Origin of the sequence: Sinorhizobium sp. 8-89 (assembly GCF_030124325.1) — a bacterium.
GTDB lineage: Bacteria > Pseudomonadota > Alphaproteobacteria > Rhizobiales > Rhizobiaceae > Sinorhizobium.
In genome coordinates this window covers 19740-133999 of the sequence record NZ_JASKLR010000010.1, presented here as the reverse complement: position 1 = coordinate 133999, position 114260 = coordinate 19740, and the positions used below count along the sequence as shown (strand labels likewise).

Here is a 114260-nt window from a genome sequence, read left to right as displayed (position 1 = left end):
ATCGCCCTGCCCGCCAGCCGCACGTCGCCCGCGCTCTGTGGGCGGATTTCGCGAATACGCGCCTGCGCGACGCCAATGACGTCTTCCACCATCGCCGTAATCTGGCGCCGCATGATCTCGTGGGTAAACCGGCTGCTTTCCAGCCTAGGATACCGATCATGGACCTCGCGCATCAAACACGCGAGAAACGGAACCTCCTCCAACATCTCGAAAGTCAGGTATCCCGCGCGCAGGCCGTCATCTATGTCATGGGTATTGTAGGCGATATCGTCGGCAATCGCAGCGACCTGGGCCTCAAGGCTCGCAAAACTCGCGAGCTCGAGATCGTGCAGGGCGCAATAGTCCAGGATCGGCTGCGGAACCGGACCGCGCGTCCCTTCGCCAGCCGGCGTCAGAGGGCCGTTGTGCTTGACGAGGCCCTCAAGGCTCTCCCAGGTAAGATTCAAGCCGTCGAATTCCGCATAGCGCCGTTCCAGCTTGGTGACGATGCGTAGCGACTGCGCATTGTGGTCGAAGCCGCCATAGGGCTTCAGCACCTCGTGCAGCGCGTCTTCCCCAGTATGCCCGAAGGGCGTATGGCCGAAGTCATGCACAAGAGCAACGCCCTCCGCAAGGTCCTCATCGAGCTTCAGGGCGCGTGCCAGTGCGCGTGCGATCTGCGCGACTTCGATCGTATGCGTGAGGCGGGTGCGGTAGTGGTCACCATCGGCAGCGATGAAGACCTGCGTCTTGTGCTTCAACCGGCGAAATGCCGTCGTATGGACGATGCGATCGCGGTCACGCTGAAAATCGGAACGGGTCGGGCTGCCGGCCTCCGAATAGAGCCTGCCGCGCGTGGCCCAGGGATCCGACGCAAAGACGGCGTGCTCGCCGTAACCGAATCCGAGGGCCTGTCTGTCGAAAGTCATTTCTCACCTGTGCCGGCCGTCCCATTGACGGGACATTCAAGCCTTCATACCTATAGTGTACGCTACAGGAAAGCCGGCGCGAAATGCCGTGAGGGTCCTGAAGACAGATCAATGGCTTGGCGCCAGGTATTCAAGCCGATTCTCCGGCTTGACCCGTCGGAATGCCGAGCGCGAGTACGAATCTCTCCGGTTCTTGACCCCGGCAGGAGGCAGATATGACACAGGAAACAGTCACCCTTTCCGACGCGGCTGCCAAGCGCATCGCCACAATTCTCCAGACGGAAAAGGACAAGAGCGCGATGCGTGTCTCCGTCGAAGGCGGCGGGTGTTCCGGTTTTTCCTATAAGTTCGATCTGGTCGACACAGAAAACGATGACGATCTGGTTCTCGAAAAAGGGAATGCCAAGGTCCTGATCGACAGCCTCTCCCTCGTCTATATGGGCGGTTCGGAAATCGATTTCGTCGACAACCTGCTCGGCCAATCCTTCCAGATCAAGAATCCGAATGCCGTCGCAAGCTGCGGCTGCGGGACGAGCTTTTCGATCTGACGAACGCCAGAGTTGAGTCCCACGCTTCGAGTCCCCGAGGCCGAGCTTTGGCTATAGATAGGGTGACCCCAGCCAGAGAAGGCGGTTCGCCAGACGATTTGGAAAAGGCTGCTCACGGAGTCCCGCAAGCGTGACCTCCTCCGCCGTCGTCAATATCGCGCAGATCTTGTTGCTGACTGCGCGCGCAAAGGCGTCGTCAAGAACCTCCAGATCGAATTCGAAGTTGAGGCGCAGCGAGCGTGGATCGAGGTTGCTCGAACCGACATAGGTCCAACGCTCGTCGACGACCATCAGTTTGGAATGGTTGAACGCTCCCTGCGCCCGCCAGACGCGGCAATGGCCCTTGAGAACCTGGTCGAATTGCGCGGTCATTGCCCGGTCGATGAGGGTCAGATTGTTGATCGCGGGCACGACAATGTCCACTTCCACACCCCTTCGGGCGGCGGTCACCAGGGCGCTGATCAACTCCTTGTCTGGAAGGAAATACGGCGACATCAGGCGGATATGCTGGCGCGCAACCGAGAACGCGCCCATCAGCATTTTGTGGTTGGTCTCATTCGTGCTGTCCGGACCGGACGGCACGGCGCGCATGAGCACCGGAGGCGCGTCCGGCATGTCCTTTAGCACCCCGATCTTCCACGCGTCGCCCTCCAGGCTCTCCCCGCTCGAAAATTGCCAATCTTCTGCGGCGACCTGGAAAATGTCGGTGACAACAGGTCCGGTGACACGGAAATGCGTGTCGAAGGAAGCAGCCTTTCCTGCCACTTCCGCACTGAAGCCAGCCCGAATGTTCATACCGCCTGCGAAGGCGACGACGCCATCCACCACCAAGATTTTCCGGTGGGTGCGAAGATTGGCATAGGGTAGTCTCAGCCCCATGATGATGTTGCCGTTGAAGACCGCGGTCGGCACTCCGCCCTCCTTCAGGTAGCTGACCACGCTCGGCACCGAATAGCGCGCGCCGACCGCATCGATCAAAACCCTGACACCGACGCCGCGCTTCACCGCAGCAATCAGCGCATCGGCAAAGCGCAGGCCGATCGGATCCCTGTCGAAGATATAGCTTTCTATGAGGATGCTGCGCCGTGCGCCGGCGATTTCCTCAAGCATCGCGGCATAGACCGTGTCGCCACCTTCCAACATGGTGATGTGGTTTCCTGTCGACATCGCGTGACGCGCAACCCTGTCACCAAGCATCTTCATCGCGGCAAAGCGATGGCCGAAGCGGACGGCGACCTCGTCATGCGTCACGTCGTAACGGCCATATTGATCTGCTCCTCGCGGCCGCAGCAGCGAGCGTTGCAGGCCGATGGACGTACGGCGGATGCGATTGATACCGGCAACGGCGTATATCGCCGCCCCGATCACCGGTGACAGGAGCACGACGCCGACCCAGCCCGCGGCGGCGCGCACATCGTCCTTGGTCATCGCCGCATGGATAATCGCCGGCACGCCCAAAGCGAAGGAAAGCAGCGCCAGAAAATGCGGCCAGTAGTTTTCGACGAACTGGATCATGCGCGGGACTATAGAGCGAGACAGGGCGGAATCAATTCCTGCAACCGTGAGCAGTATCGCCGCGCGCAGAGAGCGAGATTTAGACGCTTTCCGGCGCCGGTTTTCCGTACCCACAGATGTTGGAGGGAACGGATTTGTCAAAAGAATTCGCAGCCGCTACAACGAATCGCCGCCACAGCGCCGCGCCCTTCCAGACGCATTGTGGTCGCTTTGGCACTTTGAATTGCTGCTTGTTTTGCCCTTAGATCGGCTTCGATTTAACGAAGCATGCAGTAGGACTCACCGACATGAAAGGCGATGCTGGCCATGAAGATTGCCACCTGGAACATCAACGGCGTCAAGGCGCGCGTCGACAGCCTCGTCGCCTGGCTTAAGGAATCGAACCCCGACATCGCCTGCCTGCAGGAAATCAAGTCAGTCGATGAGAGCTTTCCGAGAGGCGAGATCGAAGCGCTCGGTTATCACGTGGAAACGCATGGACAAAAGGGATTCAATGGCGTCGCGCTCCTCTCGAAACTGCGGCCAGACGAGGTCAATCGCGGCCTGCCGGGAGACGATACGGATGAGCAGGCGCGCTTCATCGAGGGGGTTTTCTCCGTCAAACACGGCGCGATCCGCGTATGCTGCCTATATCTGCCGAACGGAAATCCCGTCGAAAGCGAAAAATACCCCTACAAGCTAAGCTGGATGCAGCGCCTCGCCCAATTCGCTGAGCAACGGCTGAGGCTCGAAGAGCCGCTCATTCTCGCGGGCGACTACAATGTCATTCCGGAAGCCCACGACTGTTGGGACGTCAAGGTCTGGCAGAACGATGCACTTTTCCTGCCGGAAACGCGGGCCGCATTTCGGCGGCTTCGCAATCTCGGATTCACGGACGCGGTCCGTGCCACCTCGGACGAGGTACCGCTTTATTCATTCTGGGATTACCAAGCCGGGTGCTGGCCGAAGAACTTCGGCATTCGCATCGATCACCTGATGATCTCGCCCGAAGCAGCCGACAAGCTCGTGTCGACCTCCATAGAAAAGCACGTGCGCTCTTGGGAAAAACCGTCCGACCATGTGCCGGTCGCCGGTGAATTCGCGTTCGAACCGGCCTAGTTCTTGGGACGACAACCAGCTTAGTCGTCGGCCTGGAGGTGCATGTTCTGCGACATGACGATCGCAACACGGCGGTCGTCTTCGGTCGCCAGCGAGAAAGCCTGCTCCTGCATAGCCTGCAACCAGGGTCTGTCCTTCGGCGAACACTGATCGAGCGCTGCCGTCATGTAGGCAAGGCCACGAACGGTCTGGCCTTCCTGGAAGATCACGTTTCCGAAAACGCCCATCGCGCCAGCATGGCCATTCTTGCGCGCACGGTTCAGCCACTTCTTGGCCTGCTGAACGTTGACACTGCCGCCCTCGCCCGAGAGCAGCATCCGCGCAAGTTGAAACTGCGCCTCCGCGACACCAAAAGTGGATGCCGCCTGGAAATACAACTGCCGAGCCTGCGTCAGGTCCATCTTCACCGGGCTATCGGGAATGCCGCGCCGATAGTAACCGGCAAGCGAAATCAGCGCGTTGACGAAATATCCGGTATCTTCGGATCCGGGTTCGACGCCCTGCTGGGCAATTTCGCTGTAGATCTTGAATGCCTCGAGGTCGTCCTCGGTGACCCCGTCGCCATAGGCGTACATATTGGCGAGCGCCCAGCGCGATCCGGTATGTCCCTTTTCGGCCGCATAGCGATAGGCTTCGACCGCCTCATCCTTCCTGCCGTTCTTGTAGGCAGAAAAACCAAACTTGAAGAGGGCGAATGGGCCGGATTCCTTGGAAACGCCCGCCCCCGGATCGAACGCTCGCGCAGGCCCGGCGGCAGTCGCGCCAACCGCCAGCGACACACCCAACACTGCAACCCTAAGCGATTTGAATTCACCCGCGAGCATCACGATCAATTTCTTCCGTTCCAGCCGGCCACGCCGAACTCATCACCGCTGCAAACATCAATCTGTGCAGGGTCGCTTGCCATTCGAGTGCTCATCGGTTCCCAACGAGGCTACGACCATGGTGCCCACGATATTTTTCCCGCGCATCTCCGTCCGCGCAGCCGATGGTGGATCGGCAGGGCGTTTGATGCCAGTTGCGAAGGGATGTCATGACAGCACACAAACTCAGTTCACCTTAAACGGCACAGGTACAGCACTCGATCGCACGTTTGTCGGTATCATCGCTGCTCTCATTTTGTGGCGGGAAATGGACATAATCGACCCGGCCGCGATACTAGCAAACCATAGCAGCAAATGTGTTGCTGAATCGTCACATTCATGAATGCTCATAAAAGTGGTGTCGTCAGCCGAAGACACCTCGCGCCAATAAAGGAAGGCCCGGCAGAACCCGGGCCTTAAACGCTCCAATGGATGGGGGTCAGAACCTGACCTTTAGTGATGTAGAAATCGCACCTACGAAATCGTTGTCATAGTCGTAGGTCACCTCGTCACCAAAGACCTCACCATTGTGAGTCGTGGGGCCGGATTCGCCGCTTGTCAGAATACCGACGGCACCTGCAAACCGGAGTTCGACATTCTCCGTTGGCGTGTACGACACGCCCGTGCCGAGTGTCCACGTGTCAGTCTGCGTGCCGATGCCTGTACTGGTGCCACGATCCCAAGTAAGGCTGACGGCGCCGCTCCATTGATCGTTGAACTTGTGACCGATGCCACCCGTGACGGTCCATCCGTCGCGGTACAGCAGGTCAAGACTCGTGCACGGCGTCAATTGCGATGCCGTAGCCGGGCAGAACTCAAGGACCTGCAATTGGCTCCAATCGGTCCACTTGACGGAGCCGAATGCCAACCAGCCGGGTGCTATGCCGGACTGCACCTTGAGTTCCAGAGAATCCGGCATCGAAGCGGAACCGGAAACGTCGTACTTGGTACCTCTGATCGGGCCGAACGGAGTGGGAAATGCAAACTGCGTCAGGTCGATGAAGCCGGACAAATTGTTCAGATCAACCTCGCTGTTGTAAACGAGGCTCGCGCGCATTGCGTATTCCGGAATCTCGTAGGCAACACCGGCCCGCCATCCCCAACCGTCGCCCTCGAGCTCGAGTCGACCAACACCAGTGAGCGGTGCGACAGCGATTGCCGGCGCAACAAGCCGGTCTTTGAAACCATTAACCTCCTGGTAGAACCCGCCGCCGATGACGCGGAAGAAGCCGGGGCCCATCTCCCATTTATACGAGCAGGTGGCAGCGTAGTTGTCGCTTTCGACCTTCGTCTCGATGTTGTCGTTCGCGCCCATCCAGTCCTTACCGGGATTAGTGTGGGCGCCCCAAGGCTGAGAGTAGTCCGCCATACAGTCAAAACTGTCACCCAAACCAGCCTTTACACCGATGCGGGGCGCCCAATAACTTTCGGTGTCCTCAACGGTCGTGCTGCCGCCGCCTATACCGTTGGATCCGATACCATTCGCAGGGTTGATGTCCGTAACGTTCTTCAGTTCGCGCTGCGGATTAACGTAGGTCGCCGTCGCTTCGGCGGCATAATCCGACGGGTCAAACAGCAAATCGATATTATAACCGCTGCGCTCAAGCCCCCCAGCGTGCGCAGCCGACACCGCGAGCATTCCGGCGACGACCGCCAAAATGCCCTGCTTCATTCCACTTCGAGCCATTAAGCTCCTCCCCTGCACTTTCAGTGTGCGACAATCCACCTCATGTCGCGCTTGACAGGGAGTATCCTCACGATTGCGTGAAATGCAAACCGCGGCCTCGCGGATTGGCCGGCGGATCGGCCATTGGATTTACGTAAGAATTTGAAGATCTAGACACAATTCCGGAATCCTGGAACGGTTTTCCAATGAAGGCTGAGCATTCCGGATAGTTGAAAATAATATTCCACTTCTACGACGAAGTGTGGCCGAGCAACAACAATTTCGCTTTTTGCGCCGTTTAGCCGCAAGCATCTTTGGGCAAGTTGCCAATAAAACCAAGGCGTGTATTGCAGTGCTCCATCGCGTCGAATCGAGACCTGATTCGAAGTCCCCGGTCGCATAATAGAAAATCCGCGGCATTTCTACCGCGGATTGCATTTGTTCTTTGACGGAAAGCGTACACCTTCCCTGTGCTTTAACTCGCTTCCGAGACGCGGCTAAGCGCGACCCCCAGCGAATCCTTTTGCAGGTCCAGTTCGACCAGCCTTTCGCGTTCTGCCTCGACCAGTTCGGCCTTGGCGTTGGCCACGAACTTTTCGTTGGCAAGCTTGCCGAGAATCCTCTCGCGCTCGACCTCGACCTTGGCGATCGCCTTTTCCAGGCGGAGTTTCTCCGCCGCTAGATCGATAAGGTTGCCGAGCGGAAGGCAGGCCGTCGCTTCGGCAATGATGATCTGGGCGCTGCCGCGTGGCGCCACGGCCGCATGCTCGATGCTTTCCACTCTTGCCAAGCGCTTTATCGCCGAGGCATGCCGGTCAAGCCGCTCGCTCGTCAGTCCATTTGCACCGACGATCACCAGCGGTGCCGTCGCCGCCGGCGGAACGTTCATTTCCGCACGCACCGAGCGAATGCCCGAGACGAGATCGATCAGCCAGTTGATTTCGTCGGCGGCAGCATCATCCGCATAGAAGGCAGACGGCCATTCCGCATGGCACAACAGTGTGTCGCGCTCGCGACCGGGGCCGCCTGTCTTCTCCCAGAGTTCCTCGGTCATGAAGGGCATGAACGGGTGCAAGAGCTTGTAGATCTCGTCCAGGACATAGGCGACGCAGGCCTGCGACTCCCGCTTCGCCTCCTCGTCACTGCCGTTAAAGACGGGCTTCAGCAGCTCCAGATACCAATCACAGAACTGGTTCCAGACAAAGCGATAGAGACCGCCGGCAGCTTCGTTGAAACGGTATCCCTCGATTGCTTCGGTCACGTCACGGATTGTTCGCGAAAGCTCGGTGAGAATCCAGCGGTTGATGGTCAACGACGTGGCTTCCGGAATGAAGCCCTCGCTGTTCGTCACACCGTTCATCTCGGCAAACCGCGTTGCATTCCAAAGCTTGGTGCCGAAGTTGCGGTAGCCGGCAATACGGGCCGGGTCGAGCTTCACGTCGCGCCCCTGCGCCGCCATGATCGCCAAGGTGAAGCGCAGCGCGTCGGCCCCGTATTCGTCCATCAGTTCCAACGGGTCGATGACGTTGCCCTTCGACTTCGACATCTTCTGGCCGTTCTTGTCGCGAACGAGCGCGTGGACGTAAACGGTGTGGAACGGCTCGACGGGCGTGCCGTCGGCATCCTTCATGAAATGAAGGCCCATCATCATCATTCGGGCGACCCAGAAGAAGATGATGTCAAAGCCGGTCACCAGAACATCGGTCTGGTAGTATTTTTCGAGTTCCGGCGTTTCGTTCGGCCAGCCGAGCGTCGAGAACGGCCAGAGCGCGGACGAGAACCAGGTGTCGAGCACGTCCTCGTCGCGCGTCAAGATTTCGCCCGGCTTGAAGTTTTCGAGAAGGTCTTCGACATAAGCCTTCATCGGACCTTCATGCGCAAGATAATGCTGGATCGCGGCATGCAGCGCTTCTTCCTCGGTCCTCTCGACGAAGACCTGGCCGTCGGGACCGTACCAGGCGGGGATCTGATGTCCCCACCAGAGCTGGCGAGAAATGCACCAGGGCTGGATATTCTCCATCCACTCGAAATAGGTCTTTTCCCAGTTCTTCGGAACGAAACTGGTCCGCCCCTCCCTGACCGCAGCGATCGCGGGCTTGGCCAGCGTCTTGGCGTCGACATACCACTGCTCGGTCAGGCGCGGCTCGATCGGCACGCCGCCGCGATCGCCGTGTGGCACCGTATGCCTGTGCGGCTCGATGTGATCGACGAGCCCGGCTTCCTCTAGAATCTCGACGATCAGCCTGCGCGCCTCGAAGCGATCCTTGCCCTCGAGCTGATCCCAGGCGCCGTGGAGAGCGGCCGGATGATCGAGCCCCTCGAGAAAGTCTTCATTGTTCTTGATCGTGATCCGTCCATCCGCAGTCAGCACATTGACCTGGCGAAGCCCTCTCCGCTTTCCGACGTCGAAATCGTTGAAGTCGTGGGCCGGCGTCATCTTGACGGCGCCGGTACCGGTCGCCGGATCGGGGTATTCGTCGGCAACGATCGGAATCCGTCTCCCGACGATCGGCAGGATCACGTGCTTGCCGACAATGCCCTTGTAGCGCGCGTCGTCGGGATGGACCGCAACACCGGTATCGCCGAGCATTGTTTCCGGACGTGTCGTCGCGACGACGAGGTAGTCGCGGTCTTCCCATTCCGTGGCGTTGCCGTCGTCATCGAAGGCCACCGGATGCTGATAGGTGATGCCCTCTTCCAACGGGTACCGCAGGTGCCAGAGATGGCCATTGACCTCGACCTGCTCGACTTCGATATCGGAAATCGCCGTCTGCAGTTTCGGATCCCAATTGACCAGGCGTTTATCGCGATAGATCAAGCCTTCCTTATAAAGGCTTACAAAAACTTCGAGAACGGCATCGGACAGTCCGTCATCCATAGTGAAGCGTTCGCGCGACCAGTCGCAGGACGCTCCAAGGCGTTTCAACTGGTTGAAGATCAAACCACCGGATTCGGCCTTCCACTCCCACACCTTCTCGACGAAGGCTTCACGCCCCATCTCGCGCCGGCCGGGCAGCTGTCTTTGTGCGAGTTGACGCTCGACAACCATCTGCGTGGCGATGCCGGCGTGATCCATGCCTGGCTGCCAGAGCACATCCTTGCCGCGCATACGTTCGAAGCGCACCATGATGTCCTGCAGCGTATTGTTCAGCGCGTGGCCCATATGCAGCGAGCCCGTCACGTTAGGCGGCGGGATCACGATGCAGAAGCTCTCGGCGCCGGGCTTTGCACCGGCGCCTGCACGAAACGCGTTTTCTTCGTCCCACTTCTTGGCGATGCGCGGGTCGACGGATGCGGAATCGTAGGTCTTATCAAGCATTTTTTGGCCAGTTTTGGAGATTGATAATCAGCGTTTTGTAAACCGGAAGGGGCAACGCAAGTCAACACGAACGGCGAAAAAGCCGCAAGCGGTGACGCCGGCGCTTTGACTCTCCGCCGAAGCGCCCGTCAGCGGCGAGGACCGCGTGCCACGCGCTCGATTTCCTCACGCACCAGACGCTCGACCAGGGTGGGCAGATTATCATCCAGCCACTCCTGAAGCATCGGCCGAAGCATCGCTTCGGCAATCTCGTCGAACGAGCGTCTTGGCCCTTGTTCGACTGCATGGGCAAGGTCTTCGAACGAGCGTGCCACCTGACGGCTGACGGCTGGCGAAACGATCGCGCCCGGTGCTTCCTCGGCGACGGCTGCTTTCTCCTGAGGAGCGGCCTGCGACGATCCGTGAGGCTCGAGCGCTGCAGATTTCCGTTCTGCGGCGATATCCCGCCGGGTGGGCTCATCCTCCGCTTCTGTCCCGGCGACCGCGCTTGCCGGATTGGCCGGCGAAGAGACCGCCGCCATTCGCGAGGTGATCACCGGACTATTCTGCACCGGGGGCGTCGACGCCGGGCCGACCTGATCCTTGGAAACATAGTTCACGGCGTGACGCTCTGACGCGGCCCTTACTCTTGCCGCAACGTCGGCAAGCGAAAGCGGCGGCTGCGGCGACGCCTGCGTTTCTGCTGGATTGTCGGTCGTCTCCACCGCTGACACATACGACACCGTCTTGGACGGAGAGAGGAGCTCGTCGGATGTGCCGAATGCGACCGTCTCGATTTCGGAGTCAATCGTCAGTTCGATCTCGTCCGCGGATTCGTCTTCGAATTCCTGCTGGACAGAGGATCCTGCCTGCCCAGGCTCGTTGTTCTCGATGATCTTGCGAATGGACGCCAGAATCTCGTCCATCGAAGGTTCACGCGCGACATTGAGCTGTGCCATTTCCATCCTCGTTTGGTGCGGCCAAACATGGGCTTGGAACACCCCGTGTGCCGATTTCAAACAGACCTTAAGTGAGTTCGCGGACGAAACAAACGCCGCGAATCAACCAGGGGAATTCTTGCACAGATTTGTTTTTCGGGGCAGATACTGCCTGCCTCACCTACTGCATGTTTCCTAAACCGTAGCCGATTTAAGGATCAAAACGTGCAGCAATTCAAAGTGCTACAGTGCCCGCCGCGCGTCTGATCAAGACGCGCGAAGCTGTAGTTTCATGTGGTCAGCGGCCGTCGACGGTCCGCAGGCCGAACCACTTGTCCTTGACGGCTTCGTAGTGTTCCTCGGACCGGTATTCGGCAACCTGGAGGCCTTGGGTCCTGACGGTCAGCCTGCCCATGGCGGCGAGCAGCGAATAGCTCGCCACGACGGCGTCGCGCTGGGCGCCGGCAAGCGACTCCTGCGCGTCGAGAACGTCCTGCTGCGAATCGAGCACGTCGAGGGTCGTACGCTGGCCAACCTTTCGTTCTTCGATGACGCCCTCAAGCGCCAGGTTGGCGGCAGAAATTTGCGACCGGCTTGCGGTGATGCGGGCGAGCGCGGAATCAAGCTGAGCATAGGCCGAGACGACGGTCTGCTGAACCGAAGCGCGCGCAGAATCGACGAGGATCCGCTGCTGGCCCAGGATTTCCTTCGCCTGACGTATCTGGCCATATTCGGCGCCGCCTTGGTAGATCGGCACCTCAAGACGCGCGGTGATGCTGGCCGTTGTGTCGTCCTCGCCGACGTTGCCAGTGTTACGCGTCACCGCGCCTTGCAGAACGACGCCCGGCAACATCGTGCCTTCTGCCGACTTTACCTGGAATCCCGCCGTATCAACCGCATACTGCGCCGCCAGAATCTGCGGATTTTCACGCAGTCCCGTCGCCACCGCCTGATCCAGCGATCTCGGCATGGCCTTGTTCGCCGGCGCCGGCTGCCTGATTCCGGTGGGCGCCGCGCCCACGATCTGAACGTATACTGCTTCGCTTTGCTTGAGTTGGGCGATCGCGCTCACAAGCAACGACTGGGCGTTGGCGAGTTCCGCCTCCGCCTGACTCACATCCGTCCGCGTTCCTTCACCGACCTCGAGGCGGGCCTGCGAGGCATTCAACTGCTCTCTCAAGAACGCCAGGTTCTGCCTGCGAATAGAGACGATCTGCTGGTCGCGCGCGATATTGGCATAAGCCTGCGCAGCGGCCAGAAGGATCTGGATCTCGTTGGCCTTCAGTGTTTCACGACTGGAAAAGACATTCGATTCAGCGGCCCTGACGTTATTCAACGTCTGAAAACCATCGAAGATCATTTGGGTGATCGAGATGCCGATCTGCCCGCTGTGTAAGTCGCGGGTGCCAGTTAATTCGCTATCGACACGGGTTAGCGTGCCGGTCGCTGATGCCGAAACCTGAGGCCGAAAGCCGGACTTGGCGATCGGAACCCCCTCATCGGTCGCGCGAAGGCCAGCGCGAGCGGCGTTGAGATCCGGGTTGTTGGCATAGGCCTTCGCCATTGCGCCGGAGATCGTCTCAGCGAGCGTTGCGTGCGGCGCGATCAGCACACTGGTCGAGACAGCCGCCCACAAGGCTGCTTTGCGGACAATCGACACCATCTTCCCTCCGATCAGCCGAGGCAGCGGCGCCGCCTCGCAATTTCCAGCAGGTCCGCTTCCGTTATGGGGGACCTGCACATTACCGTGGTAACGTGCTCGTGCCACCCACTGGCGAGCAAATCACCACCTCTGTGCTCTTTGAAACCCGGATTCGGTTTCGCGACAACTATCCACTGACGCTATGCGCAGCCATTTCCAAAAGAAACAAAGGGTACGTTGCCAATTGGCAACATTGCGATTTTCGCGCCGACACTCTATGTTGAGTAACCTCAACATGTGGTACTTCAAAAAACAAACGAACGCTCGCGCCGAAATCCGGGAAGAGGTTTAACGGCCGCGTTGAAGTCTGATCGCTCCGAGATCTTGCCGAATCCGCGCACATAAAGTTTCGCACGAGATGCGTTACCAAATCCTTCCACCGCCACGAGACGTCCACCGTCGCGGAGTTGTTCGAGAAGGCCGGCAGGTATCATTTCCACGGCACCGTTGATGAAAATCACGTCATAGGGCGATTCTGCAGCGTACCCTTCGGCAAGATTGCCGGTCACCACCGCAATATTGTCATAGCCGAGGCGAGCCAGCGTGGCCGTCGCCGTCGCGGCCAGCCCTTCGTCGCTTTCCAAGGCGACAACGGAACCGGCAATCAGAGACAGCAGTGCCGAGGCGTAACCGGTACCGCAACCGATCTCCAGCACGACGTCTGACTTGGAAATTTCGGCAAGCTGCAACAGCTTCGCAAGCGGCGACGGCTCCATCAGGTAACGCGGCTCGGGGCCGCCGACGAGCTCGATATCGGCATCGATATAGGCCAGCTCCTTCATTTTCGCAGGCACGAACTCTTCGCGCGGTACGGAAAGGAAGGCGGACAGCACCGAATGGGAGGTCACATCCGTGGTCCGGATTTGATTGTCCACCATCTTAATGCGCGCTGCTTCGAAGTTCATGATACTGCCCTCGTGTCCCGGATAGGCGCGGTGCCGGTGTCCTGGAAAATCCGCGCGATCTTGCATCTGGCTGCCGAAGCGCAGCCCGTTGCCTAAGCTCATAAATCGCCGCACCGCCGGTTTCAAGCGACAGCGACGTTTCGGTAAGCAAAAAGGAAAACGGCAACGGCAGGCCACAGCACAGCGGCGGCGAAAGAAGGGCAATGAAACGGCACGCGACGGATGCGCCAGCCAGGAGCGGATCGGTCCTCAGGCAGTCCGTCAAAGCAGCAAATTTTCGAAAGCCGCGACGCTGCCAGCCGATTGTTAGCGTCCGGGCGCGGCCTCGAGACCGACAAGAGCAATCTTGCCGTAGCCTGCGCGTTGAATGAGGTTCATCACTGTCATCAGCTCGCCGTAGTCAACCAAACGATCGGCGCGCAGGAGCACCCGTGTTTCCGTGTTCCCGTTCGTTATCCGATTGAGCTCGGAAACGAAGCTTTCGCGAGCTGTTTCGTCGTTGCCGATCGCCAGCGTCAGGTCTGCCTTGAGGGTCACGAAAACAGGCTTGTCGTCTCGCGGCGCGGGCTTCGCCACGGATTGCGGCAGATCGACCTTCATGTCGACCGTCGCCAAAGGTGCGGCAACCATGAAGATAATCAGCAAGACCAGCATGACGTCGATGAAGGGCGTAACGTTGATCTCGCTGTTCTCATCGAGATCAACGCCGCTTTCGGATATCCTTCCCGCCATGGCCTTATCCGATCCTGGCTATCGAACCGTCGACATAGCCATCGCGCCTGTGCGGCTGCGCCTTGCGCGCGTATCGATGGTCGAGGTCGCGGCTCACCAATCGCTCCACCGCTGCCGCGGCATCCGCCAGAATGAGCTTGTATCCACCCACGGACCGGGCGAAGTAGTTGTAAATCACCACGGCCGGGATGGCCGCCACCAGGCCGATCGCGGTCGCCAGCAAGGCCTCGGCAATACCTGGGGCGACGATGGCCAGATTGGTCGTCTGCGCTTTGCTGATGCCGATAAACGAATTCATGATTCCCCAAACCGTACCGAACAGGCCGACGAAGGGACCGACCGAGCCGATCGAAGCCAGAATGCCGGTGCCGCCGCTCATCCGCTTGCCGGCTCGAACCTCGATGCGGCCGAGCAGCGACGACACGCGCTCCTTGATGCCTGCGGCCGGCGCATGATCCAGAACCGCTTCCGAGCGGACCATTTCGTCGATCGCCGCAGCGACCATTTCCGCAGCAACGCCGGTCTTGCGATCAAATCCGGTCTTGACCTCGGCGAGGCCGTTCGCTGCGGTGAGTACTCGGACCGCGCGCTTCAGCCGCGATTTTGCGCCAACGAGTTCCATCGTCTTTACCAGGAAGATCGCCCAGGTGACGACAGATGCCAGCGCCAAGCCTATCATCACGGTCTTGACGACGATATCGGCCGCGAGAAACATGCCGATCGGCGACAGATCGTGAGGAAGAACCGGGTTAACCTCTGCGGCCGGTGTCGCAGCATCGGCAGTTGCCGACGGCGCTGGCGGAGGTGCGACATTCGCTTGGCCGCCCGAACCTACCGGCGCCGTGACAGCGGGCGCGGGCGCATCCTGTGATTGCCCCGCGCCCGCGGCGGAAGGATCCTGCTGCACCGCCTGGGCGAAGCCGATCGAGACCGCCCCGACAAACGAAATGGCCAGCGTTGCAGCAAACAACACGTTTAATTTCCGCCGGATCCGGTTTGACATCTCGTTCCTCACATATAGTGCGCCTGTCGGGCCGCCATGGCTGCGATGCAACCCCTGGGTACGAACAAGCCTGCGTGCGTTCGCAGGCTCTTTACGACGAACTATGACCGAATGGCAAGAATTTGTGGAGTAAAATAATCAGGAATAACGCGGCCAAGTCGCATTTTTCCTGTCGGACGAATTTAGAAGGTGCCTTCCTCGGTGGAGAAGTCATTGCTGCGCCAATTGTACCGGCGGTGACGTTGCCATGGTCTCTCCGTGGACGTGAACGACCTCACGATGCGCAGGCGCGGCGGCGCCGCGGACTGGGTGCGATCAGCATAAATTTCGATCGCGCCGCTCCCCCGCAGGGTCTCGGCCGTGACGATCAGCGCGCGGCTCGATTTGCAGGTGGGCAACTGCCGACGAGTGGCTGCAATGACGAGATCTGCTGCTTCGCACAAAGCTGGAAAGAGTTCAGGCTCCTCGACAATGACGATCGTCCAGCCCTCCTGGCTGCGGCCGACGCACCATTCGCCCTTGCGGCAAACAAAGCCGCCTGTTTTCGCCGATGACAGGATTTCAGCCACGCTCGCCGTACTTGGCTGTCGGTCGCGCGGTGACGGTTTGGCGGCTGAAGAGGGAGCACTTTCGACGGCAGGTGCAACATGATTTGCCGCCGCAAGCGCCCGTTGCCATTGCGAAAAGATAAAGTCCGGCGGCCGGGTCCGGTTCGTCGCGATCGCGTCTTCGGTGATCAGCCCGACAAGTTGACCATCCTCCGATATCGTGACCGAGGGGCGTTGCGCCCGCTGCTCAAAGGCGATCGCCGCTCCGCCGAACACAATCAACGCGGCGCCCGCGAGCGCGAGCCGCGTTCGCAGCACACACAGGATGATGCCGCCGAACGCTGCCAGCACAAAACCGCCTGTGCCCACCCGTCCCGTCACCCATTCGCCGTTGAACGAAGCCACATAGCGCGCCACCGCAAGCATCCAGTCCAGTCCCTGCCCCATCACCATCAATGGATAATGTTCGAGCCCGAATGGCATAAGCAGCATGGCGAACAAACCGAACGGCATGATAAGGACGCTGATCAATGGCGTTGCAAGGACGTTTGCGATCAATCCATAAGCCGGCAATCGATGAAAATGGGCGGCTGCGTAAACTGCCGTCGCCAATCCGCCGATAAGTGACGTGGCGACGCTGCCGATGGCAAAATTGGACGCCAGCTCCCAGCGGTGCCTGCCAGCCACTCTCTCCTGCTCCCGCATCCGATATTCGCGCCAGCGAGCGTAGCCTGCCACCAAGGCCAGCGTGGCCGCGAAGGACATTTGGAAGCCCGGCCCGGCAACCGCCGACGGTGTCCAGGCGATAATGATGATCCCTGCCAGAGCGACGTTCCGCAGGCTGATCGAGACGCGATCAAAGAAGACCGCGATGAGCATGATGGAAATCATGATCCAGGACCGAAGCGCCGAGACCGCGCCGCCGGAAATGAGGATGTAAAGCAGGACCATCACCAAGGCCCCGGCCGCCGCGATCTTCTTGACCGGCAGCCGTTCGGCGAAGCCCGGAACCAGACTTAAAAGCGTGCGCGCTCCAACAAGAAACGTCCCCGCTGCGAGAACCATGTTGAGCCCCGAAATTGCCAGAACATGCGAGAGCCCGGCCGCTCGCAGGGTTTCGACGGTCTCGCGGCTGATAGCCCGTTCTTCGGCGGTGATGAGTGCCGCCGCGATGGCGCCCGTATCGCCGCCCACCGTCTCCCTGATCCGCCCGCCGACAGTTTCACGCGCCGCAGCAAGAAGCGCCTTGCCCTGCGCAAACAGGGACGTGTCTGGGCGAGCCTCGGCCGCCCCCGGCGCTTGGCTGGGCGAGCCGTAGAAAAACCCGACCGCTCCAACGCCCTTGAAGAAGGCGTCGAAGGCAAAGTCGTTCAAGTCGGGCAACGCAGGTCCCGAAGGCGGAGAAAGGCGCGCTTTTCCTTCGATGGTCGTCCCGACCGGAAACCCTTCGTGGCGCCTTCGCGCCAGCAGCGTTGCCTTGGAAGGCGGTCTGCGCAGCCGCGGCCTGGACGTTTCATCGACCTCGACCAGATACCGCCAGCGCCCCCTGTCATCCTGCTCGCGCGACAAAATGGTTCCGCGAAGGTTCGTGGTCACCGGTCCATCGAGAATGACCGTGTCGAGACGTGCGGTCTCGACCGCTGCCAGCAACATGCCGCCGACGAAGATGACTGGCGCGACCGCGAGCGGTCGCCAAGCCGCAAACCGCCCTCGACACAGGAGCACCGATATGCCGAAAACGCAAAGCAGCGGTGCAAGTTTGGCGATTCCGACGTCATATGGCAGCGCGAACCAAACGAGCGAACCGAGCGCCAGAAGCACCGAGATCAGCACAAAACCGTGCCCGAAGTCGGCTTCCTCCTCGACGGCCGTGCGAAAACGCCGGAAAATCGGAGGGGTGGCCCTACGGAGTCCATAGCCCATTGACGAGCCGTTCAGTACCCACGGGAAACGGCGGCTGGGCCGGGCTACCGGCGCATTGACGGCAAGAACGGAGACCTGGCTGCTGATGAAAGACGGCGCACGGTCCACCGCATCGCGCGTTGTCCGCCCTCGCTCTTCCGTACCCATTCCCGTCCGCTCTGCCCCTCTGCAGCTGTCGGACCAGATCCTGCAACCAACGTCGTAATATTGCAACCAGAAGCTCAATTGCACAAAAAATCGGCAGAACTATATAGAATGGTACCGCATTATCAGCTTAACGATCATTGATCTGATTGGACATCTCATCATAACGTGCGATTATTGCGTTGCCATATGCACATTTTCGCATCGCACCATTTGCCTTTCGTACAGCTTGGCAGTCGAAAATAAATCATATAGCAAATTCGCAACGTTCACTTTCGTGGCATATCTCTATGCCACGTTGCCATAAGACGGAGGGTCCCATGTCAGAAAAAAGCGCGGTCGTAACATTCGATGGAAAATCGGCGGAACTGCCAGTGCGATCGGGATCCATTGGGCCGGCCGTTGTGGATATCGGATCGCTCTACAAGCAGACGCACATGTTCACCTATGATCCCGGCTTCACGTCAACGGCGTCGTGTGAATCCAAGATCACCTATATCGACGGCGATGAGGGCGTACTGCTCCATCGCGGCTATCCGATCGAGCAGCTAGCGGAACACGGCGACTTCCTGGAAGTGTGTTACCTGCTCCTCTACGGTGAACTGCCGACCAAGGCTCAGAAGGACGACTTCGACTACCGGGTGACCCATCACACGATGGTCCACGAACAGATGTCGCGCTTCTTCACCGGTTTCCGCCGTGACGCGCACCCGATGGCCGTCATGTGCGGCTGCGTCGGCGCCTTGTCGGCCTTCTATCACGACTCGACGGACATCACCGATCCGCACCAGCGCATGGTCGCGTCGCTGCGCATGATCGCGAAGATGCCGACGATTGCCGCGATGGCCTACAAGTATCATATTGGCCAGCCGTTCGTTTACCCGAAGAACGACCTCGACTACGCCTCTAACTTCCTGCGCATGTGCTTTGCGGTACCCTGTGAGGAGTATGTCGTGAACCCGGTTCTCGCACGCGCGATGGATCGGATCTTCATCCTGCACGCCGATCACGAGCAGAATGCGTCGACCTCTACCGTCCGCCTCGCCGGATCGTCGGGCGCAAACCCGTTTGCATGTATTGCGGCCGGCATCGCCTGCCTCTGGGGACCGGCTCACGGTGGTGCCAACGAGGCGGCGCTCAATATGCTCGCCGAGATCGGCACGGTCGACCGCATTCCGGAATATATCGCCAGGGCCAAGGACAAGAACGATCCGTTCCGCCTGATGGGCTTCGGCCATCGCGTTTACAAGAACTACGATCCGCGCGCGAAGATCATGCAGAAGACCACGCATGAGGTTCTCGCCGAGCTCGGCCACAAGGACGATCCGCTGCTCGAAGTCGCGATGGAACTCGAGCGCATTGCACTGACCGACGAATATTTCATCGAAAAGAAGCTTTATCCGAACATCGACTTCTATTCCGGCATCACGCTGAAGGCGCTGGGCTTCCCCACCACCATGTTCACCGTGCTCTTCGCGCTGGCCCGCACCGTCGGCTGGATCGCGCAGTGGAACGAGATGATCGAGGACCCGGAACAGCGCATCGGCCGCCCGCGTCAGCTCTATGTCGGCGCTCCGCAGCGCGACTACCTCCCTGTCTCGAAGCGCTGAACGGACATCCGGTGAAATCGAAAAGCCCGGTCAGAAATGGCCGGGCTTTTTTCTTTGGAGATAATCGAAGACGATTTCCGCCGCCTTGTCGCCAGGTGGACGGTCGGTTGCCATGCGCCGTTGCACAACGGCGAAACCGTCAAGCATGGCACGGCGTTGTGGCGTGTCGATCGAAAGCCGCTCGAACCAGCGCGTCAGCGCCGCCGGTCGGATCGCCTTGTTGAAATATTCCGGCACGATCGGAAAATCAGCAATCAGGTTCGGAAGTGCGGCAGTCCATATCCCGATCCGCGAGTGCAGGAAACTGACAAGCCAATCAGCCTTGTAGGTTGAAACGACGGGAATCCCGGCAAGCGCGAGTTCGAGGATGACGGTCCCGGAAGCGGCAAGCGCGGCGTCGGCCTCGGCAAAAGCCTCCCACTTCCTGTCCGCCGCGACGGTAATTTCAGGCCGGACCTTCCACGACGCTGTCAACTCCTTTACGCGCCGCTCCTGGCGAGGAACTGTCGGCAGCAGAAAGCGCATGCCTTCGTGACGCGCCGCGAGTTCCTCGACAGTCTCGCGAAAAATCGGCAGCAAGCGGCCGACCTCGCTCCCGCGTGACCCCGGAAGCAGGAGACAGGTCGAAGGCTCTTGCTGCGGTTCCAGCCGCTGCTTCTCGTGCTGGCGCGCACGAACCGCCAAGACATTCGCGTCGGACGCAAGGCGATGCCCGACATAGGTGGTCGGCGGGCCGCCAAGTCTACGCATCACCTCCGGCTCGAACGGCAGAACCGCAAGCACGTGATCGACATAGGCACGCATGCGCGGTGCGCGCTCAGGCTTCCACGCCCAAACGCTCGGACAGACATAATTGATCACCGGCAAGTGCGGTAGCGCGGCGCGCACGTGCCGAGCGACACGGTGGGTAAAATCCGGGCTGTCGATGATCAGCAATGCATCGGGCCGCGCCGAGATGATCGCACGGGCGGTCTGGCGGATGCGCAGGAGCAACTTCGGCAAACGCGCGAGCACCTGCGAAAAACCCATGATCGACAGCTCGGAATAGTCGAACAGCGATGTCAGCCCCTCGGCTTCAAGCGCCTCGCCGCCGACGCCGACCAGTTCAAGCGAACCTTCAAGACGAGATCGAAGCGCGCGCACCAGATCGGCGCCGAGCAGGTCTCCGGAGACTTCTCCGGCTATTACGGCCAGTTTGTAGCCTGTGCCCGTCATCGACGGCTCCCATAGCCGCCGCGTTCAACCCCCAGAATGAACAGCCCGCTCTTGTCGGCCATTTCGATGACCTGCAAGCGCTCAAGCACAAGTGCCCTGCCCGCTTCGACTGCGATGCCTGCGAGCCCCGCCGCCTCTGCGCCGGCGACCGTGGAAGGACCAATCGAGGGCAGGTCCGCGCGTTCGTCCTGCTGCGGCTTGCAGAGCTTGACGAGAACCCCGCGCCGGCGCGCAGAGATCCGGCCCTCCGCCTTGAGTGCGGCAACACGAGCCAGCATGGCATCGGTGCCTTCGGCGCCCTCTAGCGCGATCACCCTGCCGCCGACGGCGACCGCGCCCTGCCCGACATCGAGCGCTCCCAATGCATTGGCAGCGGCGATCCCAGCTTCCACATCCCGGCGGTCGTCATCCGCAGGCACATGGGTTCCAAGCGGGCCGGCATCTGCGAGAAGATTGGGGACGACGTCCTGCACGCCGATGATACGGGCGCCGCTTGCTTCGATGAGATCCATCGCCATCCGCAGGACCGCGTCGTCGCCGCCGGACATCAAAGTCCGAAGAACGCTCGGCACTTTGGCGAGCGTTCTGAGCGTGGGGCGGATATCACGCCATTCCGGTCTCCGCCGAACTCCTCCGGAGAGCACGACACGATCGATCCCCTCTGCCTTGAAGGTCCGGCTGATTGCGGCGAAATCACCGATGGCGAGGGTGGAGTGGTCGAATCCCGTCCAGTCGGCGTCCGCTTCGCGCGACAGCGCAATGATGAACGGGTCCTCACCCTGCCGCCGTGCCGCCTCCGCCACGTGATGTGGCAGCGCGCCAGCCCCGGCAATAATCGCCAACCTGCCCCCTGTACCCGGCAGGCCGTGGGCGGCCACTGCGGTCAACCTCTGGCGCCGCGGTTGGGCGACGACAGCGCGCGATCGCTTTCTGCGGCAATGAAATCGAAGATCTCGAGCGCCGGGGCGCAATCGAGATACTCCTGCCGGATCGCCGCAGCATTGGCGCGGATTGATTCCGGTCCCTCAAAAATCTGCTTGTACGCCCGCCGCACCGCATGGATCGTCGCGCGCTCTATGCCCGCGCGCGTCATGCCGACGACATTGAGGCCGCTCAGAACGCCCGGGTTGCCGTTGAGCATGCCATAGGGAATGACATCGTAGCTGACCGCCGAAAGGCCGCCGATAAAGGCCTGCCTGCCGATGCGCGTGAACTGGTGAACGGCCGACCCGCCGCCGAGAATGGCGCGGTCGCCAACGGTCACATGACCCGCCAGCATGACGTTGTTGGACAGGATGATATTGTTCCCAAGGCGGCAATCGTGTGCGACGTGGGCATTGGCAAGAAAAAGGTTGTTGTTGCCGACGACCGTAGTGCCGCCGTGCTCGACGGTGCCGGTGTTCATCGTCACACCTTCACGAATGGTGCAGTTCTCGCCGATCACCAGCGTCGTGTTGAGGGCGCTATGATGCACGCTTTGCGAGTCGCCGCCTATGACGGCCGACGGAAAGATCTTCGAACCCTTGCCGACCGTCGTGCGCCCAATCACTACGACATGGCTTATGAGCTCGACGTCGTCGCCCAGAACGACATTCGGCCCGATATGGCAAAACGGGCCGATCTTGGCGTTCTCTCCGATCACGGCCCCATCCTCGATGACAGATGACGGGTGGATCTTCGCAGTCGATGCAATCATGTTCAGGCGTCTTCCTTGCTGACGATCATGGCGCCGATATCAGCTTCCGCGACAAGTTGCCCGTCAACTTTTGCATCACAGTGAAATTTCCAGATATTGCCGCGTTGCTTCTGCTTGACGACATGGAACTCGACCTGGTCCCCCGGGACGACAGGCTTGCGGAAACGGGCATTGTCGATGGTCATGAAGTAGACGAGGTTCTCGCCGATCCCGGTCTTGCGGGCGCAGATGGCGCCGGCCGTCTGCGCCATGCCTTCGATCAGCAACACGCCCGGCATGATCGGCTTTTCCGGGAAATGCCCGGTGAAATGCGGTTCGTTCGCCGACACGTTCTTGATTCCGATCGCGGAGTTGTCGGAATCGATCTCGATGATGCGATCGACGAGCAGGAACGGATAGCGGTGGGGAAGAAGCTTCAGGATTTCCTGAATATCCGCCGTGCCGAGTACGGTTGCAGCCTCATTCATCCTTGCCACCCTTCTTCTTCTGCCTTTCGCTGGCGCGCATCGCCATCTCGGCGATGTCGCGCAGAAAATCCCGCATCGGGCGTGCGGGAATTCCGCCGTAACGCTCCCCGGGCGGCACGTCGCTCGCAACGCCACTCATGGCGGCGATCTGCACCCCGTCGCCGATCGTGATATGGCCGTTGACGCCCGTTCCGCCGCCAATCATCACGCCGTCGCCAATTTTCGTGCTGCCGGCGATGCCGACCTGACTGACAATGCCGCAATAGCGGCCGATGCGGACGTTGTGTCCGATCTGTACGAGGTTGTCGATCTTCGTGCCCTCGCCGATCACGGTATCATCCATGGTGCCGCGATCGATTGTCGTGTTCGCACCGATCTCGACATGGTCCTGGATGATCACGCGACCGACCTGAACGATTTTGATCATTCCGCCCTTTGGGCCTGGCGCGTAGCCAAAACCGTCCTGACCGATCCGCGCGCCGGGATGAATGATGACGTTGTTGCCGACCAGCGCACAAAGAATGCTGGCACCTGCTGAAATCGTGCAATCACGGCCAATCCGGACATTCGGTCCGATGACGGCGCCCGCGGCAACACGCGTTCCGCTCCCAATCTCGGCACCGGCACCGATCACTGCCGTCGGCTCAACCGCTACACCGGGCTCAAGTCGGGCCGTCGGATCGATAAACGCACCCGCAGCAAGGCCCCGCTCGCTCGTAATGTACGATGGGCGCATTGCCGCTTCGTGAAGCAGCGCACCTGCAAGCGCGAAGGCTGTATGCGGCTTCGGGGTCAAAAGAACGGGGATATTGTCCGGGACGATCGAAGAGATCGCCTTGTCGCAAATGATTGCCGAAGCATGGCAATCTTGCAGCTCGTCGCGGTTCTTGCGCGAGAGCATATAGCAAACGTCACCCGGTTTGGCGCGATAAACCGGTGCTACCCCGTGGATCAAGCGATCCGCCGCGGCGGCATCCGACAACTCCGCCCCAATCCGATTCGCCAGGTCGCCCAAGCGAATCCCTTCATGGGGCGGAAAAAAGCAGTTCTGTTCCATGGACACTCCAGAACGATTTTGGACGGCAGTTCTGGACTGCTTTTATCAGAACGACGAGTTAATGCCGAACTTGAAGTTCTGCACCTCGTCGAAGTCCTCCTTCGCAACCGGAACCGCGTAGTCGACACGCAGCGGACCGAACGGCGAAGCCCAGATAAGGCTGACGCCGACAGACGCACGCAACGATGCGTCCGTGCCACGAGCGAACTCACCCGCTCCGGTCAGCTCCACGTCGTTACCGTAAAGCGTGCCGGCATCGACGAAGAGCGCACCGCGGAAGCCGCTATCACGCGGGATGCCCGGCAACGGGAACGATGCTTCCGCAGAGGCCGTGAAGTAGGTCGTGCCGCCCAGCGCGTCGCCGTTGTTGACGCGCGGACCGATACCATTGCGCTCAAAGCCACGAATATCGTTGCTACCCAGCTGGAACTGGTCGAAGACTTCCATCGATCCGGAGGTCTTGAACAGGTGACCGGCACTTCCGCCGATCGAAGCGATGATGTCCGCCTCATCGTTCAGCGTGTAGTACCACTTGGCCTTACCGGTAAGCTTGTAGAAATCAGAGGTACCGCCGAGTCCGGCGAACTCCTGCGTAACCGTCGCAAGAATGCCCTCGTGCGGCAATTGGGCGTCGTCAAGCGTGTTGTAGGTCACCGACTGCGAGATAGACGAACGCGTCCACGGGCTCTCTTCGACGACGCGGTCATAAGGCGAGGACAGTTCGTCCAAGTCGCCGCCGTAATCGATCCTGGTGAAGTTGTAGCGCAGCGTTGTCGACAGGCTCTCGGTGATCGGCGCAGTCACGCGCAGGCTGAAGCCCTGATCGTCATAGGTGTAGTTATCGTCGTCGTAGTCGTTCTCGTTCTTGAAGAGATCGAAGCCGGCGGCCAGGCGGTAACCGAGGAAATAAGGCTCGGTAAACGACACATTGTAGGTCTGGTTGTCTTCACCGCGACCGGCTGCGACGCGAATGTACTGGCCGCGACCAAGGAAGTTCTTCTCTTCGATCGAGGCCTCGACAAGGAAGCCGCCGCCGCTGCCGGCCGAATAGCCGGCACCGATGCCGAACGAACCGGTCGACTGATCCTGCACATCGACGATGATTACGACGCGGTCCGCGGCACTGCCCGGCTGCGTCGAAATGTTTACCGTCGAGAAATAGCCAAGGGCCTCGAGCCGGCGCTTTGCGCGCGCGATCATCTCCTGGTTGAAGGCGTCACCTTCACCGACATCGAACTCTCGGCGAATAACGTAATCACGCGTACGCGTGTTGCCGCGGATCTCGATGCGCTCGACATAGGCGCGCTCACCCTGGTCGACGAGATAATCGACAGCGATGGTGTGGTTGGCAAGATCACGGTTGCCACGCGGGGTCACGCGAGCGAACGGGTAGCCTTCCGAAGCAACGCGCTTCGAAATTTCGCTCATGGTGTCCTGAACGTCCTTGGCCTTGTAGACGGAGCCTTCCCGGCTCTGAACCAACCCTCTCAACTCCTCGGCGTCGACGCCTTCGACGGTCGATTCGATGTTGACCGGACCGAAATCGTAACGCGGGCCTTCCTCGACGGTGATCGTCACCGCGTATTCATTGGTCGCCTCATTCAGCGTCGCGTCGGACGAGACGACCTGGAAGTCGGCATAGCCGCGATTGTAATAGAATTGACGCAGCAATTCTTCGTCGGCGCGCAGCTTGTCCGGATTGTAGACGTCCTTGCGGGTCAGGAACGAAAAGATGCCCGATTCCTTGGTCGCAATCACCGACTGCAACCGGCCATCGCTATAAGCCTCGTTGCCAACGAAATTGATCTGGGAAATCTTCGTGCGCTCGCCCTCATTGATGACGAAGGCGAGGTTCACACGCCCCTCGGCGATCGGCACGACCTGCGTCGTCACGGTGACGTCGCTACGGCCGATCGCGGCGTAGGCGTTCTTGATGGACTGGATATCGCTCTCGACGGTTGCCTCGCTGTAAGGACCGAGCGGCTGGGTCTGCACTGCAGCCTGCAGCTTGTCGTCCGTGATCTTGCGGTTACCGTTGAAAACAACCTGGTTGACGAGCTGATTCTCGCTGACAGAGACGACGAGCGTGCCGCCAGCGACATTGATGCTGACATCGGAGAAATAACCGGTGGCATAAAGACGCTTCACCGAAGCATCGATATCGGCGTTGCTGAAGCTCCTGCCCGGGACGATCGTTATGTTCGCACGTACGGTGTCTGCGCTTACGCGCGTTGCGCCCCGCACCTCAACCCGATTGATGACCGCGGCTTGCGCAACCGACGTGCCTGCGAACACCCCAACACCGGCACCCGTGGTCACGATGCTTGCTGACAGCGCAAAGGCCGACACCGCGTTCAAAAATCTTGAACCAGCTTTCATGTTTAAATCTTACCTTTTCCCAACGTCCCGCGGCAATTTCGTACCGACTCCGGTCACGGTTGCCGTTTTACCCGCTTTTGCCATACAAGCAAGTCAGCTAGTTAAATTCTGTTTACTTCAATTCGAACCGTGGCTTAACAGCCACTACGGATTCGACTTATCGTAAACAAATCCTTGCGGCGCAAGCCACGGCGCGTCACCCGTTCACAATATCCGAAAGGTTGCTGCGTCCCTCCCAGGACGCGGATCGCAAGAAGAGCAAAGACCTACAGACGGCGCCTCGATCTTCGAAATCCTGTTTCAGCCGAAAAGCCAGTTGATGTCATTCCACGCCGCGAACACCGTGAGCATCAGCACCATCGCAAATCCAATGCGGAAAGCGATATCCTGTGCTGCGGGGCCGACGGGTTTTCCACGCAACGCTTCCACCGCATAGAACATGAGATGGCCGCCATCAAGCACGGGCACGGGCATGAGGTTAAGCAATCCTATAGAAACTGAAAGGACGGCTGCGAAGTTCAAGACTTCGGCGACGCCAAGCTTGGCCATCTGCCCGGAAATCTGCGCAATACGGATCGGTCCACCCAGTTGATCGGCTTTCATCCGGCCAACGAACAGATTCGACAAATAGTCGAACGTGCCGGTCACGATTCGCCAGCTTTGCAGGGCTCCCTGACCGACCGCCTCAAGCGGCCCGTAGGTCTCAATTCGAAAGTTCCCGACCTCCTGATTTGTCCCGATGCCGATCTTGCCCTCTTCCACCTTGTTGCCCAGCGGGTCGACGGACTCGGTACGCTGCGGCACCATCTGCAGGTCGATCGCGGAACCGTCGCGCTCGACGCGGACCGTGATCGGCAGTTCCGGGCGAACGCTGACGTAACGTCGTACGTCGTCAAAGGTGGCTATCGGCGTTCCGTCGATCGACACCAGCCGGTCACCCAACTTGACGCCCGCCTTTTCCGCCGCACTGCCGGGCGCCACCAGGGCCACAACGGGATCGGCAACGGCACGGCCGTAGATGGAGAAGAGAACGGCGAAAATCGCAATTGCCAGCACGAAATTGGCAATCGGTCCGGCCGCGACGGTCGCAGCCCTCTTCCAAAGCTTCGCACCCAGGAATGAACGGGCGCGGTCTTCCGGCGCGATTGTCTCCAAGCGGCGATAGTCGGGCGTGCTCGCTGCATCGTCGTCGCCGAAGAATTTCACGTAGCCGCCGAGTGGAACCACGCAGAACTTCCATCTGGTGCCGTGGCGGTCCGTCCAACCGAAGAGCTCCGGTCCGAAACCGACGGAGAAGGCGAGAATGCGGATGCCGGACCAGCGGCCCACCAGATAGTGCCCCATCTCATGGACGAAAACCAAGAGGGTCAGCAGGAACAGGAAGGTGGGTATGGCGTATTGCAGATTCTCAAGCAGAAGGCTCATAGTATTTCCTAACGCATCCGCTGATGCGATGCCGCACTGCCTTAAGGTGCGCGGCTGTCGCTGTCACATTTTGCATGCTTGCATAATCTACCCCTAATTCGACTTCGACTTAAGGAATTATGCGGCAGCCTCAAAGGCCTAACAGAACCGGACCGAAAGCGACTGCGCGCCCGCCGGCAAACAGGAGTTGGGCCAGCACCAGGATCAAGGCGGCGACACAGGCGAATATCAATCCGTCGACCCGATCCATGACCCCGCCGTGTCCAGGAATAAGCTTGCTCGAATCCTTTACGCCGAAACGGCGCTTGATGAAGGACTCGAACAGATCCCCGATCTGGCTGGAAACAGACAGCACGAGCGCAATCATCGGGATGCGCAGATCCTGCAGGGAGAAATGAGCCATAAACACGGCAACACCGGCAAGAACGCCACAGATCGTCCCGCCCAGCGCTCCCGACCAGGTTTTTCCAGGGGAAATGGCCGGCGCCAGCTTCGGACCGCCGATCGCCCTGCCGGTAAAATAGGCGAAGATGTCCGTCCCCCAAACGACGGCGAACACGAAAAGCATTGCGATCAGACCGAGATAATCGGCCCCGCGGATTGCCGCGAGCGATACCGCAGTCAAGCCGGCGTAAACGATGCCACCCGGCAACCACCAGCTCGTCTTGCGGATCAGCACCCAAAGCCCGCCGAAAAGCGAAAAGGCCGCCAGCACCGGCAGGCTGAAGTGAATATAGTCAAACAGGACGAGGATTGCGATCACGGCCTGCGAAAGCCACCCGACGGCGTTGCCCTGAAAGTCGCTCTCGGCAAGTTTGGTAATGGTCGACCACTCGTAATAGACCAGCAAACCGATCGCGACGGACAGGAGCTGGAAGGCAAGCCCGCCTGCCCAGGTCGCGCCAAGGGCAACCGCCGCAAGCACTACCCCGGAGGCGATGCGAAGCTTGAGTTCACTCTGCATCAGGAGCCAACCGCCAGCGTCGGTTGCGGCAGGCCGCCGAAGCGGCGTTCGCGGCTGGCATATTTTTCAATGGCGGCAAGGAACGTCTCGCGGGTGAAGTCCGGCCAAAGTTCGGGAATGAACAGCAATTCCGAATAGGCTCCTTGCCAAAGCAGAAAGTTGGAGAGGCGCTCTTCGCCGCTCGTCCGCAGGATCAGGTCCGGATCGGGAATACCCGCGGTATCGATCGTTGCAGTGATTCTTTCCGCCGTGATCTCGTCCGGGCGGAGGCGACCGGCGGCCACCTCTGCGGCCAGGCGACGCATCGCCCTCGCCAGCTCGTCCCTCGCGCCATAGTTGAATGCGATAACCAAGGTAATCCCGGTGTTCGCGTGCGTCGTCTCCTCCGCTTCGATCAGCAGCGGCAGAATGTCACCGCTGAGATTTGCGCGATCGCCTATGACCCGAATGCGAACGTTCTCGCGATGCAGATCGGCGAGATCCCGTCTTATGAAAGCTTTGAGCAAGCCCATGAGGTCGGTGACCTCAGCCTCGGGCCTGCTCCAGTTTTCCGACGAGAAAGCGAAAAGCGTGAGATAGCGAATGCCGAGTTCGGCGGCCGTCTTTACGGCCGCCCGCACGGCCTCGACACCTTTTCGGTGCCCCATCGTACGCGGAAGTCCACGCGCGTTCGCCCATCGACCGTTGCCGTCCATGATGATGGCAACGTGATTTGGTACGTTTGCGGGGGTGAACTCTTGCATTGGCGGTCCGAAAAAAGAGACTCAGATCATCGACGCGTCAGACCTGCATGATTTCCTTTTCCTTATCGGCGAGCAAGCGGTCGATCTCGGAAATCGTTTCGTCGGTCATCTTTTGGACACGCTCGGACTGAGCACGGTGGATATCCTGCCCGATCTCGCCATCCTTTTCGGCTTTTTTCAGGTCGTCCATGCCGTCACGGCGAACGTGGCGGACGGCCACCTTGCTTTTCTCGGCATAGTCGTGCGCGACCTTGACGAGCGATTTGCGGCGCTCCTCGTTCAGCTCCGGGAGCGGAATGCGCAGGTTCTGACCGTCGACGATCGGGTTGAGGCCGAGATTCGATTCCCGGATCGCGCGTTCAACGGCGCCGACCATGGACTTGTCCCATACCGAAACGGACAGCATCCGCGGCTCCGGAACCGTGATGTTGGCCACCTGGTTCAACGGCATGCGTGAGCCGTAGGCCTCAACGGTCACTGGATCGAGAACATTGGCCGATGCGCGGCCGGTACGAAGCGATGCGATGTCGTGCTTGAACGCTGAGATCGCTCCGTCCATGCGGCGTTTCAGTTCCTTCAGATCCACACCTTCACTCATGGTTCAAGACTCCTGTCTTCCACAGCCCCAGGGGCTTTCAAACTGTCAATTGTCCGTCACGATGGTGGCATGGCCGCCACCGGTCAAGATCTCCGCAAAACCGCCCCTCTCGTGGATCGAGAAAACGACGATGGGAATGGCATTTTCGCGTGCAAGCGCCACTGCGGCAACGTCCATCACGGCCAATCCTTTCTCCAGAACCTCACTGTGGGTCAGGCGATCGAAACGGGTAGCCGTCGGGTCCTTCTTCGGATCGGCAGAATAAATGCCGTCGACCTGCGTTCCCTTGAAGATCGCTTCTGCACCCATCTCGGCTGCGCGGAGCGCCGCGGCGGAATCCGTCGTGAAGAACGGATTGCCCGTGCCTCCGGCGAAGATGACCACGCGACCAAGCGATAGATGATATAGGGTAGCGCGCTGCGAAAAACTCTCACAGATTTCCGGCATCGCAATGGCCGAAAGCACCACGGTGTCGATGTCCAGCTTGCGCAGCGACGTCGCCAGCGCGAGCGCATTGATCACCGTCGCCAGCATCCCCATGTGGTCGCCGGTTACCCGGTCACCGCCCTTCGAGGCAACTGCGACGCCACGGAAGATATTGCCGCCGCCGACAACAACGCCGACTTCGACGCCCATGGCGCGCGCTTCGGCGATGTCCGAGGCAATCCGGTCGGCGACCGCCACATCGATGCCGAAGCCCTGGCTTCCCATCAAGGCTTCACCGGAGGCTTTGAGAAGAACACGCTTGTAGATTGGCTTGGCCGACATCATCGCTCCTGAACAGATCGGCACGCCTGTGCGGAAGGCAGTGCACAGCGGCATAGGGTATATCGTATTGCGCGGTATCGACCGCTCCGGCACAAACCGGCGGGTCCGACGCATTGACGAATGCCGGATACACGAAGGGCATCGCGTTGTCACGCGATGCCCCCACGTTTTCCCAATAAGGGTGAAGAAATCAGCCTTTGGCAGCCGCTGCGACTTCCGCAGCGAAATCGGACTCTTCCTTCTGAACGCCTTCGCCGAGCAGGAGGCGCGCGATACCGGCAACCTCGATCGGCGCACCGACGGTCTTTTCCGCTTCCTTGATCGCTGCCTCGACGGTCTGGTCGGGGTTCATGACGAAAGCCTGCGAAAGAAGTGCGACTTCCTCGAAGAACTTGCGCATGCGGCCTTCGACCATCTTCTCGATGATGTTATCCGGCTTGCCCGAAGCGCGTGACTGCTCGATGAAGACGTTGCGCTCGCGCTCGGCAACCGCCGGGTCGATTTCGCTCGGCCGAACTGCCAGCGGGTTGGTCGCGGCAACATGCATCGCGACCTGACGGCCGATCGCGTTCAAGGCTTCCTTGTCGCCGGTCGACTTGAGGGCGACGAGTACGCCGAGCTTGCCGAGGCCATCAGCAACCGAATTGTGGATGTAGGTCGCGACGACGCCGTTATCGACCGACAGCAGCGCAGCGCGGCGAAGCGTCATGTTTTCGCCGATCGTCGCAATCGCATCGGTGATCGTGTCGGCGACGGACTTGCCGGTAGCCGGATACTTGGCGGCGCTGATCGCGTCGACCGATCCGTCGGTTCCGACAGCAACAGCCGCCACGCCGCGGACGAGGTCCTGGAACGCGTCGTTGCGGGCAACGAAATCCGTCTCCGAGTTGATCTCGACGACTACGGCCTTGTTGCCGGCGCTGGCAATGCCGATGAGGCCTTCGGCAGCCGTGCGGCCGGACTTCTTGTCAGCCTTGGCGATGCCCTTGGCGCGCAGCCAATCGATCGCGGCTTCCATATCGCCATTGGTTTCAGCAAGCGCCTTCTTGCAATCCATCATGCCTGCGCCGGTCTTTTCGCGCAGTTCCTTCACCATTGCGGCAGTAACACTCATCTTCTTGCCTCTTTGTCTGTTTGGCTGGCGCGCTCACCATCAGCGGCGCAGTGCCAGGAGGTTTTGGCAGGGAATGGCTTTCAATGTGACATCGTGATGAACGCTTCATCGCGATGATACGTGGGCAAGATATTGTAGGCCCGATCGCGCCATTTCCGGCTGAAAAGAACGAGGCCGTTCAGATTTCCATCACAAACGGCCTCGTCCGACGTTTCATTTGGTACGGCAGCCTTGATCTGCCGCCCGGCCCGATCAGGCCTCGGACGATTCGTCGAGAGCAGGCTCGACCGGAACCTCGACCGATGCACCGAGATCGCGGCCAGCAGCACCCTGCTGACGGGCAATGCCGTCGATGGCGGCGCGAGCGATGAGATCGCAGTAGAGAGCGACTGCGCGCGATGCATCGTCGTTGCCCGGGATCGGATAGTCGATCTGGTCCGGATCGCAGTTGGAGTCGATGACGGCGACGACCGGAATGCCAAGACGCTTGGCTTCTTCGATCGCGATCGATTCCTTGTTGGTGTCGATGATGAACATCAGGTCCGGCGTGCCGCCCATGTCGCGAATACCGCCGAGCGCGCGGTTCAGCTTCTCGCGCTCACGCTCGAGGTTCAGGCGCTCCTTCTTCGTGAAGCCGGAAGCTTCCGAAGCGAGAATTTCGTCGAGCTTGCGCAGGCGCTGGATCGAGTTGGAAATCGTCTTCCAGTTGGTCATCATGCCGCCGAGCCAGCGAGCATTGACGTAGTACTGGGCAGAGCGCTTGGCGGCGTCGGCGATGATTTCCGAAGCCTGGCGCTTCGTGCCGACGAAGAGCACGCGGCCGCCGTTGGCGACGGTGTCGCTGACGACCTGCAGGGCGCGCGACAGCATCGGGACGGTCTGGGCGAGGTCGATGATGTGGACGTTGTTACGATCGCCGAAGATGTACGGCTTCATCTTCGGGTTCCAGCGATGCGTCTGGTGGCCGAAGTGAACGCCTGCTTCGAGAAGCTGGCGCATAGTAAAGTCAGGCAATGCCATGCCTTTTTCTCCTTTTCCGGTTGAACCTCCGCAAGGCGTCGAGCGCATTGCTGATGCGCCCACCGGCGGAACAATCCGGATTTCTCCCGGAACATCCCATGCCTCACGTGTGGAATGGCCAGCCCCTTAGCGGTAACTGCCCGATAAATCAAGACTGGAAGTCAGTTTTGTGCGGTTCCTGCTTATTTGCAGTCTCCCGCATTGAAGACTTCGAGGTTGGCGAGTTTTCCACTCAGCACGAAATCTCCATAATCCATCGTCAGGTCGCGGGTAACCCCGTTCTCGTAGAGCTTGAACGACATGCGGTAGATAGGCAGTGCATCTCCGCTCTTGTCGTCATTGAAATAGGAGATCGTCACCGGCCAATAATTCTCGGCCGCCAGCTTTCCGGCCTTGCCGACATCAGCGTCATCCGGTGCCGGCTTGCGGGCCTTGCCGACGAAGGTCGAGGTGATCAGCGTCTTGTCGCCCGTGTCGGAGCCGTCAAAGATGCGCGCTTCGAAAAACGCGTCGCCCTTCTTCGCCCGTTCGATCACTTCCAGCATGTGCTCGGTCGGGAAGCGGCTTTCGGCGAGCGCCACCTCGCGCTTGTCCGGCGCCGTCAGTTCGACCTTGACGCCGGTCTTGTCCTCATGCGCACTGCCACGAACTTCCTTGTCGAGTTTCTCGTCAGTGAACGAACGCGTCAGAAAGCGGAAGTTGCCGTTCCGCATGTCTTCATAGGTGGTCGTCTGCTGGTCCGTAAGGCGAACTTCCTCGCCGGTATCGACCTGGGTCATGAACCTGAAACTGACCGTGTAACCCTCGCAGGCCGAGCCGTTGAATTCGTAGACCATGCGGCCATACATGCTCGAAATGCCCGACCGATCGGACGCATCCTTCAGCTCCAGATCGTAAACGGCGCGGTGAGGCGCAAGCGCGCTCGCATTCGCAGCAGCGGCGTCCAAGCCCATCATCGCCGCGAGACAGACGCTTCCAAAACTGGCGCGACCGAAGCCTGTACGAAACATCCGTTTCCTCCTGTTGCACTCGCCGGCAATGCTATAAACAAACTGTCGGCAGAAGCGAGGCAGATCCGCGACGAAAGATTGACGCCCGTCCCGATTCAGCTTGCATGCCGGATTTTACCACAAAAGACAACAACGGAGCCTTCCATGTCCGCAGAGATCGAAACGCGCCTCGCCGAACTTGGCATTACCCTGCCCTTGGCTGCAGCGCCCGCAGCGAACTATGTTCCCTACGTGATCAGCGGCTCGATGCTCTATATTTCCGGGCAGTTGCCCATGGAAGGCGGCAAGGTCGCCGTAACCGGGCATGTCGGCAAGGATGTCGATGTCGCGACTGCCCAGCGTGCCGCGGAACTCTGCGCCATCAACATCCTGGCCCAGGCAAAGGCGGCGCTTTCCGACGATCTCGGGCGGATCCGCCGCCTCGTCAAAATCAACGGCTTCGTCGCGTCCGTCCCGGATTTCGTCGAGCAGCACCTCGTCATCAACGGCGCGTCCAACCTGCTCGCCAACGTGCTTGGCGAAGCCGGCAAGCACGCGCGCGCCGCGGTGGGCATGGCCGCCCTACCCTTCAACGCAGCCGTCGAAATCGACGCCGTCATCGAAATCGCCTGATCCGAGGAATCGCATGAAGGATATTTCCTGGCTCAAGGCCCAACCGATCGCCCATCGGGGCTATCACGACATGAATCGGGAGGTTTGGGAAAACACGCTTTCGGCGTTTTCCCGCGCCGCCGATGCGGGTTTCGCGATCGAATGCGACCTGCAATATACCGCCGACAGTATTCCGGTTGTCTTTCATGACGACACCACGGAGCGCCTTTGCGGTATAAGGGGAGATGTTCGGGCACGGACCGCAGGAGAGCTCGGGCTGATGTCGGTCGGCGGCACCAAGGACAAGGTGCCGACGCTGTCGCAGATGCTCCGCCTCGTTAACGGCCGCGTGCCGCTCGTCATCGAACTAAAGGGCCGGAGAGGCGACGATGAAGGCTTTGCCGCCGCGGTGCTCGATACGCTCGAAGGCTACAATGGCCACGTGGCGCTGATGAGCTTCGATCATTGGCTGCTGAAGGACCTAAAGGCGCTCGATGCGCCCTATCCGCTTGGCCTGACGGCCGAGGGCGCCGAACCGGAGCGCTTCTTCGTGCACGAGGAAGCGATGCAGCTTGGTCTCGACTTCATCTCCTATTTCTACGGCCACCTGCCGAACGCCTTCATCAGCAAAGAACGCGGGCTTGGACACACCATCATCACCTGGACGGTGCGCGATCCGCAGGCGCAGGAACACACCTTCGCCCATGCCGATCAGATGACATTCGAGGGTTTCGATCCACGGGAGACCATGATTTCCTAAGCTCATGACAGACGCCATCAACATCCGCATCGAGCACTCGTTTTCATCGATCTCGCCGGCGAACTGGAATCGGCTCGCCGGCGCCTCGAGGCTGAGTACCAGCATTCCCTACAATCCCTTTGTCTCGCACGCCTACCTGTCCGCACTGGAGGAGTCAGGCTCAGCGACCGCGGGAACGGGATGGCTAGGGCAACATCTGCTGATGGAGGATGCGGACGGTTTTCTGCGCGGCGGCCTTGCCTGTTACATGAAAAGCCACAGCCAGGGCGAATACGTCTTTGATCATGGATGGGCCGACGCCTTCGAGCGCGCGGGTGGCCGCTATTATCCGAAGCTGCAATGCTCCGTCCCCTTCACGCCGGTTACTGGGCCACGTCTGCTCACCACCGAAGGGCGCGATCCGCGGCCGGTTCGCGATGCGCTTGCCGCAGGACTGAAGGAACTCACACGCCGCCACGGCGTCTCCTCGGCTCACGTAACCTTCGTATCGGCAGACGAAATGCCGACTTTCGAACGGGCGGGATTTCTTCATCGGACCGACCAACAGTTTCATTTCACCAATGAAGGCTACGGTTCCTATGGCGACTTTCTCGAAACGCTGGCATCCCGGAAGCGCAAGGCACTGAAAAAAGAACGCCGGACGGCAGTCGAAAACGGCATAACGATCGATTGGCTGACCGGCAGCGATCTGACCGAGGCGATCTGGGATCAGTTCTTCGCCTTCTATATGGACACCGGCGGGCGCAAGTGGGGTCGCCCATACCTCACCCGTGCCTTCTATTCGCTTATCGGTGAAAGGATGCCCGACGACATCTTGCTCGTCATGGCCAAGCGCGGCGGCCGATATATCGCTGGTGCAATCAACTTCATCGGCAGCGACGCGCTCTACGGCCGGCATTGGGGTTGCGTCGAGGACCACCCGTTCCTGCATTTCGAGGTCTGCTACCATCAGGCGATCGATTTCGCGATCGCCAAGGGATTGAAGCGCGTCGAGGCGGGAGCACAAGGAGAGCATAAGCTCGCCCGCGGCTACATGCCCGTCACCACGCATTCGGCGCACTTCATCACCCATTCGGGGCTCGCGCGGGCGGTTGCCGACTATCTCGAACGCGAACGCCGTGATGTGGAAGAAACGGGCGAATTTCTTGCGGAGCACGGACCTTTCCGCAAAGGTGAGCGCTAGAGCGGGATGAGGAAGAGTGTGCGCAGTTTTCCGCCCGCATCCCGCTCTAAACTTATCAGTATCGATCGCGTTCATGATTTTGGGTCGATTCCAAAATGATCGTGATCTAGGACGACTGACAGACGCCGACCACGCCGGCGCGACATTACGAGGATAGAAAATGAGCACGTATGACACGAACAACATCTTCGCCAAGATCCTGCGGGGCGAAATTCCATCTCACAAGGTCTACGAGGATGATGCGACGGTCGCCTTCATGGATGTGATGCCGCAGGCGGAAGGCCACGTCCTGGTGCTGCCCAAGACCCCTTCCCGCAACATCCTCGATGCCGACGCGACAACGCTGCCGTCGCTGATCGGCACGGTTCAAAAGATCGCGATCGCGGCCAAGGAAGCTTTTGACGCGGATGGCGTGACGATCATGCAGTTCAACGAAGCGCCCGCCGGACAGTCCGTCTACCACCTGCACTTCCATGTCATACCCCGTCGCGAAGGCATTCCACTGAAGCCGCATTCCGGCAAGATGGAAGATGGCGCAGTGCTTTCCGCGAACGCGGAAAAGATCCGCAGGGCGCTCTGAGCGGCCTCCCCACCGGATATCTCACGACGCCAAGAAGCAGTTACCTCTGGACTAGAAACCCCGCCACCAGAGTCCGGCGGCGAGTGTCGCGATCGCCGTTGCGATGCCGACCGCCGGTATTTGGCGGGCGAGGAAAAACGCGATCGCGCCAAGCGCCACGGCCCCCAGCCGCAACCACAGAGGTGATTGTTCGAGAACGCCGTTCGGATAGAGGATAAGCTTCGCAATGACGGCCGCGACCAGCGCCGTCGCTACCGCCCTTACCCAGTTCAATGCCTCGGAATCCTCGCGAAGGCGCTTGCCAGCGAGCACGCCGAGCCATCTCCAGATATCGGTCGCGAGCCAGCCGGCAATCGCGATGAAGACATAGGCCCACCAACCTTCAAGCCACATCACGCGCCCGCCTCCCGTCGCGGGCGCCAGAACCGCTCGGCGAGCCAAGCGAGCGTTCCACCGCCGACGCCCGCAAGCAGGATGTCGAACTCCGGCAACAGCCAATAGAAAAGCGGTCCCGCAACAAGGCCGGCGGCAAGCGCCAGATAGACCACGCGATGACGCGCGGAATTCCAGATCGAGGCGAGAAAATAGACAGGCGTCAGAAAGAAGAGGCAGCCGGCGACGATCGGCGGAAAGTCGGTGACGAGACGATAGACGATTGCCACGAGCATCATGTTTGCGGCGACGAGCGTAATGCCGAAGCCGGCGAAGAATGTCACGCGGTGCGGGCGAGGCACTTTTTGCACGCGCTCCATCGCGAAGACCCAGGCGGTGATTGCGATAAAGTGCGACAATACGAGAAGCAGCCATGTTGGCGTCTTCGCCGTGCGCAATTCAGGGACAAGGGCTGCCACCATCGGCATGAGCCGCACGGACGAGAGCGTCACCGCGAGAAAGGTCGTCGCAAGGCTCGCGCCGCTCAGAACCGAGCTCACGAGGATAACCTTCGCCGGCAGCGCCCAGACAATGCCCGTCATGAACACGACCTGCTCCGGCGGGACGCCGGCCTGCACGGTCAGCGAACAAAAGCCGACGAAGGAAAGCATCAGGATCATCGCCGGCAGGCTGAATATTCCGCGCGCGCCGGTCAGAAACCAGGCGAGAACTGATCGTTCGTCTTCAACGCGTTCCATGGACACCTGCAAGTTACGCTTACTCACCCGCAGCACCGAGCTTCAAAGAAAGGCCGCTGTAGCACGTTGAGTTGCTGCATGTCTTATCCTGGGTCGGCTCCGATTTAAGGAAACATGCGGTAACACGACGGTGCCGGATGAAGCTCATCCGGCACCGTCGTGTTTAATAGCGATCGCGTTACTTCTTGCGCGGCACCTTGGGAACCGTCCGGCCCTTAAGCGGGGCCGCCTCTGACGTGCGGTCCTTGGCGGATGCTTTCGCCGCAGTCTTCTTCGCCTTTGGCTTCGGCCCGGAGTCGGCGGCGACGGTTTCCTTCTCGTCCCCTTTCTTGGGCTTGGCGCCCTTGCCTGCGGGACGCGACACTTCAGCCTTCGGCTTGATCGGCGCCGTTTCAGGCACGGCATCGAGCATCAGGCCCTTGGTACCGTCCTCCTTCGTGCCGATCGTCACCTTGACGACACCACCCTTCTTGAGCTTGCCGAAGAGGATTTCGTCGGCGAGCGGCTTCTTGATGTTTTCCTGGATGACACGTGCCAGCGGCCGAGCGCCCATCTTTTCGTCGTATCCCTTCTCGGCGAGCCAGGCGATAGCGTCGGGCGCGAGGTCGAAGGTCACGTTGCGTTCGGCAAGCTGCGTCTCGAGCTGCATGACGAACTTCTGCACGACCTGATGGATAACCGGGGTCGGCAGCGAGTTGAACGGAATGACCGCGTCCAGACGGTTGCGGAATTCCGGCGTGAACAGCTTGTTCAGCGCCTCAATATCCTCGCCCTCACGCTTCGATGAGCCGAAGCCGATCGCCGGCCGAGCCATGTCGGACGCCCCCGCATTGGTCGTCATGATCAGGATAACGTTGCGGAAGTCGATCCTCTTGCCGTTGTGGTCGGTCAGCGAACCATGGTCCATCACCTGCAGGAGGATGTTGAACAGGTCCGGATGCGCCTTCTCGATCTCATCGAGCAGCAAGACGCAATGCGGATGCTGATCGACGCCGTCCGTCAGGAGACCGCCCTGGTCGAAGCCGACATAGCCGGGGGGTGCGCCGAGCAGGCGGGACACCGTGTGCCGCTCCATGTATTCCGACATGTCGAAACGCAGAAGCTCGACACCCAGCGAGGACGCCAGTTGCTTTGCCACCTCGGTCTTGCCGACGCCGGTCGGACCGGAGAACACATAGCAGCCGATCGGCTTGTTCGGTTCCCGTAGGCCGGCGCGCGCCAATTTGATCGATGAGGCGAGCGCCTCGATCGCCAGGTCCTGGCCATAGACCACGGATCTCAGCTCCTTCTCGAGATTGGCGAGAACGGTTTCATCGTCCTTGGAAACGGTCTTCGGCGGAATGCGCGCCATCGTCGCAATCGTCGCCTCGATCTCCTTCTCGGTGATCAGCTTGCGACGCTTGCCAGCGGGGAGCAGCATCTGCGCGGCCCCAGACTCGTCGATGACATCGATCGCCTTGTCCGGCAGCTTCCGATCGTTGATGTAGCGGGCGGAAAGCTCGACGGCAGCCTTGATGGCGTCGTTCGTGTACTTGAGGTGGTGATAATCCTCGAAATACGGCTTCAGCCCTCTCATGATCTCGATGGCGTCGGCAATCGTCGGTTCGTTGACGTCGATCTTCTGGAAACGGCGCACCAGCGCGCGATCCTTCTCGAAGAACTGGCGGTATTCCTTGTAGGTCGTCGAACCGATGCAGCGGATCGAACCCGACGAGAGCGCCGGCTTCAGAAGATTGGACGCATCCATCGCGCCGCCCGAGGTGGCACCGGCGCCGATCACCGTGTGGATCTCGTCGATGAAGAGCACGGCGCCCGGATAATCCTCGAGCTCCTTGACGACCTGCTTCAAACGCTCCTCGAAGTCACCGCGGTAGCGCGTTCCGGCGAGCAGCGTTCCCATGTCGAGCGAGAAGATCGTGGCGTCTTCGAGCGCCTCCGGCACCTTCTTTTCGACGATGCGCTTGGCAAGGCCCTCGGCAATCGCAGTCTTGCCGACGCCGGGGTCACCGACGTAGAGCGGGTTGTTCTTGGACCTGCGGCAGAGCACCTGGATCGTACGATTGACTTCGGCATGGCGGCCGATCAGCGGATCGATCTTTCCGGATTTCGCCTTCTCGTTGAGGTTCACGCAGTAGGCGGTCAGCGCGTCCTGCTGCTTCTTCGGACCGGCTTCTTCGCTTTCGCGGGGCGCTTTCTGCTCGGAATCCTGATCCTCAGCTCCGCGCACCGGCCGCGACTCTGAGCTTCCCGGCCGCTTGCCGATTCCATGCGAAATGAAGTTGACCGCGTCGTAGCGGGTCATCTCCTGCTCCTGGAGGAAATAGGCGGCGTGGCTTTCGCGCTCGGCAAAGATCGCCACCAACACGTTGGCGCCCGTCACCTCCTCCCGGCCGGAGGATTGCACGTGGATAACCGCACGCTGAATCACACGCTGGAACCCGGCGGTCGGCTTGGAATCTTCGTCATAGCCGGTAACGAGGTTCGACAGTTCGTTGTCGACGTAGTCCGTCACGGTCTTGCGAAGTGTTTCGAGATTTACGTTGCACGCGCCCATCACAGCAGCCGCATCGGCATCGTCGATCAATGCCAGCAGCAGGTGCTCGAGCGTCGCATATTCATGGTGGCGCTCGTTGGCAAAAGTCAGTGCCTGATGCAGCGCCTTTTCGAGGCTGGGCGAAAATGTTGGCACGTTAGTTCCTCATTTCTTTTCCATGACGCATTGCAACGGATGTTGATGCTGCCTGGCGAAATCCATCACCTGCGTCACCTTGGTTTCGGCGACTTCGTAGGTGAAGACGCCGCACTCTCCCACACCGTGGTTGTGGACGTGGAGCATGATGCGGGTCGCTTCTTCCCGATCCTTCTGGAAGAAGCGCTCCAGAATATGGATGACGAATTCCATCGGCGTGTAATCGTCATTCAAAAGCAGAACACGATACAGACTCGGCTTTTTGGTCTTCGGCTTGGTGCGCGTGATAACGGAGGTGCCACGACTGGCGCCGCCTCCGTCTCCTTCGCTTCCCTGCTGCATCCGGACCGGCATGGCGATCATTCTTGTTCGTTCCTTGTACAGCCGCACATCCAACGAACGTGGCTGCGGCGTGCTCGTCCTTATCTAATAGTTCGTTTCCGAATTTTAAGGCCGAACCAACGCACTGCAATCATATTCGCACGACGAAACACAAGATTGATCAACTTTCTTGGGGCATAAGCGGCCGGCATTTCAAAAAGCAAGAAGGCCGGCCGCGGCAACCGCGACCGGCCTTCTTACGATGGCGATGGTCTTTGTCGTCAGGCCGCGGCGGCAGACTTGACTGCTGAAGTCGCCTTGGCGACCGGCGCCTCGTAAGGCTTATAGGCATCCTTGGCGAGGTCAGCATACATCTCGCCGATCTTCGTCGCCTCGGCGACAAAACCTTCGTAGCTCGCCTTCAGATAATTGGTTTGAAGCTCGAAAGCAGCTTCAAGGCTCTTAGCATTGGTCAGCTTTTCGAAATGGGAAATTCCGTCCTCGAAGGACTTCTTCGAATAGTCCGCTGCTTCCGTCGCAATGGCCTGAAAACCCTTCGTCAGGGTCGAATAGCTTTTGACAGCAACGTCAATGGCTTCTTTGCTTTTCTTGTTCGCATCGTCGAAGTTAAACATCAGGGTGTCTCCTTTGGACGGCTTAACTGTCAGTCAGTCTATGTGCAGTGCACAAAAAGTCAAGTTCTGTGTGCGACGCAATAAAACCCTGTTCTTGCAACGACTTGATGAAAATCCGTGACAAAACTGCCAATTTTTTTCGCGCGAGCGCGTTAAATATGACTTTTAATGAAAAAACCCGGCCTGATTGCTCAGAACCGGGTGGAAGATCCGACGATGGATGTCGATCTCACAGATCGATGTCGAGGATCGCCATCGAGAAATTGTACGAAAGCTCTCCATCCTCTTCGTCGCGGAAAACGACACCGAGGAATTCGTCGCCGAGATAGACCTCCGCGGACTCGTCCTTCTTCGGCCGGGCCTTGACGACCATCGATTGGTTGAAGGTGCGCTTGAAATAGGCTTCAAGCTTTCGGATCTCTTCGGGCTTCAAATCTCTTCTCCGTGGATGTTTGATCTGCGGCGCTTCTCGCACGCGGAATTGCCAAGTGTAAACCCACTTGGACACCGGGTGTCCCTCCAGACTTGCGAAGTCGCCGTATCGTCTTGAATTTCTGTCCAATTTTCTGCACGGCACGAACCGGGCGCGAGCGGGAAACCGCTCGCGACTGCCTCGTCCCATCGAAACGCCTGCGACCCGAGCAATCGGCAAGCGCTGCTGCGGCGCCGGTGCTCCTATCTTCTCAGATGTCGAAGCTCGCCAGGATCTGGTCCATCTGGCGCGACGGCTCGGAACACCCGGCCTCGCCCACGACCTTTGCTGGAACGCCTGCCACCGTCGTTTTGGGAGGAACCGGCTTCAGCACGACCGAACCGGCGGCCACGCGCGAGCAATGGCCGATATGGATATTGCCGAGAATCTTCGCACCCGCCCCGATCAACACGCCGTCGCCGATCTTCGGGTGACGATCGCTACCCTCCTTGCCGGTGCCGCCAAGCGTCACGCCATGCAGGATCGACACATTGTCGCCAATGGCTGCCGTTTCGCCGACCACGAGGCCGGTCGCGTGATCGAGGAAGATGCCGCGCCCGATCCGGGCTGCAGGATTGATGTCGGTCTGAAAGACGCTGGAGGAGCGGCTCTGCAGATACAGTGCGAAATCCCTCCGCCCCTGGTTCCATAGCCAATGGGCAAGGCGATGCGTCTGGATGGCGTGGAATCCCTTGAAATAGAGCACAGCTTCGATGAACCGCGTGCACGCCGGGTCGCGATCATAGACCGCCTGGATGTCGACGCGCAGGATCGAGCCCCATTCCGGCCAGTCCTCCAGCATTTCGGCGAAGGTCTGACGCAGCAGGTTCGCCTGCAGGTCCGGATGGTCCAGCCGTTCGCAAATCCGGTAGATGACAGCCTCTTCCAGGGAATGCTGATTGACGACGGTCGAATACAAGAACGCTGCCAGCATCGGATCGCGCTCGGCGGCGAGCCGGGCTTCCTCGCGCAGGCTGTCCCAGATCGGGTCTATCGCCTTGAACGATTCCGTATGGCGCAGTTCGGTCTTGGCGACCATAGTCGCTCTCCTTCATGATCGATCGATGGTTTCGAATATAGGGTAATTCCCGGTCGACATAAATGGGTGCCCGACATTTCAGTCATCGGTCGCAGAGCGCCTTTACGCTCGCCCGACCTCGCCAAGAAATTCGAGCACGGCCTTCTTGAACACGCGGTCGCCGACTGCCAGCATATGGTCGCGCCCCGGAATGTCGAGCGCCCTCGCCCGCGGCATAAGCGCGGCAAGCTCCTGCGCCGACCCGGCAATCTCGTCCTTCGTTCCGACGCCGATCAGTACCGGTACGTCGATGCGCGCCACATCTTCGGCCGAAAGCAGATCACGCGAGGTGGAAATGCAGGCCGCAAGTGCCTGGCGGTCGCTCTTGGTCTGATCGGCAAAGGCACGAAACATTCGGCCGCGCGCATGCGTCACGCTCTCCAGCGACGGTGCAAGCAACGCGTCGGCGATCGGATCCCAGTCTCCGACCCCACTCACCATGCCTATTCCAAGGCCGCCGAACACGAGCGAGCGCACGCGCTCCGGATGCATCAAAGCCAGGAATGCTGAAATGCGCGCGCCCATCGAATAGCCCATGACATGCGCTTCGCCGATTCCGAGATGGACCAAAAGCGCCGCCGCATCCCCTGCCATCTGTTGCGGATGGTAGAGCGAAGGATCGTAGGGCTTGCTGCTTTTTCCGTGGCCCCGATTGTCAAACGCAATAACCCTGTAACCGGCATCGCCGAGCGTCTTCAACCAGCCTGGATACACCCAGTTGACATTGGCGCTCGACGCAAAACCGTGAATGAGGAGGATGGGATCTCCAGACGGATCGCCTTCGTCGAAGAAGGCGATCTCCAGTCCCTCATGCGCGAAGCGCGAAAATGGCGGCGGGGTCAGATCCATGTCTCATTTCCTGAAGGGTCGTTCCGTTTTCGGCGCAAACTAGGTTGTAACGCCCTCGCGTGAAAGCCCCGGCCGTCCAAAAACCCACAGGCGCGGCATGTTTGCCGCTACACATTTACGGCAAAGCTCACTATGGTGCCGGCAAATTCATATCCAGAGACTTGCATTCATCGGAGCATGATATGGCCGGCCACAGCATCCCGCATTTTCAGAATGACGGCGGACACCAGGCGATTGAGATCGGCGTCAAGGAATTCATGTGCACGGGCGCATCCGTTCCCTTCGACCACCCCCACATCTTCATCGACATGGGCGACGACAACGAGAAGGTCTGCTCCTATTGTTCAACGCTCTATCGCTACAATCCTTCGCTGAAGGCAACGGAGACGAACCCTCCGGGGTGCCTCTTCACCAGCAAGGCCGCTTAAGTCGCCCCAACTCACGGGCAAGAGATCGATGCAAAACGCTGGTCCGGTCGCAATTGTCGGCGCCGGTATCGCCGGATTGACGGCAGCTCTCTGCCTCGCCCGGGAGGGTTTCGAGGCGGAAATATTCGAACAGGCCGACGCTCTGAAAGAAGTAGGCGCCGGGCTGCAATTGTCGCCGAATGCGTCACGCATCCTCATCGAACTCGGTCTGCTTCCTGCCCTCGAAGGTGTCTGGAGCGAGCCGGGTTCGATTGCGCTTGTCGACGGCCGCTCGTTACGTTCGCTTGCAAGCGTGCCGGCTGGTGCACGTGCTCGCAACCGGTGGGCGGCTCCCTATGGCGTCCTGCACCGCGCCAGCCTGCAGAAGATCCTGTTCGACGCGGTCAAAGCCGAGCCGCGCTGCCGCGTTCACCTTGGCTGCCGGATCGAGAGCGAGCCGGGGGCGGCCATCGATCGCTCGATAATGCGGCGTCCGCAGGTAATCGTCGGCGCCGACGGTATCTGGTCGCGGACAAGGGCGTCCATTCCGGGCGCCGGCGCCGTGCGGTTCTCGGGCAACATCGCCTGGCGCATGATGCTGCCGGGCGCTGAGGCGACGGCCTGCCTGTCGGCCGATCGCGTCACCGCTTTCCTCGGCCCCAATGCGCACCTCGTCGCCTACCCCATCAAGGAGATCGGCGGCTTCAACCTTGTTGCGATCGTCGGGGGCGAGGCCGCCGACAGCGTGTGGATCGGCAAGGCTTCCGAAGACAGACGGCGCGAACTCGCAGCAGCTTTCGATGGATGGCATCCCAAGCTGCGCGAGCTCCTGACGCACGCAACCGCGGCGACCTACTGGCCCTTGTGCACCGTCGATGACGGCGCATGGCACGACGGGGCGAGAACCATTCTCATCGGCGATGCAGCTCATGCCATGACGCCATTTGCGGCCCAGGGCGCCGCAATGGCGATCGAGGATGCGCGAGAACTCGCACAGTGCCTCGCTGAAACCCAGGATATCCCGTCCGCATTTGCCGGATACGATCGCGCGCGGCGGTTGCGAATCGATCGTGTGCGGAAGCGCGCTGCCTTCAACCGATTCGCCTATCACGCCCGCGGCCCGGTGAGGCTGGGGCGCGACCTGGTTCTGGCCCTCAAGGGTCCCGAAGCGCTGGCTGCCGACCTTGACTGGCTCTACGGCTACGGCGCTACTGCATCTTTCCCTAAATCGTAGCCGATTTAAGGATGAAAACATGCAGCAATTCAAAGTGCTACCGCGACCTTTGCGCGTCTGATTAGACGCGCGGCGCTGTAGGGGACGCTGAAGCTTTAAACAGCGTTGGCGGCAGCGAAGCCCGCCTCGATGTCACGGCGAAGATCCGGCACGTCTTCCAGCCCGATCTGCAATCGGATCACCGGCCCTTCCGACGGCGCCTTCGCCACCTTGCGGTCGGAGAGATTGACGTGAACGGCGAGGCTTTCGAAGCCGCCCCAGGAATAGCCGAGGCCGAACAGCGAGAGCGCATCGAGGAAGGCATGGGCCTTGGTCCTGAACTTTTCCGGGCTGTCGGCCTTCAGGACAAAGGAGAAGATTCCGCTCGCACCGCCGAAGTCGCGCGTCCAGAGGTCATGTCCGGGAAAGCTCGGCAGCGCCGGATGCAGCACGCGCGCAACCTCGTCACGGCTCTCCAGCCATTCGGCAATCGCCAGCGCGCTCGCCTGATGCCGCTCCAGGCGAATCCCCATCGTTCGCAAGCCCCTGAGGATCTGGTAGCTGTCGTCCGGCGATGCGCAGACGCCGAGCGTGACCATCGCCTCGGTGAGCGCCGGCCAATGGGCGACATTGGCCGACACGGTCCCGAACAGCACGTCGGAGTGCCCTGACGGGTATTTCGTCGCCGCATGAATCGAGACGTCCACACCGTGATCGAGCGGGCGGAAATAAACCGGCGTCGCCCAGGTATTGTCCATCGTCACAACGCAGCCGTGGCGGTGCGCCGCGGCCGCGATCGCGCGAATGTCCTGCATTTCGAACGTATTCGAGCCCGGCGCCTCGGTATGCACCAGGCGCGTGTTCGGCCGGATCAGGCTCTCGATGCCGGCACCGATCATCGGATCGTAATATTCGACGGTGACGCCGAGGCGCTTCAGCATCGTGTCGCAGAAATGCCGTGTCGGGAAGTAAACCGAATCGACCACGAGAGCGTGGTCCCCGGCGGACAGATAGGTCAGGAACGGCACCGTGACGGCCGCCAACCCGGAGGGCACGAGAATCGTTCCGGCAGCGCCCTCGAGTTCGTTGATCGCCTCGCAAAGCGCATCGGTCGTCGGTGTGCCACGCGTCCCGTACGTGTATTTCTGCGCCCGGCTTTCCATGGTCCTGGCGTTGGGAAACAGCACGGTGGAAGCGTGCACCACCGGCGGATTGACGAAACCGTGGAAATCCGAGGGATTGTTGCCGGAGTGCGCCAGACGGGTGTTGATGCCCGTTTCCTTGAGCGCGCTGATCTTGTCTGCCATTGAGAAATCCGCTGTTTGAATTCGACGCCAACTCATCGAACGCAGCACCCGCCGGGTCAAGGGAAAATTCCGGCGAGAGGCCGACGGCGCGTGCAAAATGCCGGCCTGGCCGTTTTTTTGTTCAAAGAAGCCCATTCCCTGGGAGAACTTGCCTAAACTTCTGGCGAAGTTCGGGTTTTTCACATGCAAAATCAGAAAATCGGCAACATCTCTTGACCCTTGTGAATTTTGAGCATGAGATAGATTGCACTCACGCCAGGAGGGTGGCGGAGGCTGCACGCGCCGACAGAGCGCGACTGTGCAGACGGGAACTAACGACAACCGAAAAGGTTCAAAAAATGGCAAGACGAATTCTGACAGCTCTGGTTGGCGCTGCTGTCATGGGTATTGGCGCACCTGCGGCATCGGCTGCAACCCTTGACGACGTGAAGGCCAAAGGCTTCGTGCAGTGCGGCGTCAACACCGGTCTGGCCGGTTTCTCCGCTCCCGACGCTTCCGGCAACTGGGCTGGTTTCGACGTGGACTATTGCAAGGCGATCGCCGCGGCAGTCTTCGGCGACGGCAGCAAGGTCAAGTATACCCCGACTTCCGCCAAGGAGCGCTTTCCGGCGCTGCAGTCGGGCGAAGTCGACGTTCTGGCTCGCAACACGACCTGGTCCATCAACCGCGACACCGCGCTCGGCTTCAACTTCCGCACGGTCAACTATTACGACGGCCAGGGCTTCATGGTCCGCAAGGGCCTGAACGTGAAGTCGGCGCTTGAACTTTCCGGCGCTGCCGTCTGCGTGCAGACCGGCACGACCACCGAACTGAACCTTGCCGACTACTTCAAGTCGAACAACCTGCAGTACAATCCGGTCGTCTTCGAGAAGCTCGACGAAGTGAACGCCGCCTACGACGCGGGCCGTTGCGACGTCTACACCACCGACCAGTCCGGCCTCTACTCTCTCCGGCTGACGCTTTCGAAGCCGGATGATCACATGATCCTGCCGGAAATCATCTCGAAGGAGCCGCTTGGCCCGGCCGTCCGCCAGGGCGACGACCAGTGGTTCGACATCGTCAGCTGGGTTCACTATGCGCTGGTCCAGGCTGAAGAATTCGGCATCACCCAGGCGAACGTCGAAGAGATGAAGAAGTCGACCAACCCTGACGTCCAGCGCTTCCTTGGCGTTGAGGCCGACAGCAAGATCGGTACCGACCTCGGCCTGACCAATGAATGGGCGGTCAACATCATCAAGGCCGTCGGCAACTACGGCGAAGTCTTCGATCGCAACATCGGTGCCGGCAGCCCGCTGAAAATCGAGCGCGGACTGAATGCGCTCTGGAACAAGGGCGGCATCCAGTACGCACCGCCGGTCCGCTGATCGCCTGCGACTTTGGAGGAGCGGGAAACCGCTCCTCCATCCCAACGATAAGAACACTCAAAAAGAGTGGATAGGGGAAAGAGGCATTGCATGGCCATTGGCGCAACAACCACGCCTGAAAAAGAGAAACCTGCCGGTTCATTCATCAACGATCCGCAGGTGCGCGGGATATTCTACCAGGCAATCACGGTCATTATCCTCGCACTACTGATTTACTGGATCGCCGACAATACGATCGAGAACCTGAGGCGCGCGAACATCGCTTCCGGATACGGCTTCGTCAGGGGCCGCGCAGGCTTTGACGTCGGGCAATCCCTGATCGCCTTTACGAGTGATTCCACCTATGGCCGCGCGCTGGTGGTCGGCTTCTTGAACACCCTGCTTGTGGCGATTGCGGGGATCATCACGGCAACGATCATCGGCTTTATCGTCGGCATCGGCCGCCTTACGCACAACTGGATCATTGCGAAACTGTCGCTCGCATACGTCGAGGTTTTCCGCAACATTCCTCCGTTGCTCGTCATCTTCTTCTGGTACAGCGGCGTTCTTGCGGTGCTGCCGCAGGCGCGTGAAGCGCTCGCCCTCCCCTTGAATATCTTCGTGAGCAACCGCGGTGTCGCCTTTCCGAAACCTGTCTTCGGAGATGGTTTTCAGTACACGTTCTACGCCTTCATCCTTGCCGCGCTCGCCAGCTTCTTGGTCAGCCGCTATGCGCGCCGGAAGCAGGCCGAGACCGGGCAGCGCATGCCGGTGCTTTGGACCGTGCTCGGGCTCGTCATCGGCTTGCCGCTGGTGACGTTCCTTGCGACCGGAGCACCACTTGCCTTCGATGTGCCTGTTGCAGGCAAGTTCAACCTCACCGGCGGTTCGGTCGTCGGACCGGAATTCCTGTCGCTGTTCCTTGCGCTTTCCTTCTACACCGCAGCGTTCATCGCGGAGATCGTCCGCGCGGGCATTCGCGGCGTGTCCAAAGGGCAGTCGGAGGCGGCGCACGCGCTCGGCATCCGCCCCAGGTTGACGACGCGCCTGGTGGTCGTGCCGCAGGCGATGAGGATCATCATCCCGCCGCTGACGAGCCAGTATCTCAATCTCACCAAGAACTCGTCGCTCGCGATCGCTATCGGCTATGCCGACCTCGTCGCCGTCGGCGGTACGATCCTGAACCAGACCGGGCAAGCGATCGAAGTGGTCAGCATATGGCTCATCGTCTATCTGAGCCTCAGTCTCGCGACGTCGCTGTTCATGAACTGGTACAACGCCCGCATGGCTCTGGTGGAGAGGTGAGATCATGAACACGCACCAGGCAAGTTTTGTTCGTGCCTCGATGATCGAGGCCTCACCGGCACCGTTGCTGGAAAGCGGCGTTGCTTACTGGCTGAGAAAGAACCTCTTCGCCACGCCGAAGGACACGGCCCTGACGATCATCAGCCTGCTTGTTTTGGCATGGCTGATTCCGCCAGCAATCCAGTGGCTCTTCATCGACGCGGCCTGGAGTGGCGGCGGTCGTGGCGTTTGCGCCACGGTGGCCCAGGGTGGCTCGCAACCGGATGGCTGGAGTGGTGCCTGCTGGGCTTTCGTCAACGCGAAGTTCAGCCAGTTCATCTTCGGGCGCTATCCGCCTGATGAACGTTGGCGGCCCGCTCTCGTCGGTGTCATCTTCGTGCTCATTCTCGTGCCGATGCTGATCCCGAAGGTTCCATACAAGGGACTGAACGCCTTTCTCCTCCTCGTCGTGCTGCCGATCCTCGCCATCATTCTGCTGCCGGGCGGCTGGCTTGGCCTGACCTATGTGGAGACGCCGCTCTGGGGCGGCCTCATGGTCACGCTCGTCCTTTCGTTCGTCGGCATTGCAGTCTCGCTTCCTCTGGGCGTGCTGCTGGCGCTCGGCAGGCGTTCGACGATGCCCGTGATCAAGATGCTCTGCACGATCTTCATCGAGATCGTTCGCGGCATTCCGCTGATTACAGTGCTTTTCATGGCGAGCGTGATGCTGCCGCTGTTCCTGCCGCAGGGCGTCACTTTCGACAAATTCCTGCGCGCCCTGATCGGCGTATCGCTCTTCGCGTCGGCCTATATGGCGGAGGTCGTGCGCGGTGGCCTGCAGGCGATCCCGAAGGGCCAGTACGAAGGCGCCGATTCGCTCGGCCTGGGTTACTGGCAGAAAATGAATCTGATCATCCTGCCGCAGGCGCTGAAGCTGGTGATCCCCGGCATCGTGAACACCTTCATCGGCCTGTTCAAGGATACATCGCTGGTCTCGATCATCGGCATGTTCGACCTTCTTGGCATCGTCCGGCTGAATTTCTCGGATACGAATTGGGCTTCTGCGGTTACGCCGGTCTCGGGTCTGATTTTTGCAGGCTTCATATTCTGGCTTTTCTGCTTCGGCATGTCGCGCTATTCAGGCTTCATGGAGCGAGTGCTCGACACGAGCCAACAACGATAAAAAGGGGAATAACATGGCCAATCTAGCCACAACTTCCAAAATGACCGGGACCGATGTTGCGATCGAAATCACGGGCATGAACAAGTGGTACGGAGACTTCCACGTTCTGCGCGACATCAATCTCAAGGTTATGGGAGGCGAGCGCATCGTCATCGCCGGCCCTTCCGGTTCCGGCAAATCGACGATGATCCGCTGCATCAACCGGCTCGAGGAACATCAGAAGGGCAAGATCGTTGTCGATGGCATCGAGCTTACCAACGATCTGAAAAAGATCGATGAGGTGCGCCGCGAAGTCGGAATGGTTTTCCAGCACTTCAACCTGTTTCCGCATCTGACTATTCTTGAAAACTGCACGCTGGCGCCCATCTGGGTTCGCAAGATGCCGAAAAAGCAGGCCGAGGAAGTGGCGATGCACTTCCTGAGGCGCGTCAAGATTCCGGAGCAGGCGCACAAATATCCAGGCCAGCTCTCTGGCGGGCAGCAACAGCGTGTGGCGATCGCGCGTTCGCTGTGCATGAAGCCGAAGATCCTGCTGTTCGATGAGCCGACTTCGGCGCTTGATCCGGAAATGGTCAAGGAAGTGCTGGACACGATGGTCAGCCTCGCCGAAGAGGGAATGACCATGCTGTGCGTGACCCACGAAATGGGTTTCGCGCGTCAGGTCGCCAATCGAGTGATCTTCATGGATCAGGGCCAGATCGTCGAACAGAATTCGCCTGCCGAGTTCTTCGACAATCCGCAGCACGAGCGTACCAAATTGTTCCTCAGCCAGATCCTGCACTGACATCGAGAGCATAAACTCGAACGAGAACGGCCCGCCAGCAACTGGCGGGCCGTTCTCGTTCAATCGTCAGTTTTTCCACCGCCCTCGCGGGAACCGCCAAGAACGAGGCGCAAAGACGCACCGGACCGGCAACCGGCCAGCCGGAACTGTCAAAATTCGGACAGTGTCGGCCGCCTGCCGCCGGCAAGCGCCTTGCCAACGTTGGGGACTTCGATCTTCACCTTCGCGTCGAGCGTCATGTTCTCGCCAAGCGAGCCGCAAACGATCATGCCGTCCGCGCCGGCCTCGAACTCCAACGCAAAGCAGCGTTCCATCTCCGCCTTGTCGAGCTCACCCTCAGTCGTGATTTTGTGGTTACTACCGGAAATACGCCGCGCCGCATGATAGGCCCTGTCTGATATATCAGCTTACTTGCCGCCATTTCGAATATGTGGCATTTTCTGATATATCAGAACAACGGGATGCCCATGCCACCCCATTCCCAGGCCCACCTCGCCTATCTGGCGCTCGAACGCCTCATCGTCACGTTAAAGCTCAAGCCCGGATCGCTCGTAACCGAGCGTCAGCTCATCGAACTCGCCGAGCATGGCCGTACCCCTGTTCGGGAAGCGATCCAGAAACTTGCCTGGCAGGGGCTCATCGAGGTTCGCGCACGCGTGGGATTACAGATCACCATGATCCAACCGGAGGATCGCGCCCATGTGATGCAGACGCGCCAACGGTTGGAACCATTGGCGGCAGCCCTCGTCGCGCAACATGCGAGCCCCGAGGCTCGGCTGGCGATAAGCGGCTGCGAGCATGAGATGGCGGCATGTTCGGATCGAGCCGACATGGAGGGCTTCCTCGTCGCCGACAAGATGTTCGACGAAATCATGGAAGACGCCTGCCCGAACAGGTTTCTGACGGCAGCACTTGCGCCCTTGCAGACCCATGCGCGCCGCATATGGTTTGCGTCCGCGGCGCCGGAAAAGATGAAGACGTCAGTGCAACGTCACATCAAGGTGATGCGCGCGATCGAGGCAGCGGATGCCGAGAAAGCCGCCGCGGCCATGTCGCAGCTAATGGATTACCTTGTGGAAGCTTGATGTCGAGCCTCCGGCGACATGCTTCCGGTCTTCAACCGCCGCCCATTCCGGTGAAAGGCTTCTTCAAGAATATGCGGCGTCTGCGCGGCGCGCAGGGTTGATGTTTGCCTGGAGGCAAATGCTCACAAACGAAAAGAGGCGCATTCGGGACGCGCCTCTTCGTAATCATTGATATCTCGCCTGCGATGTCAGCCGACGAATGCACGCTCGATAACGAATTCCGCCGGTTTGTTGTTGGCGCCTTCCGTCAGCCCGGCGGCCTCCAGAATTTCCTTTGTGTCCTTGAGCATCGCCGTAGATCCGCAGATCATGCCGCGATCGATCGCCGGATCGAGCGGCGGAAGGCCGAGATCCGCGAAGAACTTGCCGTTGGTCATCAGGTCGGTGATCCGGCCCTTGAACGGATAGTCTTCGCGCGTCACCGTCGCATAGTGGCGAAGCTTGCCGCCTACAATCTCGTTCAGGAACTCGTGATTGCGGATTTCGTCTACGAGATCGAAACCGTATTTCAGTTCCGCCACGTCGCGGCAGGTGTGCGTAAGGATGACTTCCTCGAACTTTTCATAGGTTTCCGGATCGCGAATGAGGCTCGCGAAGGGAGCAATGCCGGTGCCGGTCGAGAACATGTAAAGCCTGCGGCCGGGCACAAGCGCGTCGAGCACCAGCGTGCCCGTCGGCTTCTTGCGCATAAGAACCTGGTCGCCCGGCTTGATCTTCTGCAGATGCGACGTCAGCGGGCCGTCCGGAACCTTGATCGAGAAGAACTCGAGTTCCTCGTCCCATGCCGGGCTCGCGACCGAATAGGCGCGATAGATGGGCTTGTCGCCGACCATGAGACCGATCATGGCGAATTCGCCGGAGCGGAAACGGAACTCCTGGGGACGGGTCATACGGAAACGGAAGAGGCGGTCCGTATAGTGCGTGACACTCGTGACCGTCTCGACAAGAACACCTGCCGGTGCCTGGATCGCGAAATCTTCCGTTTTTGCCGGAGCATTCATCGTGGCTACAGTCCTGTAATGGTGACCCTGTCTATCAAGTATGAGCGGATATTCCAACTCGCACTCGATTGAAAGGAAATCCCTTCCAAATATAGGCGCTTTCGAGGATTTCGGCTTGCTTCACACTGTCGCAACTGCGCTTTTTTTTAAGAAACGCGGCGCCAACTGTAAGATTTCACGTCCGATGAGGGCCTGGCAGTCGGCTGATAGTGATTGGCGATGCCGGGCAGGCGCCCCTCCGAAAGACGCTTGATCGCCGTCGCATTCGTCACCGCGAAACTGTCAATGCCACAACGCAACATCAACGGGATCTGGTCGATCAGCACGTCTCCGACAGCGCGGACTTCACCTTCGAAGCCGAGCCGCGCGCGAAGCAGCGATGCGTGGCTGAACGCACGTCCGTCATTGAAGGCCGGAAATGCGACTGCGACCAGAGCGACCCGATCCAGGTAAGGGGCCAACCGCGCCACGTCGTCGGCGGGCGCGATCAGGACACCAAATTCGCGCCCGTCCCCAGTGGAGACCGCGTCGAGGAACGCATCGAGGCCGTGTATCGCCTTTTCGTTCGAGCCGGCCTTGGCTTCTTCCGTCTCGATGATCCAGGGATCATCGCTCACAAAGCCGGTTTCTCTCCAGATTTTCGTCATGTTCTCGTCCCTGCCTCAAGCGGCTTCCTGAGCATTGCCGCCGTAGAGCGCATCCTTGAACGGCTGCGGCCCGACCCGGCGATAAGCCTCGAGGAAGGTCTCCGACCTGTCCCGGCGCAGGCCGAGATAAGTGTCGACGATCGTCTCGACAGCATCGGTCACCTTTTCCGGCTCGAAGCCGCGGCCGATGATTTCGCCGATCGACGTGTTCTCGTCGCCAGACCCGCCGAGCGTGATCTGATAAAGTTCGGCACCCTTCTTCTCGACGCCCAACAGGCCGATATGGCCGACGTGATGATGGCCGCAGGCATTGATGCAGCCGGAGACTTTGATCTTGAGCTCGCCGATTTCCGCTTGCCTTTCGGGGGAGCCGAAGCGGTTCGAAATTTCCTGGGCGACCGGGATCGAACGCGCATTGGCAAGCGCGCAATAATCAAGGCCGGGACAGGCGATGATATCGGTGATCAAGCCCGCATTGGCCGTCGCGAGACCGGCGGCGACCAGAGCGCGGTAGACCGGCTCCAGATCAGCGAGCGCCACATGCGGCAGAATCAGGTTCTGCTCGTGGCTGACGCGGATTTCATCGAAGGCGTATTCCTCGGCGATATCCGCAACTGCATCCATCTGTGCGTCACTGGCGTCGCCCGGGATGCCACCGATTGGCTTCAGCGAAATGGTCACCATGCCGTAGTCGGGATGCTTGTGCGGCTCGACGTTCTGGTGAACCCAGCGCGCGAATTCCGGGTCGGCCTTCTTCCAGCGCGCGAGGTTACCCCAGCCTTCCGGTCGGTTCGGCAGGGCTGCCGGCGCAAAATAAGCCGAAATTGCCTGGATGTCGGCATTCGGCAGCTTCAACTCGGTGTCCTTGAGCTTGGCGAACTCGACTTCGACCTGGCGCGCCAGCTCCTCGGCACCGGTTTCATGCACGAGGATCTTGATACGCGCCTTGTACTTGTTGTCGCGGCGGCCATAGAGATTGTAAACGCGCATGATCGCCGTGGTGTAGGACAGCAGGTCCTCTTCCGGCAGGAAGTCACGGATTTTCTTGGCGATCATCGGGGTCCGGCCCTGCCCGCCGCCGACATAGACGGCAAAGCCGAGCCTGCCATTCTCGTCCTTCTTCAGGTGCAAGCCGATGTCGTGCACCTGGATGGCGGCGCGGTCACGCTCGGCACCGGTCACCGCGATCTTGAACTTGCGCGGCAGGAACGAGAATTCCGGATGGACGCTCGACCATTGGCGGAGAATCTCGGCATAGGGGCGCGGGTCGGCAACTTCGTCGGCAGCCGCGCCGGAGAAGTGATCCGCCGTGACGTTGCGAATGCAGTTGCCCGAGGTCTGCAGCGCATGCATTTCGACGCTTGCCAGTTCCTGCAGGATGTCCGGCGTCTCGGAAAGACGCGGCCAGTTGTACTGGATGTTCTGGCGCGTCGTGAAATGACCATAGCCGCGGTCGTATTGGCGGGCGATGTGAGCGAGCATCCGCATCTGCCGGCTCGACAGCGTGCCATAGGGGATAGCAACGCGGAGCATATAGGCATGCAGTTGCAGATAGACGCCGTTCATCAACCGCAGCGGTTTGAAGGCATCTTCAGCCAGTTCACCGGACAGCCGCCGCTGGACCTGATCGCGGAACTGCTCGACACGTGCAGAAACGAAGGCGTGATCGAATTCGTCGTAACGGTACATAGGGTCTCAGGTCCTTAGGCAGCAAATTTCGGGCCGGAAAGCCCATGATATCCAGGAGCGTAGGCTATTGACGGGCCCTCGGCCCGAATCCGTTCGCGCATGCGCAGCGGGCGAAGCGTGCCGTCGACTTCCTCGACGTCGATAACGTTGACGTCCACGACTTTATTCTCGTCGAACGAGCGCTTTCCGGTCGCTTCAAGCGCCGCGATGGCCTCGGCGTGGCGGGCGACGAAGGCGTCCTGCAGCGACTCCACCCAATTGCCGGAGGCGTCGAGCCAGACGGATATGCCATCCGCCAGTCGGTTTGCCGTCAAGACCTTGTCCACCATTCGCGTCGCCCTCAATTCAAAATCTGTTCAGCGCGTTCCGCGCTAGAAGCGTCCCTGGCCTCGGCGCCCTGCCGCCGCCCGGCAGCAAGCGGCTCTGACCGGTCGAAATTCGCACCCGCAACAGCATCACCAATGATCACCATGACCGGGCCGTCGAGCTCCGTGCGGGCCTCAAGATCCGGCAGATCGCGAAGAATCCCGTGCAGCAGGCGCCGATCGGCGCGGCTGGCGTTCTCGACCACGGCGACCGTCGTCTCCTGCGGAAGGCCCGCCTGCATGAGCCGTGTGGCAACCGAAGCCGCTACAGTGCGCCCCATATAGACCGCAATCGTCGCGCCGGTAACAGCAAGCCGCGCCCAGTCGGGCAGCACGTCACCGGCAAGGTCATGGCCGGTCGTGAAGACCAGCGACGACGCGACACCGCGAAGGGTCAACGGCAACTCGAAGTCTGCCGCTGCAGCAAAAGCGGACGTGATGCCGGGAACAATCTCGTAGCTCATGCCGGCTTCTCGCAATGCAGCCATCTCCTCGCCGGCTCGACCGAAGATCAGAGGATCGCCGGACTTCAGCCGAACGACACGCTTGCCCTCGCCTGCGAGTTTCACCAGCAACTGATTGATTTCGTCCTGCGATTTGGTGTGGCAGCCTTTACGTTTGCCGACCGAAAGGCGCTCGGCATCGCGACGCCCCATGTCGACGATCGCCTGCGGCACGAGCGCGTCATAGACGATCGCATCGGCCTCCATCATCACGCGCTGCGCGCGGAGCGTCAGCAAGTCTTCCGCTCCCGGGCCGGCACCCACGAGCCAGACATGACCAGAAACGCGATCTGCGCCATCCAGCAGCCGCGACGCCTCGCGGCGAGCCGAGACGACATCGCCAAGCGCAACATGATCTGCCACCGGACCGGAGAAGAACCGCCGCCAGAAAACGCGGCGCGCGACACCGCGCGGCACGTGCCGCTCAACCGCATCGCGATAGCTTGCAGCCAAAGATGCGACGACGCTGAGCGACGGAGAAAGCAATTGATCGATCTGGGCGCGGATCATCTGCGCCAGAACGGGTCCCGCCCCTTCCGTACCGATCGCGACGGCGACCGGTGCCCGATTGACAAGTGCGGGCGTCAGGAAATCGCAATAATCCGGCTGATCGACGGCATTTGCAGGGATTTTTCTCTCCCGCGCGGCGGCAACGATCGCCCTGTCCGCCGCGGCATCACCGGTCGCAGCGAACACGAGGACGGCGCTCTCGACCTGATGCGCGTCAAAGGCTTCCCGAACGGTCTCAAGGCCGTTGGTCTGAAGGAATGTCTCGAAAGAGGCCTCGGGCGCATCCGCATAAACGACGATACGCGCCTGGGTATTCAAAAGCAGCCGCACCTTGGCAAAAGCCTCGTCCCCATTACCGAACACCGCCACGCGCTTCTGCGCGACGCTAAAGAATGTCGGGAAAAAGGACAGTTGCTGCGACATCACTGAAAGAGCGGCTCCTTCTACAGGCTGCGGCGAATATCCTCCATAGCCGGCAACAATTGAAGAAACAGAAATTTCAATGCTTTTCCGGCCACGTATTGTTTTGCTCGACAGTCAGCCATTTTGAGTAAATATCTCCGGGCAGACAGCTCCGCGAGCCTGGCTCGGCCATTGCGCCGGCGAGCCGACCTCCGTTAAATGCCGCCTTGATATTTGCGGAGGGTACAGAAATGAAACAATCGGAACTGGCCGAACGCCTGTTGACGGTGATCGAAAAAGACATCCTTCCGCTGACGGAAAAAGGCGTGGCAGCCGGCAACAAGGTCTTCGGCGCGGCGATCCTGCGCAAGTCCGATCTTTCGCTCGTGCTTGCGGAGACCAACAACGAGACGGAAAATCCGCTATGGCACGGCGAAGTCCATACGCTCAAGCGCTTTTACGAGATAGCCGACAAGCCCGATACGCGAGAGCTGATCTTCCTCTCGACCCATGAGCCCTGCTCGATGTGCCTTTCTGCCATCACCTGGGCGGGATTTGACAATTTCTACTACTTCTTCAGCCACGAGGATTCGCGCGATAGCTTCTCGATCCCTCACGACCTGAAGATCCTGAAGGAAGTCTTCCGGCTGGAGCCGGGCGGCTATGCACAGGAAAACGCCTTTTGGAAATCGGCCTCGATAGCGGCACTGACGCGCGACGCCGACCTACAGACAAAGGAAAGGCTCGCCGCGCAGGACGCGCGTATCCGCGAGCGCTATCACCGCCTGTCTGAAGACTATCAGGCCGGCAAGGACCAGAACGCCATACCGCTGAACTGAACCATGGAACCTTCTCGCGACATTCAACGCCTGCTCGACATCATGGCGGCGCTCCGCCAGCCGGACACCGGCTGCCCCTGGGATATCGTCCAGACCTTCGAGACGATAAAGCCCTACACGATCGAAGAAGCCTATGAGGTCGCCGACGCAATCGAGCGCCACGACATGGACGATCTCTGCGACGAGCTCGGTGACCTTCTGCTGCAGGTGGTCTTTCACGCCCGAATGGCGGAAGAAGCCGGCGAGTTCTCCTTCGGCGATGTCGTCGAAGCCGTGACCCGCAAGATGATCCGTCGCCATCCGCACGTCTTCGCCCGCTCCGACGCCGATACGCCCGAGGCGGTCAAGCTGCAATGGGACGAGATCAAGCGAGCCGAGAAGGCCGACCGGCGGCAGCGGCGCATACGGCGTGGCCTGCCGCAGGACGCGGACGCCAGCCATCTCGGTTCCGTGCAGCGCAGCTTCCCTGCCCTGGTCGAAGCGCTTAAGCTTCAGGAACGCGCGGCAAAAGTCGGCTTCGACTGGTCGAAGCCCGAACCGATCCTCGACAAGATCGAGGAGGAGATCACCGAACTGCGGCAGGCCCTCAAGAATGGAGACCAGCGAAAGGTGGCCGACGAACTCGGCGACCTGATTTTCGCTGTCGTCAATATCGGGCGCCATGTCGGCACCGATCCGGAAATGGCGCTCCGCGGCACCAATACCAAGTTCCGCCGACGCTTCGGTCACATAGAGCAGGAGCTGGAAGCAGGCGGAGAGAGCCTCGACGCCGCCTCGCTGGAGCGCATGGAAGAGCTCTGGCAGGCCGCCAAGGCGATCGAGCGCCAGCTGACGTAACGGGATGCCGTTGCGTCAGCTCGTCACCAGTCCTCTTCGACCGGTTTCGGTCCGTTACCGAGCCGCCGTTCAAGCTCGGCAGCCTCGCCTTCGGTCAGGCGCAGATCAAGGCTGACCCTTCCGTCTTCCAGATCGTCGCGTCCATCAACGATCGAGTGCTCGTACACCCAAGGCAAGAGCTGCAGCTGATCGAGACCGAGCACGACCGTGCACTCAGTCAGCACACCCGAAAGACGACCTCCAATCTCAGCAAGCAGTTGATCGACACCCTCGCCGGTAATCGCGGAAACGGCGACCGTATTGGCCGTAGCTGCCGCCTTGTTCACCAGCGCCTCGTGCATTTCCGGTTCGAGCCTGTCGATCTTGTTCCAGACCTCGATGATACGCTCGGCGCCTTTCTTCTCGTCGATGCCGAGATCGGCAAGGATGCGCAACACATCGCTTGCCTGCGCCTGGTTGTCCGGATCGGAGAGGTCGCGCACATGCAGGATCAGGTCCGCTTCGAGGACTTCCTCGAGCGTCGCCCGGAAGGCTGCAACAAGGTGTGTTGGCAGATCGGAGATGAAGCCGACCGTATCGGACAGAATGACCATGCGCCCATGCGGAAGCTTCAGACGTCGAAGCGTCGGATCGAGCGTCGCGAAAAGCATGTCCTCGGCCAGCACGCCCGCGCCGGTCATCCGATTGAAGAGCGTCGATTTGCCCGCGTTCGTATAGCCGACCAGCGCCACGATCGGGTGCGGCACCTTCTTTCGCTTCGAACGGTGAAGCTGCCGAGTGCGCCGCACCTGTTCGAGCTCACGCTCCAGGCGGACGATCCTTTCCTGGAGCAGCCTGCGGTCGGCCTCGATCTGGGTTTCACCGGGACCGCCCATGAAGCCCGCGCCGCCGCGCTGGCGTTCAAGGTGGGTCCAGCTTCTGACCAGGCGGCCCTTCTGATAGTTGAGGTGCGCGAGATCGACCTGAAGCGTGCCTTCCTTGGTGGAAGCACGACGCCCGAAGATTTCCAGAATGAGGCCCGTGCGGTCGATGACCTTGGCGTTCCATTCCTTCTCGAGATTGCGCTGCTGCACCGGCGTCAGCGGGTGATCGACGATCACCAGCCCGGCATCCTTTTCGTTCAGGATGTGGCCGATCTCCTCGATCTTGCCGCTGCCGAGCAAAGTTCCCGGCTTCGGCTGGGCCACGGGAACGATCATGCCGTGCACGACGTCGAGATCTATCGCAAGCGCGAGACCGGTTGCCTCTTCCAGACGGCTTTCGTCGGAGCGCGTCACCGGTGCAGACAGGATCTCGGCTGATGCCTTTCCTGTCTTCTTCAGAACAGGAACGACGACAACCGCGCGCATGTCATCGCGGAGCTTTTCCAGCTCCGGAATGACTGACGACGATTTTGAATCACGCTTGGTAATGTTCCTCACGTCCCGTCAGGATGCGGCTTCCTCATTCTCGAACATTTGCAGCGGCTGACCCGGCATGATCGTCGAGATGGCGTGCTTGTAGACGAGCTGAGAATGGCCGTCGCGGCGCAACAATACACAGAAATTGTCAAAAGATGTGACCACACCCGTCAATTTGACGCCGTTGATGAGGAAAATGGTCAATGAAATCTTTTGCTTGCGGACGGTATTGAGAAAGAGATCCTGCAAGTTTTGAGAACGTTCCGCCATCGCGCCGCTTCTTTCTTATTTGCCGGCCTTTGGGCGCCGGTGCATTTTGTCTAATTCTGCGTTTCGAGGCGTCACAGTATCCTTCCCCGACACCTCTCCAAGTTTGGTATCAAATCAATGTCTTTTCCGCAATGTCGAAAAAGGCTTCGCGAATATTCTGTGCTATGCTTCCGGGATAGCCATTGCCGATCGGCTTTCCGTCGACCGAGACGACGGGAAAGCAGATGCTCGTCGCGGCGGTGATGAACACTTCGCGCGCGGCAAACATTTCCTCTACCGAAAACGCCTTTTCCTCGACCTTCAGACCAAGGGGCTTCGCCACGTCCATCAGTGTCGTCCGGGTTATGCCCCGCAGAATGCCGTGCTCTGCCGGACGTGTGCGCAACGTGCCGTTACCATCGACGATCCAGACGTTCGTCGCCGCCCCCTCTTTGACGGTGCCGTCTACGTCGACGAAAATCGCCTCCTGCGCTCCGAGTTCCTTTGCCTTCTGGCGCGCGAGAACATTCGGCAGGAGGCCGACCGTTTTGATATCTACCCGATCCCATCGGTTCTCCGGCACCGTGATCGCAGCAATTCCCTCGGCATTCTTTTTTGCGATTGCCGCGGCATCCGTGCGCCTCGCCGTGACGACGAGCGAAGCCGGCGTATCCTTTGTCGGGAAGACGTGGTCGCGCCGCGCGACGCCACGGGTTACCTGCAGGTAAAAGAGCCCGTGGCGCACCAGGTTCCTGCGCAACACCTCGCGAATGACGTGAACCAGCGCCGCCCTGCTCATCGGCCAGCCGATCCGCAGTTCCGTCAAGGATCGGTCGAGGCGATCCAGATGCCGGCTGAGGTCCACGATGAAGCCGTGCCGAACCTCGCAGACCTCATAGACGCCGTCCGCGAACTGGTAGCCGCGGTCTTCTATATGAACTGCAGCTTCGGAATGCGGCACGTAAGCGCCGTTGACATAGGCAATTCTCGGCATCGGGATCGCGACCTCAGAAATATTGGATGCTGACTCGGAAAAGCTGTTCGACATGGCGCACGGCGTCGGCGGATGCGAAGAGAACGACGCGATCCTTCGCCTTTATCCTCGTGTTGCCGTCAGGACGAATGAAAGTCTTGTCGCGATAGAGCGCGCCGATGCGGATCCCCTCCGGCAGTTCAAGCTCGCGGAGCGCCTTGCCGACCAGCGGCGACGTTTCGAGTGCCTCGGCCTCAATGACTTCCGCCGCCCCGTTCTGCACCGCATAGACCGACCGAATGCGGCCTTTCCTGACATGCTGCAGGACGCGCGAGATCGTCACGGCTCTCGGGTTGATATGCGCGTCGACTCCGGCAGTACCGGCAAAATCCTGGTAGGCCGGCTCATTGATCAGGACCAGGGTCGACTTTGCGCCCAGGCGCTTGGCCATCATGCTGCCGAGAATATTGATCTGATCGTTGTTCGTAAGGGCGACCACGAGATCGGCCTCCTGAACATCCGCCTGCATCAGGATCCGCTGATCCATGGCCGAGCCGTTCAAGACGACCGTGTTGCTCAGCTTGTCGGCCATGAGCACCGCGCGGTCCCGGTCGCTCTCGATGAGCTTGACGCGCATGCGGGGCTGCTGCTCCTCGATCGTGCGCGCGACGAAATAGCCAATGTTGCCGCCGCCCATGATGATGATCCGCCGCGCCTCCTGCTCCTCATGTCCGAAGAGCCCCAGCGTGCGGCGCGTATGATCTCGATCGCAGACGACATAAGCGAGATCCCCCGTCTGCAATTGATCGGCGGAATGCGGCACGATCAGCTTTCCGTCCCGGAAAATCCCGGTGACGGTCGCCAGAAGATCCGGGAAGAGCTCGCTCAGTTGCTGCAGCGGCGTGTCCACCACGGGACAATCTTCCATGCACTCGATCGCGACCATGGCGATGCGATCCTCGGCGAAGCGAACCACGTCGGTCGCGCCCGGAAAGGAAATGCGCCGAAGAACGAGCCGCCCGACTTCGATTTCCGGCGAAATCGTCACGTCGATCGGGACGTTCTCCCGTGAAAAGAGGTCCGAATATTCCGGTACGAGATAATTCTGAGCGCGAATCCGGGCGACCTTGGTCGGCACGTTGAAGATCGCATGCGCCACTTCGCAGGCGACGATGTTGACCTCGTCGAAAAGGGTCACCGCGATGATCATGTCAGCCTGATCGGCACCGGCTCTCGCCAGCACATCCGGATGGGCGCCGTGGCCGACATAGCCGCGCACATCCAGCGTCTCGGTGATGTGCGCGATGAGCGCGGCGGACGTATCGATCACCGAAACGTCGTTGTTTTCCTGTGACAGGCGCTCGGCGATCCCGTATCCGACCTGTCCGGCGCCGCAAATGACAACTTTCATCGCCGTTCCTTCATCTCACAAACTGCAGCGCTGAGAGGCGAAAAACCGCCGCCAATCCGCTCCGGATCAGACGCCCAGCGACTTCAGCTTGCGATGAAGCGCGGAACGCTCCATGCCGACGAACTCCGCCGTGCGCGAGATGTTTCCGCCGAATCGGTTGATCTGGGCGATCAGATAATCGCGCTCGAACATTTCACGAGCCTCGCGCAGCGGCAAGGTCATGATGTGCTGATCACCTTGTGCGGAAATCTTCGGCAGCGTGTCGCCGACCTCTGTCGGCAGCATGTCGGCGGTGATCGGCGTATCGGGCCCGTCGCTGCGTGCGAGAATCATCAAGCGTTCGATGTTGTTGCGCAACTGGCGGATGTTGCCCGGCCAGTCATGCGCCTGCAGGACTGCGAGCGCATCCTCGCCGATCTTGCGGGGGCGTATGCCCGCCTGTTCGCTCACCTGACGCATGAACATGTCCACAAGGAAGGGTATGTCTTCACGCCTTTCGGCAAGAGCCGGGACGCGCACCGGGATCACCGCCAGCCGGTGGAACAGGTCCTCGCGGAAAAGGCCTTCCGAGATCATGTTTTCCAGGTTGTAGGCGGTCGAAGAGATGATGCGGACATCCACCTTGACGCGCTTCGAGCCGCCTACACGCTCGAACTGCTGATCGACAAGGACGCGCAAGATCTTGTTTTGCGTTTCCCGCGGCATTTCGCCGATTTCGTCGAGATAGAGAATGCCGCCATGGGCTTCTTCCAAGGCACCCGTTCGGCGTGGTTGGCCCGGCGTGCCTTCCGTGCCGAAAAGCGCGATTTCCATGCGATCCGGGGTGATTGCCGCCGCGTTCAGCGCGACGAACGGCCCGGACGAACGCGTGGATTTCCGATGGATCATGCGTGCGACAAGTTCCTTGCCCGAACCTGAAGGCCCCTGGATCATGATCCGGCTGTTGGTCGGCGCCACCTTTTCGATCGTCTGCCGCAGCTGCGATACGGCGACGGAGGTTCCGATAAGCTCCACCGGATCGCCGGACTTTCTTTTCAGTTCCGAGACCTCGCGCTTAAGCTTGGAATTCTCCAACGCCCGCTCGGCGATGAGAATCAGCCGGTCCGCCTTGAACGGTTTCTCGATGAAATCGTAAGCGCCACGCTTGATGGCGGAAACAGCCGTTTCGATGTTGCCGTGACCGGAAATCATCACCACCGGCAGATCGGGATGGCGGCCCTTGATTTCGTCAAGCAGCGCCAGTCCGTCGAGGCGACTACCCTGCATCCAGATGTCCAGGAAAACCAGTCTCGGCACACGATCGTTGATCGCCGCAAGCGCGCTGTCGCTGTCAAAAGCCGTCCGGGTCTCGTGACCCTCGTCCGACAGGATTCCCGAGACGATCTCCCGGATGTCCTCCTCATCGTCCACAACCAGAATATCAGCCGCCATTGGTATTACCCTTATCCTTTACAGTATCTTCGCCCCCGGTCTCCCCGGCAGGCGGCAGGATCACCCGGATCATCGCCCCGACGCCGCCGTCGAAATCGACCGGTGCGTCGTGCAGTTCCAGTTGTCCGCCATGGTCCTCGATGATTTTCTTGACGATTGCGAGGCCGAGACCGGTGCCCTTTTCGCGCATCGTCATGTAGGGCTCCAGAATTCTGTGCCGGTTTTCGGTCGGCAGCCCCTTGCCGTTGTCGATGACGTCAACGACGAAGCGGCCGGAAGCACCCTCGCGACGGGAGCGAATGATGATGGTCGGCGCACCACGCGACGTTCCAGCGGGAACGGCCTCGATCGCCTCGACCGCGTTCTTGACGATGTTGCCGAAAGCCTGGCCGAGCATGCGGCCGTCGAACTGGCCCTCGAGCGGCTCGTCACCGAAATCACGAACGAAGGTGATGTGCGTGTTGCCCATCTCGCGAAGAAAAACGGCATCCTTGAGGATCGAGCGCAGGTCGGATTTTTCCTTCGTCGGCTTCGGCATCCGTGCAAAGGCGGAGAATTCGTCGACCATCCGGCCGATATCCTCCACCTGCCGCACGATGGTATCGGTGCATTGATCGAAGACGGCCCGGTCCTGCTGGTCGATCTGCTTGCCGTACCGGCGCCTCAGGCGCTCGGCCGAAAGCTGGATCGGTGTCAGCGGGTTCTTGATCTCGTGGGCAATGCGGCGCGCCACATCGGCCCATGCGGTCGACCGCTGCGCGATCACCAGATCGGTGATGTCGTCGATGGTGATCACGTAGGAACCGTGCGAGTCGTCGCCTTCCTCCCGCGTCACCTGAACGTTGAGCGTGCGCTCGGTTCCGCCGCGCATGATGTTGATCTGCTTGCGGTAGTCGTTGCGATAGCGGCTTTCGGCCTCGATCAGCACCGCATCGATCTCCGGCGCAACCTCGCTGAGGCTTGCGCCCAGCAGTCCCGGCGCGGCCGTCCTCAGGAACTCTTCCGATGAGGGATTGGCGATGGTGATGCGACGGTCCTTGCCAACACCGATAACCGCGGTCGTGACGCCAGAAAGCACGGCCTCGATAAAGCGGCGGCGCTGATCCACTTCGTCCTTCGCCACCAGGATCTGCTCCTGCTGCGTACGGATCTCGCTGACCATTTTGTTGAAGGTGCGCGACAGATTGCCCACGTCGCCATCGACGGCGCGCACCGGAACGACGACGTCGAGATTGCCGGAGGCCACGCTGTCCGCAGCACCGATCAACTGCCGGATCGGTCGAACGATACGATCGGCAACGGCAATCGCCGTCCAGATTGCCGCCAGCAGAACGATGAGAGCAAAGCCGATATAGAGAACGCCGAAGGCGATCTGCAGCGACGTGCGCCCGGCCTCCAGAGCCTTGTATTCGGCAGTGTTCTCCTCCATCAGCCGCATCGAACGCATCACTTCGGGATCGACGTTGCGAACCGTGTAGAGATAGGTACCGGGTATATTGTCGAGTGGAATGACGGCGCCGACGAGGTTGGTGACGCCCGGAGGAATAAGCGTCGGCTGGCCGGAAATAGTGCTTTTAAGCGCATCCTGCGGAATAGCCGGCAGCGGCCGCTCGGTCGAGATATTCGCCTGAAGGATGGCGCTGCCGTCGGCGCGGACCAGGAAGGCGCCAAGCATGCCGCGCCCCCTCGCCTGCCGCGTCATCAATTCGGTGAAGCCGGTGCGATCGAGGCTGTAGAGCTGCCGGTTGCGCTCGAGGTCATTGGCCATCGACACAGTCTGGCCTTGCAGGTAGCTGGCATTCTCCAGCACATAAGCTTGCGCGACGTTCAGCGACGAGCGGACGATCGCCTGTGTCCGCAGGGAGAACCAGCGGTCGAGCCCGACGTCGAGGGTGATGCTAGCGAAAATCGCGACCAGAATCGCAGGCGTTATCGCGACGATCGAAAACAGCGCAACGATGCGCACATGCAGCCGCGCTGCCGCTCTTCCCTTGCTGCGCGCCCTCAGCAGTCTAAGAATTTCGCGCGCGATCAGGTAGATCAGACCGACGACGAAGACGCCGTTGATACCCGCACAGGCGATGACGATGTTTCGCTCTGGCCGAACGGGGGTAAGGCCGAGGAGAACGAGCAGCGACAAGGTGGCACAGATCAGCGCGCCGGTGGCGAGCATCAATCCGGGCAGGGCGAAGGATGCCCGCCGATCCTGGACAGTTGCGACCCTGTCCTCTGTGCCCAATGGCAGGGCCATTCCGTCCACCATGTAAAATGCTTCCCCCAAACCGGCGCCCGACGGCGCCGGCAAACGCGAACTTTAACAGGTCAAAGAAACTGACCGCAACGCCCCGCCCCAAAACGTATCGGCGAGCGCCGATCGGATGAGTCGCGTTCAACGACGACGCAGCGAATCGACGCTATGGACGTTCAAGCAACGCATTGTGGCGAAAATGCAACGGTGTTGCATCGCAGTCAAGCACTGCGTGAACTGCGGTAAACAGAGACTCCGAGTTCGCGGATCTTCTTGCGCAGCGTGTTTCGGTTAAGGCCGAGGAGGTCGGCAGCCTTGATCTGGTTGCCCCTGGTCGCCGTCAGGGCTGCAAGGATCAGTGGGTACTCCATCTCCGCGAGCACCCGATCATAGAGGCCGGAGGGCGGCAAGGCATCGCCGAAACTTGCGAAGTACTGCCGCATATTCTCTTCAACTGCCTGGGAAATCGACATCGAACCGGAGCGGGTCGCCGACTTTTCGATCGGGCTGTCGGGGATCTCCGAGCGTAGCTCGTTCTCGATGATCTCCCTGGTGATCACATCCTGTGGATAAAGCGCCGTCAGCCGCCTCACCAGATTTTCGAGTTCTCGCACATTGCCGGGCCACGGATGCGCCTTCATCAGTTCCAGCGCTTCCTGGTCGAAACGCTTGACGTCGAGCCCTTCCTTTTCGGCCTGCTGGACGAAATGGCGGACGAGATCCGGAATATCCTCCGCCCGGTCCCTGAGCGGCGGCAAGCGCAGTGGCACGACGTTCAAGCGATAGTAGAGATCCTCGCGGAAAAGCCCTTGATTGATCGACTGTTTCAGGTCCTTGTTCGTCGCGGCGACGATCCGTACGTCCGAGCGGATCGGCGTGCGCCCGCCGACGGTCGTGTATTCGCCCTGCTGCAACACACGCAGGAGCCTGGTCTGGGCATCCATCGGCATGTCGCCGATCTCGTCGAGGAAGAGCGTTCCGCCTTCCGCCTGCTCGAAACGGCCGGTCGAGCGCGTCTGTGCGCCGGTAAAGGCGCCCTTCTCGTGGCCGAACAGCTCCGATTCGATAAGGTCGCGCGGGATCGCCGCCATGTTGATCGCAACGAAGGGGCCATTCCGGCGCTTGCCGTAGTCGTGCAGCGCGCGCGCGACCAGTTCCTTGCCGGTCCCCGATTCCCCGGTGATCATCAATGTGAGATCGGTCTGCATCAGGCGCGCGAGCACCCGGTAGATTTCCTGCATGGCGGCCGAGCGGCCGACAAGCGGCATACCGTCCTGCGAATCGTCGTCGATCCTGGAGGGACGACGCTTCGGTTCGGCGAGCGCCCGACCGATGATCCCGATCAGTTCCGTCAGGTCGAAAGGCTTCGGGAGGTAGTCATAGGCTCCCTTTTCGGACGCCTTGATGGCTGTCATGAACGTGTTCTGCGCGCTCATCACGAGAACAGGCAGATCCGGACGCGCCTTCTTGATCCGAGGCAGAAGGTCGAAGGCGTTCTCATCCGGCATTATGACGTCGGTCACGACCAGATCACCGTCGCCAGCAGCGATCCAGCGCCACAGCGTCGCCGCATTGGAGGTGATGCGCACATCATAGCCGGCGCGGCTCAGAGCCTGGTTGAGCACGGTGCGAATGGCGGCATCGTCATCCGCGACGAGGATCGTAGCACCCGTCATGCAATGTTTCCTTTTGTCATCGGAATTTCGTCGTCATCCGCCGCGGGCCCCTTGGACGCCGGCATCAGAACACGGAAGGTGGTGCGGTTGTGCTGGCTATCGCATTCAACGATGCCCCCATGGCCGCCGATGATCTTGGCGACCAGCGCCAGCCCCAGGCCCGAGCCGTTCGTCTTCGTGGTGATGAACGGGTCGAAAAGATGCGGCAGCAGATCCGACGGAACGCCGGGCCCGTTGTCGTGCACGCAGAACTCAAGCGGCAGCGAGATCTTTTCGCGCGTTCCGGCAACCGAGAGCCGAATGCCGGGCCGATAGGCCGTCGTCAGCATGATCTCGCCGTCCGTCCGGTCGCCGATCGCCTCGGCGGCATTCTTGATCAGGTTGAGGAATACCTGAACGAGCTGGTCTCGATTGGCATAAACCGGGGGCAGTGACGGGTCGTAGTTCTCGGAAATCTTGATTCTGCGGGCAAAGCCAGCCTTGGCAATCGCCTTCACGTGGTCGAGCACGGAATGGATATTGAGCGGTACGCGATCGACCGGCCGTTCGTCGGAGAAGACCTCCATGCGGTCGACGAGCGATACGATACGGTCCGTCTCGTCACAGATCAGCCGAGTCAAGGCCCGGTCCTCGTCGTTGACCGATGTTTCGAGAAGCTGTGCAGCGCCGCGAATGCCGGAAAGCGGGTTCTTGATCTCGTGGGCCAGCATCGAGGCGAGACCGGTCACCGATCGCGCGGCGCCTCGATGGGTCAGCTGCCGATCGATTTTGTCGGCCATCGAGCGCTCTTGGAAGACGATAACCACGGACCCCGGTGCGGAGAGAACCGGCGCAACGTAGAGATCGACGAGCTTGTCGGCGCCAAGACGCGGCGAGCTCAGATCGACCCTGTATTCGTTGACAGGCGCCCGTCGTTCGCGAACCTGATCGATCAACGTCAGCAGCGGGCTGCCGAATGGAATGAACGCGCTGATGTTATGGCGGGCGAGATGATTGGCGCTGGCGCCAAAAAAGGACTCGGCTTCCCAGTTGGCGAAGGCCACCAGGCCATTTTCGTCAACAAGGATTACAGGGTTCTGGATCGCGTTCAGAACCGCCATGGAAAGATCGTTCGCATCTCCCACCGGCTCCATTGCCATTGCCTTGTCCGTCATGCCGCCATCTCCTCGTTGATCGGTGCGACGCCGGAATTCGCGATCGCGGCAGCGACCCGGTCGCTGACCAGATCCGGATCGGTAGATGTCAGGATCGCCGCCTTGTCCGCGGACGAGAGATCCGGTGCGAAACGCTCGATGTACCAGCCGACATGCTTGCGAGCGTGCCGAAGGCCGATCTGAGGCCCATAGAATTCGAGCATCGTTGCGTAGTGCTCGGCGAAGATCTTCGCGATCTCCAATGCATCGGGATGAAGACGAGCGCCGGCAAGAACACCCGCATGCCAAGGCCGCCCCTGTGACGAACGACCGACCATGACCGCGTCGGCACCCGACCGGCGCAGGATTTCCGTCGTGTCTGCCACCGTATCGACGTCGCCATTGGCGATGAGAGGGACCGAGATGACGTCGCGAACCGCACGAAGCGCGTCCCAGTTCGCCTTTCCGCTATAGAACTGCATCCGGGTGCGGCCGTGAATCGTGATGGCCCGCACACCCGCCTCTTCGGCCCTGCGGGCAATCAACGGAGCATTGATCGAGTTCTCGTCCCAACCGAGCCGCATCTTCAGCGTTACAGGCACGGAAACGGCCCTGACGATTGCTTCGACAAGCGACAGCGCGTGATCGGGGTCGCGCATCAGGGCGGAACCGGAATAGCCGCCGGTCACTTTCTTCGCCGGGCAGCCCATGTTGATGTCGATGATGTCGGCGCCGTTCGCCTCGACGATCCTTGCGGCCTCCGCCATCCAGTGCGCCTCACGACCTGCGAGCTGGACGATGTGCGGCTCGATGCCCGAATTCTTCAGCCGCACCCAGGATTCGGCGGCGTTACAGACCAGTTCACGGCTGGCGACCATTTCCGTCACCACAAATCCCGCGCCGAAACGCCAGGCGAGCGTGCGGAAAGGCAGATCCGTCACCCCGGACATCGGCGCGAGCGCCACCCGGTTGCGGATTTCAACATTCCCGATCCGGAGCGACGATGACAGGGCCAGTAGTGGCAAATGCATATCTTTCAGGCACATGTTCTTCTTGCACTATTTTTAGACATTGTTATTCGGCTTGCCAAGCGATTTCCACGCGCCCGGCGAAATTCCTCACATGGCTCCAATGACGGCTTCCAACGGCGGGGGCTGGCAATGGCGGGGCCTTCGCGGTAGATCACGGCAAAGATCGGCGAAATGCGGGACCACATACATAAGATGCAGCCTGAAGAACAGTTCTCCTGTGGTGTCGTCATCGTCGCGGCCGGCCGCGGCGAGCGTGCCGGCCAATCGGCCGAGGGGCCGAAACAGTACCGGACGATCGGCGGCCGCCCCGTTATCGCGCACACGCTTAACATTTTCGCGACATGGGCAGGAACGGGACCGGTGGTTGTGGTCATCCACCCGGACGACGAGGAATTGCTTGCCTCCGCTTTGAAGCGCGTGCTCACGCCAAGCGATTTGACCATCGTGCACGGAGGAGCGACGCGGCAGCTTTCGGTCCTCGCCGGCTTGGAGGCGATTGCAACTGCTGGCGCCAAATACGTCATGATCCACGACGCAGTGCGCCCCTTTGTCGACCACGCCCTGCTCGATCGCTGCCGGGCAGCGCTGCTGGCCGGTGCGGAGGCGGTCCTGCCGGCGATCGCCGTCGCCGATACGCTGAAGCGGGCCGGCGCAAATGGCGTCGTAAGAGAGACCGTCCCACGGACCAACCTCTTTGCGGCACAGACGCCGCAGTGTTTCAAGTTGGACGCGATCCTCTCCGCGCACCGTGCCGCCAACGCCGACGCAAAAGCGGATTTCACCGATGACGCGTCCATTGCCGAATGGGCGGGCATCCCCGTTGTCCTGGTCGAAGGTATGGTGGACAACGTCAAGCTCACGTTGCAGAGGGATATTTCGATGGCTGATGAAAGGCTCACGGGCAGCACGATCCCGGACGTGCGCACCGGCAATGGCTACGACGTCCATCAACTCATCGAAGGCGACGGCGTCACGCTTTGCGGCGTGTTCATTCCGCACGATCGCAAACTCTCCGGCCATTCCGATGCCGATGTCGCTCTGCATGCGCTGACCGACGCACTTCTCGCAACCTGCGGCGCAGGTGATATCGGCGATCATTTCCCTCCATCGGATCCGCAATGGAAGGGTGCGCCTTCCCGTATCTTTCTGGAGCATGCGGCGCGTATCGTGCGCGAGCGCGGCGGCGTCATCACCAATGCGGACGTATCGATCATCGCTGAAGCACCGAAGGTCGGGCCGCACCGGCAGCAGATGCGAGAGAACCTGGCAGCAATGCTCTGCATCGCAATCGACCGCTGCTCGATCAAGGCGACCACCAATGAAAAGCTCGGCTTCATTGGCCGAAACGAAGGCATCGCGGCAATCGCAACTGCGACGGTCGTCTACGCGCCGGGGAGCAGCGCATGATGTGGCCGGCCGATATCGAGCGAAAGGCCCACGCGATCGTCGCGGACTTCACCCAACGCAAACTGAAGCTCGCTACGGCGGAGTCATGTACGGGCGGCTTAATTGCCGGCGCGCTAACCGAGATTGCCGGTTCGTCGCTCGTTGTCGACCGGGGTTTCGTCACCTACTCCAACGACGCCAAGATCCAGATGCTCGGTGTTGAACTCGCGACGCTCGCCGCCCACGGCGCGGTCTCGCGCGAAACCGCCATCGAAATGGCACGCGGCGCCGTCTCCCATTCCGGGGCGGATGTCGCGGTCGCGGTGACAGGAATAGCTGGCCCGGGCGGAGGTTCGGTGGAAAAGCCGGTGGGGCTCGTCCACCTGGCGGCGACAGGGCGCAATGGCAGGGTGCTTCACCGTGAGATGCGCTATGGCGACATCGGCCGCGACGCGGTTCGAATGGCGGCCGTCAGAACCGCACTCGATCTCCTCGAAGAGATCGCTCAGGAGGCGTAGACTTCATCGGCTCGCTTTTCGAAGGCTTCCGAAAACATGCGGAACGCCCGGTCGAACATGGTGCCCATCAAGGCCCCCAGAATGCGGCTCTTGAACTCGTAGTCGATATAGAAGTGCACGATCGACAGCTTTTCGCCGGTCGGCTCGAAGCGCCACTCATTGTCGAGATATTTGAACGGCCCGTCGATATAGTTGACGTCGATCGTGCGCTCGGCCTTGTTGAGTAGAACCTGGGTCGTGAAGGTCTCGCGGATCGCCTTGTAACCGACGGTCATGTCGGCCAGCAGCAACACCTTGCCATCTCGCTCCTTGCGTGAGCGCACGCTCAAGGCCTCACAGAGCGGCAGAAACTCCGGATAGCGATCGACGTCGGCGACGAGATCGAACATCTGATCGGCCGAATGCTTGACGACATGGTTGGTTTCAAAGTGTGGCATGACTCGCAGTTAAGCTCGTGCCGCGAGAAGTTCAAGCAGGGTGCGCATTTGTGCCCGGCTTCTTATCTGCAGGACCGGAACGTCCGGCCCGTGCTTCCGCAGGCCGGCCTCGATCCGCGGCGCGAACTTGCGCTCGAACGTCCAGATGTAGCGGACGAACTCCCAACTTACCCGTTCCGGACATCCGTCGGCCATTTCCGGCCGTGCCGCCCCTCGCCATTTCAGCCAACGCCGCGTCACGCCTATCAGGCACAGCAAGCGTGGCAGCCTCACCCAGAGCACGACGTCGGCCCGGGGCAGTCGCAGATCGAAGGTCGACGGGTTCGTCCCATCCATCACCCATCGCGCGTCAGCGATCTTGGCGGCGATAAGATTTCTTTGTTCCTCCCGCGCTCTGGAAACCCATCCGGGCAGCCAGAAGAACTCTCTGTCCATCGAAACAAATGGGATTTCGTAGTGTTCCGACAAGCGTCGGGCGAGTGTCGTCTTGCCTCCCCCCGAGCAGCCAATGACCAAAACACGTTTTGCCTCCGAGAGAATAGATGCAACCCGCTTCGTGTCCGTCAGATCATCTGCCACTCTCACCCCCCAAAAAAGAGCCGCGACGATCCAACGCCGCGGCTGTTTTTCACCGGCTGTGGAATGAACTATTCCGCTTCGGCCAACAGCTTCTTCTCGCGTGCTGCCCTCAGCCGTGCGAAATCATCACCGGCATGATGCGACGAGCGTGTCAGCGGGCTCGAAGCGACCATCAGGAAGCCCTTCGTGTAGGCGACCGTCTCATAGGACTTGAACTCCTCCGGGGTCACGAATTTCTCGACCTTGTGGTGCTTGCGGGTCGGCTGCAGATACTGGCCGATCGTCAGGAAATCGACGTCGGCGGTGCGCAGATCGTCCATCAACTGCAGCACCTCGTTCCGTTCTTCGCCAAGACCGACCATGATGCCGGATTTGGTGAACATCGACGGATCGAGTTCCTTCACCCGCTGCAGGAGTCGGATCGAATGGAAATAGCGGGCGCCAGGGCGGACGGTCAGGTAGTTCGAGGGCACCGTCTCGAGATTGTGGTTGAAGACGTCGGGCTTGGCGGCAACCACACGCTCCAGCGCACCGGGCTTGCGTAGAAAGTCGGGTGTCAGGATCTCGATGGTCGTTTCGGGAGAGGCCTCGCGGATCGCGAAGATGACCTTCTCGAAATGCTCGGCACCACCATCGTCCAGGTCGTCGCGGTCGACCGAGGTGATGACGACGTGGCTGAGCCCCATCTGCTTGACCGCCTTGGCAACATTGGCAGGCTCTTCCATGTCGAGCGCATTCGGCTTGCCGGTCGAGACGTTGCAGAAAGCGCAAGCGCGCGTGCAGATCTCGCCCATGATCATGAAGGTCGCGTGCTTCTTGTCCCAACATTCGCCGATGTTCGGGCAGCCGGCCTCCTCGCAGACGGTGACCAGATTGTTGCCCTTCACGATCGAGCGGGTTTCCATGTATCCCTTCGACGTCGGCGCCTTTACCCGAATCCAATCGGGCTTGCGCAGGACTTCCGTGTCAGGCTTGTGCGCCTTTTCCGGATGGCGGACGCGTTGCGCCCGGTCCGAGACAGCATCGAAAACCGTTACCATGTGTCTTCCTTTGTCGCGTCGAGCGCGCGGCGTGACGCCGACCTGCCCGTTTTCGATCTATATAAACGGCCCGACAGGAAAAGTCAGGCCGCCAGTTGCAATGCGGCCCGACAGCAGACGCATGGCTTGCGCGGCGCTACCTTCTCACAGCGCGCCCCGCGGCAATCAGCAGGCAGGCGCCGATAAAGCCGACGACCAGATAGGAGAGCCAGCCGGTGTAGGCCATACCGAAGGCGGCCAGAATGAAGTTCAGTACGATGGCGCCCAGAATGCCGAGGACGATATTCATGAACAGCCCCATCTCGCTGTTCATGAATCTCTCCGCAAGCCAACCGGCCAATCCGCCTATGATGATTGCAGCAAGAATACCGACGCCATTCAAGCTCATCGCGACCTCCCCGCAGTGAAAAAGCACCAGCGGCTTCAATGCATGATCGGATCAAAAGTTCCGAACGGCGGCACGTCATCAGGCGTTCAGCATCCGGCCGTAGGCGTCAAGCACGCTTTCCTTCATCATTTCCGACAGCGTCGGATGCGGGAAGACCGTGTGCATCAGTTCTTCCTCGGTCGTTTCGAGATTCATGGCAACAACGAAACCCTGGATGAGTTCGGTCACCTCGGCACCGACCATATGCGCGCCCAAGAGTTCGCCGGTTTTCTTATCGAAGATCGTCTTGATCAGACCCTGGTCCTCGCCGAGCGCGATGGCCTTGCCGTTGGCGGCGAAGTTAAAGCGGCCGACACGGATCTCGCGGCCGAGCTCCTTGGCCTTCGCTTCAGTCAGTCCGACAGAGGCAACCTGCGGGTCGCAATAGGTGCAGCCCGGGATTTTACCCTTGTCGAGCGCGTGCACGCCTGGGACGCCGGCGATCTTCTCGACGCAGATCACGCCCTCGTGTTCGGCCTTGTGCGCCAGCATCGGCGGCCCGGCAACGTCGCCGATCGCGTAGATACCGGCTACATTCGTCTTACCATAGCCATCGGTGATGATGCAGCCGCGATCGGTTTTGACGCCAAGCGCCTCGAGCCCAAGATTCTCAATATTGCCTTGCACGCCGACGGCAGAGATCAGGCGGTCGGCCTTGATCTGCGTTGCCTTGCCGTCCTTCGTCTCGACATGCGCGGTGACATCATTCGCGCCCTTCTCAACCTTCGTCACTTTGGCGTCGGTGAAGATCTTCATGCCGCGCTTTTCGAGTTGCTTGCGGGCGAAAGCGGAAATCTCCGCATCCTCGACCGGCATGACCTGCGGCAACAGCTCGACGACGGTGACGTCCACGCCCATCGACAGGTAGAAGCTTGCGAATTCGATGCCGATGGCGCCGGAGCCCATCACGAGCATGGATTTTGGCATTTCCTCAGGCTTCATCGCCTCGAAATAGGTCCAGATCATCTTGCCATCGGGCTCGATGCCCGGAAGCGCGCGTGGCCGGGCGCCAGTCGCGATGATGATGTGCTTGGCGGTGTATGTGCCCTCACCCTTCACACCCTTCGGCACAGGGTTCTGCGGCTGGACCGCGGGCTTCGACGGCGCGCCAACGACGATCTCGCCGGGCTTCGTCAGCTTGGCCTCGCCCCAGATGATGTCGACCTTGTTCTTCTTCATGAGGAAACCAACGCCACCGTTCAGCCGAGCGGAGACAGCACGCGAGCGGGCGACGACGTCCTTGACGTTGGCGGTCATCTTGCCTTCCAACGTCAGACCGTATTTCTTGGCGTGATTGGCGTGGTCAAGGATCTCGGCGGAACGCAGCAACGCCTTGGTCGGAATGCAGCCCCAGTTGAGGCAGATGCCGCCGAGGTGCTCGCGTTCGACGATCGCCGTCTTCAAGCCAAGCTGAGCTGAACGGATGGCGGTGACATAGCCCCCCGGACCCGAACCGATAACGATAACGTCGTAATTCTCAGCCATATGTTCCTGCCTTTTGTCTCAAGCGACCTGTCGGGTGAAAAGCACCCAGTCGTGTTTCCTGCTGTCCTCGAAAAGCGGCACGGCTTCAACGCGCGCCACCTCCTCGAAGCCGTTGACCTGGTAGAGTGCCTGAGCCGTTTCATTGTGGCTTTCGGTGATCAGGCTCACCGGCGCCGACCCGGCGCGGGCAATTTCGTGTTCCAGCAAGGCGCGGCCGATCCCCTTGCCGCGATGATGCTTGTAGACGCCGAGGCTGTCGATGAACCAATGATCCACCACCTGCCTCTGGAGGGCGAGCAACGGGGCGAGCACCGGATGCTTCGCTTCGATATCGCGGACGGAGGCATCGATCGCGTAGGAGACCGCTATACCAGCAATCTCGTCCTCGACTTCGGCAACAATGGCATCACGCCACGTACCCCGCCCCGCGTCTTCGCGTAGCTTGTTGCGGCCGTGTTCGAACGCCGTTTCGGCGACGCCACGCAACACACCGCCATACCAGAGCCAGGCCGCAAATCCGTGCGAGGCAATATCGATCAGGACAGCTAGTTCCGCTGCCTCTCTTCGTTCCGCAGGCCTGATGGTCACGCCAGCCGTCATGGTCAGAGCCCGAGCATCATCCGCACGACCGGTTCCAATCCCCGGCCAATCGCGCGGGTGTTGTCGGCGTCGAGATGCACGCCATCAAGCGGCGTGGTTTTCGCAACGGAGCCGGCATCGAAAAAGCCGCAATCGAGCTCGTCGGCGAGATCGCGGTAGAGCGGCGCCAGCATCGCCGACTGCTCGATAGCGCCCGCATACATTGCTGCGAAGGCGCTGTTCGCGGTTTCGCAAAGCGGCGGCGGCGAGACGATGAGGATGTCCGGGCCCTCCTCGGCGTCGACCGGCCAGTCGTGCCGCCGAACGAGATTGACAAGGCGCGCGATCCCTTTGACAGCACCGAAGGCTGTGCCGTGGATCATCGGCTTCATGTCGTTGGTGCCGAGCAGGAGGATCATCAGATCGATCGGCGCATGGCTGTGGAGCACGGTCGGCAACACGCGGGCTCCGTTGCGGTCGCAATCGGCGAGATGGTCGTCATAGGCTGTCGTGCGGCCGTTCAGCCCTTCGGCTATGACGTGCACACCCGGACCGAGGGCCTTTTGCAGCACGCTCGGCCAGCGGTCCTCCAACGCATGCCGGCCAAGGCCGCTCGCGTCATAGCCCCACGTCAGACTGTCACCGTAGCAAAGGACTGTCTTCATCGCTTGTGCCCGCGTTTACAGCGCCGCGCGTCTTCTCAGACGCGCAAAGGACGCTGTAGCACTTTGAATCGCTGCATGTTTTGTCCTTGAATCGGCTACGATTTAAGGAAACATACAGCAGGGAATGGACCGGCCAGAAAAGCCGGTCCGGATCGCATCAGACCAGCATGCCCATCGGGTTTTCGATGTAGCGCTTGAAGGCGGCGAGCAGCTCGGCGCCGAGCGCGCCATCGACGCAGCGATGGTCGGTCGAGAGCGTCACAGTCATCATGTTGGCGATGACCATTTCCTTGTTCTTGACGACGACGCGTTCCTCGCCGGCACCGACCGCAAGGATGGTCGCATGCGGCGGGTTGACGACGGCGGCGAAGTTCTTGACGCCCATCATGCCCATGTTGGAGACGGCCGTGGTGCCGCCCTGATACTCTTCCGGCTTCAGCTTGCGCTCCTTGGCGCGCTTGCCGAAGTCCTTCATCTCGTTGGAGATGGCCGAAAGGCTTTTCAGCTCCGCCTGGCGGATAATCGGCGTGATCAAACCACCCGGGATAGAGACAGCAACGCCGACATCGGCGTGCTTGTGCTTGACCATGTTGGTATCGGTCCAGGAGACGTTCGCATCCGGAACGTCGCGCAGTGCAAGCGCCAGCGCCTTGATCACCATGTCGTTGACCGAGAGCTTGTAGACGGGCTTGCCGTCTTTCTCCGGGGCTGCGGCATTGAGCTGCGCGCGAAGCGCAAGCAGCGCATCGAGCTCGCAATCGATCGAGACATAGAAATGCGGGATCGTCTGCTTCGATTCCTGCAGGCGCTTGGCAATGGTCTTACGCATGCCATCATGCGGGACGAGCTCGTAGGAGCCCGGCTCGAAGAGCTTGAGCACGGCATCCTCTGACATGCCCTTGGCGAGCGCCGGAGCGGGTGCAGCCGCGGCGGCGGCCTGAGGTGCGGCTGCCGGCTTCGCACCGCCACCGGCAACAGCCGTCTCGACGTCTTTCTTGACGACACGGCCATACGGGCCGGACCCGGCGATTGCCGAGAGATCGATGCCAGCTTCCTTGGCGAGACGGCGCGCAAGCGGCGAAGAGAATACACGCTTGTCATCCCCCGCAGCGGGTGCTGGCGATGGCGCTGCGGCGGGCTGGGCAGCAGGTGCCGCAGCGGGCGGCGCCGCCGGAGCCGGTTGTTCGGTTTTGACGGCGGGCGCCGGTGCTGCCGCGCCGTTGCCACCCTTCGCAGCCGTCGTCACGTCCTCGCCATCAGCGGCCAGAACGGCGATCAGCGCATTGACCTTGACGCCTTCGGTCCCGGCCGGAACGACGATCTTGGCGACCGTGCCTTCATCGACGGCTTCCACTTCCATGGTCGCCTTGTCGGTCTCGATCTCGGCGATGACGTCGCCGGACCTCACCTTGTCGCCTTCCTTGACCAGCCACTTGGCCAGATTGCCTTCTTCCATGGTCGGAGAGAGGGCAGGCATCGTGATGTTGATTGGCATCGAAGCGCCCTCCCCTTATTTGTAGCAAACGGCTTTCACGGCATCGACGACCTCGGCGACGCTCGGCAGCGCCAGCTTTTCGAGGTTTGCGGCATAGGGCATCGGCACATCCTTGCCGGCGATCGTCAGGATCGGCGCATCGAGGTAATCGAAGGCCTGCTGCATGACGCGTGTGGCGATTTCGGTACCGACGGAGGACTGCGGGTAGCCTTCTTCGACGGTGACCAGACGGCCGGTCTTCTTCACCGACTCGATCACGGTCGGAAGATCCATCGGGCGGATCGTGCGAAGATCGATGATCTCGACGTCAATGCCCTGCGCTTCGAGTTCGGCCGCAGCTTTGACCGCATAGGTCATGCCGATGCCGAAGGAAACGATGGTTGCATCCTTGCCGACGCGATGGATGCGCGCCTTGCCGATCGGCAGCACGAAATCATCGAGCTTCGGCACCTCGAAGGAATGACCGTAAAGGATTTCATTCTCGAGGAAGATCACCGGGTTCGGGTCGCGGATCGCAGCCTTCAAGAGGCCCTTCGCATCAGCGGCCGTGTACGGCATGACGACCTTGAGGCCCGGAATATGGCTGTACCAGGCGGCATAGCACTGCGAGTGCTGCGCGGCGACGCGAGCGGCCGCTCCGCTCGGGCCACGGAAAACGATCGGCGCGCCCATCTGGCCGCCCGACATATAAAGCGTCTTGGCGGCCGAGTTGATGATCTGATCGATCGCCTGCATGGCGAAGTTGAAGGTCATGAACTCGACGATCGGCCGCAGACCGGTCATTGCCGCGCCGACGCCGACGCCGGCGAAACCATGCTCGGTGATCGGGGTATCGACCACGCGACGTGGGCCGAATTCCTGCAGCAGGCCCTGGGTGATCTTGTAGGCGCCCTGGTATTCGGCGACTTCCTCACCCATGACGAAGACGTCGTCATTGGCGCGCATCTCCTCGGCCATCGCATCACGAAGCGCCTCGCGCACCGTCATCGAAACCATTTCCGTTCCGGCGGGGATCGCCGGGTCGGCAGGAATTTCCGCCTTCGGCTGAGCCGCAACCGGCGCCGCGGTCGGAGCCGGAGCGGCCGCGGGCGCTTCACTCGCAGCAGGCTTCGGAGCCTCGGCCTTCGGCGTTACGATATCGCCGGCAGCCTCGCCGTCCTGCAGCAGCACGGCGATCGGCGTATTGACCTTCACGCCCTCGGTACCTGCGGCGATCAGGAGCTTGCCGATCGTACCTTCGTCGACGGCCTCCACTTCCATCGTCGCCTTGTCAGTTTCAATCTCGGCAATGACATCGCCCGAGGACACCTTGTCCCCCTCGTTCTTCAGCCATTTGGAGAGCGTGCCTTCCTCCATCGTCGGGGAAAGGGCGGGCATGAGAATTTCTACTGGCATGGTTGTCCCTCCCCGGATCAAAGCAGGATGTCGGTATAGAGCTCGGATGCATCCGGCTCCGGATCAGACTGGGCGAAATCGGCACTGTCCGCAACGATGTCGCGAACGTCCTTGTCGATCTGCTTCAGCTCTTCCTCGCTCGCCCAGCCCTTTTCGGTAAGCCGGGCCTTTACCTGCTCGATTGGGTCGTGCTCGGAGCGCATCTTCTGCACTTCGTCCTTCGACCGGTACTTCGCCGGGTCGGACATGGAGTGGCCGCGATAGCGATAGGTCAGCATCTCGAGGATGATCGGCCCCTTGCCGGAACGGCAATATTGAACGGCTTCATCGGCTGCCGCCTTGACCGCGCGAACATCCATGCCGTCGACCTGATAACCGGGAATGCCGAAGGAGGCGCCGCGTTGCGAGAAGTCGGTCTGCGCTGAAGCGCGGGACACGGACGTGCCCATGGCGTAGCGGTTGTTCTCGACGATGTAGATCACCGGCAGCTTCCAGAGAGCAGCCATGTTGAAGCTCTCATAGACTTGGCCCTGGTTGGCGGCACCATCGCCGAAATAGGCGAGGCTGACATTATCGTTGCCGCGGTACTTGTTGGCGAAGGCAAGGCCGGTGCCAAGCGAGACCTGCGCGCCAACGATGCCGTGGCCGCCATAAAAATGCTTTTCCTTGGAGAACATGTGCATCGAGCCGCCTTTCCCCTTGGAAAGGCCGCCGCGACGGCCGGTCAGTTCCGCCATCACGCCGCGCGCACTCATTCCGCAAGCAAGCATGTGGCCGTGATCACGGTAACCGGTGATGACCTGATCACCTTCCTTGAGCGCCATCTGCATCCCGACCACGACGGCTTCCTGACCGATATAGAGGTGACAGAAGCCGCCGATGAAGCCCATGCCGTAAAGCTGGCCGGCCTTCTCCTCGAAACGCCGGATCAGCAACATTTCGCGGTAGGCCTTGAGATCATCTTCCTTGGAGAATTCGGCGATGGTGCCGCCGGCGAAGTCCTTCTTTGCGGACTTGGCAGCGGTCTTGCGGCTGGAGACGGACGCGGTTTTTCGCGGAGCCATTCATTCCTCCCAAATGGTTAGCCTTTGCGGGCTACCATAGGGAAAGAAGAGCGACACAGCAATGCCATATTTGCATGGCTATTATTCTGCGTAAGAGATTGAATTTTACCAGGAATTTTCAGTTAACTCAATTTAAGTTAATTCGGGCCGCGATGAAAAATAACAATCTCGTCGCTCCGCGACATGTTGAGCGCGAGGCGAGCCTTCTCATCCAGCATATCTCGTTCCAGCGAACCGTCGCTCATCAGCTCGACCTCCTTTTCCAGGATTTTTCGCTGATGAGTCAGCTCATCCAATCGGGCTTGCCGCACGGCGATCTGTCGGTCGAACTCCTCCGTCGCCCTCAGGCCGTATCCTCCGTGGATCGAATGATAGCCGAAATAGGAAAGAAACGCGACCGCCATGAGCGGCACCACCAGCCGCCCCAGTCTCCGTTTCTTGTGATGTCGTGTCCACATGGTCCATGCCCTGATACGCAATACAAGACGAGACTAACGTCGATTGATTAACCGACCGTTGACCATGAATGGCAAGGAAAAGGAAACCCGCCTGCCGTGAGGCAGACGGGTTGAGATTACGTCGATTTTAGGTGGCGATGCATACCGCTGGATTCGCCCCTCACCCTAGCCCTCTCCCCGCACGCGGGGAGAGGGGATTTTGACCGCCGAGCTTGCCGCTTGTCCCTTCTCCCCGCTCGCGGGGAGAAGGTCCCGGCAGGCGGATGAGGGGCGGACATTGCGCCCCTTATCGGCTTGCACTCAGCCCCGCAGGATCGAGCGGCCGGCGTATTTGGCCTGCAGACCGAGCTGCTCTTCGATACGAATCAGCTGGTTGTACTTGGCAAGCCGGTCGGAGCGCGCGAGCGAGCCGGTCTTGATCTGTCCGCAATTGGTGGCGACCGCGAGATCGGCGATCGTCGCGTCTTCGGTTTCGCCGGAACGGTGCGACATGACGGCGGTATAGCGGGCCTTGTGGGCCGTCTCGACCGCATCGAGCGTTTCCGAGAGCGAGCCGATCTGGTTGACCTTGACGAGGATCGAGTTGGCGACACCCATCTTGATGCCGTCGCGCAGTCGAGCCGAGTTGGTGACGAAGAGATCGTCGCCGACGAGCTGGACTTTGGAGCCGATCTTATCGGTCAGCGCCTTCCAGCCATCCCAGTCGTCCTCGGCCATCCCGTCCTCGATCGAGATGATCGGGTACTTGGCGGCGAGTTCGGCGAGGTATTCCGCCATGGCGCCGGGCTCCAGCGTGCGGCCCTCACCTTCGAGCACATACTTGCCGTCCTTGAAGAATTCCGTCGAAGCGCAGTCGAGCGCGACATACATGTCCTCGCCCGGCTTGTAGCCAGCCTTCTCGATCGACTTCATGATGAAGTCCAGCGCCGCGGGGGCGGAGGCCAGACCCGGAGCAAAGCCACCTTCGTCGCCGACATTGGTGTTGTGGCCGTCGGCGGCCAGCTGCTTCTTCAGCGTGTGGAAGACTTCCGAGCCCATGCGCACGGCGTCTTTCAGCGTTTCCGCGCCGACCGGCATGATCATGAATTCCTGGAAATCGATCGGGTTGTCGGCATGCGCGCCACCATTGATGATGTTCATCATCGGAACCGGCAGGAGATGCGCGTTCGGACCGCCGACATAGCGGTAGAGCGGCAGGCCGGAAGCCTCGGCCGCAGCCTTTGCAACCGCCAGGGAGACGCCGAGAATGGCATTGGCGCCGAGGCGCGACTTGTTCGCCGTGCCGTCGAGCTCGATCATGGTCTTGTCGATCTGGATCTGGTTTTCGGCGTCGAGGCCCCCGATCGCTTCGAAGATCTCTCCGTTGACCGCGTCGACGGCGCGCTCGACGCCCTTGCCGAGATAGCGCGTACCGCCGTCGCGCAGTTCGACCGCTTCGTGGGCACCGGTCGAGGCGCCCGACGGAACAGCGGCCCGGCCGAAACTACCCTCTTCGAGATGAACGTCGACCTCGACGGTCGGGTTGCCGCGGCTGTCCAGAATTTCGCGGCCGATGATATCGATGATTGCAGTCATGATCTCTTCCCTGGTTAGGACGACGGTGTGGTCGGGCCTGTCTTAATTCAAGGCCTCGAAATTACAATGGCGCGAAGGATGCAAATGCCGAAGCGCCATTGCGGTTCATGAAAATTTCACGAAGGCCGGCGCAGCTCAGGCCTTGGCGATCGCGTCGAAAGCAAGCAGCTTTTCAAGAAGCTGCGGCATGTCCTTCAGGTGCACCATATTGGGGCCATCCGAAGGCGCGTTGTCGGGATCTTCGTGCGTCTCGATGAAGAGGCCGGCGACGCCGACAGCGACGGCAGCGCGCGCCAAGGTTTCGACGAACTCGCGCTGGCCGCCCGTGGAGCCGCCCTGTCCGCCCGGCTGCTGCACGGAATGGGTGGCGTCAAAGATCACCGGCGCCCCGAGCGCCGCCATGATCGGCAAAGAGCGCATGTCGGAAACCAGCGTGTTATAGCCGAAGGAGGCGCCGCGCTCGCACAGAAGAACGTTCGGATTGCCGCTCATCGTGAACTTGGCAAGCACGTTCTTCATGTCCCAGGGCGCGAGGAACTGACCCTTCTTGACGTTGATCGCGCGGCCGGTCTTGGCGGCCGCCACGAGCAGGTCGGTCTGGCGCGACAGAAAGGCCGGGATCTGCAGGATGTCGACCGTTTCCGCGACGATCGCGCATTGCTCTTCGGTGTGAATGTCGGTCAGCACCGGAAAGCCGAACTCCTTCTTGAGGTCCGCGAAAATTTCCAGCGCGTTGTCGAGGCCGATGCCGCGCTTGCCGGAGAGGGAGGTGCGGTTCGCCTTGTCGAAGGAAGACTTGTAAACGAGGCCGAGCCCCAGCGACTTGCAAAGCTCGACCAGCTTTCCGGCCATCATGAAGGCATGATCGCGGCTCTCCATCTGGCAGGGGCCGGCGATCAGCGCCAGCCGCTTCTTCTGCGAAAAGACAACCTGGCCGGCACCCTCGCCGACGACAACCCTGGCATTTGTTTCCATCATCACACTCCAAATGCGAAAATCACTCCTTGCCCCGGCGCTTCCGGGACAATGAGACGTCCGCCCATTTCTGCAAATTCGATATCGTTCTTGGCAAAGAGCGCGCGCGTCGCTTCGAGGTCAACGACACGAAACACGACGGCGCGCCCGCGCAGGCCGCGCTCGGCGCTGCGGACCGAACGGCCGAAAAAGGCCTCCATTCCGGCAGCATTGAGCACCGAAAGCTTGGCGTTGCCCGTTTGAATGTCCATGCCAAAGGAGTGGGCCGAAACCTCGCGGTCATCGACGCCTTCCTGCAGCAGATACTGGAAGTCGGTGGGATTTGGCTCCGACAACACAACCTCGGCAATGCCGAGCACACCGTTCTCATGACGGTGAAGGGCGGTCTGGTCGACCGGCAGCGCGCGAATGCGCTGACAACTGAAGAGGAAGAAATCCGGGGAGCGCAGATCCGCGGCAAATGCCAGCCGGAAGGAGCCGAGGCCTTCGCGGCCGTCCGGCAACCGCATCGGCCGCGAGAATTCCAGCATGTCGCCGCCAGAGACGCCACTCGCGCGGAAACGCATGTGATCGGTTGCGGCATCGGAGGTTCCGACAACGATCGCCGACATGCCTTCCGGGCCTTCACGGAAGCGGAATGCCTGGTCACGGGCGACAAAGACGTTGCCGGCGAGCGCCGCGGCCTCGCACTCTTCGCGCGAGGCGATGGCAAGCGGTTCCAGATAGGTGTTATCGGCGAAGAAGACACACGCATTCTCCGTGCCGAAGGGATGGCGTGCATCTTCGGCAACCACGAAGCCGAGATCGCTCAAGCGCCGCCTCGCCTGCGCAAGCTCGGCCACCGGCAGCACGAGATGATCGAGCGGGCGGGTGGTGCGCTTGGATAAGCTCATGGCGTGTTCCCTGATGGCCGGTTCGTCGCTGTTTGCAACTTTTGCCGACCGATTGCAAGCATGGCCGATCAAGGCAGACGCTGGACGATGGAGGATTTGGCGGCGACGCACCGTGCCGCCTGAAAAACGGAAGCGGCCGGTCCCATGAGGGCCGGCCGCAAAAGAAGCGACAATGTGAGAAGGACAGCGTTAGACGAGGCGCGATTGCTCCAGCGCCGCCTCGATGAAGCTTGCGAAAAGCGGGTGCGGATCGAGCGGCCGAGACTTCAGTTCCGGGTGGTACTGAACGCCGATGAACCAGGGATGGTCCTGGTACTCGACCGTTTCAGGCAAAACGCCGTCCGGCGACATGCCGGAGAAGACCAGGCCACAGGATTCCAGCCGCTCCTTGTAATCGTTGTTGACCTCGTAGCGGTGACGATGGCGCTCGGAAATATCGGTCGACCCGTAGATGCCGGCAATCTTGGTGTTCTGTTTGAGGGCCGCGCGATAGGCGCCAAGGCGCATGGTGCCGCCAAGATCGCCGGATGCGGAGCGCTTTTCAAGCTCGTTGCCCTTCACCCACTCGGTCATCAACCCGACAACCGGCTCCTTGGTCGGGCCGAATTCGGTCGAAGAGGCCTTCTCGATGCCAGCGAGGTTGCGGGCAGCCTCGACGACGGCCATCTGCATGCCGAAGCAGATGCCGAAATAGGGAACCTTGCGTTCCCGCGCAAAGCGGGCAGCATTGATCTTGCCTTCGGAACCGCGCTCGCCGAAGCCGCCGGGAACAAGAATGCCGTGGACTTTCTCAAGCCAGGGAGCCGGATCTTCCTTCTCGAAGATTTCCGATTCGATCCATTCGAGCTTGACCTTGACGCGGTTGGCGATGCCACCGTGATAGAGCGCTTCGATCAGCGACTTATAGGCGTCCTTGAGCCCGGTATACTTGCCGACGATGGCAATCGTGACTTCACCTTCCGGTGTGCGGATACGATGGGCAACGTCTTCCCAGGATTCCATGCGCGGCTTTGGCGCCGGCTCGATACCAAAGGCGGCCAGGACCTCGTTGTCGAGGCCTTCCTTGTGATAAGCGATCGGCACGTCATAGATCGAGGCGACATCGAGCGCCTGAATGACGGCGGACTGGCGGACATTGCAGAAGAGCGACAGCTTGCGGCGCTCCGCTTCCGGGATCTCGCGATCGGCGCGAACGAGCAGGATATCGGGATGGATGCCGAGCGCTTGCAGCTCCTTTACCGAATGCTGCGTCGGCTTGGTCTTGAGCTCGCCCGCCGCCGGGATATAGGGCATCAGCGTCAGGTGAACGTAGACAGCGGTGCCGCGTGGCAGGTCGTTGCCGAGCTGGCGGATCGCCTCCATGAAGGGCATTGCTTCGATGTCGCCGACGGTGCCGCCGATCTCACAGATGACGAAATCGTATTCGTCGTTGCCCTCGGTGACGAAATTCTTGATTTCGTTGGTGACGTGCGGGATCACCTGAACCGTCGCGCCGAGATAGTCGCCGCGCCGCTCCTTGTCGATGATGTTCTTGTAAATCCGACCCGTCGTGATGTTGTCGGTCTTCGTCGCCGAGCGCCCCGTGAAGCGTTCGTAGTGACCGAGATCGAGATCGGTCTCCGCCCCATCGTCGGTGACGAACACCTCACCGTGCTGGGTCGGGCTCATCGTGCCCGGATCGACATTGAGATAGGGGTCGAGCTTGCGCAGTCTCACTCGATAGCCACGCGCCTGCAGAAGCGCTCCGAGAGCGGCTGCAGCGATGCCTTTTCCGAGGGAGGAAACCACGCCGCCAGTGATGAATACATATCGCGCCATGGGAGTCACCGGATACCTTTTCACAAATGATTCCGCCACCGAAAAATTCGTTTTTTGGAATTTTTCCGTCTTCGAAGGGGCAGATTTCACACAAAACAAAACCGGCGGATGAAACATCCGCCGGTGGGTTCTTCTGATTTGCGACCTTACTGGCCGCTCGGAACTTGCGACCCCGTATTGCCGTTGGCCGGCGCTTCGGTCGTGGGTGCGGCACCAGCGGGTGCCTGACCCGTGGCGGGCGCACCGCCGGCCGGCGCAGCGTTGTTGGTGCCGTTGCCGGCAGGCGGCTGCTGGGCGTTTCCGCCAGCTGGAGGAGTCTCACCGCCGCCGAGCGAATCAAGCACGCCACCGCCGCTCGAACTCGTCCCGGGGATGCGGTCGAGAATGTCAGTCGCCTGCGGCTCATAACGGGAAAGAATGCCCATCGCGAGCGCTAGACCGAAGAAGAGGAAGGCGAGAACGGCTGTCGTGCGGGTCAGCGCATTGGCGGTACCGCGGGCGGACATGAAGCCCGAGCCGCCGCCGATGCCGAGACCGCCACCTTCGGAACGCTGAATGAGGACGACGCCGATGAGGGCGACGACGACCATGAGATAGATGACGAGTAGTACGGTCTGCATCAGCTTCCAGTCCTGCCCTCTTGGGCACACGAATCAAACCCTGCGCGAAACACGGCATGGCCGGGCGCAAGTTGGCGCCTCTTTATACCAAGCCGCCGGCTATTCCAACCCCCTGCCGGCGCGGGAGAACAATCAGGCTGTCAATTCTTCATACGCCCTGTAGATGGCGAGAAAGTCTTCCGCTTTCAAGCTTGCGCCGCCGATCAGGGCACCGTCCACGTTTGCAATGCCCATCAGTTCCTTGGCGTTGCCGGGCTTGACGGAGCCGCCGTAGAGAATGCGCATCTTGCTGCCTGCAGCCGCGAAGCGCGATACGAGTTCGCTGCGCATGAAAGCATGCGCCTCCTCTACGTCCGATGCTGTCGGTGTGAGGCCGGTGCCGATCGCCCAGACAGGCTCGTAGGCAATCACCGTGTTCTCCGCGGTCGCGCCATCCGGAAGGCTTTCTGCTAGCTGGCGCTTCAGGACATCGAGCGTCTTGCCGCCCTGGCGCTCATCGCCGGTTTCGCCGATGCAGACGATGGCAACGAGGCCGGCCGCATGAGCGGCTTCCGTCTTGGCGCGCACCAGCGCGTCACTCTCGGCATGGTCGGTGCGGCGTTCGGAATGACCGACGATGACATGAGTGCCGAAGCAGTCGGCGATCATCTCGGCCGAAACGTCTCCCGTATGTGCGCCGGACTGTTTCTGATGGCAATCCTGCCCGCCGATCATCAGTGGACTGTCGTCGCAAAGGGCGGTGGCGACATAGAGCAATGTTGCCGGCGGGCAGATCAGCGTTTCCACCTTTTCGGACAGACCGACCTTGACGCCCTCGGCCATCGCCTTGATCTGGTCGAGCGAGGCACGTGTTCCATTCATCTTCCAGTTTCCGGCAACGAGCGGGCGGATATCGGGCGTCATGAAATTCCTCCGGGTCGGGTCTCTTTTCCGGCTAGCGGCCTAGCAAATAGCGGGGGCAAAAAAAAGCGCTTCGTCCGGAATAATCCGGGACTGCCGACGATCCCGCACCCAGTCGGAGACATATTCTCTGCTGCCCCGAAGTGTTCGGCGCGCCTTTGCCGCACTGTTGCGAATTTTGCGGCATCGCCAACGAATAAAAACAGGGCGTCATGCGTCTCATGCGGTGCACCGGCCGGCAGAAAGAATTGCGACCTGGATGCCCGGAGGTTGCGATGTTGCGCAATAGCGAGACAGGATTCGGATGGGTGACAATCGTGCTGCATTGGACCATTGGATTGCTGATCCTCGGGTTGCTCCTGCTCGGCTTCATCATGCGACGCACCGGAATCGATCCGGCGCTACAGTTCGCGCTCTACCAATGGCACAAATCGTTCGGCTTCGCCGCGCTCGGGCTTGCCCTCATCCGCACAATCTGGTGGCTCGTCGAACGAACCCCATCACCACCCGCGAGCGTCAGCCCGCTCGAACGCAAGGCCGCTCGCCTGACACATGACACTCTGATCGTTCTTGGGATCGTTGTGCCGTTTACCGGTTGGGCGGTCGCCTCTGCGTCGACGCTGAACATTCCGAGCTTCTTTTTCAACATGATCGTCATTCCGCATCTGCCGCTGGCGAGGTCGGAGACTTCGGAAAATTTCTGGACCTTCGCCCATGCGCTGCTTGCCTATGTGGCGTTGGCCATGGTCGCGATCCACGCTGCGGCGGCGCTCTATCACCATTTCAAGCGAGGTGACGAGGTGCTTACGCGAATGCTCCACCCCGCAGTCGGCGTGAGTTCGGGCGGCAGGAGCGCGCGAAAACGCCACGACGCCGCTGTCGGAGGAAATGATCGATGACAATTACGATCAATTCGGCGGTAAAAGCGACGCTGTACATCGCTTTCGTATTCTCAACATCAGTGGCAAAGGCCCAGGCACCGGCACTTGCGGACGCCGCCGGAAGCTACCGTATCGCCAGTTCTTCGAGCATCCAGTTCAGCGTTGGGCAGGTTGGCGGTGGTGGCGGCATTGCCGGCAGGTTCGCCAAGTTCTCCGGCGGCTTCCGTATCGATGGCGCCAATATCGAGCGCTCCTCCGTCGAGTTCACGCTTTACCCGGAGAGCGTCAGGGCGAGCGAGCGGCGGGTGGAAGATTTCCTGCGTTCCAGTGCCGTTTTCGATGCGGCAAACTTTCAAACCGTGACCTTCCGCTCGACCCGAGTCCGGCAAACGGGGCCTGCCACAGCAACGGTCGAAGGCGCGCTGACGGCGCGCGGCAAGACACGCAAGGAGCGCTTTGCGGTTACGCTGACCGATTGGAACAGGCGCTCGATCTCCTTCACCATCCGTGGCAGCATCCGCCGTTCACCCTATGGCATGGACGTCGGCACGCCGATCTATTCCAATGTGGTCGAGTTCAACATGAGAATAACCGGGCAAAGGAGATGAAGACCGCCCCGCCATCATGTCTTCATGTTCAGCGCGGTGCGGCGCCAGAAGTCAGAAACCATAGCCGGATCGCGCAGCTTTTCGAGCCTTTCCCATGAGGGGAACGACGCTTCGAAGATTTCCGGGCTCATGCGGGTGTCCTTGCATGGATTTACAGAGCCCCCGGCGTCCATGACGATGCGGTCGAGGGCGTCCAGTAACGTCGCCGTTGCGTCACCCTGATCGGCAAAATCCAAAGTCAAAGCAAAACCCGGCCGTGCGAACGACAGAAGGCCGCGAGGGACAATGTCGCCAAAGCGCCTCAGCACCGTCTGAACGGAAGCATGCCCGGCGCGGCGCGCCGTCTCCAATAGTCGCGCGGTGATCTCCGGTGCATTCTCAGCGGGATAGGCGCTTTGATGTTGGCACGGTCCTCTCGGACCATAGAGCCGATTTCGGTCGCCGATCGCATCCTGCGGATAGAAGTAGGACGTCCATTTCATCGTCGAAACGGTCTCGACGGCTGTTTCCCGACGAAAGCGGTATTCGTTCAGAGCCCTCAATGTAATCGTGTTCAGGGTATTGAACGGTGGGGAGAAAGGTACGGAAAACCGCAATTTCTTGGGAACGTCCGGGAATTCGCAGGATCCATCCGCATGATCACCGGCCAGAAAGACGCCCCGGCCCATCCGGCGCCCGGTCGCAAGCTGATCGATCCAGGCGATGGAGTATTCATGTTCTTCATCGATGCGCTCAGCGAGAGCGAAGTATTCATCGAGACTGCCGAAGCGGATTGCATGCTGCTGGATATGCGGCGACGGCACCTTCATCAGCCGAAGATCGACGGTGAGGATCAGTCCCGTCAGCCCCATGCCGCCGATCGTGGCGGCAAAGAGTTCGGCGTTTTCGTTCACCGAACAAACCAACCTCTCGCCGTTCGAACGCAACAGGGTCAGGCGTTGGACGTGATTGCCGAAGGTGCCGCGGGCATGATGATTCTTGCCATGCACATCGGTAGCGACGGCACCGGCGACTGTCGCCAATGCAGTGTCCGGCGTGACTGCCAGGAAAAAGCGGTGCGGGATCGCCCGAATAAGGATGTCGTGGAGCGTGACGCCGCCTTCGCAAGAGATCAGGCCCGTCCCCGGATCGAACGCCAGGATGCGGTTGTGCCTCGCGCTGTCGATAAGAGTTCCGCGATTGTTGCGGCAGCAGTCACCGTAGCTGAGGCCGTTGCCGAACGGCAGGTATGCCATCGGTTCAATCGAGCCGACCTGATCCTCATAGTCGTCCGGAGACACGGCCCGGCGCGGTCGGTCCTCGATACGTCCCGAACGTTCGAACGCGCTCATCTTTGTTGCAGTCCGCTTCAAGACTTCCTCTACCGGCTGGCAATCCAATTCAGGGCGTCTCGCCAGTCGGTCATCCGAACCGGCGTACCATGCGAACCTGTTTCGAACAGCACGAAACGCGCCGGATAATCTCTGGCCCTAAGCGTGCGATAGAGCGCCACCTGATACTTGGCGCGATAGACACTGTCGCGGCTGCCGTGGCTGAAAAACACCGGCAGCCTGGCCCTATAGGCGGCGCTTCCCACAAATTCCGGATCGGTCGCGCCACCCATGATCATCATGCCGCCGAGCGCCGCCACTGCCGTCTGTTCGCGAGCAACGCCCCAGCAGATGAAGCTCCCCATCGAAGCACAGGCAAGCACGACGGGCCGGCCGCCGGAGCGCTCGGCGGCGAAGCGGATCAATGCCGAGATATCGTCGACACCTGCCGCATCGAAGGACCGCACGCTTGGAGCATAATAGGTGCCGCCATTGGCAAAGGCGAGATTCTTGAGGCGGTTGAAATTGCCGCCGAAGGAAAAATCGTTTGCACCGAGACGCCGGTCACCACCGCGGCCATGGATGAAGATCACCGTAAACGCGGCACCGCGATCCGGACCGACGCGCATGACGTCGAGCGAGCGTCCGTCAAGGTTGCGTGTCTCGTTGACCTGCGCGCTTTTGACCCCAAGGGAAACGTAGGCGCGCTTGACGCGCCTTTCCGGAATCTGGTCGCGCTCGTTGATATCGCGCAGTTCCTGGTAGTCGACGACGCGGAAATCACCACCGTCGGTCTCTTCAAGCACATTGCGATAACCGAACAGTTCGTCCCTGTATGGCTCCAGGGGCGCTGCCTCGGCGGCGAGACCGACAAAAAGAAGGCTCGGGAAAAGAAGCCCTGCCATCAGACGCCGGACGGAAAAAACAGTTGTGGACATGAACAGCCGACGGGCTCCCTCATTCGGTACATGCCTTGCCATCGCCATCACGGCAAAGCAACACTGAAGCAGACAGCCCAAGCTCTTACGGTATTCTGCCTGTCCGAGATACCGAAATTCGCCTTTTGTTCGCGCTTGGCGCAAGACTCTGGCAGAATTCGGGTGATTCGCGCGACACAATGATGGCGGCAGCGTCCAGCTCTTGCTATGGGCCTCTGCGACACCAGACGACAGGAACGATCTGAACGACCCCATGGACGACAGCAGCGATCTCTTTTCAGCAATGCCCCCGCAGCCGAAGCCGGCGGCATCTAACGCTCCTTCGCGCAAGCCTGCACCGCCCGCGGGCAGCGAAGAACCGCGCCCCGCCCCGAAGACCAGCGACGGCAGCGACTACGACGCCTCGGCGATCGAAGTGCTCGAGGGGCTGGAGCCTGTGCGCCGCCGTCCGGGCATGTATATCGGCGGCACGGACGAGAAGGCGCTGCATCATCTCTTCGCCGAGGTCATCGACAACTCGATGGACGAAGCGGTCGCAGGGCATGCGAATTTCATCGAAGTGAGCCTCGACGCCGAAGGCTTCCTCACCGTAACGGACAATGGCCGCGGCATCCCGGTCGAGAACCATCCGAAATTCCCCAACAAATCGACGCTTGAAGTGGTGATGACGGTTCTGCACGCCGGCGGCAAATTCGACGGCAAGGCCTACGAAACCTCCGGCGGTCTGCACGGCGTCGGCGTTTCCGTCGTCAACGCGCTGTCGGACTCGCTCGAGGTCGAGGTCGCGCGCAACAAGAAACTCTACCGCCAGCGCTTTTCGCGCGGGGTCCCGCAGGGTGGCCTCGAGGAACTCGGCGATGTCCACAACCGCCGCGGCACCAGGGTGCGCTTCCATCCGGATCCGCAGATCTTCGGCCCTCACGCGCATTTCGAGCCGGCACGGCTTTTCCGCATGGCCCGCTCGAAGGCCTATCTCTTCGGCGGTGTCGAAATCCGCTGGTCCTGCGATCCATTGCTGTTGCCGGAAGGTTCGGAGATCCCGGACAGGGCCGTCTTCCATTTCCCGGGCGGCCTCAAGGACTATCTTGCAGCAACACTCGGCAAGGAATTCACCGTCACGCGTGAGATCTTTGCCGGCAAATCGGAAAAATCCGGCGGCCACGGATCGCTCGAATGGGCTGTCACCTGGTATGGCGGCGACCAGCAGGTTCACTCCTATTGCAACACGATCCCGACGCCGGAGGGTGGGACGCATGAGGCGGGCTTCCGCATTGCGCTCACCAAGGGGCTCAAGAACTATGCGGAGCTGACGCAAAACAAACGCGCGGCGATCATCACCACCGACGACGTGATGATCTCGGCGGCCGGCATGCTGTCGGTCTTCATCCGCGAGCCGGAATTCGTCGGCCAGACCAAGGACAAGCTGGCGACGGTCGAGGCGCAGCGCATCGTCGAAAACGCACTGCGCGATCCCTTCGACCACTACCTCGCCGACAATCCGGCAGAAGCCGCAAAGCTTCTTGACTGGGTGGTCGAGCGCGCCGAGGAGCGTGTTCGCCGACGCAAGGAGAAGGAAGTCAACCGCAAGACGGCGGTGCGCAAGCTGCGTCTGCCGGGCAAGCTCGCCGACTGCTCGCAGAACACGGCCGAAGGTGCCGAACTCTTTATCGTCGAGGGCGACTCGGCAGGCGGGTCGGCAAAGCAGGCGCGCAACCGCGCGAACCAGGCCATCCTGCCGCTCCGCGGCAAGATCCTGAATGTCGCCAGCGCCGGACGCGAAAAGCTTAGTGCCAACCAGCAGATCGCCGATCTGATCCAGGCGCTCGGCTGCGGCACGCGATCAAAATATCGCGAAGAGGACCTGCGCTACGAGCGAGTCGTCATCATGACCGACGCCGACGTCGATGGAGCCCACATCGCGTCACTGCTCATCACCTTCTTCTATCAGGAGATGCCGGAACTCATCCGCGGCGGTCATCTCTTCCTCGCGGTCCCGCCGCTCTATCGCCTCAGTCAAGGCTCGAAGACGTTCTATGCGCGCGACGATGCGCATCGCGAGGAGCTGATGCGCACGGAGTTCAACGGCCGCGGCAAGGTTGAAATCGGGCGGTTCAAGGGTCTCGGCGAGATGTTGCCGGCACAGCTCAAGGAAACGACCATGGATCCGGCAAACCGGACGCTGCTCAAAGTCGAGATCGACGACGTCGATTTCGAGGGTACGCGCGAGGCCGTCGACAATCTGATGGGAACCAAGGCCGACGCCCGCTTCCGCTTCATCCAGGAACGCGCCGTTTTCGCCGACAACCTGGACATCTGAGCGGAAAGGCGACGCGCGGCTTTCGCGCTCAGGCAACCTGCCGGACCGGCTTTTCCAGGAACAGGCTCAGTGGATCGGGCAGATAGCTCCCGAAGGGCGGGCGCTCCTCATAGCCGAATGCCTTGTAGAGGCCGATCGCCTCGGGCTGATAGATGCCCGTTTCCAGTCGGATTGCCGCAAGCCCGCGCGTCTCCGCCTTGGCTTCGAGAGCTGCAAGAAGGTGCTTGCCGATCTTGAGGCCCCTCGCCTCGAGATCGACGAACATCCGCTTGATTTCAGCCGTGCCGTCGCCCGCTTCCACGAGCGCGCAGCAACCGACGATTTCACCATCGCGCCGCGCGACGAAAAAGGAAACGGTCGGCTTTTCCAGCGTGGAGAGATCGACAAGGTGGTTGCTCTCTGCCGGGTAAAGCGACGCCGCGTACGCATCGGACAATTCGAGCAGACGGACGACGGCCGGCTGGCGGGGGCTTTCCTCGGCGATGGTGACAGCGGTCAATTTCAGTTCCTCGACAGAAGCCCTTGCAGCACAATGGATAGCGCCGCATTTCAACCGGACCAATACGACAAATGGCGCAGGATTGCGGATCGCAGATTTCAAAACGGGTAACAAGCGGAAACAATTCTTTTTGCCGTCGCAACAAGTTTGCCCCACTCCCGAGAGAATCGGTCCGTCATAACAACTGCCAGACTACCCGCTGCCTGCTCAAACACCGGAGAGACCATGAAAGCCGCCCTCATCGTCATGACGATCCTCGGCTGCGACGACAATGTCAGCCAGTGCCACTATATCTCGACCGTCAATGGCAGCTGGCAGTCGATTGCCCATTGCGACACGGAATCCCAGCAGGAACTCCCCAGGTTTTCGGACAAGAACTATCCGGTCGTCGTTGCCGTATGCGAAACCTCGGGGCCGGACATGATGGCATCCACCGCCCCTCAACCGGATGTCGCCGCCGCGCCGCAGCAGACGACAGCGGTGCCGCTGCAAACAACAGCGCAACCGCAGACGCAGCCGGATGAAGCGAAGCCGGGCATGCCGAAGCGAGCCCTGGCCTTGCTCAGCGGTGCTGTCCCGGATCGGGAGAAGCTAAAGGCGATCGTCAGCGCACCCGTCCACTATATCGAGGATGGTTATTCGTGGGTCGCACGTCGTTTCGGCGACTGACCGGCACCCCTGCCAGCATCGGATGGAGCCGCAAGCGCACGAACTGCTCAGGCAGCTTCGCGCGCGGCCACCAGTGCATAGTTTCGAGCAGTTTTTCGCTGCTCGGCGAAAGCCAGGCGTTCCACGAGGTCCGCCATCGCACTCAAGGCTTCCGAAGGCTTAGGCTGGCGGCGAATGTGTGCAAGGAGAGCCGAAGTTACTGATTGCGGTGCGCCTTCATCACCCGCGCCGATGTCCTTTCGCCAGAGAAGCACAGCCTCCGCAAAGGCCTCGCTCACGTCGCGACCAAGCCCGGCACTTTCGAACAGCGCCCGGATCGGATGGACGCGGCCACCCGAAAGGATCGCGCGAACCCGCTTTTCCGCGACACCTGAAAGATCGACGATCGCGGCCGAGAAGAATTCTGTTCGACCGCTGCAAAGCGCGTTGAGGAGGAAAGCGGGCGTCAGACGGCCGGCCTCGCGCAAATGGGTGGCAAGGTCAGGCAACTCCTGATGCGAAGCGGCCTCGATGATTGCAAGGGCAGCCGTGTCGCAGGCCTCTCGCGCGACGCGCTGTACACGCCCTTCACCGATCACCGCCTGCACAAGTCCGCAAATCGCGAGCGCAGCGCCGACCTTCTCGACCAGCTCATGGCGGGCCTCGCTCGGGAGGTCATCGCGCGCCAGCAACCGATCGCGCACCGCCGGCGCATTGCCAAGACGGTTGGCGATCCTCTTCAACGACCAGCGCGACAGCGTTGCACCCTCGTTCTCGAGCAGGATCAAAACCTCGTCCTCGCCGCCGATCTCCGCAATGGCTGCCGCGACCGCGCGGGACACCGCGCTGCGGGCCGCGATCAGCGCGCGGGTCTCTGCCGTTCCTCGCGCCGCCAGATCGACGAGGTCTTCATCCGTCAATACCGGCGAACGGGAAATGGCGATATAGGCGATCTCGGGCTGGTCTTCCGCGAGCGCCATGACGATCGCGCGTGGAATCGTCGAGCAATCCGCTAGCGCCTCGATCAAAGAGCGCCGCACCTTCGGCGAAGGATCGTCGAGCAGAAAGGTCATGGCCATTTCGGCGGCGCGCCGGTCGATCCCGTTCATCTCGGCTTCGACATAGGCGCGGCCCAGCGCGCTTGCGGCGCGGACGCGATCGCTCGTTCTCGCCGTTTCTACCCAGCGAAGAAATGCTTGTATGATCACCTATGCCCCACTAGACACCGAACAGCCCCAATGTTCGGAGCCTAGCGGCCAAAGGTTTAAGATTGGTTCACCATGTCTGTTAACCGCCAGCAAACCATCAAGCCGCTCCTCTATCTGCCGGCAACCGCGCCGCTCCCGGAGGCGGATATCCTCGGTGCCGTTCAAGGCATCGTCTTCGACGCAACCGGTGGCAACGGCGTGCGGGACCTGGCTTCAGAAATAACCACTACGCGCTGCTTCATCCGCATCGGACCGGTCGAGAACCTCACCGAGGTGGATCTCGACGGGGTGCTTGCGTCGGGGATCGACGGCGTCGTCCTTACCGAATGTCACGGGCCAGCCGATATCCAGAAGCTGGATGTGCTGTTGAGGGTTGCCGAAGCGATCGCCGGCAGCGCGGCGGGGAGCCTGGCAGTTCTGGCGGAATACGCGACGACGCCGCAAAGCGTGTTGTCTCCCCACTCGCTGAAAGGAGCCTCGCCCCGACTCAAGGGGTTCGTCTTCAGCGCGGCATTGCTCGCCGAATCCGCCGGCTGCGCCGTGCCCTCCGAGGAAAAGGACGCGGCACCGGTGATTGTCGCCGGTCGCGCCGCGGCCGTGCTAAGGGCAAGCGAGGCCGGCGTTGCAGCCTATGACATGCTGCCGGGGGACGCGGACACCGAGGCAGCGGTCAGACGATATTGCGCGGCGAGTGCGAGGAACGGCTTTTCGGCCGTGGCCGCACAGTCACCGCAGCAGATCGCTCTAATCGGTGCGGCCTCGCTGTCTTCTCAAACCTCTGCCGGCGGCGGCCGATAGAACCGGCACTGCGGCCAGGCAGCTTCAGCGCTTCGGGCGCACCATCTCGAAGACGTCGCCGCCATCGCAATAATCCATGTAACCCAGTCGGGCGAGCGGCCTGACAGTCGCCGCGTCGAACCGGCCATCGCGGATCGCTTCATCGCGGATATGAATGCCCACGACCTCACCGAAGACGACATAGCTCTCGGAAACCACCCCATCGAGGCCCTTGGGGCGGAACATTTCGGTCATCCGGCATTCGAGCGCCGCGAAAGCCTCGCCGACGAATGGTGCTTTGACAAGGGTGCCTTCGACTGGCGTCAGCCCAGCGACTTCGAACTCGCTTTCACCGTGCGGTGCAGCAACCGAGGTCAGATTGACCGCGGCACTCAAGTTGCGGCTGGCAAAGCTTGCGGTGAACTCGCCGGTCTCCTCGATATTGCGCACCGAATCCTTGTAGCCGCTCGAGGAGAACATCACGAGCTTCGGGTGGTCGCTGATCGCGTTGAAGAAGGAATAGGGCGCGAGGTTTTGCGAGCCGCCTGCGGCCCGCGTGCCGATCCAGCCGATCGGCCGCGGCGACACGATGGCCTTGAAGGGATCGTGTGGCAGGCCATGCCGGTTCGCGGCCGTGTCGTAGAACATCAGGTCTCTTCTCCGACCCAGGTCACGATCTCGGCGAGTTCCGGCCGCGGGCGTTCCGTCGGCGGCACCATTGCCGTGCCGATATGAATGAACCCGGCGACCCTTTCGCCCGGCCCGACACCGAGCAGAGGATAGGCTCTCTCGTCGAAGGCGAACCATTCGGTGAGCCAGTTGGAGGCATAGCCAAGTGCATTCGCCGCTATCAGAAGGTTGAGGCAAACGGCCCCCGCCGACATCACCTGCTCCCACTCGGGTATCTTGAAGTGCGGCGCGGCCTTGCTGACCACGGCGACAACGACCGGTGCGCGCGTCAGACGCGTCTCTTCCACCTTGATCAGGTCCTCCGAGAGATCGGGTCTGGCGGCAAGGGCCATCTTCTTCAACTCTGTGCTGATGCGCGCCCTCTCCTCACCGCGGTAGACGATGAAGCGCCAGGGTGCGAGCTTGCCGTGGTCCGGCACGCGCGACGCGAGCGTCAGCATCTCCTCGACCTCGGCCTTGCTCGGGCCGGGAGGTCCCATCTGGAAGGCGGGAATGGACCTGCGCGAGGCGAGATAATCGACAAGCTTTATTTCGGTTTTCATATTGTCTGAATTCCATTAATTTGCCGCCGGACCGGCAGCCACGAAAATGCCATACCGGCGTCTCAAGTGGAGTCACCCAGTCAGGAAGTCAACTGTTCTCATGCGCATCCGTCCTCGTATTTTTCCGAGTACCGTCTTGACGATCATGCTCGTCAGTGTCGGTGCCGGATATGCGCTTGCAGAAGATCCGACCGACGCCTTCAAGAGCTTCCCGTCGATTTCCGGCACCCGGAAAATGCCGAAGCTCACAAGCTTCAACCCGCTGATTGCCGATCCGAGCCAGGGCGGAGAAATCAAGGACGTCAAGCTCGAGGCTTTGTTGACGGCAAAAGGACAGCCGGTCGAATCGGGCCTGACCTGGCGGGTCTTCAGCCCGATCCCCGGCAGCGACGGAAAGTTGCCGCTGCTCGCCACGTCCGAGGGTGGTTCGACAGCCTTCAACCTTGTGCCCGGCGAATACTTCGTCAATGTCGCGTTCGGGCGAGCCGGCGCCACGCGCAAGATTCGCGTGCCCGAGCAAGGCAGCCTCGACAAGCAGGTGCTGGTGCTGGACGCCGGCGGCGTAACGCTCAATGCCGTTTCCGGCAGCGACGTGCGCATCCCGCCGAACGAGCTCAGTTTTTCGATCTTCTCCTCCGACGTGAAGGAAGATGGCGAGCGCGCCCTGATCATCGCCGACGTCAAGCCCACCACCGTCATCCGGCTCAACGCCGGAACCTATCACGTCGTCTCCGATTACGGCTCGGTGAACGCCGTGATCCGCGCCGACATTCAGGTGGAGGCGGGAAAATTGACCGAAGCGACGATCCAGCACCGTGCGGCGAAACTGACTTTGAAGCTCGTCTCGGAAGCGGGCGGCGAAGCGATCGCCGACACGGCCTGGTCGATCCTCACCTCCTCGGGCGACGTCGTCAGCGAAAGCGTCGGCGCCTTCCCGACGCTCGTCCTCGCCGAAGGCGGATATACCGCCGTGGCGCGCAACAAGGACAAGATCTATCAGCGCGATTTTGCCGTGAAGGCGGGCGTCAACACCGATGTGGAAGTGCTGCTAAACGGGAACGACGCGGCCAATACGGCCGCGAACGCGGAAGCACAGGACTGACGCGAACAATTACACCGCCGCTCCCTACGGGAGCTTCCTGTCGTCACGTCATCCGATGCGCTTGAGAAGCTGACGACGCGGTGGAGCCATCGAGAACACTGCGTCATATATACGGGCAAGCAGATCCTTGCGGTCGCCATGAGCGCGCAATTCCTCCCAGGCGAGAACACGGCCGATGCGAGCGGCAATCGTCGTGCCTGATAGTCGTCGGAATTCGCGGATCAGCAATGAAATCCTTAGCGTCAGCGACACCTTGCTGGCGAGATGAAACAGCGGCCCGTTCTGTCCCTCGAAGTAGATTGGGATAACGCTTGCCCGGGCAGACTGGATCAGTCGCGCCGGGAACATTTTCCATGGCAGATCCTCGGCCTTGCCGAAGCCTCTTCTCGCCGTCGCAACGCCGCCGGCGGGGAAAACGATGATCGTCACCCCCTCCTTCAGGAGCCGTACCGCCTCGTGGCGTGTCGCCATGTTGAGCGCCAACGCCTCCTTGGTCTCCTCGAACGAGACGGGGAGCGAATAGGGTGCAATCTCCGGCACCTTCAGGAGTTCATTGTTGATCAGCACCCGGAAGGGACGGCCGAGTTGCTCGGCGAGAGAAAGTACGGCAATGCCGTCGCCGATGCCAAAGGGATGATTGGCGACGATAACGAGCGGCGTCTCGGGCAAATGGCGCGGCGGCCATTCTCCCTGGACGCGGATCCGCACGTCGATCAACTGCAACATCTCGCCGAAGATACGATCGCTCTTGCCGACGATGTCGGCGCGCCAGCGGGCATAGAGCTTGGCGTAGCGGTTGCGGCCGGACAGGCCCTCAACGGAGCGAATGAACCAGCGCTTCAGGCGCCGGTCGTTCTCGTTCGCATAGGACAATTCTTTGAACTGCACAGAAGACCGCTTCACTTGCCCGCCCGTACTGGGCGGCGCCTTCAAATCCGGATAGTCCCGGAACATTACAGTTTCCTGACAGACGAAAGTCCCGGAGCGCTAGCCCCGGGCTTTCTTTTCCGCCTTGCGCTTGAGATCCGGCGCCATCGCCTCTGCCGAGAGCGATGCGATCGCCTCATCAAGCGACATCGCGGTCTGCGCCTGCGAGCCCAGACGACGGATGTTGACCGAACGCTCCTCCGCCTCGCGCTTGCCGCACACCACGATTACGGGCACCTTCGTCACCGAATGCTCGCGGACCTTGTAGTTGATCTTCTCGTTGCGGAAGTCCGTTTCAACGGTAAGTCCCGCCTCACGCAGAAGCGCTGCAACCTCGCGACCGTAGTCGTCGGCCTCGGAGGTAATCGTGGCGACCACCACCTGCAGCGGCGAGATCCAGAGCGGCATGTGACCGGCAAAGTTCTCGATCAGGATGCCTAGGAAGCGTTCCATGGAACCGCAAATGGCACGATGGATCATCACCGGCTGGCGCTTTTCGGAATCCTTGTCGATGTAAAAGGCGCCGAAACGCTCCGGCAGGTTGAAATCGACCTGCGTCGTACCGCACTGCCATTCGCGGCCGATAGCGTCCTTCAGCGTATATTCGAACTTCGGACCGTAGAAAGCACCCTCACCCGGCAGGATACCGGTCTTGATGCGGCCTTCGGACTGCGCCTCGATCGTCTTCAGCACCTCCGTCATCACGGCCTCGGCGCGATCCCAGAGGGCGTCGGAGCCGACGCGCTTCTCCGGCCGCGTCGACAGCTTGACGACGATTTCCTTGAAACCGAAATCCTCGTAGACCGACAGGATGAGGTCGTTGATGCGCAGGCATTCGGCCGCCATCTGCTCATCCGTGCAGAAGACATGCGCGTCATCCTGCGTGAAGCCGCGCACGCGCATCAGGCCGTGAAGCGCGCCCGACGGCTCGTAACGGTGCACGTTGCCGAACTCGGCGAGCCGAACCGGCAGTTCACGGTAGGACTTCAGGCCGTGCTTGAAGATCTGGATGTGACCCGGGCAATTCATCGGCTTCAGCGCAAAGACGCGATCGTCATCCGTCTCTTCGCCGGCGACAGTCACCTTGAACATGTTGTCGCGATACCAGCCCCAGTGGCCCGAGGTTTCCCAGAGCGACTTGTCCAATACCTGCGGCGCGTTGACTTCCTGATACGTGTTGGCCAGTCGCCGACGCATATAGGCGACCAGCGTCTGGAACATGCGCCAGCCCTTGCCGTGCCAGAAGACGACGCCAGGGCCCTCCTCCTGGAAATGGAAAAGGTCCATCTCGCGGCCGAGGCGGCGATGGTCGCGTTTTTCGGCTTCGGCAAGCACGTGGAGATATTGATCCAGTTCTTCCTGCGTGTGCCACGCGGTGCCGTAGATGCGCGTCAGCATCGGATTGTTGCTGTCGCCGCGCCAGTAGGCGCCGGCCACTTTCATCAGCTTGAAGGCCGTGCCGATCTGGCCCGTCGAGGCCATGTGCGGCCCGCGGCAGAGATCGAACCAGTCACCCTGGTAGTAGATCTTCAGGTCCTGGCCTTCAGGAATCGCATCAACGAGTTCGATCTTGTAGTTCTCGCCCTTGGCGGCAAAGACCTCCTTCGCCTTCTCACGCGACCAGATCTCCTTGGTGAAGGCTTTATTGCGCGCGATGATCTCCTTCATCTTCTTCTCGATGACCGGCAGGTCGTCGGGCGTGAAGGGCTCGTTCTTGGCGAAGTCGTAGTAGAAGCCGTTGTCGATAACCGGACCGATGGTCACCTGCGTTCCCGGCCACAGTTCCTGGACAGCCTCGGCCATGACATGGGCCGCGTCGTGGCGGATAAGCTCAAGCGAACGCTTGTCTTCGCGCGTGACGATCTCGATGCGTCCATCGGTCACGGCGTCCGAAAGGTCGCGCAGTTCGCCATCGAGCGCGATCGCGACAGCCTTCTTCGCAAGTGACTTCGAAATCGACTCGGCCACATCGCGACCGGTCGTGCCGGCGGCGAATTCGCGAATGGAGCCATCAGGAAATGTAAGGGAAACGGTATGCGACATCATTATCTCCTATCCAGTCCCGCCAACGAATGCGGGTGGTATGGTTGCCGGGCTTTTGCATGACTGCAGCCGCCGATTATTGACGCGCGCCTGATAAATGTTTTTGACGGTCGAGTAAAGGAGCGGCCTACAGCGCCGCGCGTCTTATCAGACGCGCAAAGCACGCTGCAGCACTTTGAATGGCTGCATGTTTTTTTCTTAAACCGACTACGATTTAAGGAAGCATGCAGAGGTCAACCAGGCAGCATCGCGCGCAGACCGCGCACCGTGTTCCAGTTGCGGAACGTACCGACGCCCAGGCGCTTGGTGGTCAGGACGCCAAGCAGCTTCGATTCGCTGGCTTTTCCGGCGAAATCCACCCAGAGGTCGCCGCCGACGATTTCCATACGCTCACCCTGGGAACAATGGCCGCGGAACATTTCGAGCAACCCGGCTTGAAGCGGTGAGCGCATAACCCGAACATGGACACGCGTCGGATCTGCCTCGCTTTCGGCGGGAAACGGGTTACCAGCGGCAAGCTTCCGCCAATCGTCGCCAACCCGCGCGATGATGTCGACGTGCCGCCCGAACGTGACGGCAAATGCCGCTTCCAGTTCGGCCTCAATGTCGGCAAGAGGCTTGTCGGGCGCGTCGAAAACGATATTGCCCGTGGAGACAAGGGTGCGCGGTCCGAGATAGCCGAGACGCTCCGCCATGGCTCGCAGGTCGGTCATAACGACACGCCGCTTTTCCCCAAGGATGATGCTGTAGAGCAAGGCCACATAATTCTTCATCCGCCGACCCCGAACTCAGGCACGCCAGAAATCGGTTGCCCCTGCCGGCAGCCGCGCCAGCACGCGGTCCAGTACCGCTTCGTCCACGTTTCGACGCAACGCTGCCGCAACATCAGCAATTGCGGTATCCGGAGAAAGGTTGTGATCGGGGCGGAGCGATTGCACTTCGCGCGTCATCGCAAAGCGGCCGGCGAAGGGCATCTGCGGCTCTTCCAGATCCCAGTCGGCGACAAAGATAGCCCGAAGCACCGGCGGCAAGGCATTTGCGAAAAGCAGCGCGTCGGGAACATCGAGACGCCGGCGGAAAGTCTGCAAAACCGCCTGCACCATGGTATAGGCCTGATTGGTGGTCTGAAGACCGGCAATATCGCGCACGTCCAGAATAAACCGGTCGAAATCGGCAGAGGCCTGCCGGTATTCCATCGGCACTGTCATCGTGCTCACGCCTCCTTTGGACGCGACTGCCAATAGCGCCATGGGGCATACCAGATCTGGCGTGACATCAGCGTTTCCGGCACTGGATCGAAACCATGGGTTCCCCCCGGCCCGCAGCGCGCCACGCGGAAGAACGTCATCCAGCCACCAGCCCAAAGGCCGTGGCGGGCAATCGCCTCGAACCCATATTCCGAGCAGGTCGGCAAATGCCGGCAGGAGTTGCCAATGAAACTCGACAGCGTGAGCTGATAGGTGCGGATGAAGGCCATGCCGAAGATCCGCCCCGGCGTCTTGCGAAACGGGCCGGACCAATTCCGCCCCCTGCGGCAGGCCCGCGGGGCGAAAGCATGGTTGTCGTGAGGCTTGTTGCACATCGCTCAGACTGCGGCCGCAAGCCGCCTCGCCTCGATCTGGCCTATGGCGTCAACCACCGCATCGAAGGTCAGCATGGTTGACGCATGGCGCGCCTTGTAATCGCGAACCGGCATCAGGAAACGCATGTCCTCGAAGCGACCCGATGGGCCCTCGCCGTCCGCCTTCAGCATGGCCAGCATATCCTCCCGGGCTCTCCGGATTTCATCGGCGTTCGCACCGACGACATGGCGCGCCATGATCGAGGACGATGCCTGTCCAAGCGCGCACGCCTTGACGTCATGGGCAAAGTCGGTCACGACGTCACCCTCCATCTTCAGCCAGATCCTTACTTTCGAGCCGCAGAGCTTCGAATGTGCGGCCGCTTCCGCGTCGGCATCCGCCAGCATCCCGATGCGAGGGATGTTGCCAGCGAACTCGAGAATTCTGTTGTTGTAGATGTCATCCATCATTTGACGCGATCCGGCTCATTTTTCGCGGTTTTGGGTAATTGGCGCATGATTTTCTCCGGTACACAGGAAAAAAGCACCGCACTGCACATTCGGCCTCTTTCATCCATGTGGCACCATACTATATGCTATGTCGTGTTGGGGCGACAGTTCCGCAAGGGAACATCAAGTCGCCTGTTGTTTGGGAAACCGTGCCGGACGGTCCAGTGCACTGCTAAGCCAGGACCCGAAAGCCCCGGAGCCCGCCAACGGAACCCAAGCCTGCAGGGTTAGGCGAATGGCCAGTGGCGAGTTGTCCGAAAGATAAAACGTCAGCAATCCCGTATTGCTTAAAGGGGCCATTATGGACGCCATAGTGAAGAATTTTCCTTTGCTCGACGATACGAGCGGCCGACCGACCCAGAAGGAGGCCGAGGAAGCCGTTCGCGTGCTGCTCAGGTGGGCGGGCGACGATCCGGAACGCGAGGGCCTTAAAGACACGCCGGCGCGTGTCGTCAAGGCTTACAAGGAACTGTTCGGCGGCTACGACCTCGCGGCAGAAGATGTCCTCGGACGAACTTTCGAGGAAGTCGCCGGTTATGACGACATGGTGCTGGTAAAGGACATTCCGTTCTTTTCGCATTGCGAGCATCACATGGTGCCGATCATCGGCAAGGCGCATGTCGCCTACATGCCGAATGGCCGTGTCCTCGGCCTTTCCAAGATCGCCCGCGTCGTTGACATCTATGCCCGCCGGCTGCAGACGCAGGAGACGATGACGGCGCAGATCGCCAAGGCCATCGATGAAACGCTGGCGCCGCGCGGCGTTGCCGTCATGATCGAGGCGGAGCATATGTGCATGGCCATGCGCGGCGTTCAGAAGCAGGGCTCGACAACGCTGACGACGACATTTACCGGTAGTTTCCAAACCGATCCGGCTGAGCAGGCTCGTTTCATGACCATGCTGCGGGGCTTCAAGTAAGCTCTACTGCGAGTTTCCTCAAATCGCAGCCGATTTAAGGATAAAACATGCAGCAATTCAAACGCTGCAGCGTCCTTTGCGCGTCTGATTAGACGCGCGGCGCTGTAGCGACGGAGCCTACACCATGCCCCTCACCTTCGACATCCCCTCAGAAGACAAGGCTGTTCTGGAGACCGGACCGGCGTTTACCCCCCGCTTCGACGAGAAAGGACTTGTCACCGCCGTCGTCACCGATGCGCGCGACGGCGAGTTGCTGATGGTCGCTCATATGAACGCCGAAGCGTTGGCCCTGACGATCGAAACCGGCATTGCGCACTATTACAGCCGTTCGCGCAAAGGCCTGTGGAAGAAGGGCGAGAGCTCGGGCAACCTGCAAAATGTCCAGGAAATCCGAACCGATTGCGATCAGGACGCCATTTGGCTGAAGGTCTCGGTCGCCGGCCACGACGCCACGTGCCATACGGGCCGCCGCTCCTGCTTTTACCGCACCGTGGGCGTCGAAGACGGCAAAGCTACAGTGTCGATCACCGACGACCGCAGACATTTCGACCCGGCAGCAGTTTACGGCAAAAATTAAACATCTGCATTTTCTTGGTGCAACTGCGTGTTATATTTATTTTTTGGCAACCAAAAGGGCGCCTAATCATTATTCATGAAGCGGTTACCGTCGAAACAGCGGCCAAGCCGAAAGTGTTGCAGGCTGTATCTAATGTTTATCGCTCCCGCCAAGATTGAAGGCGGGATCGGTGGTATATCTCAAATAAGGTGCCAGTCTTTCACCAATGAATTCGAATAAGACGGCACCATCGCCGGCTTGGCAGGGGCCTCCTACAAGACGCGCGCACTTAGTAATCTATTCGGCGATGTTGGAGGTGCCGGATGTTGAACTGGACATTCACGCGCAGCAATCAGGTCCCCGATTTAACCGGTCCAGATGGATCTTCGGTTACGACTGCTCCGCCTGCACCGGCTCCGTACCCCTCGAAACCGAAGATCGCCATAGCCCTTGGCGGCGGCGCAGCTCGCGGCTGGGCGCATATCGGCGTACTCCGGGCACTTGACGAGGAAGGCATCGAGGTGGGCATGATTGCCGGCACGTCGATCGGCGCCCTTGTGGGCGGCTGCTATCTCGCCGGCAAGCTCGATGAACTGGAGTCCTTTGCCCGTTCCCTCACCGTTCGGCGCATTGCTGGCCTGCTCGATTTTGCGATCGGTGGCGGAGGCTTGTTCGGCGGCCTGCGACTGACCAAGCGCATGCAGGAGCACCTGCAGGGCCTCATTATCGAGGACCTCGATCGCCCCTTCGTTGCGGTTGCGACCGAAGTTCACAGCGGCCATGAGGTCTGGATCGAGAAAGGTTCGCTTATAACCGCCATTCGCGCGTCCTATGCGCTTCCCGGAATTTTCGAGCCGATCAGCGCCAATGGCCGGGTCCTCGTCGACGGCGCTCTGGTCAACCCGGTTCCGGTTTCGGTTTGCCGCGCTTACGAGCAGCAGCTCGTCGTCGCGGTCAACCTCAACTACGATCTCTACGGACGCTCGGCCGTCGTCAAGCACAGCGCCGGCATGGAAGCAGTGGATGCGCAAATAAGGGATGGTTATTCTGCGCGGCTCGGCATGACCAGCGTCATGGTACAAGCCTTCAATATCATCCAGGACCGAATTTCACGCGCCCGGCTTGCCGGCGATCCGCCGGATCTCGCCCTTCATCCAAAGCTCAACGATATCGGCCTTTCGGAATTTCATCGGGCCGGCGAAGCGATCGATCGCGGCTACCACGAAGCGAAAGCCAAACTCGCTGAAATCCGGCGCGTGCAGGAAGTGCTGGTGCGCTGAGCGCTCCCCCGCGTGAGTGCCGACCCGGTTACAAGATCGAACGCGTCGAGTCACTCGGATATAAGGACGGCGGCAGGGGACGAAAAGAAGTTATGCCCTGGAGAGGGCGGCCTTGCACCGCCCTCCCCCAATCAACCTGCAATATAGGCCTTGATCTGTTCGGCCTCGTGCTCAATTGCGCGGATATGGTGCTTCACGACGTCGCCGATCGAAACGATGCCGGCCAGGCGACCTTCCCTCTCTACCGGCAAATGCCGTGCGCGCAGCTTGCTCATCATTTCCATCAGCGTATCGATAGACATTTCCTCGCGGCAGCAATAAACGTTCTGCCACATGACGGTAGAAACCGGGCTGTCGAGACAGTTAGCACCGTATTTAGCGATCGCGGCCACGACATCCCGCTCCGTCAGAATGCCGACGATCTGATCGTCCGGATCGACGACGACCACCGCCCCTATATGGTTATCATGCAGAAAGGTCGCGGCCTGATGAACTGTCACATGGGGCGTGACGGTCACGACGTTGTGGCCTTTTTCGTTGAGAATCGCTCTTACCGACATGCACACATCTCCCGTTACGACTAAGCCGGGCTGGCGGGGAGCGTTTCTGGCCATCTCGTGTGCAGCGCCGAGCGTCGCTTCGGATGCTTGATGGTCGCTGTAACACCCTGAATCTCAGCATAATCAAGGAACTATGCAGAGTGGTAGTGGCGCAGGAACCCGTCCCAATTTCCTATGCCGTTCACTGGCCGTCGCACGCTTCTGCGCAACGCCACGCCCCGACATCCGGCCTTCCACCGCTCGCCTTCAAGGCGACCGTAGGGAATGGTGCTCCAGTGATCTTGGGAAATCAAGCCTTGTAGTCCGGCCCCTCGGGTCTCCCAGGCATCACATTTATGAATCCGGATTGAAACAATCCGGGATCACAAATGCGATCGTTTCTCGTAGCTTACAGATGGACATCGGAGAAAAACCGGTGCCCACTGTTCCCATCCCGCCTAGTCGCGCGGATCAAAAAGCCCGAACAGGAGGAAGCCGAAGAGGAAACCACCGATATGCGCTTCCCAGGCCACGGTTCCCGCACCACCGACGGAGAACATGCCGAACCCCACCAGAAAGTTGGTCAGGAACCAGATGCCGGTGAACACCAGGACCGAGCGGTTGGCGAGCGTTTCCGTTAGCGAAAGTCGGCGGTTGAGATGGGCGAATTGGCGGCTGATGCGGCCGCTCGGCGAGAAGACGAAGCGCGCCGCCGCCCCCATGAAGCCGGAAACGACGCCGGAGGCGCCAACCACGACGACAATTTCGCCCCAATGAAACGCCGTGTGCAAAGCGACGGCGGCAGCGGCCGAAAGGCACCAGAAAACGGCCAGACGTGCCATGCCGATGCGCCGCACGACCGGCGCCCCGAATGCGACCATCCAGAAGATATTGAAGATGAGATGATCCCAGCTGCCGTGCAGAAACGAATAGGTGACCGGCGTCCAGAGCCAGACGAGTCCTTGCTCCGACAGCGGAAGGGTGTAACGAACCGGCAGGAAGGCGAAGTTGAGGATCAGTTCCTGATCTGCGGCCGCCGACAGGAGATAGGTTCTCAACGCATGGACAGCGATCAGGAGCAAGAGGATGCCCGTAAGCCCCGCCGGGAGGTTGAAGGCGGGCTCGCGGCTGCGGTCCGCTTCGCTCTCGGCATCAGTTGGCGTCGCTGCCTGATCTCGTTCCATGGCTTCTCTCTTCCATCGCTTACGCGTTCGCGATCAGGTTCGACGGCTATGCCGCCGCCGCATAGCGCGAAGGCATAAGCAAACGAAAAAAGACCGTCCAGTAAAAACTGAACGGTCGGTGAGCCCTTATAGCCGAGCTCCAATCGCGTGCTGAAGGCAAACCTTCGTGAGTGATGGCATTTAAGTGCCAGCAGGCGGCGCCGAACGCAATCGAAACCGAACGTTAACCTTAATATCGGCGTGGCACGAAATTCGCTCCTCCATTCCTGAAATCCAAGGAACCGCGCCCGCTGTGCCAATTGGGAACAGTCGGAGCACGGATTGACGGAATGAACGGGCACATGCACTGCAAGACAACGATAGAGCTATTGCGATACTGGAACAGGTTGCGGGGCGAACGGGATTTCCCTCGCCGCAATGAGATCGAACCTCCAGAAATTTGTTCCCTGCTGCCGAACCTCTTCATCCTTGAGCGGCAGGCAAGCGGTGACATCCGCTTCCGGCTCGCCGGGACTCATGTCTGCGCTCTTTTCGGTCGAGAGCTGCGTGGGCAGCCATTCGGCGCGCTCTGGCCAGGCAGCGAAGCGAGTGAAACCGTCGGGATTGCCGATCAGGTGATGATGCAGCGCATCGCAGTCGTCCTGTCCGCCTGCGGCGTGACGGCAGGCGGTGAGCGACTGGACACCGAATTGCTGCTCACACCGCTCGGCTCGCCGCAGGGTCACTGCGATCGTATCCTTGGATCCTTGGCACCGCTCTCGCGTCCGTCATGGCTCCACATGACATCGCTTGAATGCCTTGTCGCGCACGGCCTGCGGATCCTCGACAGCAGGCATCATGGTCTTGAGGATGTGGCCGAGACGCCCCATGCTGCCGACACGACAAACCGACATGGAGACGTCGGTCGCAGGGTTCAGCATCTGCGCATCGTCGAAGGCGGACGGGAACGCTGAACGGGAGGCGCGCGTGGTCCAGCCGAGCACTGGCGAACCTTCTATTAACCGAGACCACTTATAGTTTTGCAAGCAAGGATGCTTCGATCGCAGAGTGACCATGTTCTCGTTTCAGCACGCACAAAACAACGGCCCGAAGCCGCACCAGGAAAGTGCCTTTCAGCGCGTTTCGGTAAATCTTTCGGGACGGCTGATGCTTGCCAATCGCGATGAATTTGATTGCACCGCAGTCGACATGTCGCCGGGCGACGTGCTCTTTTCCTCGCCCGCCCGCCCGCGCGCCGGCGAGCGGATCATCGCCTATATCGAGCACGTCGGGCGTCTCGAGGGCACCGTGTCACGGCTCGCGGAACATGCTTTTGTCATCCAGCTCAATGCGACGGAGCGAAAGCGCGAGAAACTGGCAGCGCAACTCACCTGGATCGCAAACAAGCATGAACTCGGCTTGCCGGAAGACCGGCGCCACGACCGTCTCGTCCCGCGCAAGGTGCTGACGGAACTCACGCTCGGCAACGGCGAAAAGTACGCCTGCCGCCTCATCGATCTCTCCCTCTCTGGTGCTGCGATCGACGTCGAGAACCGGCCCGCGATAGGCACGCCCGTCAAGCTCGGCACCATGAAAGGCAAAATCGTCCGCCACTTCCAGGAAGGCGTGGCGATCGAATTCTCCGGCATCCAATCTCGCGAAGCACTGGCCGAATTCCTTTGAGTGATAGCGGCGGCGCCCGGCGGGCCGCCAGCAGCAGATCCAAGAACATCCTCGATTCGCGGACATCTCACCGACATCTCGCGCAAGCACCCGCCGCCAATGACGGTCGTTCGCCGTCGGGCACGCCCTTGTGGCGTCGTTTGCACCGTCACGGACCGTCGCGGAAGCACTGAGCGTTCGACAGAACGCCAATGGTGCCATCCCGTTTGACATTCGTGCGCGCTGCTCGAATATTTTTCGGAAAGGTCTCTCGCTCCTCGCCCCCGCCAGCGCAGAATTGCGCATTAATCGCAGTCTTGACGACCGGAATGCTCGACATCGGGACCGGCGACAGGGTCGAATACACGGCCGCCTGCATTTCGGCCTTGTCGATCGCTCCGTTTGAAATAACCTTTGTTTTTCAGCCGGGTAGCAAGACTCCGGCACTCCCGTGCGTTCTCAAGCGCGGGAAATTTCATTAGAATTTGAATCAAAATCTATTCTTATTTGAGCCGATATTTATTCTTATTTGCCGCGCATACTATTCTTATTTGTACTTGTTTTTACCTCGCGTCTTCGCCGCAGATAAAAAACTCTGTGCCATTGTCGAACCGTAACGGGGAGACAACAATGCACAACGCCATCACCAAGACGGTAGCCGTCGCGGCCCTTTTCGTCGGGTTCCTGACCGAGGCAGCCCTCGCCCTTCCGGCCAACATCACGGTGGGCGGCACCACCAATCCGCCGATCGGTCACTACGAATTTTGCAAAAGCAATCCGTCCGAATGCACCGCCAACGAAACTGATAACGGCCCGATGGTTCTGACCCGCGAAGGATGGCAGAAAATTCTCGAGGTCAATCATGAGGTCAATCAGGCCGTGACCCCGATGACGGATATGGAAATCCATGGCGTCGAAGAAGAATGGTCCTATCCGGACGCAGTCGGCGACTGCGAGGACTATGTGCTCCTCAAGCGCCGCAACCTGATCGAGAGCGGTTTCTCTCCCGCCGATCTCTTGATCACCGTCGTGCTGCAGCCAAACGGCGATGGTCATGCGGTTCTGACCGTCCGCACCGACCGCGGCGACTTCATCCTCGACAACATGCGCAGCAAGGTGCTCCGCTGGTCGGAGACCGAATACACCTTCCTGAAGAGGCAGTCTTCGGAGAACGCTGGACGCTGGGTGAAATTGCAGGACGGCCGTGCCGTGGCAGTCGGCAGTGTAAAGACGCAATAGAAAATATCGAGGCACCCCGTCTGCAATGCCTTTCGGGCTTCTGGTCCCGCGTCCCCGTGCAAGACCAAGCCCTCGCCGGTTCCCGTTGTCCCCGGGGCCGGCTTTTCTCTTTTCCAAGGGTCCGCCGCCCGTCCGTAACCACGCCGCCTCGGACGGACTTCATCGAAAATTAACCATCTTCAACGACCGTCGGGCATAGCAAACCACCAGGCTACCGCGACGGACGACCCTTCATGAACGCGCCATCCAGCGGCAGCCCCGAACCGGAATTTTCGCCGCTCCTCTCGCCGCGCTTCATATACAAGGTTACCGCTGTCGTCGTTCTGCTGGCGGTCCTGACTACGATGGTCTCATTTTCCGGACACTGGTTTGGAGAAAATCTCGCTCTTGCCGGACACACCTCCAGTCGTGAAACCTACGATATCTTCATCGCACAGGATCACCTGCGGCTGCCGGCCAATATCATCCGCTTCGAAAGCCAGCGCGCGACCAGCATTGCCGAGCGCATCGATCTTTACCTGACCTGGCCGGCGCTGGAAGGCTACAGCGACGAAACCCGGCACCTGTTCAACGATCTCAACCGACCGGAAAACCTGATCTTTCTGCAACTTTCGCAGAGCACGATGTCGCAGGACATGTCGGGTCGGCTCGGGCCTATCTATCGCCACATCCTCAGCGAAGAGACGCGGCCCGGTCCCGCCGGGTTGACCCGACATGACACCAAATCGAATACCGGTTATGCCGGCGAGGTTTTCTTCACCGCGGACCGCGACGGGCGACCATCCTACGTCCTGCGCTGCATGCTGCCCGACGACGCCGACGCGTCGACCAGCGCCGATTGTCAGCGCGACGTGCACGTCGGCAAGGACCTCGCCGTTCTCTACCGCTTTTCGAGCAAGCTGCTGCCGCAATGGCGATTGATCGAGGATTCCGTAG

At 60.5% G+C, this 114260-nt stretch carries 111 protein-coding genes and 1 pseudogene (1 of these 112 only partly in view); 31 read left to right on the top strand and 81 right to left on the bottom strand.

From position 1 onward, the window contains the following. Positions 1-908: the 5' portion of a deoxyguanosinetriphosphate triphosphohydrolase gene (locus tag QN219_RS19630; RefSeq protein ID WP_284001503.1), read on the bottom strand. 307 nt of this gene lie to the left of the window's left edge; 908 of the gene's 1215 nt are visible here — the first part of the coding sequence; it begins with the start codon at positions 906-908; the stop codon falls past the left edge of the window. 215 nt (positions 909-1123) lie between these two features. On the opposite strand from QN219_RS19630, the gene erpA reads away from it, so the two are divergent. After that, positions 1124-1456, top strand: a complete 333-nt coding sequence (gene erpA, locus QN219_RS19625) for an iron-sulfur cluster insertion protein ErpA (RefSeq protein WP_284001502.1) — start codon at positions 1124-1126, stop codon at positions 1454-1456. A gap of 51 nt (positions 1457-1507) precedes the next feature. Here erpA and QN219_RS19620 read toward each other — a convergent pair whose 3' ends face one another. Beyond that, positions 1508-2971, bottom strand: a complete 1464-nt coding sequence (locus QN219_RS19620) for a phosphatidylserine/phosphatidylglycerophosphate/cardiolipin synthase family protein (protein WP_284001500.1) — start codon at positions 2969-2971, stop codon at positions 1508-1510. Between the two features lie 306 nt (positions 2972-3277). Here QN219_RS19620 and xth point away from each other — a divergent pair, with 306 nt between their 5' ends. Continuing rightward, positions 3278-4069, top strand: coding sequence for an exodeoxyribonuclease III (gene xth, locus QN219_RS19615; protein WP_284001498.1), 792 nt, complete (start codon positions 3278-3280; stop codon positions 4067-4069). Positions 4070-4089: 20 nt separating this feature from the next. On the opposite strand, the gene exoR is transcribed toward xth, so the two are convergent. From exoR to QN219_RS19570, 9 genes are all read right to left on the bottom strand, one after another. Further along, a complete protein-coding gene (exoR, locus tag QN219_RS19610) occupies positions 4090-4893 on the bottom strand; it encodes a two-component system ChvIG regulator ExoR (RefSeq protein WP_173513323.1) in 804 nt (267 codons plus the stop codon). Between the two features lie 478 nt (positions 4894-5371). Beyond that, a complete protein-coding gene (locus tag QN219_RS19605) occupies positions 5372-6619 on the bottom strand; it encodes an OmpP1/FadL family transporter (protein ID WP_284001496.1) in 1248 nt (415 codons plus the stop codon). A gap of 454 nt (positions 6620-7073) precedes the next feature. Beyond that, positions 7074-9917, bottom strand: coding sequence for a valine--tRNA ligase (locus QN219_RS19600; RefSeq protein WP_284001494.1), 2844 nt, complete (start codon positions 9915-9917; stop codon positions 7074-7076). Positions 9918-10045: 128 nt separating this feature from the next. Next, the gene (locus tag QN219_RS19595) at positions 10046-10855 is read right to left on the bottom strand and encodes a PopZ family protein (protein ID WP_284001492.1); all 810 of its coding nucleotides are present in this window, start codon (positions 10853-10855) and stop codon (positions 10046-10048) included. Between the two features lie 277 nt (positions 10856-11132). After that, a complete protein-coding gene (gene tolC / locus QN219_RS19590) occupies positions 11133-12497 on the bottom strand; it encodes an outer membrane channel protein TolC (RefSeq protein ID WP_284001491.1) in 1365 nt (454 codons plus the stop codon). A gap of 284 nt (positions 12498-12781) precedes the next feature. Further along, complete coding sequence (locus tag QN219_RS19585; protein WP_284001490.1) at positions 12782-13441, bottom strand: protein-L-isoaspartate O-methyltransferase; 660 nt, start codon at positions 13439-13441, stop codon at positions 12782-12784. A gap of 306 nt (positions 13442-13747) precedes the next feature. Next, a complete protein-coding gene (gene exbD / locus QN219_RS19580; protein WP_284001489.1) occupies positions 13748-14173 on the bottom strand; it encodes a TonB system transport protein ExbD in 426 nt (141 codons plus the stop codon). A gap of 4 nt (positions 14174-14177) precedes the next feature. Then, on the bottom strand, positions 14178-15176 hold the full coding sequence (gene exbB / locus QN219_RS19575; RefSeq protein WP_284001488.1) for a tonB-system energizer ExbB: 999 nt from the start codon (positions 15174-15176) through the stop codon (positions 14178-14180). A 182-nt stretch (positions 15177-15358) separates the two neighbouring features. Next, entirely contained in the window at positions 15359-17794 is a 2436-nt protein-coding gene (locus QN219_RS19570) for a ComEC/Rec2 family competence protein (protein ID WP_405052177.1), read from the bottom strand. A gap of 317 nt (positions 17795-18111) precedes the next feature. On the opposite strand from QN219_RS19570, the gene gltA reads away from it, so the two are divergent. Next, entirely contained in the window at positions 18112-19401 is a 1290-nt protein-coding gene (gene gltA, locus QN219_RS19565) for a citrate synthase (protein ID WP_284001487.1), read from the top strand. 30 nt (positions 19402-19431) lie between these two features. Here gltA and lpxB read toward each other — a convergent pair whose 3' ends face one another. The 14 genes from lpxB to QN219_RS19495 all read right to left on the bottom strand — a co-directional run bounded on the left by lpxB (position 19432) and on the right by QN219_RS19495 (position 33857). Next, entirely contained in the window at positions 19432-20616 is a 1185-nt protein-coding gene (gene lpxB / locus QN219_RS19560; RefSeq protein ID WP_284001486.1) for a lipid-A-disaccharide synthase, read from the bottom strand. Continuing rightward, positions 20613-21494, bottom strand: coding sequence for an LpxI family protein (locus QN219_RS19555; RefSeq protein WP_284001601.1), 882 nt, complete (start codon positions 21492-21494; stop codon positions 20613-20615). The genes lpxB and QN219_RS19555 overlap by 4 nt, the downstream gene beginning before the upstream one ends. Positions 21495-21499: 5 nt before the next feature. Continuing rightward, on the bottom strand, positions 21500-22312 hold the full coding sequence (lpxA, locus tag QN219_RS19550) for an acyl-ACP--UDP-N-acetylglucosamine O-acyltransferase (protein WP_405052176.1): 813 nt from the start codon (positions 22310-22312) through the stop codon (positions 21500-21502). A gap of 2 nt (positions 22313-22314) precedes the next feature. Beyond that, positions 22315-22779 (bottom strand): 3-hydroxyacyl-ACP dehydratase FabZ, encoded by a 465-nt coding sequence (gene fabZ / locus QN219_RS19545; RefSeq protein ID WP_269276084.1) that lies wholly within the window; start codon positions 22777-22779, stop codon positions 22315-22317. Further along, positions 22772-23836, bottom strand: a complete 1065-nt coding sequence (gene lpxD / locus QN219_RS19540) for a UDP-3-O-(3-hydroxymyristoyl)glucosamine N-acyltransferase (RefSeq protein ID WP_284001485.1) — start codon at positions 23834-23836, stop codon at positions 22772-22774. Before lpxD ends, fabZ begins: the two co-directional genes overlap by 8 nt. Positions 23837-23881: 45 nt before the next feature. Next, positions 23882-26215: an outer membrane protein assembly factor BamA gene (bamA, locus tag QN219_RS19535; protein ID WP_284001484.1), complete on the bottom strand. Its 2334-nt coding sequence runs from the start codon at positions 26213-26215 to the stop codon at positions 23882-23884. Between the two features lie 300 nt (positions 26216-26515). Then, the gene (gene rseP / locus QN219_RS19530) at positions 26516-27640 is read right to left on the bottom strand and encodes an RIP metalloprotease RseP (protein WP_284001483.1); all 1125 of its coding nucleotides are present in this window, start codon (positions 27638-27640) and stop codon (positions 26516-26518) included. 130 nt (positions 27641-27770) lie between these two features. Further along, positions 27771-28604, bottom strand: coding sequence for a phosphatidate cytidylyltransferase (locus QN219_RS19525; RefSeq protein WP_284001482.1), 834 nt, complete (start codon positions 28602-28604; stop codon positions 27771-27773). Beyond that, a complete protein-coding gene (locus tag QN219_RS19520; protein WP_173512730.1) occupies positions 28604-29347 on the bottom strand; it encodes an isoprenyl transferase in 744 nt (247 codons plus the stop codon). The genes QN219_RS19525 and QN219_RS19520 overlap by 1 nt, the downstream gene beginning before the upstream one ends. A 37-nt stretch (positions 29348-29384) precedes the next feature. After that, positions 29385-29945, bottom strand: a complete 561-nt coding sequence (gene frr, locus QN219_RS19515; RefSeq protein ID WP_283965005.1) for a ribosome recycling factor — start codon at positions 29943-29945, stop codon at positions 29385-29387. A gap of 45 nt (positions 29946-29990) precedes the next feature. Next, positions 29991-30713 carry a UMP kinase gene (pyrH, locus tag QN219_RS19510; RefSeq protein ID WP_173512728.1) on the bottom strand — a complete coding sequence of 241 codons (723 nt, stop codon included), beginning with the start codon at positions 30711-30713 and terminating at the stop codon, positions 29991-29993. 190 nt (positions 30714-30903) lie between these two features. After that, positions 30904-31827, bottom strand: a complete 924-nt coding sequence (tsf, locus tag QN219_RS19505) for a translation elongation factor Ts (protein ID WP_284001481.1) — start codon at positions 31825-31827, stop codon at positions 30904-30906. 252 nt (positions 31828-32079) lie between these two features. Continuing rightward, complete coding sequence (gene rpsB / locus QN219_RS19500; protein WP_173512726.1) at positions 32080-32847, bottom strand: 30S ribosomal protein S2; 768 nt, start codon at positions 32845-32847, stop codon at positions 32080-32082. 182 nt (positions 32848-33029) lie between these two features. Next, positions 33030-33857 carry a cell envelope integrity EipB family protein gene (locus QN219_RS19495; protein WP_284001480.1) on the bottom strand — a complete coding sequence of 276 codons (828 nt, stop codon included), beginning with the start codon at positions 33855-33857 and terminating at the stop codon, positions 33030-33032. 144 nt (positions 33858-34001) lie between these two features. Between QN219_RS19495 and QN219_RS19490 the strand changes: the two genes are divergently transcribed. From QN219_RS19490 to QN219_RS19475, 4 genes are all read left to right on the top strand, one after another. Further along, a complete protein-coding gene (locus tag QN219_RS19490) occupies positions 34002-34469 on the top strand; it encodes a RidA family protein (protein ID WP_284001479.1) in 468 nt (155 codons plus the stop codon). A gap of 13 nt (positions 34470-34482) precedes the next feature. Then, positions 34483-35208 carry a glycerophosphodiester phosphodiesterase gene (locus QN219_RS19485; protein WP_284001478.1) on the top strand — a complete coding sequence of 242 codons (726 nt, stop codon included), beginning with the start codon at positions 34483-34485 and terminating at the stop codon, positions 35206-35208. 4 nt (positions 35209-35212) lie between these two features. Further along, on the top strand, positions 35213-36391 hold the full coding sequence (locus tag QN219_RS19480; RefSeq protein WP_284001477.1) for a GNAT family N-acetyltransferase: 1179 nt from the start codon (positions 35213-35215) through the stop codon (positions 36389-36391). 160 nt (positions 36392-36551) lie between these two features. Beyond that, entirely contained in the window at positions 36552-36971 is a 420-nt protein-coding gene (locus tag QN219_RS19475; RefSeq protein ID WP_284001476.1) for an HIT family protein, read from the top strand. A gap of 51 nt (positions 36972-37022) precedes the next feature. Here QN219_RS19475 and QN219_RS19470 read toward each other — a convergent pair whose 3' ends face one another. From QN219_RS19470 to QN219_RS19435, 8 genes are all read right to left on the bottom strand, one after another. Next, on the bottom strand, positions 37023-37394 hold the full coding sequence (locus tag QN219_RS19470; RefSeq protein ID WP_284001598.1) for an AzlD domain-containing protein: 372 nt from the start codon (positions 37392-37394) through the stop codon (positions 37023-37025). Next, on the bottom strand, positions 37364-38101 hold the full coding sequence (locus tag QN219_RS19465) for an AzlC family ABC transporter permease (protein WP_284001475.1): 738 nt from the start codon (positions 38099-38101) through the stop codon (positions 37364-37366). The genes QN219_RS19470 and QN219_RS19465 overlap by 31 nt, the downstream gene beginning before the upstream one ends. Before the next feature lie 178 nt (positions 38102-38279). Beyond that, positions 38280-40790: an ATP-dependent Clp protease ATP-binding subunit ClpA gene (clpA, locus tag QN219_RS19460; RefSeq protein ID WP_284001474.1), complete on the bottom strand. Its 2511-nt coding sequence runs from the start codon at positions 40788-40790 to the stop codon at positions 38280-38282. A 9-nt stretch (positions 40791-40799) separates the two neighbouring features. Further along, positions 40800-41153 carry an ATP-dependent Clp protease adapter ClpS gene (gene clpS / locus QN219_RS19455; RefSeq protein WP_173512718.1) on the bottom strand — a complete coding sequence of 118 codons (354 nt, stop codon included), beginning with the start codon at positions 41151-41153 and terminating at the stop codon, positions 40800-40802. A 239-nt stretch (positions 41154-41392) separates the two neighbouring features. Beyond that, positions 41393-41746: a phasin family protein gene (locus tag QN219_RS19450; RefSeq protein WP_284001473.1), complete on the bottom strand. Its 354-nt coding sequence runs from the start codon at positions 41744-41746 to the stop codon at positions 41393-41395. A gap of 229 nt (positions 41747-41975) precedes the next feature. Then, positions 41976-42179: a DUF3126 family protein gene (locus QN219_RS19445; RefSeq protein ID WP_034854672.1), complete on the bottom strand. Its 204-nt coding sequence runs from the start codon at positions 42177-42179 to the stop codon at positions 41976-41978. Between the two features lie 250 nt (positions 42180-42429). Further along, entirely contained in the window at positions 42430-43257 is an 828-nt protein-coding gene (cysE, locus tag QN219_RS19440) for a serine O-acetyltransferase (protein ID WP_284001472.1), read from the bottom strand. 102 nt (positions 43258-43359) lie between these two features. Then, complete coding sequence (locus tag QN219_RS19435; RefSeq protein WP_284001471.1) at positions 43360-44145, bottom strand: alpha/beta hydrolase; 786 nt, start codon at positions 44143-44145, stop codon at positions 43360-43362. 182 nt (positions 44146-44327) lie between these two features. Between QN219_RS19435 and QN219_RS19430 the strand changes: the two genes are divergently transcribed. Together QN219_RS19430 and QN219_RS19425 are read left to right on the top strand one after the other, a co-directional pair. Beyond that, on the top strand, positions 44328-44573 hold the full coding sequence (locus QN219_RS19430; protein ID WP_180940950.1) for a zinc-finger domain-containing protein: 246 nt from the start codon (positions 44328-44330) through the stop codon (positions 44571-44573). Positions 44574-44601: 28 nt separating this feature from the next. Continuing rightward, positions 44602-45786: an FAD-dependent monooxygenase gene (locus QN219_RS19425; protein ID WP_284001470.1), complete on the top strand. Its 1185-nt coding sequence runs from the start codon at positions 44602-44604 to the stop codon at positions 45784-45786. A gap of 95 nt (positions 45787-45881) precedes the next feature. Here the strand turns inward: QN219_RS19425 and QN219_RS19420 are convergent, their stop codons facing one another. After that, a complete protein-coding gene (locus tag QN219_RS19420; RefSeq protein ID WP_284001469.1) occupies positions 45882-47072 on the bottom strand; it encodes a cystathionine beta-lyase in 1191 nt (396 codons plus the stop codon). A 338-nt stretch (positions 47073-47410) separates the two neighbouring features. Here QN219_RS19420 and QN219_RS19415 point away from each other — a divergent pair, with 338 nt between their 5' ends. The 4 genes from QN219_RS19415 to QN219_RS19400 all read left to right on the top strand — a co-directional run bounded on the left by QN219_RS19415 (position 47411) and on the right by QN219_RS19400 (position 51666). Further along, positions 47411-48436 carry an amino acid ABC transporter substrate-binding protein gene (locus QN219_RS19415; RefSeq protein WP_284001468.1) on the top strand — a complete coding sequence of 342 codons (1026 nt, stop codon included), beginning with the start codon at positions 47411-47413 and terminating at the stop codon, positions 48434-48436. A gap of 90 nt (positions 48437-48526) precedes the next feature. After that, positions 48527-49720, top strand: a complete 1194-nt coding sequence (locus QN219_RS19410; protein ID WP_284001467.1) for an amino acid ABC transporter permease — start codon at positions 48527-48529, stop codon at positions 49718-49720. A gap of 4 nt (positions 49721-49724) precedes the next feature. Then, a complete protein-coding gene (locus QN219_RS19405) occupies positions 49725-50882 on the top strand; it encodes an amino acid ABC transporter permease (protein WP_284001466.1) in 1158 nt (385 codons plus the stop codon). Between the two features lie 13 nt (positions 50883-50895). Then, complete coding sequence (locus QN219_RS19400; protein ID WP_173512708.1) at positions 50896-51666, top strand: amino acid ABC transporter ATP-binding protein; 771 nt, start codon at positions 50896-50898, stop codon at positions 51664-51666. 149 nt (positions 51667-51815) lie between these two features. Here QN219_RS19400 and QN219_RS19395 read toward each other — a convergent pair whose 3' ends face one another. Continuing rightward, positions 51816-51980 (bottom strand): hypothetical protein, encoded by a 165-nt coding sequence (locus QN219_RS19395; protein WP_309486602.1) that lies wholly within the window; start codon positions 51978-51980, stop codon positions 51816-51818. 153 nt (positions 51981-52133) lie between these two features. Here QN219_RS19395 and QN219_RS19390 point away from each other — a divergent pair, with 153 nt between their 5' ends. Then, complete coding sequence (locus QN219_RS19390) at positions 52134-52751, top strand: GntR family transcriptional regulator (protein ID WP_284001465.1); 618 nt, start codon at positions 52134-52136, stop codon at positions 52749-52751. Between the two features lie 188 nt (positions 52752-52939). Here the strand turns inward: QN219_RS19390 and QN219_RS19385 are convergent, their stop codons facing one another. From QN219_RS19385 to cysG, 5 genes are all read right to left on the bottom strand, one after another. Next, entirely contained in the window at positions 52940-53752 is an 813-nt protein-coding gene (locus QN219_RS19385; protein WP_284001464.1) for a ferredoxin--NADP reductase, read from the bottom strand. Positions 53753-53898: 146 nt separating this feature from the next. Further along, positions 53899-54399: a DUF934 domain-containing protein gene (locus tag QN219_RS19380; RefSeq protein WP_284001463.1), complete on the bottom strand. Its 501-nt coding sequence runs from the start codon at positions 54397-54399 to the stop codon at positions 53899-53901. A 15-nt stretch (positions 54400-54414) separates the two neighbouring features. Then, positions 54415-56088 carry a nitrite/sulfite reductase gene (locus QN219_RS19375; RefSeq protein WP_284001462.1) on the bottom strand — a complete coding sequence of 558 codons (1674 nt, stop codon included), beginning with the start codon at positions 56086-56088 and terminating at the stop codon, positions 54415-54417. Positions 56089-56102: 14 nt separating this feature from the next. Continuing rightward, on the bottom strand, positions 56103-56417 hold the full coding sequence (locus QN219_RS19370; RefSeq protein WP_173512703.1) for a DUF2849 domain-containing protein: 315 nt from the start codon (positions 56415-56417) through the stop codon (positions 56103-56105). 11 nt (positions 56418-56428) lie between these two features. After that, positions 56429-57889 (bottom strand): siroheme synthase CysG, encoded by a 1461-nt coding sequence (cysG, locus tag QN219_RS19365; protein WP_284001461.1) that lies wholly within the window; start codon positions 57887-57889, stop codon positions 56429-56431. A 230-nt stretch (positions 57890-58119) separates the two neighbouring features. On the opposite strand from cysG, the gene QN219_RS19360 reads away from it, so the two are divergent. Beyond that, on the top strand, positions 58120-58707 hold the full coding sequence (locus QN219_RS19360; RefSeq protein ID WP_284001460.1) for a nucleoside deaminase: 588 nt from the start codon (positions 58120-58122) through the stop codon (positions 58705-58707). Positions 58708-58710: 3 nt separating this feature from the next. Then, entirely contained in the window at positions 58711-59544 is an 834-nt protein-coding gene (gene mazG, locus QN219_RS19355) for a nucleoside triphosphate pyrophosphohydrolase (RefSeq protein WP_284001459.1), read from the top strand. 23 nt (positions 59545-59567) lie between these two features. Here mazG and hflX read toward each other — a convergent pair whose 3' ends face one another. From hflX to dusB, 9 genes are all read right to left on the bottom strand, one after another. Further along, positions 59568-60965 carry a GTPase HflX gene (gene hflX / locus QN219_RS19350; RefSeq protein WP_284001458.1) on the bottom strand — a complete coding sequence of 466 codons (1398 nt, stop codon included), beginning with the start codon at positions 60963-60965 and terminating at the stop codon, positions 59568-59570. A gap of 6 nt (positions 60966-60971) precedes the next feature. Then, positions 60972-61214, bottom strand: a complete 243-nt coding sequence (gene hfq / locus QN219_RS19345; RefSeq protein WP_003535434.1) for an RNA chaperone Hfq — start codon at positions 61212-61214, stop codon at positions 60972-60974. A gap of 109 nt (positions 61215-61323) precedes the next feature. After that, positions 61324-62187: a D-amino-acid transaminase gene (locus QN219_RS19340; RefSeq protein WP_284001457.1), complete on the bottom strand. Its 864-nt coding sequence runs from the start codon at positions 62185-62187 to the stop codon at positions 61324-61326. A 13-nt stretch (positions 62188-62200) separates the two neighbouring features. Next, entirely contained in the window at positions 62201-63577 is a 1377-nt protein-coding gene (trkA, locus tag QN219_RS19335; RefSeq protein ID WP_284001456.1) for a Trk system potassium transporter TrkA, read from the bottom strand. Between the two features lie 66 nt (positions 63578-63643). Beyond that, positions 63644-65008, bottom strand: a complete 1365-nt coding sequence (ntrX, locus tag QN219_RS19330; RefSeq protein WP_173512696.1) for a two-component system response regulator NtrX — start codon at positions 65006-65008, stop codon at positions 63644-63646. Further along, positions 64998-67271, bottom strand: a complete 2274-nt coding sequence (locus tag QN219_RS19325; RefSeq protein ID WP_173512695.1) for a PAS domain-containing sensor histidine kinase — start codon at positions 67269-67271, stop codon at positions 64998-65000. Before QN219_RS19325 ends, ntrX begins: the two co-directional genes overlap by 11 nt. A 206-nt stretch (positions 67272-67477) precedes the next feature. Then, entirely contained in the window at positions 67478-68932 is a 1455-nt protein-coding gene (gene ntrC, locus QN219_RS19320) for a nitrogen regulation protein NR(I) (RefSeq protein WP_284001455.1), read from the bottom strand. Continuing rightward, a complete protein-coding gene (locus QN219_RS19315) occupies positions 68929-70086 on the bottom strand; it encodes a nitrogen regulation protein NR(II) (RefSeq protein WP_284001454.1) in 1158 nt (385 codons plus the stop codon). The genes ntrC and QN219_RS19315 overlap by 4 nt, the downstream gene beginning before the upstream one ends. Then, entirely contained in the window at positions 70083-71111 is a 1029-nt protein-coding gene (gene dusB, locus QN219_RS19310; RefSeq protein ID WP_284001453.1) for a tRNA dihydrouridine synthase DusB, read from the bottom strand. The genes QN219_RS19315 and dusB overlap by 4 nt, the downstream gene beginning before the upstream one ends. A 177-nt stretch (positions 71112-71288) precedes the next feature. Here dusB and QN219_RS19305 point away from each other — a divergent pair, with 177 nt between their 5' ends. Continuing rightward, positions 71289-72503 (top strand): bifunctional 2-C-methyl-D-erythritol 4-phosphate cytidylyltransferase/2-C-methyl-D-erythritol 2,4-cyclodiphosphate synthase, encoded by a 1215-nt coding sequence (locus tag QN219_RS19305; protein WP_284001452.1) that lies wholly within the window; start codon positions 71289-71291, stop codon positions 72501-72503. Beyond that, positions 72503-73000: a CinA family protein gene (locus QN219_RS19300; RefSeq protein ID WP_284001597.1), complete on the top strand. Its 498-nt coding sequence runs from the start codon at positions 72503-72505 to the stop codon at positions 72998-73000. Before QN219_RS19305 ends, QN219_RS19300 begins: the two co-directional genes overlap by 1 nt. Here the strand turns inward: QN219_RS19300 and QN219_RS19295 are convergent. From QN219_RS19295 to tpiA, 17 genes are all read right to left on the bottom strand, one after another. Then, entirely contained in the window at positions 72988-73437 is a 450-nt protein-coding gene (locus tag QN219_RS19295) for a type II toxin-antitoxin system RatA family toxin (RefSeq protein WP_284001451.1), read from the bottom strand. The genes QN219_RS19300 and QN219_RS19295 overlap by 13 nt on opposite strands. 9 nt (positions 73438-73446) lie before the next feature. Further along, a complete protein-coding gene (locus QN219_RS19290; RefSeq protein ID WP_284001450.1) occupies positions 73447-74016 on the bottom strand; it encodes an AAA family ATPase in 570 nt (189 codons plus the stop codon). A 68-nt stretch (positions 74017-74084) separates the two neighbouring features. Continuing rightward, complete coding sequence (gene lipA / locus QN219_RS19285; RefSeq protein ID WP_284001449.1) at positions 74085-75056, bottom strand: lipoyl synthase; 972 nt, start codon at positions 75054-75056, stop codon at positions 74085-74087. A 136-nt stretch (positions 75057-75192) separates the two neighbouring features. After that, positions 75193-75444: a GlsB/YeaQ/YmgE family stress response membrane protein gene (locus QN219_RS19280; protein ID WP_284001448.1), complete on the bottom strand. Its 252-nt coding sequence runs from the start codon at positions 75442-75444 to the stop codon at positions 75193-75195. A 78-nt stretch (positions 75445-75522) separates the two neighbouring features. Next, positions 75523-76968: a dihydrolipoyl dehydrogenase gene (lpdA, locus tag QN219_RS19275; RefSeq protein ID WP_284001447.1), complete on the bottom strand. Its 1446-nt coding sequence runs from the start codon at positions 76966-76968 to the stop codon at positions 75523-75525. Positions 76969-76986: 18 nt separating this feature from the next. Next, entirely contained in the window at positions 76987-77568 is a 582-nt protein-coding gene (locus QN219_RS19270; protein WP_284001446.1) for a GNAT family N-acetyltransferase, read from the bottom strand. A gap of 2 nt (positions 77569-77570) precedes the next feature. Beyond that, positions 77571-78212 (bottom strand): SGNH/GDSL hydrolase family protein, encoded by a 642-nt coding sequence (locus QN219_RS19265; protein WP_284001445.1) that lies wholly within the window; start codon positions 78210-78212, stop codon positions 77571-77573. Between the two features lie 157 nt (positions 78213-78369). Next, on the bottom strand, positions 78370-79707 hold the full coding sequence (locus QN219_RS19260; protein ID WP_284001444.1) for a pyruvate dehydrogenase complex dihydrolipoamide acetyltransferase: 1338 nt from the start codon (positions 79705-79707) through the stop codon (positions 78370-78372). A gap of 15 nt (positions 79708-79722) precedes the next feature. Next, positions 79723-81102 (bottom strand): pyruvate dehydrogenase complex E1 component subunit beta, encoded by a 1380-nt coding sequence (locus tag QN219_RS19255; protein WP_284001443.1) that lies wholly within the window; start codon positions 81100-81102, stop codon positions 79723-79725. A gap of 17 nt (positions 81103-81119) precedes the next feature. Beyond that, complete coding sequence (gene pdhA / locus QN219_RS19250; RefSeq protein WP_284001442.1) at positions 81120-82166, bottom strand: pyruvate dehydrogenase (acetyl-transferring) E1 component subunit alpha; 1047 nt, start codon at positions 82164-82166, stop codon at positions 81120-81122. A 137-nt stretch (positions 82167-82303) separates the two neighbouring features. Beyond that, on the bottom strand, positions 82304-82624 hold the full coding sequence (locus QN219_RS19245) for a septum formation initiator family protein (protein WP_284001441.1): 321 nt from the start codon (positions 82622-82624) through the stop codon (positions 82304-82306). 300 nt (positions 82625-82924) lie between these two features. Next, positions 82925-84199, bottom strand: coding sequence for a phosphopyruvate hydratase (eno, locus tag QN219_RS19240; RefSeq protein ID WP_284001440.1), 1275 nt, complete (start codon positions 84197-84199; stop codon positions 82925-82927). A gap of 135 nt (positions 84200-84334) precedes the next feature. Next, positions 84335-85177 (bottom strand): 3-deoxy-8-phosphooctulonate synthase, encoded by an 843-nt coding sequence (gene kdsA, locus QN219_RS19235; RefSeq protein ID WP_284001439.1) that lies wholly within the window; start codon positions 85175-85177, stop codon positions 84335-84337. After that, on the bottom strand, positions 85177-86067 hold the full coding sequence (locus QN219_RS19230) for a VOC family protein (protein WP_284001438.1): 891 nt from the start codon (positions 86065-86067) through the stop codon (positions 85177-85179). Before QN219_RS19230 ends, kdsA begins: the two co-directional genes overlap by 1 nt. A gap of 189 nt (positions 86068-86256) precedes the next feature. Continuing rightward, entirely contained in the window at positions 86257-87894 is a 1638-nt protein-coding gene (locus QN219_RS19225) for a CTP synthase (protein WP_284001595.1), read from the bottom strand. A 137-nt stretch (positions 87895-88031) separates the two neighbouring features. Then, the gene (gene secG, locus QN219_RS19220) at positions 88032-88505 is read right to left on the bottom strand and encodes a preprotein translocase subunit SecG (RefSeq protein ID WP_284001437.1); all 474 of its coding nucleotides are present in this window, start codon (positions 88503-88505) and stop codon (positions 88032-88034) included. 132 nt (positions 88506-88637) lie between these two features. After that, the gene (tpiA, locus tag QN219_RS19215) at positions 88638-89408 is read right to left on the bottom strand and encodes a triose-phosphate isomerase (protein ID WP_284001436.1); all 771 of its coding nucleotides are present in this window, start codon (positions 89406-89408) and stop codon (positions 88638-88640) included. A 272-nt stretch (positions 89409-89680) separates the two neighbouring features. Between tpiA and QN219_RS19210 the strand changes: the two genes are divergently transcribed. After that, a complete protein-coding gene (locus QN219_RS19210) occupies positions 89681-90304 on the top strand; it encodes a cytochrome b (protein WP_284001435.1) in 624 nt (207 codons plus the stop codon). Continuing rightward, positions 90301-90894 (top strand): YceI family protein, encoded by a 594-nt coding sequence (locus tag QN219_RS19205; protein ID WP_284001434.1) that lies wholly within the window; start codon positions 90301-90303, stop codon positions 90892-90894. The genes QN219_RS19210 and QN219_RS19205 overlap by 4 nt, the downstream gene beginning before the upstream one ends. Before the next feature lie 14 nt (positions 90895-90908). Here the strand turns inward: QN219_RS19205 and QN219_RS19200 are convergent, their stop codons facing one another. Further along, on the bottom strand, positions 90909-92225 hold the full coding sequence (locus QN219_RS19200) for an FAD-binding oxidoreductase (RefSeq protein WP_284001433.1): 1317 nt from the start codon (positions 92223-92225) through the stop codon (positions 90909-90911). A gap of 29 nt (positions 92226-92254) precedes the next feature. Continuing rightward, positions 92255-93184, bottom strand: a complete 930-nt coding sequence (locus tag QN219_RS19195; protein WP_284001432.1) for an alpha/beta fold hydrolase — start codon at positions 93182-93184, stop codon at positions 92255-92257. Between the two features lie 211 nt (positions 93185-93395). Between QN219_RS19195 and parE the strand changes: the two genes are divergently transcribed. Next, positions 93396-95459, top strand: coding sequence for a DNA topoisomerase IV subunit B (parE, locus tag QN219_RS19190; protein WP_284001431.1), 2064 nt, complete (start codon positions 93396-93398; stop codon positions 95457-95459). Between the two features lie 28 nt (positions 95460-95487). Here the strand turns inward: parE and QN219_RS19185 are convergent, their stop codons facing one another. Further along, positions 95488-95958, bottom strand: a complete 471-nt coding sequence (locus QN219_RS19185) for a GNAT family N-acetyltransferase (protein ID WP_284001430.1) — start codon at positions 95956-95958, stop codon at positions 95488-95490. Positions 95959-96183: 225 nt separating this feature from the next. On the opposite strand from QN219_RS19185, the gene QN219_RS19180 reads away from it, so the two are divergent. Next, positions 96184-96627 carry a hypothetical protein gene (locus tag QN219_RS19180; protein ID WP_284001429.1) on the top strand — a complete coding sequence of 148 codons (444 nt, stop codon included), beginning with the start codon at positions 96184-96186 and terminating at the stop codon, positions 96625-96627. A gap of 47 nt (positions 96628-96674) precedes the next feature. Here QN219_RS19180 and QN219_RS19175 read toward each other — a convergent pair whose 3' ends face one another. Further along, positions 96675-97814 (bottom strand): DUF2336 domain-containing protein, encoded by a 1140-nt coding sequence (locus QN219_RS19175; protein ID WP_284001428.1) that lies wholly within the window; start codon positions 97812-97814, stop codon positions 96675-96677. A gap of 72 nt (positions 97815-97886) precedes the next feature. On the opposite strand from QN219_RS19175, the gene QN219_RS19170 reads away from it, so the two are divergent. After that, entirely contained in the window at positions 97887-98612 is a 726-nt protein-coding gene (locus tag QN219_RS19170; protein WP_284001427.1) for an aldolase/citrate lyase family protein, read from the top strand. Between the two features lie 24 nt (positions 98613-98636). On the opposite strand, the gene QN219_RS19165 is transcribed toward QN219_RS19170, so the two are convergent. After that, complete coding sequence (locus QN219_RS19165; protein ID WP_284001426.1) at positions 98637-99239, bottom strand: flavin reductase family protein; 603 nt, start codon at positions 99237-99239, stop codon at positions 98637-98639. Next, the gene (locus tag QN219_RS19160) at positions 99239-99823 is read right to left on the bottom strand and encodes a nitroreductase (protein ID WP_284001425.1); all 585 of its coding nucleotides are present in this window, start codon (positions 99821-99823) and stop codon (positions 99239-99241) included. Before QN219_RS19160 ends, QN219_RS19165 begins: the two co-directional genes overlap by 1 nt. A 100-nt stretch (positions 99824-99923) precedes the next feature. Between QN219_RS19160 and QN219_RS19155 the strand changes: the two genes are divergently transcribed. Then, positions 99924-100925 carry a hypothetical protein gene (locus QN219_RS19155; RefSeq protein ID WP_284001424.1) on the top strand — a complete coding sequence of 334 codons (1002 nt, stop codon included), beginning with the start codon at positions 99924-99926 and terminating at the stop codon, positions 100923-100925. A gap of 48 nt (positions 100926-100973) precedes the next feature. Here the strand turns inward: QN219_RS19155 and QN219_RS19150 are convergent, their stop codons facing one another. From QN219_RS19150 to QN219_RS19125, 6 genes are all read right to left on the bottom strand, one after another. Then, complete coding sequence (locus QN219_RS19150) at positions 100974-101813, bottom strand: lysophospholipid acyltransferase family protein (protein WP_284001593.1); 840 nt, start codon at positions 101811-101813, stop codon at positions 100974-100976. Between the two features lie 99 nt (positions 101814-101912). Beyond that, complete coding sequence (thrS, locus tag QN219_RS19145) at positions 101913-103895, bottom strand: threonine--tRNA ligase (RefSeq protein ID WP_284001423.1); 1983 nt, start codon at positions 103893-103895, stop codon at positions 101913-101915. Between the two features lie 233 nt (positions 103896-104128). Further along, the gene (locus QN219_RS19140) at positions 104129-104668 is read right to left on the bottom strand and encodes a DUF1697 domain-containing protein (RefSeq protein WP_284001422.1); all 540 of its coding nucleotides are present in this window, start codon (positions 104666-104668) and stop codon (positions 104129-104131) included. A 15-nt stretch (positions 104669-104683) separates the two neighbouring features. Then, the gene (locus tag QN219_RS19135) at positions 104684-105103 is read right to left on the bottom strand and encodes a DUF2267 domain-containing protein (RefSeq protein WP_289624190.1); all 420 of its coding nucleotides are present in this window, start codon (positions 105101-105103) and stop codon (positions 104684-104686) included. A gap of 5 nt (positions 105104-105108) precedes the next feature. After that, positions 105109-105477 (bottom strand): membrane protein insertion efficiency factor YidD, encoded by a 369-nt coding sequence (gene yidD, locus QN219_RS19130; RefSeq protein WP_284001420.1) that lies wholly within the window; start codon positions 105475-105477, stop codon positions 105109-105111. Positions 105478-105480: 3 nt separating this feature from the next. Continuing rightward, positions 105481-105927, bottom strand: coding sequence for an iron-sulfur cluster assembly scaffold protein (locus tag QN219_RS19125; protein ID WP_284001419.1), 447 nt, complete (start codon positions 105925-105927; stop codon positions 105481-105483). A gap of 340 nt (positions 105928-106267) precedes the next feature. Between QN219_RS19125 and folE the strand changes: the two genes are divergently transcribed. From folE to QN219_RS19110, 3 genes are all read left to right on the top strand, one after another. Next, the gene (gene folE, locus QN219_RS19120) at positions 106268-106885 is read left to right on the top strand and encodes a GTP cyclohydrolase I FolE (protein WP_173512658.1); all 618 of its coding nucleotides are present in this window, start codon (positions 106268-106270) and stop codon (positions 106883-106885) included. Between the two features lie 124 nt (positions 106886-107009). Continuing rightward, positions 107010-107462, top strand: coding sequence for a phosphoribosyl-AMP cyclohydrolase (hisI, locus tag QN219_RS19115; protein ID WP_284001418.1), 453 nt, complete (start codon positions 107010-107012; stop codon positions 107460-107462). 302 nt (positions 107463-107764) lie between these two features. Next, a complete protein-coding gene (locus QN219_RS19110) occupies positions 107765-108721 on the top strand; it encodes a patatin-like phospholipase family protein (RefSeq protein ID WP_284001417.1) in 957 nt (318 codons plus the stop codon). Between the two features lie 131 nt (positions 108722-108852). Here the strand turns inward: QN219_RS19110 and QN219_RS19105 are convergent, their stop codons facing one another. Beyond that, complete coding sequence (locus QN219_RS19105) at positions 108853-109281, bottom strand: CBS domain-containing protein (protein WP_284001416.1); 429 nt, start codon at positions 109279-109281, stop codon at positions 108853-108855. Between the two features lie 437 nt (positions 109282-109718). Beyond that, positions 109719-110444 carry a rhomboid family intramembrane serine protease gene (locus tag QN219_RS19100; protein ID WP_284001415.1) on the bottom strand — a complete coding sequence of 242 codons (726 nt, stop codon included), beginning with the start codon at positions 110442-110444 and terminating at the stop codon, positions 109719-109721. 329 nt (positions 110445-110773) lie between these two features. Between QN219_RS19100 and QN219_RS34015 the strand changes: the two are divergent. Beyond that, positions 110774-111133: pseudogene (locus QN219_RS34015) on the top strand (PAS domain-containing protein); the annotation flags it as partial. 78 nt (positions 111134-111211) lie between these two features. On the opposite strand, the gene QN219_RS34010 reads toward QN219_RS34015, so the two are convergent. Continuing rightward, entirely contained in the window at positions 111212-111427 is a 216-nt protein-coding gene (locus tag QN219_RS34010; protein WP_284001609.1) for a hypothetical protein, read from the bottom strand. Between the two features lie 70 nt (positions 111428-111497). Here QN219_RS34010 and QN219_RS19085 point away from each other — a divergent pair, with 70 nt between their 5' ends. From QN219_RS19085 to QN219_RS19075, 3 genes are all read left to right on the top strand, one after another. Further along, the gene (locus QN219_RS19085; protein WP_269276295.1) at positions 111498-112106 is read left to right on the top strand and encodes a PilZ domain-containing protein; all 609 of its coding nucleotides are present in this window, start codon (positions 111498-111500) and stop codon (positions 112104-112106) included. A gap of 609 nt (positions 112107-112715) precedes the next feature. Beyond that, the gene (locus QN219_RS19080) at positions 112716-113324 is read left to right on the top strand and encodes a transglutaminase-like cysteine peptidase (RefSeq protein ID WP_284001414.1); all 609 of its coding nucleotides are present in this window, start codon (positions 112716-112718) and stop codon (positions 113322-113324) included. Between the two features lie 233 nt (positions 113325-113557). Beyond that, positions 113558-114260: hypothetical protein (locus tag QN219_RS19075; protein WP_284001413.1), on the top strand; the 703-nt coding region annotated here is incomplete at its 3' end.

Coding starts and splice junctions, on each gene's coding strand:
- erpA (WP_284001502.1), top strand. CDS start 1,124: ATGACACAGGAAACAGTCACCCTTTCCGACGCGGCTGCCAAGCGCATC.
- QN219_RS19620 (WP_284001500.1), bottom strand. CDS start 2,971: ATGATCCAGTTCGTCGAAAACTACTGGCCGCATTTTCTGGCGCTGCTT.
- xth (WP_284001498.1), top strand. CDS start 3,278: ATGAAGATTGCCACCTGGAACATCAACGGCGTCAAGGCGCGCGTCGAC.
- exoR (WP_173513323.1), bottom strand. CDS start 4,893: ATGCTCGCGGGTGAATTCAAATCGCTTAGGGTTGCAGTGTTGGGTGTG.
- QN219_RS19605 (WP_284001496.1), bottom strand. CDS start 6,619: ATGGCTCGAAGTGGAATGAAGCAGGGCATTTTGGCGGTCGTCGCCGGA.
- QN219_RS19600 (WP_284001494.1), bottom strand. CDS start 9,917: ATGCTTGATAAGACCTACGATTCCGCATCCGTCGACCCGCGCATCGCC.
- QN219_RS19595 (WP_284001492.1), bottom strand. CDS start 10,855: ATGGCACAGCTCAATGTCGCGCGTGAACCTTCGATGGACGAGATTCTG.
- tolC (WP_284001491.1), bottom strand. CDS start 12,497: ATGGTGTCGATTGTCCGCAAAGCAGCCTTGTGGGCGGCTGTCTCGACC.
- QN219_RS19585 (WP_284001490.1), bottom strand. CDS start 13,441: ATGAACTTCGAAGCAGCGCGCATTAAGATGGTGGACAATCAAATCCGG.
- exbD (WP_284001489.1), bottom strand. CDS start 14,173: ATGGCGGGAAGGATATCCGAAAGCGGCGTTGATCTCGATGAGAACAGC.
- exbB (WP_284001488.1), bottom strand. CDS start 15,176: ATGTCAAACCGGATCCGGCGGAAATTAAACGTGTTGTTTGCTGCAACG.
- QN219_RS19570 (WP_405052177.1), bottom strand. CDS start 17,794: ATGGGTACGGAAGAGCGAGGGCGGACAACGCGCGATGCGGTGGACCGT.
- gltA (WP_284001487.1), top strand. CDS start 18,112: ATGTCAGAAAAAAGCGCGGTCGTAACATTCGATGGAAAATCGGCGGAA.
- lpxB (WP_284001486.1), bottom strand. CDS start 20,616: ATGACGGGCACAGGCTACAAACTGGCCGTAATAGCCGGAGAAGTCTCC.
- lpxA (WP_405052176.1), bottom strand. CDS start 22,312: ATGATTGCATCGACTGCGAAGATCCACCCGTCATCTGTCATCGAGGAT.
- fabZ (WP_269276084.1), bottom strand. CDS start 22,779: ATGAATGAGGCTGCAACCGTACTCGGCACGGCGGATATTCAGGAAATC.
- lpxD (WP_284001485.1), bottom strand. CDS start 23,836: ATGGAACAGAACTGCTTTTTTCCGCCCCATGAAGGGATTCGCTTGGGC.
- bamA (WP_284001484.1), bottom strand. CDS start 26,215: ATGAAAGCTGGTTCAAGATTTTTGAACGCGGTGTCGGCCTTTGCGCTG.
- rseP (WP_284001483.1), bottom strand. CDS start 27,640: ATGAGCCTTCTGCTTGAGAATCTGCAATACGCCATACCCACCTTCCTG.
- QN219_RS19525 (WP_284001482.1), bottom strand. CDS start 28,604: ATGCAGAGTGAACTCAAGCTTCGCATCGCCTCCGGGGTAGTGCTTGCG.
- QN219_RS19520 (WP_173512730.1), bottom strand. CDS start 29,347: ATGCAAGAGTTCACCCCCGCAAACGTACCAAATCACGTTGCCATCATC.
- frr (WP_283965005.1), bottom strand. CDS start 29,945: ATGAGTGAAGGTGTGGATCTGAAGGAACTGAAACGCCGCATGGACGGA.
- pyrH (WP_173512728.1), bottom strand. CDS start 30,713: ATGTCGGCCAAGCCAATCTACAAGCGTGTTCTTCTCAAAGCCTCCGGT.
- tsf (WP_284001481.1), bottom strand. CDS start 31,827: ATGAGTGTTACTGCCGCAATGGTGAAGGAACTGCGCGAAAAGACCGGC.
- rpsB (WP_173512726.1), bottom strand. CDS start 32,847: ATGGCATTGCCTGACTTTACTATGCGCCAGCTTCTCGAAGCAGGCGTT.
- QN219_RS19495 (WP_284001480.1), bottom strand. CDS start 33,857: ATGTTTCGTACAGGCTTCGGTCGCGCCAGTTTTGGAAGCGTCTGTCTC.
- QN219_RS19490 (WP_284001479.1), top strand. CDS start 34,002: ATGTCCGCAGAGATCGAAACGCGCCTCGCCGAACTTGGCATTACCCTG.
- QN219_RS19485 (WP_284001478.1), top strand. CDS start 34,483: ATGAAGGATATTTCCTGGCTCAAGGCCCAACCGATCGCCCATCGGGGC.
- QN219_RS19480 (WP_284001477.1), top strand. CDS start 35,213: ATGACAGACGCCATCAACATCCGCATCGAGCACTCGTTTTCATCGATC.
- QN219_RS19475 (WP_284001476.1), top strand. CDS start 36,552: ATGAGCACGTATGACACGAACAACATCTTCGCCAAGATCCTGCGGGGC.
- QN219_RS19465 (WP_284001475.1), bottom strand. CDS start 38,101: ATGGAACGCGTTGAAGACGAACGATCAGTTCTCGCCTGGTTTCTGACC.
- clpS (WP_173512718.1), bottom strand. CDS start 41,153: ATGATCGCCATGCCGGTCCGGATGCAGCAGGGAAGCGAAGGAGACGGA.
- QN219_RS19450 (WP_284001473.1), bottom strand. CDS start 41,746: ATGTTTAACTTCGACGATGCGAACAAGAAAAGCAAAGAAGCCATTGAC.
- cysE (WP_284001472.1), bottom strand. CDS start 43,257: ATGGTCGCCAAGACCGAACTGCGCCATACGGAATCGTTCAAGGCGATA.
- QN219_RS19435 (WP_284001471.1), bottom strand. CDS start 44,145: ATGGATCTGACCCCGCCGCCATTTTCGCGCTTCGCGCATGAGGGACTG.
- QN219_RS19430 (WP_180940950.1), top strand. CDS start 44,328: ATGGCCGGCCACAGCATCCCGCATTTTCAGAATGACGGCGGACACCAG.
- QN219_RS19425 (WP_284001470.1), top strand. CDS start 44,602: ATGCAAAACGCTGGTCCGGTCGCAATTGTCGGCGCCGGTATCGCCGGA.
- QN219_RS19420 (WP_284001469.1), bottom strand. CDS start 47,072: ATGGCAGACAAGATCAGCGCGCTCAAGGAAACGGGCATCAACACCCGT.
- QN219_RS19415 (WP_284001468.1), top strand. CDS start 47,411: ATGGCAAGACGAATTCTGACAGCTCTGGTTGGCGCTGCTGTCATGGGT.
- QN219_RS19410 (WP_284001467.1), top strand. CDS start 48,527: ATGGCCATTGGCGCAACAACCACGCCTGAAAAAGAGAAACCTGCCGGT.
- QN219_RS19405 (WP_284001466.1), top strand. CDS start 49,725: ATGAACACGCACCAGGCAAGTTTTGTTCGTGCCTCGATGATCGAGGCC.
- QN219_RS19400 (WP_173512708.1), top strand. CDS start 50,896: ATGGCCAATCTAGCCACAACTTCCAAAATGACCGGGACCGATGTTGCG.
- QN219_RS19395 (WP_309486602.1), bottom strand. CDS start 51,980: ATGGAACGCTGCTTTGCGTTGGAGTTCGAGGCCGGCGCGGACGGCATG.
- QN219_RS19390 (WP_284001465.1), top strand. CDS start 52,134: ATGCCACCCCATTCCCAGGCCCACCTCGCCTATCTGGCGCTCGAACGC.
- QN219_RS19385 (WP_284001464.1), bottom strand. CDS start 53,752: ATGAATGCTCCGGCAAAAACGGAAGATTTCGCGATCCAGGCACCGGCA.
- QN219_RS19380 (WP_284001463.1), bottom strand. CDS start 54,399: ATGACGAAAATCTGGAGAGAAACCGGCTTTGTGAGCGATGATCCCTGG.
- QN219_RS19375 (WP_284001462.1), bottom strand. CDS start 56,088: ATGTACCGTTACGACGAATTCGATCACGCCTTCGTTTCTGCACGTGTC.
- QN219_RS19370 (WP_173512703.1), bottom strand. CDS start 56,417: ATGGTGGACAAGGTCTTGACGGCAAACCGACTGGCGGATGGCATATCC.
- cysG (WP_284001461.1), bottom strand. CDS start 57,889: ATGTCGCAGCAACTGTCCTTTTTCCCGACATTCTTTAGCGTCGCGCAG.
- QN219_RS19360 (WP_284001460.1), top strand. CDS start 58,120: ATGAAACAATCGGAACTGGCCGAACGCCTGTTGACGGTGATCGAAAAA.
- mazG (WP_284001459.1), top strand. CDS start 58,711: ATGGAACCTTCTCGCGACATTCAACGCCTGCTCGACATCATGGCGGCG.
- hfq (WP_003535434.1), bottom strand. CDS start 61,214: ATGGCGGAACGTTCTCAAAACTTGCAGGATCTCTTTCTCAATACCGTC.
- QN219_RS19340 (WP_284001457.1), bottom strand. CDS start 62,187: ATGCCGAGAATTGCCTATGTCAACGGCGCTTACGTGCCGCATTCCGAA.
- trkA (WP_284001456.1), bottom strand. CDS start 63,577: ATGAAAGTTGTCATTTGCGGCGCCGGACAGGTCGGATACGGGATCGCC.
- ntrX (WP_173512696.1), bottom strand. CDS start 65,008: ATGGCGGCTGATATTCTGGTTGTGGACGATGAGGAGGACATCCGGGAG.
- QN219_RS19325 (WP_173512695.1), bottom strand. CDS start 67,271: ATGGTGGACGGAATGGCCCTGCCATTGGGCACAGAGGACAGGGTCGCA.
- ntrC (WP_284001455.1), bottom strand. CDS start 68,932: ATGACGGGTGCTACGATCCTCGTCGCGGATGACGATGCCGCCATTCGC.
- QN219_RS19315 (WP_284001454.1), bottom strand. CDS start 70,086: ATGACGGACAAGGCAATGGCAATGGAGCCGGTGGGAGATGCGAACGAT.
- dusB (WP_284001453.1), bottom strand. CDS start 71,111: ATGTGCCTGAAAGATATGCATTTGCCACTACTGGCCCTGTCATCGTCG.
- QN219_RS19305 (WP_284001452.1), top strand. CDS start 71,289: ATGCAGCCTGAAGAACAGTTCTCCTGTGGTGTCGTCATCGTCGCGGCC.
- QN219_RS19300 (WP_284001597.1), top strand. CDS start 72,503: ATGTGGCCGGCCGATATCGAGCGAAAGGCCCACGCGATCGTCGCGGAC.
- QN219_RS19295 (WP_284001451.1), bottom strand. CDS start 73,437: ATGCCACACTTTGAAACCAACCATGTCGTCAAGCATTCGGCCGATCAG.
- lipA (WP_284001449.1), bottom strand. CDS start 75,056: ATGGTAACGGTTTTCGATGCTGTCTCGGACCGGGCGCAACGCGTCCGC.
- QN219_RS19280 (WP_284001448.1), bottom strand. CDS start 75,444: ATGAGCTTGAATGGCGTCGGTATTCTTGCTGCAATCATCATAGGCGGA.
- lpdA (WP_284001447.1), bottom strand. CDS start 76,968: ATGGCTGAGAATTACGACGTTATCGTTATCGGTTCGGGTCCGGGGGGC.
- QN219_RS19270 (WP_284001446.1), bottom strand. CDS start 77,568: ATGACGGCTGGCGTGACCATCAGGCCTGCGGAACGAAGAGAGGCAGCG.
- QN219_RS19265 (WP_284001445.1), bottom strand. CDS start 78,212: ATGAAGACAGTCCTTTGCTACGGTGACAGTCTGACGTGGGGCTATGAC.
- QN219_RS19260 (WP_284001444.1), bottom strand. CDS start 79,707: ATGCCAATCAACATCACGATGCCTGCCCTCTCTCCGACCATGGAAGAA.
- QN219_RS19255 (WP_284001443.1), bottom strand. CDS start 81,102: ATGCCAGTAGAAATTCTCATGCCCGCCCTTTCCCCGACGATGGAGGAA.
- pdhA (WP_284001442.1), bottom strand. CDS start 82,166: ATGGCTCCGCGAAAAACCGCGTCCGTCTCCAGCCGCAAGACCGCTGCC.
- QN219_RS19245 (WP_284001441.1), bottom strand. CDS start 82,624: ATGTGGACACGACATCACAAGAAACGGAGACTGGGGCGGCTGGTGGTG.
- eno (WP_284001440.1), bottom strand. CDS start 84,199: ATGACTGCAATCATCGATATCATCGGCCGCGAAATTCTGGACAGCCGC.
- kdsA (WP_284001439.1), bottom strand. CDS start 85,177: ATGATGGAAACAAATGCCAGGGTTGTCGTCGGCGAGGGTGCCGGCCAG.
- QN219_RS19230 (WP_284001438.1), bottom strand. CDS start 86,067: ATGAGCTTATCCAAGCGCACCACCCGCCCGCTCGATCATCTCGTGCTG.
- secG (WP_284001437.1), bottom strand. CDS start 88,505: ATGCAGACCGTACTACTCGTCATCTATCTCATGGTCGTCGTCGCCCTC.
- tpiA (WP_284001436.1), bottom strand. CDS start 89,408: ATGACGCCCGATATCCGCCCGCTCGTTGCCGGAAACTGGAAGATGAAT.
- QN219_RS19210 (WP_284001435.1), top strand. CDS start 89,681: ATGTTGCGCAATAGCGAGACAGGATTCGGATGGGTGACAATCGTGCTG.
- QN219_RS19205 (WP_284001434.1), top strand. CDS start 90,301: ATGACAATTACGATCAATTCGGCGGTAAAAGCGACGCTGTACATCGCT.
- QN219_RS19200 (WP_284001433.1), bottom strand. CDS start 92,225: ATGAGCGCGTTCGAACGTTCGGGACGTATCGAGGACCGACCGCGCCGG.
- QN219_RS19195 (WP_284001432.1), bottom strand. CDS start 93,184: ATGGCAAGGCATGTACCGAATGAGGGAGCCCGTCGGCTGTTCATGTCC.
- parE (WP_284001431.1), top strand. CDS start 93,396: ATGGACGACAGCAGCGATCTCTTTTCAGCAATGCCCCCGCAGCCGAAG.
- QN219_RS19180 (WP_284001429.1), top strand. CDS start 96,184: ATGAAAGCCGCCCTCATCGTCATGACGATCCTCGGCTGCGACGACAAT.
- QN219_RS19170 (WP_284001427.1), top strand. CDS start 97,887: ATGTCTGTTAACCGCCAGCAAACCATCAAGCCGCTCCTCTATCTGCCG.
- QN219_RS19165 (WP_284001426.1), bottom strand. CDS start 99,239: ATGTTCTACGACACGGCCGCGAACCGGCATGGCCTGCCACACGATCCC.
- QN219_RS19160 (WP_284001425.1), bottom strand. CDS start 99,823: ATGAAAACCGAAATAAAGCTTGTCGATTATCTCGCCTCGCGCAGGTCC.
- QN219_RS19155 (WP_284001424.1), top strand. CDS start 99,924: ATGCGCATCCGTCCTCGTATTTTTCCGAGTACCGTCTTGACGATCATG.
- thrS (WP_284001423.1), bottom strand. CDS start 103,895: ATGTCGCATACCGTTTCCCTTACATTTCCTGATGGCTCCATTCGCGAA.
- QN219_RS19140 (WP_284001422.1), bottom strand. CDS start 104,668: ATGAAGAATTATGTGGCCTTGCTCTACAGCATCATCCTTGGGGAAAAG.
- QN219_RS19135 (WP_289624190.1), bottom strand. CDS start 105,103: ATGACAGTGCCGATGGAATACCGGCAGGCCTCTGCCGATTTCGACCGG.
- yidD (WP_284001420.1), bottom strand. CDS start 105,477: ATGTGCAACAAGCCTCACGACAACCATGCTTTCGCCCCGCGGGCCTGC.
- QN219_RS19125 (WP_284001419.1), bottom strand. CDS start 105,927: ATGATGGATGACATCTACAACAACAGAATTCTCGAGTTCGCTGGCAAC.
- folE (WP_173512658.1), top strand. CDS start 106,268: ATGGACGCCATAGTGAAGAATTTTCCTTTGCTCGACGATACGAGCGGC.
- hisI (WP_284001418.1), top strand. CDS start 107,010: ATGCCCCTCACCTTCGACATCCCCTCAGAAGACAAGGCTGTTCTGGAG.
- QN219_RS19110 (WP_284001417.1), top strand. CDS start 107,765: ATGTTGAACTGGACATTCACGCGCAGCAATCAGGTCCCCGATTTAACC.
- QN219_RS19105 (WP_284001416.1), bottom strand. CDS start 109,281: ATGTCGGTAAGAGCGATTCTCAACGAAAAAGGCCACAACGTCGTGACC.
- QN219_RS19100 (WP_284001415.1), bottom strand. CDS start 110,444: ATGGAACGAGATCAGGCAGCGACGCCAACTGATGCCGAGAGCGAAGCG.
- QN219_RS19085 (WP_269276295.1), top strand. CDS start 111,498: ATGTTCTCGTTTCAGCACGCACAAAACAACGGCCCGAAGCCGCACCAG.
- QN219_RS19080 (WP_284001414.1), top strand. CDS start 112,716: ATGCACAACGCCATCACCAAGACGGTAGCCGTCGCGGCCCTTTTCGTC.